Below are 112,336 nucleotides of genomic sequence, written 5' to 3' on the forward strand. Positions count from 1 at the left end.
CCCTTGACCGCCCACCCCGGTCCGGAAGGCAAAGACCCTCGGCGGACAACCCCCGAAAAACGCCCCGGAGCAACACAAGCCACCCACCACCCTCATGGTCCTGACCCAGCGTCGGGGGAGGGGCATCCCACCAGACGGCAGCACCACCTCCGCCCACCAACGCTGCCGCCGAGCCCCCGCCCCACGGGGCGCGCCTCCCCGTCCGTAGGCCCACCGGCCCGCCCGGCGGCCTCCGGGCCGTCTGTGCCCCTTCACAAGCCGCCACAGATCGCTACGCGCTCCCGCCGTCTCGGCGGCCGCAAGGCCGTCCGGGGCTGGACATCAGCCGCCCACGACCGCCACGCGCTCCGGCCGCCCCGCGGTCGGGATCGGGTCAGTCGGCCGCGTGCCAGACCGTCGTCACGTTGCAGAACTCGCGGATGCCGTGCCCCGACAGTTCGCGCCCGTAGCCCGACCGCTTCACGCCGCCGAAGGGGAAGGCCGGGTGGGAGGCGGTCATGCCGTTGAAGAAGACGCCGCCCGCCTCCAGGTCGCGCACGAAGCGGGCCACCTCGCCGTCGTCGCGGGTCCATACGTTGGAACTCAGCCCGAACGGCGTGTGGTTCGCCCGCTCGACCGCCTCGTCCAGGTTCGCGACCCGGTACAGCGTCGCGACCGGCCCGAACGCCTCCTCCTGGTCGATCCGCATCCCGGGCGTGATGCCGGCCAGGACGGTCGGCTCGTAGTACCAGCCGTGCTCCTCCTGCGGGGGCCGCCGGCCGCCGCACAGCACCTCCGCGCCCTGTTCGACGGCGTCGTCCACCAGTTCCTCCACGTCCGCCCGGCCGCGCTCGGTGGCGAGCGGGCCCACGTCGGTGTCGTCGCGCATCGGGTCGCCGACCCGGAGCGCGGCCATGCCCTCGGTGAACCGGCGCGCGAACTCCTCGTACACGTCGGTGTGGACGATGAACCGCTTCGCGGCGATGCAGGACTGGCCGTTGTTCTGCACCCGGGCGGTGACGGCCGTCCGCGCGGCCCGTTCGACGTCTGCCGAGGCCATCACCACGAAGGGGTCGCTGCCGCCCAGTTCGAGGACCGTCTTCTTCACCTCGTCCCCGGCGGCCGCGGCGACAGCGCGCCCGGCCGGTTCGCTGCCCGTCAGGGTCGCGGCGGCCACCCGCGGGTCGCGCACCACCGCCTCCACCTGGGCCGAGCCGATGAGCAGCGTCTGGAAGCACCCGTGCGGATAGCCCGCCCGCTCGAACAGCTCGCCCAGGTACAGGGCGGTCTGCGGGACGTTCGACGCGTGCTTGAGCAGACCGGTGTTGCCGGCCATCAGCGCGGGCGCGGCGAACCGGACCACCTGCCAGAGAGGGAAGTTCCACGGCATGACCGCCAGGACGACCCCGAGCGGCCGGTAGTGCGTGCGCACGGATGACGCGCCGCTGTCCCGTACGTCGGCCTCGGCGGGCCGCTCGTCGGCGAGGAGGGACTCGGCGTTGGCGGCGTACCAGCGCATCGCCTTGACGCACTTGGCGGCCTCCGCGCGGGCCGCGCCGAGGGGCTTGCCCATCTCGGTGGTCATCACCCGGGCGATGGCCTCGTTCTCCTCCTCCAGCAGCGACGCGGCGCGTTCGAGCAGCGCCGCCCGTTCGGCGAAGCCGGTCGTGCGCCAGGAGGCGTACGCCGCCGCGGCGTCGGCGAGGACGCGCTCGACCTCCTCGGGGCCCAGGGTGGGGAAGGTACGCACCGTCTCACCCGTCGCGGGATTCACCGTGGCCATGGACATGGTCGCCTCCACCGGGGACTCGGCCGCCTCTTCGACCCTCCTCCTTCCCGGCGGGGCGCGCAAACGCGGGGGAGAGACGGGCAGGTGTACGGCGGCGATGGTGGGCGACCGTGGCGGACAATGGGGGCCGCGGGCAGGAGGGGTGGTCGGGGTGCAGGGGCAATCGCCGGAGCCGGGCGCGGCGCTCGACGAGCTGCGGGCGCGGCTGGCGGACGGGCTCGCCGGGTCGCGGCTGGCCAAGGGGCAGCTGCACGTGCGGGCCGGCCTGAGCCGTACGACGGTGTACGGCGCACTGCGGAGCGGTGCGCCGGCCCCGTCCGCGGCGACCGTTGTGGCCCTCGCGCGCGTCCTGCGGCTGCCGGAGCGCGAGTTGCTGGCGCTGCGGCGGGCCGCGACCGGCACGGTGGCTGGGGGACAGGCCGGCGCGTCGGTCGCGTCGGTCGCCGGGTACGCCGCGTTGACCCGGGGGCGTGCCGCCGGTTCCGCGACGTCCGTCGCGTCGGCCGCCGGGTCCGGTGTCCCGTCCGCCGGCCCGGGCGGACCGGGCAGGCCGGTCGGAGAGTGGGACCCCCACGACCTGGAAGTGCACGCGGCAGGGCCGGCGCCCGCGTCCGGCCGCGGTCCGCAGCTGCCCGGGTACGTTCCGCGCGAGCACGACCGGGCGCTCGCCGAGGCCGTGGCGGAGGCGGCCGACGGCCACAGCCGCATGTGGGTGCTGGCGGGCGCCTCGTCCACCGGCAAGACCCGGGCCTGCTGGGAGGCGGTCCAGCCGCTGGCGGAGCGGGGCTGGTGGCTGTGGCACCCTGTCGACCCCACGCGTGCGGAAGCCGCGCTGGCCGACCTGGAACGCGTACGGCCGCACACGGTCGTGTGGCTGAACGAGGCCCAGCACTACCTCGGGCACCCGCGGCACGGCGAGCGGATCGCCGCCGCCCTGCACGCCCTGCTCACCCGGCCGGAACGCGGTCCCGTACTCGTCCTGGGCACGCTGTGGCCGGAGTACGTCCTGAAGTTCACGTCCCTGCCGGAGCCCGGCACGCCCGATCGCCACAGCCGCGTCAGGGAGCTGCTTGCCCGACGCGTCCTGACCGTGCCGGACGCCTTCGACGCCCGCGCACTGCGGTACGCGGAGGAGCTCGCCGGAGCGGGCGACGGCTTCCTGGCCGGTGCCCTCGGGCGCGGCGCCCGCTCCGACGGGCGGCTCGCCCAGGACCTCGCCGGAGCGCCCGAGCTGCTGCGCCGCTACGAGCAGGGGGCGCCCGAGGCGCGGGCGCTGCTGGAGGCGGCGATGGACGCGCGCCGCCTCGGCGTGGGCCCGCACCTGCCCCGCGCGTTCCTCGCGGACGCGGTCGGCGACTACCTCGGGGACGCCGATCTGGCCCGGCTCACCGCCCGCCGGACGGACGCGGCCTTCGGGGAGCTGGCCCGGCCGGTCCACGGCGACCTGGCGCCGCTGGGTCCCGTACCGGCCCGTCGCCGCCAGGGGCCGGGCGCGGGCTCCGCGCGGGCCGGGGACGAGTTGAGGCTGGCCGACTACCTGGAGGAGCACGGCCGCGCCACCCGCGTCCGGCGCTGCCCGCCGGCCTCCTTCTGGCACGCCGCGGCCGGTTTCGTGCGGGACGCGGACGACCTCGACCGTCTGGCGTCCGCCGCGTGGTTCCGGCACCGCCTGGAGTGGGCCGCCCACCTGCGCGAACGCGCTGCCGCGGCCGGGAGCACCAGGGCTCTGATCCATCTGGCCTGGGACCGGTCCGACGAGGGGGACGCGGAGGGAGCCGAGTCGCTGTTCAGGCGGGCCGCCGGCCTCGGCGACGTGAGCGCGCTCGGTGAGCTGGCCGCGATGTGTGAGCGGGCGCAGGGGCCTGCCGCGGCGCTGCCGCTGTACCTGCAGGCGGCCGACGCGGGCTGTGCCCAGTCCCTCGGCGCCCTGGGCTGGGATCGGTTCCACGAGGGCGACCACGAAGAGGCGCGCGCGCTCTACCTCCGGGCCGCCGAGGCCGGCGACACCAACGCGCTGGCGGATCTGGCCCGGCTGTACGACGGGGCGGGCCACTGGCCAGAGGCGGAAGAGCTGTACCGCGAAGCTGCCGCGGCGGGCAGCACGGCCGTCCTGGTGGAATGGGCGCTGGGGCTGAGGCGCGCCGGGGACAGTGAGGGCGCGGATGCCCTCTTCCGGCGGGCCGTTGCCGGCGGAAGGCCGTTCGACACGGTCCCCGTGAGCGTCCTCGACGCCTCTGGACAGGACCCGGGGGCCCTCGACGCCCTGTACCGGGTTGCGGCCGCTGCGGGCCCGATCTGGATTCAGGAGCTGATCCTCGACAAGCGGGGCCGTGGAGAGGACATCGAAGTGGTGCTTCGCGAGGCCGCCGACGCGGGCAGCGCCGCAGCCCTCGTCCGGATCGCCAAGCGACGTCACCACGAGGGGAAGCGGAACGAGGCCGAGACGCTCTACGAGAAGGCCGCCGAAGCGGGTGAAGACTCGGCCCTCATCTGGTGGGGCGATCTTCGGGAGGAGTTCGGCGACCGGGCCGGGGCGGAAGCTCTGTACCGGCAGGCGGCCGACGCCGGTGCCGTGGACGTGCACACGCGCCGTCTGTGGCCGCACGGGCTCGAACCGGACGGCACTCCTTCACCGCCCTGGCGGTGACCCCGCCGGAGGCGCCCGCACTGCCGCGGTGACCTGCCGAAGGCGCCCGGGCCGCGGCGCGGAACCCGCTGCGGCACCGCCGCAGGTGCCCGGACCCGCGGCGGCCGCTCTCAGCTCAGCGTCGGCAGCGCTCCGCCCTCCACGAGCGTGAGTTCCACCCCGCGCAGGTCGCGGCACCAGGTGCGGGCCACGGCCGTCAGGATGGTCGGGTCGGGTGGGGTGTGGCCCAGGCCGATCGCGTAGCGGGCGGTGCGGGGGCCGGTGCGGTACGGGCGGGGCCAGGCGTGCGCGTCGGGCGCCCCGGCTTCTTCCAGGGCGGTCAGCAGGGCGCGCGTCCGGCCCCGTACCCGGCCCAGCAGTTCCTCGAACTCCGCGTCGCCGTGCGCCCGTACGGTCACCACTGCCCAGGCGGCGTGGCGGCGGTGCAGCGGCGGCGGGCCCGCCCACCCGGCCGCGTCGCCGGCCTCCAGCGCCTCCCAGGCCTGGTACAGCTCCTGGACCAGCAGGTCCCGGAACCCGGGGGAGACCTGCGTCGTGCAGCTGCGTACGGGTGCGGAGGGCGTGAGTACGGTGACCGCGCCCCGCACCTCGGGCGGCTCCGGGGCGGAGGCGCCGTGCGGTGCCGTGAGGGACACCGGGGCGTGCCAGTCCCAGGCGGCCCAGGTGGCGAAGAACTCCTTCAGCAGCGCGTCCCCTTCGGCCCCCTCGGCCGCGTCCAGCACCGTCCGCGCGGCGAGTACCGTCCAGGCCAGGCCCGGCAGGCCGCCGTGCGGTGCGGAGTCCAGGCCACGGGCGCGGGCCCAGGCCTTGACCCGTCGGGCCAGCACCTCGAACGCGGGCGCGCGGTTGCCGACGGCAGCCCGTACCGCGTCCGCGTCGGACACCGCGCTGAGCGCCACGGCGGCCGCCTCGCCCAGCTCCGCCCGCCGGTCCACGGCTCCGGCCGGCGTGAGCGGGCCGGCACCCACGACGACCAGGTCCACGTCCATACCGCCGAGCGCGAACCGCAGCCCGGGGACGCGGGCCCCCCGTACCTCGCGCAGCCGGGTGACGTCCGGCAGCGCGGCGGCGAGCCGGGCCGCCACGGCTGCGGCGTCCGCGGTCCCCGGCAGCACCGCCACCAGGTCCAGGTCCGCACCGGGCAGGGCGCACCCCATCCGGCGCGACCCGACGACCCGGACGACCGCGTCGTCCAGCACCCGGGCCACGGCCAGGCCTGGGGCCTCCCCGGAATCGGCGGCCCCGGAATCGGCGGCCGCGGAATGGGCGGCCCCGGAATCAGCGGCCGGGCCCCCGGCACCTTCCGCCCCGGCATCCCCGGCCCCGGCCCCCGGCCGCCCCCGCGCCTCCTCTCCGGACTCCGGCAGCCACCGGATTGCGCCCGTCCCCAGGGCCACCGTCGCGCGGACCCGCATCGGTTCGTCGCCGCGGCGTGACAGCAGGGCCAGTTCGCCGACGCGGGTCGTCGACGCCGCGTCCGCCAGGGCTTCGGCGCAGGCGGCCGCCACCCGCTGCGGGTCCCCGGTGCGGCCCAGGGTCAGGTGCGGGGTGAAGCCGCCGGCGCGGCCCCGGCAGCGGGGGAATCGGGCCACCAGCGCGGCCCGCAGCTCCTGCCACGGGGCGTCGCCGTCCGCGGCCGGGTCGAGCCACACCGTTGCGTCCTCGCGGTGTCCGAACGTGTCCACCCCGGCCAGCCGCACCGGGAACGACGGTGTACCCGCGGCCACTTCGGCCACCAGACCGGCGGCCCGCTCGAACTCGCACTCCGGCACGAAGCCGAACAGCAGGTTCACGTGCGGCGGCCACCGTCGCACCGCCGGGTCGTGTGCCAGCCGCAACCCCTGTACGGAGGGCCACAGTTCGCGGGGCGGCAGCCAGGCCAGTGCGGTGCGCGCGGTCGGCGGCACGTCCAGCACGTCCGGTACGGCCGCCGCCGCGCCGGCCGATTCCGCTGCCTCGTAAGACAGTTCGGCCCGCACCCCGTAGTGGTCCGAGACGAACAGGCCGTCCGGCCCCGGCGTGTCGCCCAGCAGCCCCGCGCCCGTCACCCGCGCGGCACCGCGCAACAGGATCCGGTCCAGCCGCGAGGCCCGGCCCGAGAGGGAGGACACGGCGGCCAGCGGATTGGCGCCCGGGTCGAAGGTCGGGGTGCCGTCGCCCGGCCCGTACGTCTCCTCCCACGCGTCCCGCAGCCCCAGCGCGGCCGCCGGCCCCGCCTCGCCCGCCCGGCCGTCGTTGAAGTCGCCGAGCAGCACCACGTCGTCCGGCACCGAGGTCAACGCCTCCGCCAGCCGCGCCAGTTCCTCCTCGCGCCGCTCCAGCCCGCGCTCGGAGTGATCGCTCGTCAGATGGGTGGCGGCCACCGTGAGCGCCCCCGCGCCCGTGTCCAGCACCGCAGCCGAGACGGCCTTGTGCGGGCCGAGCACCTGGACGCCCGACTCCCGCACCGGCAGCCGGCTCAGCACCACCAGCCCGTACTCCGCCACGTCCCGGCCCGCCGGGTCGGCGGACAGGGTGTAGCCGGCCCGCACCCAGTCGGCGGCGAGCAGGCGGACCAGCAGGGCGGGCTCCACCTCCTGGAGCGCGATCACGTCCGCGTCGGCCTCCGCCAGCGCGGCCAGCAGCCGGGGCCGCCGCAGCTCCGTGCCGATCAGCTCCGCGTCGTACCGGTCCCACAGGGTGTTCCAGGTCAGCAGCCGTACGCCGGTCCGCACGGGAGCGGCCGCCGGGCCCGTACCGCCCTCCACCGGCCGCCAGGCATCGCCGTCCCACGCGCAGGGCGTACGCGCGGCGAAGAACGGGGCGCGCAGCCGCCGCGGCTCGCGCACCCGGCCGGCCTCCGACACCCCCACCCGGTCCAGGCCGCTCGCCCGGTCCCACACCAGCTCCCCGTCCGCCTCCACGAACAGCACCCGGTGCCAGGGGATCTCGCCCCCGGGGACGAACGCGGGCAGCGGGATCCGCTTCGGCGGCGCCCCGCGCTGGAGCAGCCCCAGCACGAACCGCGCCGGATCGAACCGCGGATCCCAGCGCACCTGGTGGTAGATCTCCTCACTGGTACGCATCAGTCACCCACACCCCACACATCGCTCTCAGCACGGGAGTCCCACGGCTCCCGCTCCACCAGGCCGCCGGCCCGGTCCCCGATCCCGCCGTCCGGACCGGCGTACCAGGTCCGGTGCGCCCGCCCGGGGTACGGCGGGCCGTACCGGCGCAGCTGCCGCTCCAGCACGGCGGCGGGCACGGGATGCGGCCGGACGGCGTTGCGCCGTACCAGTTCATCCTCGCCCACCACCGCCACCACCTGCGTGACCAGCGCGTTCCGCCGCCGGGCCGTGTCCAGTACGGGCGTCCGCTGGCGCTCGGTGAGCGAGGTGGCGTCCCACACCACCGTGCCCCCGCAGGCCAGCGCCGCGTCCAGCCGGGCCAGGCCCTCCCGCAGCACCGCCGCGTTCGCAGACTGGTCCGCCCGGTCGCCGCGGTCGGCCCGCAGGTCGTCCAGGGAGACGCGGACCGCCCGCGGCACCCGGGCGGCCACGGTGCTCTTGCCGCTGCCCGCCGGTCCGACGAGCTGGACCAGCCGCGGGAAGCTTCCGGCCCGCCAGCGCCAGGTCAGCGCCACCGCCTCGGGGACGGTGGAGATCCGGCCCGCGACGTGCGCCTCGCGGGCCTCGGCCCAGCAGCGGTCGGCCGCGTCTCCGGTGATGCCCGCCTCGTCGAGCTCCGCCCGGAGCCCGTCGCGGAGGGGACCGAGGGGGTCCTCGCCCAGCAGGCCGGCCTCGTCGGCCACCAGCGCCGACCACTCCACCCGCTCGCGGGCCGGGTCCGTGTGCCCGGCCGGGACGGCTGCGGCGACGGCGTGCAGCACCCCGAGGTCGGCGGCGGCCGCCATCCTCAGCAGGCCGGACCGGCGCTCCTCGTCGGGGAAGGGGGCGTGCAGCAGCGGGTGCAGCCCGGCCAGGTCGGCGACCCGGCGGGCCAGGGGCATGCCGAGCGGGCCGGAGAGCCGGGCCATGAGCGCCGCCCGCGGCCGGTCGTACGCGGCCGCGGCGAGCAGCCCGGCAAGCCGCCCGTCCCCCGTGCGGCCGAGCACGTCGACCCGCTCGGCGGCCGCACGGACCACGTCGTCGCGGGGTACGCCGGCCCCCGACGCCGCACCGGCCCCCGACGCCGCACCGGCCCCCGACGCCGCACCGGCCCCCGACGCCGCACCGGCCTGCGTCCCCGCATCCGAATCCGCACCGGCACCCGTCCCCGCACCCACCCCGGCGGCCGCGAGCAGCGCCCCGGCGTCCGGGGTGGCGCCGGAGCGGGCGGCCCAGAGGGGTGCGGCCGGCCCGAGCCCGTTCTCGACCACCGCCGCGTGCATCCAGTGCGTACCGGTGGTCACGTGCCGCGGCCGCACCCACTTGGCGACGCGTTCCCCGAACTCCGCGCGGGCGAAGCCCCGTACGGTGCGCACCACGTAGCCCTCCTCGCGCGAGGTGTCCACGCGCAGCCGGCGCAGGGCGCGTTCGTCGAACGTGCCGCGCCACAGCACACGGGGCGCGGGCACGCCGAGCCGGCGCAGGAAGCGGACGGTGTCGTCCCAGTCCAGGCAGCGGTCGGCCGCGTCCCACACCGAGAACCCGTAGAAGTAGGCGTCCAGGTCGTCGTACGCGAGGGAGTGCCGCGCGTACAGGTTCTCGCCGCACACCCGCCACCCGGCCGGGATCCCCGCACCGACCCGGCCCTGGAGGGCCTTCACCCAGGCGCGGGAGGGGTGGTGGGCGGAGTCGAGGGAGCGGGCGTGCAGCCCGTCCGCGTAGAGGGTGGTGTTCTCGCCGTCGAGCTTCTCGGTGACGACCACCTCGCGCCCGTCGAGCCCGCCGAGGCCCCCGACCCGTACGTCGTCGCCGGAGGCCCCGGGCGACCAGGGCAGATGGGGGGTCCGGGGATAGTGCGTGCGCATGGGGCGCCACTGTAGGAACCGGACACCGCACCTGGCGACCGAATAACCCCCCGCCCCAGCACCGGCCGAGCCGGCCCTACCCCTCCACCCCGTCCGCCTCCACCGTCACCACCAGCTTCCCGCGCCCGTGGCCCCGCCCCATCTCCCGCAGCGCCTCCGGCGCGTCCGGCAGCGCGAAGGTGCGGGTGATCACGGGGTGGACGGTGTCCGCGGCGGCGAGGTCGGCCAGGACCCGGCTGTCCTCGCCGCGGCCCACCGCGACCAGCGCCTTGAGGCGCTGGCGGGTGAACGGCGAGGGCAGCGAGGCGCGGAGGGTACGGCCCAGGGTGCCGAAGACGCGTCCGCCGCCCTCCGCGCCCACGACGACCAGCGTGCCCGCCGGAGCGAGCACCCGGCGCAGCTCTGCCAGCGGCCGGTTGCCGGCGGTGTCCAGCACGAGGTCGTACCCCGTGCCCACGGCGTCGAACGGCTCGCGCGTGTAGTCGACCACCCGCTCCGCCCCCAGGGAGAGCACCAGCGCCGCCTTCCCGCCCGAGCACACCCCGGTGACCCGGCCGCCCCCGGCCCGGGCGAGCTGGACGGCGTACGAGCCCACCGCACCGCCCGCCCCGATCACCAGCACCCGCGCGCCGGCCGCCGGCGGCCCGCCCGCCCGCAGGGCCTGCAGGGCGGTGCCGCCGGACACGGGCAGCGCGGCGGCCTCGATGAAGCCGAGCCCGGCCGGTTTGGCGGCGAGCCGGTCCTCCCGGGCGAGCGCGTACTCGGCGAACGTGCCCGTGCCCGTGCCGAGCACCTCGTCGCCGGGCCGGAAGGCGGTGACCCCGGAGCCGACCGCCTCGACGGTGCCGGCGAGTTCCGTGCCCCTGACACGCTGGCGGGGCCGGGTCAGGCCGAGCCCGAGGCGCGCCACGGTGGGCAGCCCGGTCATCATGTGCCAGTCCCCGATGTGCGCCCCGGCCGCCCGGACCCGGACCAGCACTTCCCGCGGGCCGGGCACCGGCACGGGAACCTCGGCGAGCCGCAGCCCGTCCGCGGAGCCGTAGCGGTCCTGCACGATCGCCTTCATCCGCATCCCGTCCTTCCGGCGGGGCCGGGCGCCCGACGCGCCGCCGTCCCCGCGCGAGGCGCCGCAGCACCCTCGCCCACCGCCACGATAGGCACGCGCCGGGCACCCCCGAATCATGCGCGGGTCGCACCCGCCCCCTGACCTGACGTCAGGGTCACCCCCTACCACCGGAAGGGTTGACAGCGCCCCGCGACCGGGCCCGCCACGTCCGGCCCAACCGCCCTAACCGTTCCGACCGTTCCAACCGCCCCAACCGGCCCGAACGCTCCGCGGCCGGGCCCCGCCCTGTCCCCCCGAGGCCCCGCCCTGTCCGCCCGACGCCCCGCCCCGTCCGCCTACAGCCCACCCGACGGGCGCCGGAGGGCTTCGGCGGCGGCCGCCGCGGAGGTGCGGGCGTGGTCGCGGGCGGTGGCGGCCCCGGCGGTGTCGCCCAGGGCGTCGGCGAGGCGGGCCCGGGCGGACCAGTTGTACGAGCTGTCGGGCCGCAGCCCGGTCCGCTCGCTGATGAGCACGCGGGCCAGGTCGTGCCGTCCGCAGCCGAGTGCGGAGTCCACGAGCGTCCGCTGGAGGGCGTCGCGCTGCGCATGGCTGCCCCCGAACTCGTGCAGCCTGCGGCGCAGCGGCCACAGCAGCTCCACGACCCCGGCGTGGTCGCCCCGGCCGTGCGCGAGCAGTGCCTCGCACGCGGGCAGGCCGATGCCGGCCGTCATCCGGCGGTTGGTGACGGTGTTCGTGCTCCCCGCGGCCAGCCACCGGCGCCGGTCGGCGACGAGCCGCTCCGCCGCCCCGAACCGCCCGGCGCCGACGTAGGACATGACCGCGTGGACGTCGTTGAACGCGTAGAACGGCGGGTCGGCCCGTGCGGCCCACGCGTCGGCCAGTGCCTCCCAGCGGGCCGTCGGCTGAGCTCCCGCGAGCCGGATCCGCCACAACAGCGCGGCCGCGTCCAGCAGTTCCATCGCCAGCCCGGCCGAACCCTCGTGGTGGAGGGCGGCGTCGTAGACGGCCAGCGCGGTGTCGGTGTCCCCGGCCTCCAGGGCGTACAGGGCGTAGTGCCACCAGTTGTGTACGTCGAGGTAGTTGTCCCGCGTCCAGTGGGCGCGCCGGGCGTCGAGGTAGCCGATGCCCTCGGAGACGCGTCCCTGCATCTCGTACGTGTGGACGACGGCGTGGATCGCCCAGACGTCGCGCGGGTCCTGCTCGACCGCGGCGAGCCCCGCCTCCTCGGCCTGGCGGTAGTGGCCGGACTCCTCCAGCCCGAAGGCGTACATCCCGAGCACCAGGCCCCGGTGGGGATCCGCGGTGTCCCAGGCGGACAGGGCCCCGCCGATCCGGTCGCGCAGGCGCACGGCGTCGCCGGTGAAGAAGTCGAGCTGGTGTCCGACGGCCAGGGCCAGCGCGTCCGTCGGGTACGCGGCGGACAGCTCCTCCAGCAGCCCGGAGGCCCGCCGCAGGTCCCCGGCCAGCCACGCCCCGGCCGCCGCGACGTGCAGGCGCTCCCGCAGCGGCAGGGCCGGGAGGTCCGTGCCGGCCACGTACCCGTCGAACCGCTGCCGTGCCGCGGCCGCGTCGCGCGGCTCGGTCCCCAGCACGCCCAGGTACGCGGCGAAGGACTGCGCGACCGGCGAGGCCGGCCCGCTGTCGAGGGCGTCACCGACGGCCCCCTCGACCTCGGGGCTGAAGTGGAGCAGCGCCTCGACGGCGCGGTCCAGGTGCCCGGCCGTCTCCGGGGTGCACTCGTGGAGGGGGTTGCCGTACCGGTCCGTCACCATCGGGGATCACCTCGGCGCGCCGGCGGGGGTGGGATGGCGGGCTCGGCGCGGGAACGCCGCCGTGGCCATCCTGTTCCGGGCAGGGTCCCGCCATGCCGCGAACGCCGGGAAGAACCCCCGGCCGGAGGACGCGCGCCCGAGGCGGACCCCTAGGGGGTGTTGCGAAAGTCCCGCACGGCGCCCACGGCGCCCGGCACGCACTCTCGCCGCACCGGCCAAAGCCCCGAGTACGCCCAGTACGAGGGTCTTCGTCCGGCACGCCGAGAGCACGCACCGGACACCGCGGGCACCACACAGGACTTTCGCAACACCCCCTAATCCTCCCCGCTCTCCGCCACCACCAGTTCGCCCACCGACTCCGCGAGGACCGTGCGGGCCTCCTCCGGCATGCCCGCATCCGTGACGAAGCGGTCGATCCGGTCCAGGGCGGCGAAGCCGCTGAGGCCGACCACCCCCCACTTGGTGTGGTCCGCGACCACCACCACCCGGCGGGCCGCGGCGACCAGCGCGCGGTTGGTCTGCGCCTCGGCCAGGTTCGGCGTGGTCAGTCCGGCCCGCTCCGACACCCCGTGCGCGCCCAGGACCAGCAGGTCCACGTGCAGTGAGCCGATGACCAGGTCGGCCAGCGGTCCGACCAGGGCCGCCGACGGGGTGGGGGAGCCCCCGGTGAGCAGCAGTTCCGGCACCCGGTCGGCGCCGCGTTCACGGGCGGCCGTCCGTACCAGCTCGGCCACCGGCAGGGAGTTGGTGACCAGCGTCAGCCGCTCCACCTCCAGCAGCCGGGCGGCGACCGCGCAGGCCGTGGTCCCGGCCGACACGGCGACCACGGCGCCCGGTTCCACGAGGCCGGCCGCGGCCTCGGCGATGGCGGCCTTGGCGGCGCCCTGGAGGCCGGACTTGGTGTCGAAGCCGGGCTCGTCGGCACGGGTGCCCGAGACGGCGACGGCCCCGCCGTACACCTTCTCGACCGAGCCCCGCGCGGCGAGCGCGTCGAGGTCCCGGCGGACGGTCATGTCGGACACACCCAGGCGTTCCACCAGGTCGGCGACGCGTACCGCGCCGTCGCGGCGCACCGCCTCAAGGATCAACGCTCGTCTCTGCTGGGCCAGTTGCACCAGGCCAAAATAACACGCCCGCACGCCGCCTCTGTTGGATTCTGAGCGATTGTGTTTAGTCTTGGGGCGTGAAGAAGAGCATCGCGAAGCTCGCCGACGGCCGCGAGCTGATCTACTACGACGCCGACGACAGCGCCGTACGCGAAGACGTGCCCGACCCGCGCCCCTTGGAACGCGTCGAGAGCAACCCGGAGATCCGCCTGGACGAGGCGACCGGCGACCACGTCACCATCGCCTCGCACCGGCAGGCCCGCACCCACCGCCCGCCCGCCGACGAATGCCCCCTCTGCCCCTCCGGCGGCGGCCGGCAGACCGAGATCCCGGCAGCCGACTACGAGGTCGTCGTCTTCGAGAACCGCTTCCCCTCCCTCGCGGGCGGGGCCGGCCGCTGCGAGGTGGTCTGCTTCACCCCCCGGCACGACACCGGCTTCGCCGACCTCACCCCGGAACGCGCCCGCCTCGTCCTCGACGCCTGGACCGACCGCACCGACCGGCTGTCCGCACTCCCCGGCACGGAACAGGTGTACGTCTTCGAGAACCGCGGCGCGGAGATCGGCGTGACCCTCTCCCACCCGCACGGCCAGATCTACGCGCTGCCGTTCACCGCCCCGCGCACCGCCAAGATGACCGCCGCCGCGGCCCGGCACCGCGCCGCCACCGGCCGCAACCTCTTCGAGGACCTGCTCGCCCGCGCCCGCGCGGCCGCCGGGCGGGTGGTCAGCGCCGGGGAGCACTGGACGGCGTTCGTGCCGTACGCCGCCCGCTGGCCGTACGAGGTGCACCTCTACCCGCACCGCCGGGTGGCCGACCTGACCGGGCTCACCGAGGCCGAGCGGGCCGAGTTCCCCGGCGTCTACCTCGACCTGCTGCGCCGCTTCGACCGGCTCTTCGGCACGGCCGCCCCCACCCCGTACGTATCCGCCTGGCACCAGGCGCCGCTCCGCGGGGGTGACGAACTCGCCCTGCACCTGGAGCTGTTCACCGTCCGGCGCGCGGCGGACAAGCTGAAGCACCCGGCCGGCACCGAGTCCGGGATGGAGGCCTTCATGAACGACGTGGCCCCGGAGACCGCGGCCCGGCGACTCAGGGAGGCCCGGTGACCCGCGGCGAGGCACCGGCCGCAGAAGCGGCCCCCGCCCGCCCGATCGAGGCCGCCTTCGAGGACCGGTTCGGCGCGGCCCCCGACGGGGTCTGGGCCGCACCCGGCCGCGTCAACCTGATCGGCGAACACACCGACTACAACGACGGCTTCGCCCTCCCCATGGCGCTGCCGCAGACCACCCGGGCCGCCGCCCGAGCCCGCACCGACTCGCTCCTGCGCCTGCACAGCACCCGCTCGGAGGGCGCCGTCACCGAGGTCCGCCTCGACGGCCTCGCCCCGGGCGCCGTCCCGGGCTGGGCCCGCTACCCGGCGGGCGTCGTCTGGGCACTCGCCGAGGCCGGACACCCGGTCGGCGGCGCGGACCTGTACATCGACAGCACCGTGCCCACCGGCGCCGGACTGTCCTCCTCCGCCGCCCTGGAGTGCGCGGTGGCCGCCGCCTGCGACGACCTGTACGGGCTCGGCCTCAGCCGCACCGAACTGGCCCGCGCCGCCCAGCGCGCCGAGCACGTCTTCGCCGGCGTGCCGTGCGGGATCATGGACCAGATGGCCTCCGTGTGCGCCACCGAAGGCGCCGCCCTGCACCTCGACAGCCGCACGCTGGAACACCGGCAGGTCCCCCTCGACCTCGCGGCCCACGGTCTGGAACTGCTGGTCGTCGACACCCGGGTGAGCCACGACCTGGCCGACGGCGCGTACGCCACCCTGCGCGCCGGCTGCGAACGCGCCGCCCGGCTCCTCGGCCTGCCGGCGCTGCGTGACCTCGCCCCGGACGCCCTCGCCGCGGCCCTCACCGCACTCCCCGCGGACCTGGCACCGCTGGTGCGCCACGTGGTCACCGAGAACGCCCGCGTCGAGGAGGCGGTCGCCCGCCTCGACGCGGGCGACGTCCCGGCCCTCGGACCGCTGCTGACGGAGGGTCACGCCTCCCTCCGCGTGGACTACGGCGTCTCGTGCGCGGAGACGGACCTGGTGGTCACCGCGGCCCTCGGTGCCGGAGCGCTCGGCGCCCGTATGACGGGCGCCGGCTTCGGCGGCTGCGTCATCGCCCTCACGCCGACGGCCCTGACCCGCACGGTCGGCGAGGCCGTCACCACCGCCTTCCGCACCGCCGGCCACCACCCCCCGCACCTCCTGACGGCCACCCCCTCCAGAGGCGCAACCCGCACCGCCTGACCGGACAGGCGCAGGCCACGGGCCGGGTGGCCCGTGCGGCCGAGGGCCGGCAGACCCGTCCCCTGGCCGGAGCTCAGCCGACGGCGGCGCCCCGGGCCGACGCCCCCTCCGGGGCGGCGAATTCGTCCCGCCACTCGGCCCCGGGGAAGGCCGCCGCGTACAGTCGGGCGCAGGTGCGCAGGTGCTCCCGGAAGGCGCGCCGCAGCCGGGCGGTGTAGTGCGCGCACAGGGCGTCGGCCGACGTGCCCCCGGCCGCCGCGTCGACCACGGCGGCGGCCAGGATCCCCGTACGCAGGGCCTGCGCGGTGCCGGTGCCGCTGAGCGGATCACAGCGCAGCGCGCCGGCCCCGACGGTCAGCACCCCGCACGCCCGCTCTCCCGGCTGCTGCGGTCCGGGCGGTGCCGCGGGGGAGCGGTGCAGCCGCGGCGCCGCGGGGACGGCGACGGCGGTACGGGGCGGATGCGCCAGTACGGTGTCCAGCCCGCTCTCGCGGAGCAGCCGGGCCAGCAGCTCCGCCGGCCCGGCGGCCGGCCCCGGCACCATGGCCTGCGCCAGGCACCGGCCGGCTCCGAGCGGCGTCAGGTGCACCCACCCGAGCCCGGCGGTGGCCAGCCGGGCCGTCCGCTCGTCGGCGCCGCCGGCCAGCGGTGCGGTTCCGGCCAGCAACACCCGCCGCCCGTAGGTGTGGTGGGCATCTTCGGGAGCCGTCGCCCTCACCGTCCAGGCGACGGCGCCGCCCCCGGCGGGGCGGGAGGTCCGGCCTCCGGCCCCGTCCCCCGTACCGCGCCGAGGCGTGCCCTCGGTCGTGCCCCCGAGGCCGTTCCGGGACTCCTCGGCGTCGAGTCGCTCCCGCATGCGGGCGGCGAGCCACTCCCCGTCCACCACCCGCGCCGGCTGCGCGAACCTGGCCGGCGCCGCATCGCCCCACGCCACCTCGCGCCCGGTCAACTCCCAGGTGCCGTGCAGCAGTCCGGGACCCCACAGGGAGTCCAGCAGTTCCAGCGCCGGCTGGTTCAGCAGCAGCGGCCGGGGCCCGGCCGGGCCGGTGGGCGCGGGTGGGAGCCGTACGGTGTGCCCGCGCCCGGCGAGCAGCCGGGCGCAGGTGAGTTCGGCCAGCCCGGACCCGGCGACCGCGACCGCGACCTGGCCCGGCATCTGGCCCGTGACCTGGCCCGCGACCTGGATCGGGACGCCGGGACCGCTCATGCGTCCAGCAGGGCGAGCAGCGCCTCGGTGGCGGCCAGCTGCGGGTTGATGATCTGGCGCGTCGGCTGGTCGCCGAGGGTGCGGATCTCGCGAGCGGCGTTGATCGCGGCGACCGCCGCGGCCCGCGCGACCTGTCCGTCCACCAGGGCGGGCGCTCCGGTGGCGAAGGCCGTGGGCAGCGTGAAGCGGGGGCCCACGCCGCGCGCCGCCAGCATGTGGTTGATCTGGTGCAGGTGCCGCATGGTGGTGATGGACTGCTCCATCAGCACGCCGCCGGCCCGGTCCTTGAGGGTGAACGTGCTGTTCAGCAGCCCCAGCAGCAGCGCGTAGTACTGGTCGCTGAGGGTCAGCAGCTGGGTCTGCAACGGGCTGCCGTCCCCGGCGCCGAGCGGCCGCAGGTACTCCGCCGGCGGCACGGGTTCCAGATGGGCCTTGACGGCGGTGAACCGGCGGAAGTGGTCGCCGCCCTCGTCGATGATCAGCTTGATCAGGTGGGCGAGCCGCTCGGCCTCGGGGAACAGCTCCGGTCGCTTCACCAGGGTCTGGTGCAGTTGCACGTACATGCCGTCGACGCCGGTGCCCACGTTCTGGCTCGGCGCCTCGACGTCGATGAACCACTGGAGCTGTTCGGCGGTGAGGGGGCGCAGCGCGAAGGGGTGCGGCCCGTCGCGGTCGATCTCGGCTGCCCGCCCGACGACGGGTGACTGCCCCAGCGTGCCCAGGGCCTCGTTGACCCAGCGCAGGTGCCGCATCTCGTCGACCGCGACCTCGAAGACCTCCCGGGCGGCGCGGTGCACGGCACGGGTGCGCGCGCTGGGCGGCGGGCTCGCCGGCAGCTCCCAGGGGGCGGCCAGCGAATAGTGGGCGTAGAGGTACTCCACGCACAGCGCGTGCTCGACCGTGGCCAGTCGCTTGAGTTCCGCGATCACCTTCTCCTTGGTGAGCGCGGGTACCGGCGCGGGTGGCACCAGCCCGATGGAGTCGTCCTCGCGGTCGTTCAGGACCACGGGCAGGACGTTCCACTCCGAGATGACCTCGGCATGGGTGAACTCCGGTGCGCGGTCGTCGATGCCGGGCCGGTCGGGCGTGTGGGCCCGGTCCCTGCGCAGGTAGTTCATCTGCGGGACCGAGCCGTCCGGGCTGCTGGTCAGGTCCGGCTTGGAGGAGGCCCAGTAGTAGCAGGCGCAGTCGCGGAAGTCGTACTGCCAGGGGGCGCACATGCTCCGGGTCAGGTCGCCCGGTTCGTAGTCGTCGGGGTCGATCACGCCGTCGTCGGTGAGGTACCGGGCCCGGTCGGCCACGAGCACCGCGGCCACGACCTGGCCGCCCGGCCCCCGCTGCACGAAGCTGTTGCCCGCGATCCGGTCCTGGTTGAGGTTGCTCACCGTGGTGGCGCCCACGTCGCCCGCGCCGAGGAGTACGGCGATCCGTCCGGGCAGCAGGTCGTGGACCGCACGCCAGACTCCCGTACCGCTGGTGCCGCGGCAGTCCCGTACGGGGGCCTGCTCCTCCGTCTGGTCCACCGCGGTCCGCCCGCACACGGCCTGTACGCGCAGCGGCCGGCCGGGCACCGTCAGGTCCTCGGCGGTGAGGCCCTGGGCGGCGGCGACGCCGCCGGTGACCGCGAGCACCCGTGCGCCGCCGAGGAGGCCCACCCCCGGTGCGGCCGGCCGCTGCCGGTGGAAGTCGACGACGAGCCCGGGGAAGAACCGCTTGTCGAGGTTGCGCTGGTCGAACTCCAGCCCGGGGAAGCAGTTGTCGACCCCGCTCTCGGTGCGGGTGCCGGCGGGGTTGCCGCGGACGACGTGGTCGGCGCGGGCGGTGAGGTTGCGCGGGAAGATCTTTCCGGTGGGGGTCGGCAGGTCGGGCATGGCGGCTCCTTCAGACGGTGCTGACGGTGCTGACGGCGGGGTTCGGGGCGGGCTGCGCGAAGAAGTCGGGTGCGGACTGGGTGAGCTCGACGTACGCCCGCAGACAGAAGGCCAGCCAGCCGCGGATGTAGTCGCAGCCGGGCCGGCCCCGGCGGCTCACCTCGTGGTAGCAGCCGCCGCCGCACAGGTAGCGGGCCCAGCACGACCGGCACGGCTCGGCGCGGTCCACATGGCGGTCAGCCAGATGCCGCTGCCGCAGGTTCCTGTCGCTGCCCTCCGCGACGGTCCCCATGGCGAAGGCCGGGTCGTCGACCAGCCGGTGGCAGGCGTACAGCCCGCCCTCGGCGGAAGCGCTGAGGTATCCGGCCCCCGCGCCGCAGGGGTACGGGCGGTGGGTGCCCCGGTGGATCTCACGGAGGGCGGTCTGGAAGTTGCCGAACGGGTAGCGGCGGCCGGCGGACAGCTCACGCAGGGCGGTCTCACCGCACTCCACCATCCGCTCCAGGAAGCCCCGGAACGTCTCGGCGGTGATCTCGTACGCGGGGTCGGGCGCACTCACCACGGCGGCGAAGCCCACCTCGTCGAAGCCCAGCCCGATGCCGTGCTCCAGTACGTCGAGCAGCCGGCCGGTGTACGGGGTCACGCTGACCCGCGCGCCCAGGTGCCGCGGGCGGCCGTGCCGGGCCAGTACGTCCAGCCCGGCCCGCAGCCGGTCGTACGCGCTCGCTCCGCCCGGCGCCTTGCGGAGTGCGTCATGGCCGGCCCGGTCGCCGTCGAGGCTGACCGTCACCGTGAAGGGGTGCTCGGCGAACAGCCGGGCGTCCTCGGGCCGGACGGTGGTGAGGTTCGTCGTGAGGGCGAAGCGGACCGGGTTCCCCGCGGCGGCCCCGGCCCGGGTCGCGTACGCGACCACCTCGTGCACCAGGTCCCGGGCCAGCAGGGGCTCGCCGCCCATGAAGCCGACCACCACGTCCGCGCCGGGCGCGGCCTCGGCCAGCAGCCGGTCGACGGCGGCGAAGGCGGTGCCCCGGGGCATGGCGCGGGCGCTGCCGCCGAACCGGCCTTCGTCTGCGTAGCAGTGACCACAGCTGAGGTTGCAGGCCTGCATGACGTTGAGGGAGATCGAGGCAAGCGGCGGGGGCTCGGCCGGCGTGCCGTCGATCCGGGGCGCGCCGCCCCACAGCGGCAGGTCCAGTTCGGCGGCCAGGCCCTCCGGCGACCCGTCCGGCACGGCCGTCCACCGCTCCAGCCGCGCCGCCACCGCCTCGGGCACGTCGTACACCCGGCTGCCGTCGGCGACGAACAGGTGGGCTCCGTGTGCGCTGCGGAAGACCTTCACCTCGGCGGAAGCGCCGGGCGGGGCGGGGGTCGCGGCCGGGGGTGCCGTACCGGGGCGGCGCGGCTCCTCGGGCGGGCGGCGGCCGATCTGCAGGAGTACGGTCACGTGCCGGGCTCCGTGTTCGCGCGGAGCGACCGGGCCCAGGCCACCAGCAGGTCGTACTGGCGGTGGGTGAGGTGCAGTGCCGCGCCGTCCGCGGCGCGCATGGCCGGGGGCATCTGCTCGGTGAACTCCGACCGGTCGGTGTACCGGGGGTCACCGGAGGGCTCACGGACCCGGTCCGTGATGAGGGCGGGCCGCTCGCGCAGGAGGTCCTCCAGCATCTCCAGGGCGACCAGCCGGCGGTGCCGGCGCCTGCCGCTGTCGGTGAGTCCGAGCGGCATGCCGTCCAGCGGTTCCACCGGTGCCAGCGCACCGAACAGGTCGTTCATCGCGTCGAGGTTGACGTTGCCGGCCGTTTCGAGGATCCGTTCGAACAGGTCGCGGATCTCCGGTGCGGTCCGCGGGTCGTCGGTGTACCCCGGCCGGCGGACCTCGCCGCGCCCGACCCGGTCGGTCAGCCCGTCGGCGATGGAGACGAAGGGCCTGCGGTCCGGGGAGAACACCGGCGGGCAGGCCACCACCCGGGCGGTGGCGCTCAGCCCGCCGGGCAGGGTGACGGTGACCAGTCCGTCGCACACGTCGTCGACCAGGCCCACGGACTGTCCCGAGTTCTCCGCGCCGGCGAACAGGCCCCGCGGCACGGTCCTGGGGTCGGTCGAGTTCATCCTGAACTTCGGCCACTCCGCGTTCCGGTTGAGGAACAGCCGCTCCGGGGGCACGCGGTAGCGGCCGTTCGGCGGCTGCGGCAGGCCCTCCGGCCCGTACACCACGCCCGCCCCCGGCGTGAACCGCAGCCGCAGCTCCGGCAGCGCCGCGTCGGGCGCCGGGACCTGGACGGCGCCGAGCGGCACGCTGCGGCCGGCCGGGACCAGGGGTTGCGGCTCGGTCTGCGGCGAGACGCCGTCCAGCCGGTGGCGCTGGTGGTCGTCCCCGCGCACGGCGACCCGCGCCGTGATGCGGTCGCCCTCCGCCTGGGTCATGTGGTGGGGCTTGAGGTTGGCGACGGTCACCTCCCACCGGACGTCGGCCAGGCCCAGCCCGAACTCGGCCAGGACCTGCTCGGTCACCGGCCCCGTCCGCCGTTCCCCGCCGACGGTCCAGCTGCCGTGCACCTCGAAGTACGGGCAGACCGGCCGCCAGCCCTCCGCGTCCTTGAACCGGACCTTCTGCGGCATCCGCTCGGTCAGCGTGCCGTCGGCGGCCAGGTCGAGGGTGGGCTCGGGGACCACCGTGGTCTTGCCGGAACCGCGCGGGCTGAGGTCGCTCGGCCCCCAGCGGTAGTTGTCGCAGGGGGTGCGGGAAGGGCCCAGGCGGGCGAAGGCGAGCGGGGGCTGGAGCCAGAGCTTGTCGATCACCGGCATCTCCTTGCGGTCGGAGGCAGGATGACGGGGCGTGAGCAAACGTACGGATGTGGTCACGGTGTGTCACGTTCGACACGGTCTGGATCCGCAGTCCCGATCGCCGGCCGCGCCGCGCCGGCCGCGGCGCCCCGCGCTGTCAGGGCCGCGCCGCCCCGCGCCGTCAGGGCCGCGGCGTCAGCCGCGCCGCTCCACCGCCACCATCGCCGCGTCGTCCCCCAGACGGCCGCCCGGGACGTGGGCCAGGAGGTCCGCGCGGAGGGTGTCCAGGAGCGCGCGGGGGCCGCTGCCGGACCAGGCCGCCAGCCGGTCGGCCAGGGGGTAGAACCCGCCGGCCGCGTCCCGGGCCTCGATCACCCCGTCCGTGTAGAGCAGCAGCAGGTCGCCCGGCTCGAAGGCGAAGGCCTGCATCCCGTAGCCCCCGGGCGCGAACTCCGCCAGGCCCAGCGGCGGCGCCGGTTCCGCCACGTCGACGCTCGTCACGGTGCCGCCGCGGAGCAGCAGCGGCGGCGGGTGGCCGCAGTTGACCAGGTGCAGTACGTGCTCCCCGTCCGGTACGTCGAGCACGGCCGCGGTGATGAAGGCCTCGCCCCGGTCGTCCGCGGCGTCGTCCATGCCCTCCACACCCGCTGCGTCCTGCGTGCCCGCCTCGCCCTCCGTGACCCCGGCCGGGCCGGACCCCGTACGGCCGTCCGCGCCCCCGGCTTCGGGTTCCGGTTCCGGCGCCACCGTGCCCTCCAGGTACGCCACCAGGGCCGGCAGGTCGGCCTCCTGGTGGGCGGCCGCGCGGAACGCCCCCAGTACCAGCGCCGCGTCCCCGACCGCCGCCAGCCCCTTGCCGCGCACGTCGCCCACGATGAACCGGGTGCCCTGGGCGGTCCGCGCCGCCGCGTACAGGTCGCCGCCGATCCGGGCCTCCGCCTCCGCCGCCAGGTAGACCGAGGCCACCCGCAGCGGCCCGAGCCGCTCGCGCGGCGGCCGCAGCACCACCTGCTGCGCGGCCTCGGCGACCGTGCGCAACTGGACCACCTGGCGCTCGTGCTGCTCCCGCAGGTACGCGAAGAACGTGACGAACACCGAGATCAGGATCAGCGCCGTGATCTGGAAGGTGTGGTTCAGGTCGGTCAAGGTGGTCCGGGCCACCGAGACCACCACCTGTGCGAGGACCGCCACCAGCCCGACCAGCGCTGTGGCCCGGGGCCCGGCGAAGGAGGCCGTCAGCGCCGGGGCGGCCGCCAGGAACGGCCCCAGGTGCACCTCCGGCGGCGCCAGGATGTCCACCACCGTCACCAGCGCGATCAGCGCGAGCGGCACCGCCAACAGCGCGTGGCGCGGTCCCTCCCCGGCCCGTCTCCGCCCGGGGCCCCCACGGGTCCAGTGATCCATCGTTCCTGCATACACCGTGAGCGGGCCCCGCCGCCGCAGGCCCGCCAGGGGCCGTCGAAGCTCGCCCCGGGCCCTGGCAGACTGGGCCCGCACCAGATGAAGGAGACGTCCGCATGTCCGTGGTCGGCAATCTGCGCAGGGTGGCCCGCATGGCCCGCCGCCTGCGCCCCGTGGACCTCAGCCACCCCGCGCGCTCCCCGCTCGGTTCCACGGTGGTCAACTGCATCACCTACCGCGACGGGCAGCGCCACGGCGGCTTCCGCTCGGTGTCGGAGGCGCTGGCCCGGGTGCGCAAGGACGGCGAGGGCTTCCTGTGGCTCGGGCTGCACGAGCCCGCCGAGGAGGAGCTCGCCGGGGTCGCGGAGCTGCTCGGACTGCACCCGCTGGCCGTCGAGGACGCGGTCCACGCCCACCAGCGGCCCAAGGTCGAGAGCTACGGCGACGTGCTCTTCGCCGTCTTCAAGTCCGTCTGCTACGTCGAGCACGAGCGGCTCACCTCGACCAGCGAGGTGGTCGGCACCGGCGAGATCATGGTCTTCGCCGGTCCCGACTTCGTGGTCACCGTCCGGCACGGCCACCACGGCTCCCTCGGCCCGCTGCGCGAGGCCCTGGAGGCCGACCCGGACCAGCTCGCCAAGGGGCCGGCCGCCGTGCTGCACGCCGTCGCCGACCACGTCGTGGACGAGTACCTGGCCGTCGCCGACGCCGTGCAGAACGACATCGACCAGGTCGAGGCGGAGGTCTTCGCAGCGGACGGCGCGCGCGGCGCCGACCCCGGCCGCATCTACCAGCTCAAGCGGGAGCTGCTGGAGCTCAAGCGGGCCGCGGTCCCGCTCGCCCGGCCGATGCAGCAGCTCGCCGGGCAGCCGATGGCCGGCATCGACGCGGAGATACGGACCTACTTCCGCGACGTCGGTGACCACCTGGCCCGGGTCACCGAGCAGATCGCCTCCTTCGACGCGCTGATCGACTCCATCCTCCAGGCCCACCTGGCGCAGGTGACGGTGGCCCAGAACGAGGACATGCGCAAGATCACGGCCTGGGCCGCGATCGTCGCCGTGCCGACCATGGTGTGCGGCGTGTACGGCATGAACTTCGACCACATGCCGGAGCTGCGCTGGACCTACGGCTACCCGCTGGTCCTGGGCGTGATGGCGGTGGCCTGCTTCGTCATCCACCGCGGCTTCCGGCGGAACGGATGGCTGTGACCCTGCTCGTGGTGGACGGCGCCAACGTCGTCGGCTCCGTGCCGGACGGCTGGTGGCGCGACCGGCGCGGCGCCGCCGAGCGGCTGCGGGACCACCTCGCCACCCGCGCGGAGGGCGAGGAGATCGTGCTGGTCGTCGAGGGCGCGGCCCGCGGGGTGGCCTCCGTACCCGGGGTCCGCGTGGACGAGGCGCCGGGCAGTGGGGACGACCGGATCGTCGAACTCGCGGCCGCCGCCGCGCAGCAGGGCCGCACCTGCGTGGTCGCCACCGCCGACCGGGAACTGCGCGAGCGGGTCCGCCGGCACGGCGCGTCGTGCGTCGGCCCGCGCACGGTCCGCCCGCAGGGCTGACGGCCCCTCCGCCCGGACCCGGCACACGGCCACGGCTCGCGGCCCGGGGCCGGACCCGCAAGGCCGGCCGCCGGCCCTGGCCGCGGTCCGCGCCCGCCGTGACCGTCCGGTGGCCGGGCCGTGAACCGCCGGCAGCCGCCCGGGCAATCGTTCGACCGCCTTCCGCCGAGGGGGAAGCGTTTCCGTCCCCGCGCCCCACAGTGCGGCCTGACATCGCGAGGGGCGGGCGGCGGGGGGATCCGGAGTGAGTGGCGCGTACGAGGGTGGTCGCCGTCTCCGCCGCGGAGCACCCCGACCCCGGCACCTGCGAGCGGGCCTTCGCCGGGACCCGCGCCGAGGCCGCGGCCGTTCTGGGCGGTCAGCCGCCACTGGTATGCCCCGCCCGGCACGCGGTCGACCCTGTACCGGCCCGCCGCGACTGCGTGTCTGGTGTCCACAGGCCCGGCGGCTGCATGCCGACTCAGGCCCGGCGGACCGGCTGTTCCGGGGCGGGCTCCGCACCGGCGGGGCGCTGGTGCTGGCGATCATGTCCCTAGTGGGCGGGTTCCTGCTCTACCGGGCCTGGCAGGCGCTCGGTTCGGCCGGCCCCGCCTTCCTGACCACCTCCGCCTGGGAGCCGGACACCGGCAACTTCGGGATCGCCGCGGTCCTCACCGCACCGTCCTGATCGCCGGCGTCGCCGTCCGCCTGGCGGTGCCGCTGGCGATCGGGCAGCCCCGCGACGAGCGCACCGCCGACTACGTCACCGGCCGCTTCGGCTAGCCGCCCCTGCGGACTCCGGGCCGGGCACGGCGGTGCCCGGGCGCGGTACGGCCGGGCCGGGACCGGCCCCGGTGGTGCCGGTGTGGGGGCCGCCGGTACCGGGGGTGCCGGTCCCGGTGGTGGCCGGCCCCGGTATGGAGCCGGTGTCCGGGGTGCGCCGGGCCGCGGGGCGGACCCACAGCAGGGCGCCTGCCAGCAGGACCGCGGCGGCGAGCAGCCAGGGCCCCGGCCCGGCCGGCAGCGCGCTGACCACCAGGCCGGTGAGCGCGCCGGCCAACTGGAGGGCCAGGGACTGCACGGACAGGGCGGTGGCGCGGCCGGCGCTGGGCACCCGCCCGTGCAGCAGCTCGTTCTCGTTCGGCCCGGCGATGCCGAACCCGAGGTAGACCAGTCCGTACCCGGTGAGGGCGAGGGCCGCGGGGGCCGGTCCGCCGGCGGTCGCGGTCACGCCGAGCAGGACCAGCCCGCCCGCGCCGGCGGCGAGGCCCGCGAGGACGGCGCGCTCACCGCTGCCGGTCAGCCGCGCGGCGAGCGGTGCCAGGTGGCTGCCGGCCGCCGAACAGAGGAAGCCCGTGCAGGCCAGGCCCGCGAAGAGTGCGGCGCCCGATTCCGGGGCGCCGGTGAGCGCCGCGGCCCGGCCGGGGGTGAGCAGTTCGAGCGCGGCCAGGCCGCTGCCCGCGGCGGCTGCGGCGAGCAGCACCCGTCGGACCAGCCGGTCGCGGCCTCCGAGCCGCAGCCCCGCCGCCACGGTGGCGGGTATCCCGCGCAGCACGCCGCCGGCCGTGGCGGGCGCCCGGGGCGGCTCGCGGAGCGCGGTCAGCACGTACAGCACGAACACGAGCTGCCCGGCCGCGCCCAGCAGCGGCGGTACGGACAGCGGCAGGACCGGTCCGGGCAGGGCGGCGTGGCCGAGCAGCCAGGGCAGGGCGCCGCCCAGCAGGGTGCCCGCGGCGAGCGCGGCGGAGGTGGCGGCGCTGCCGCGGGCCAGGCCGGTGCGCAGCTCGGCGTCGGGATCGGCGGCCTGGACGGTGTCGACGTACCAGGCTTCGGCGGGCCCGCTGGAGAGGGCGCGGGCCGCCCCCATCAGCACCGTGCCGGCGGCGAGCACCCAGCCGGTGGTGCCGAGGGCCAGCAGGAGGAGTGCGGTCAGGTTCAGCAGGCCGGCGGCGGCCAGTACGGCGCGGCGCCCCAGGACGTCGGAAAGCCCGCCGGTGGGCAGCTCCAGGACGGCGGCGGTGAGGGAGTGCGCCGCGAGGAGGCCGGCGACGGCGGCCACGGTCATGCCGCGCTCGCTGAGCAGCAGGACGAGCGGGGCGATCGTCAGGCCCATGGGGAGCCAGAAGAGGGCGCAGGCCGTGGCGTAACGGCGCCGCGCGGTGCGGGCGCCGAGGAGGGTGGTCACTCGGCACCTCCGGCGTGCGCGCAGGCATCGGCCGCGGCTTCGGGGGCGGCTGCGGCTTCTGCTTCGGCCGGAGCCTCCGCGTCGGCCGGAGCCTCGGCGCGGGCCGGAGTCTCCGCGTCGGCCGCCGCCCGGCCGGTCTGGTGCGCTGCCAGGGGAAAGCCGGCGGCGAGGAACACCACCTGGGCGGCGCGCGGGTCCCCGGCGTCCCTGGCGGTGAGCTCGCCGAGGGTCCGGTCGATGACCGCCCACAGCTCGGTCAGCGACTCGGGCGTCAGCACGGGCAGCAGGTCGGTGATGCCCGACGGCTCCAGCCACTCCTCGCCCAGCCGTCCCTCGGCGACGTCCGTCTCGTGCCGGACGAGGGAGTCCTGCAGGTGCTCGACCTGTCGCCGTCGTGCGAGGCCGACGAAGGCGCGGCTGCCCGCGGTGGCCTCCATGGCGCGGTTGTCCCAGGAGGTGACCGCGTGCACGGCCTGCCAGCGGCGCTCCCGGCCGTCGCGGTTCCGGGCCTCGGCGACGAACGCGTACTTCGCCAGCACCCTCAGGTGGTAGCTGGTGGACGCGGAGGACTCCCCGGTCAGGACCGCCAGTTCGCTCGCGGTCGACGGACCGTGCTGCCGCAGCAGCCCGAGCAGCCGGATGCGCAGGGGGTGGGTGAGTGCCTTGAGTGTCGCCGAGTCCCGGGTGGGGTCGAGGACCCGTCTCTGCTCTTCGCTGACCATGCCGACGAGCGTAGGACCTGACGGCAAGTCTGCAAAAGAGTTTTTGCAAAATTTCTTTGGGGAAATCTTGAGGTGAGGCGTCGTGGTGTGAGGCAAAGGGAGTGAACATGGGCATTCAGTGCGTCCCGGGGGTGGGGTGGCCGGTCGCCGAGGCCGGGACGTTAGTCTTCTGGGCGGACTGTGCCGGTTTCCACCGAGACGGGCGCATGGCCGGGCCGCCGTGGATCACGGCAGGCAGCGCAGCGCCGCGCGTAGGCCGTTCCTCCTGCCCCCGTCCGCCGAGCCGCCCGAGATCGCCCCGCCATGTCCACGCACCCCGCGGCGCCCCTGCCGCACGCCCCCGAGTCCCCCGTCGTCGGGCCCGTACGGGCCCCCGCCCGGCCCACCCCCGCGGCCGCCGCGCACAGCATCAGCGCCGCGACCGCCGTCCTCCTGGCCCTGGTCGGCATCGGCGCGATGATCCACGAACCGGTGCTCATACCTTCCCTGGCCGCCAGCGCGGCCCTCGTCCACAGTGCCCCTGCACTGCCCCTGGCCCAGCCCCGCAGCGTCATCGCGGGCCACATGATCGGTGCCCTCGTCGGTTACGGCGTGCTCGCCGGGCTGGGCAGCAGCCCCTGGGCGGCCGCCGTCGCGGGCGGCCTCACCCTCGCCCTCACGATGGCCGCGCGCACCCCGCACTCCCCGGGCTGCGCCAGCTCCGTGATCGTGGTGCTCCAGACCCCCGAGGCGGACACCTTCGTGCCGCTCCTCCTCGGCGCCACCGTCCTGCTGGTCCTCACCGGCTGCCTGGCCTCCCGCATCCGCCCGGGCGCCACCCGCTACCCGGCGTACTGGTGGTGAGCCACCCGGCCGGGCTCAGCGGCCGGCCGGGCGAACACCTCCCGCCGCAGGACGCGCGCGGCCGCTCCTGCGCCTACGGCCCCGCACGCCTCGGGCGTCATCAGCCGCAGCCGGAGCGGAGCCCCAAGCAGCTCCCGGTCCCCGGCGGGCCCGGCGGTTCGCCGTCGCCCACCGGGAGGCCGAGACGTCGTCCTCAGCCGCCCACGGCGAGGACGTCCAGCAGGGGCGGGGACGGCGGCCAGGGCGGCGACGGGAGGGTGGACGCCAGGCGCAGGGCGCCGAGCAGGGGCGGGCCGTCGGGGGTCGTCCAGCGGGCGTCCGGCAGGTACGCGGCCACGTGGCGGCGTACCGCGTCGGCGAGCCCGGGCAGCCGGAACAGCCCGCCCGTCAGGCACAGGTGGGGGGACGGCAGCCCGGCCGCGGCTGCCGTCGCGCTCGCCGCGATCTCCTCCGCGGCCCGGTCGAGCAGCAGTGCCGCCACCGGGTCGCCCTCCGCCGCGGCCCGGCCGACCGCGGGCGCGAACGCCGCCAGCAGTGCGGCCCGGTCGGCCCGCGGCTGCAGCGCCGCGGGCAGCCCGGCCACCGGCCCGAACTCCTCGGTGGCCAGGGCCAGCAGGAGCGCCGAGCCGCCGGCCCGGCCGTCGTGCTGCCGCAGCGCCGCCTCCAGACCGGCCCGCCCGATCCACGCGCCCCCGCCGCAGTCGCCCAGCAACTGCCCCCACCCGTCGGCCCTGCGCCACCCGTCCTCCGGGTGGGATCCGACGGCCACCAGCCCGGTGCCGCCCGCCACCACCACCCCGTGCCGGGTCCCCAGCGCGCCGATGTGGGCCGTGATCGCGTCACTGGCCAGGGCGAGGGACCGGGCCCCGGTCTCCCGCGCCAGCGGCCCCGGCAGCCGCGCGGCCAGGTCGCGGCCCAGCAGGGCCATGCCCGTCGCGCCCACCGCGACGGCCGTCGCCCCGGGCGCGCCCGCGGCGTCCAACAGCCCGCGCAGCGCGGGCAGCACGGCCGCCAGCAGCGCCTCCCCGTCGTGCCCGGCCGCCGTGATCCTGGCCGGGGCGGCGAGTTCGGCGGTCCGGACAGCCGTCAGGGCGGCCGGCCAGCCGCCCCGCGCGAGGGCGATCCGGATCCCCGTACCCCCGACGTCGACCCCCGCGAACCAGTGCTCCCCGGCCCCGTCGGACATGACGCAACTCCTTCGCTTTCCGGCCAGCTTCGCGATGTGAGGCCGACCATAGCGGCACCGTTTTGCAGAAGATCTTTCAGATCTACGCGGGAAGAATGAAAGATCTTCAGATGCCGCGCCGGGGAACCGCATCCTCCGCAAGATCCCCGAAATGGTTGCATGAACAACTTATGGGGTGATGTCCGGATCGCGGCCAACCTGCCGGCCGCCGTTTCCGGGCCGCCGTCACCCGCTGGTACTCATCGCCTTGCGCCGCGTACGACAAGCACATCGCGGCGCCGGAAACCCGTACCACCACGTACCACCAGGGGGGACACCCATGTCCGTCATGACCCGACGCCGAGCCCTCGGCGTCACCGCCTCCGCGGCCGCCGCGCTCGCCGTGGCCGGCGCCACCGGTGCCGCGGCCGCCGGCACCGCGGACCACGCGGACCACACCGGCCACACCGCGCCCGGCTCCTTCGACGAGGTCTACAAGGGCCGCCGCATCCAGGGCGGTCCGACCGCCCACGGCGGCCACCACGGCGACCACGGCGGCGGCCACTCCGTCCGCATCGACGGCCAGGAGCTGCACATCATGCGCAACGCCGACGGCACCTGGATCAGTGTGGTCAACCACTACGAGACCTACCGCGACCTGCGCTCGCTCGCCCGGGCCGCCGTCGTGGAGCTCCAGGGCGCCAAGCTCGTGCCGCTCGCCACCGGCTGACCGCGGACCGCCTTACCGCGGACCGACCGATGCGGGGACACCCTGACCATGTGATCCCCGCACACCACCGACCGACCACCGCACCACCCCAGAAAGACACGGGGACGTACCAGTGACCATACGCAAGAACCAGGCCGCGCTGACCGCCGACGAGAAGAAGCGATTCGTCAACGCGGTGCTGGAACTCAAGCGCGCCGGGACCTACGACACCTTCGTCAGCACCCACAACTCCTTCATCATGAGCGACACCGACTCGGGCGACCGCGTCGGCCACCGCTCGCCCTCCTTCCTGCCCTGGCACCGGCGCTTCCTGCTGGAGTTCGAGCAGGCGCTCCAGGCCGTCGACCCGACCGTGGCCCTGCCCTACTGGGACTGGAGCACCGACCGCACCACCCGCGCCTCCCTCTGGGCCCCGGACTTCATGGGCGGCAACGGCCGCTCCCGCGACGGCCAGGTGATGGACGGCCCGTTCGCCTACTCGGGCGGCAAGTGGGAGCTCAACGTCCGTGTGGACGGCCGCCCGTACCTGCGCCGCGCCCTCGCCTCCTCGGTGGCCCAGCTGCCGACGAAGGCCGAGGTCGACAGCGTGCTCGCCATGGCCACGTACGACGAGGCGCCCTGGAACAGCGCCTCCAACGGCTTCCGCAACCACCTGGAGGGCTGGCGCGGCGTCAACCTCCACAACCGCGTGCACGTCTGGGTCGGCGGCCAGATGGCCACCGGCGCCTCGCCCAACGACCCGGTGTTCTGGCTCCACCACGCCTACATCGACAAGCTGTGGGCCGACTGGCAGCGCCTGCACCCCGGATCGACCTACCTGCCCACGGCCGGCACGTCGAACGTGGTGGACCTGAAGGACACCATGCGGCCGTGGAACAACGTCACGCCGTCCGACATGCTCGACCACACCCGCCACTACACCTTCGACACGGCGGCGTGACGCCCTCCCGACGGGACGAGCCCGGGGCGGGACGCGGACGCCGACGCTGACGCGGGCGGGGTCCGCGGGACGGGTCCGCGGGGCGGGGGAGCGATTCCGCCACCCCCGCCCCGCCCTCTGGCGCCGCTCCGGCGTCCGCGCTTCACTCGGGGCCCATGAGACGACAGCGGATCATGAGCATGATCAGCGGGCTCGCCCTCGTGGCGGGCTCGCTGTTCGCGGGTGCCTCCCTCGCCCGGGCGGACACCCCGCCCGCCGAGTTCGGCACCGACTGGCACGACCCGATCACCGCGGACCCGCCCGTCACCCGGCCCGCCGGCCGCTCCTGCGAAGTCACCCTCGCCGCAGCGCAGTTCCGGGACTTCACCCCGTACCGGGGGAGCTATGCGCCCCCCGCGGCCTGCCCGGGCCCCTGGTCGAAGGTGGTGCTGCGCCTCGACGGGAAGGTCAAGGGCCGCCAGTACGACCGCCTCGGCAACCTCACCGTCGACGGTGTCGAGATCCTGCGCACCTCCACCCCGCAGCCCTCACCCGACGGCATCACCTGGTCCGTCGAGAAGGACGTCACCCGGTACACCGACACCCTGCGCCGCCCGGGTGCCGTCGAGATGCTCATCGGCAACGTCGTCAACGACACCTACACCGGCGTCCTCGACGTGCGCGTCACCCTCACCTTCCACACCGGCCGCCCGGCCACCACCCCCGGCGGCGGAACCGGCCGCACCGTCCCCGACCGCGTGCTGCCCGTCACCGCCGCCTCCCTCACCACCCCGCGCAACACCGAGCGCCTCCTCGCCGAGGTGTACGCCACCGGCTCGGGCGGCGGCTGCGAGGAGTACTGGTACCTCACCGTGCCCGACGAGGCCCCCTACTCCTGCAAGGCCGCCGAAGGCCCGTACCGCGAGGTCCGGATCTCCGTCGACGGCCGCCTCGCCGGCATCGCCGCCCCCTTCCCGACCGTCTGGACCGGCGGCTGGTCCAACCCCTTCCTCTGGTACGTCACCCCGGGCCCCCGCGCCTTCGACGTCCAGCCCCTCACCTACGACCTCACCCCCTTCGCCGCGCTCCTCAACGACGGCCGCCCGCACGCCGTCGAGGTCTCCGTCGCAGGCGTCCCGGCCGGGCAGAGCGGCTGGAGCGTCCCGGCCAACCTGCTGCTCTGGCAGGACCACGGCCGCCGCACCGTCACCGGCGCCCTCACCCGGCACCAGCAGACGGACCCCGTCAACACCCCCCGCTACACGGCCGGTTCACCCCACCGCCTGAACACCACCGGCGGCCACTCGCTCACCGTCTCCGGCTACCTCGACACCTCCCACGGCCGCGTCACCACCACCGTCACCCGCACCCTCGCCCACACCTCCGCGCACCGCTGGACCGACGGCGAGGACCGCGACGCGCTGACCGCCCAGTGGCACGACGACGAGACCGTCACCACCGGCGGCGTCACCACCCGCACCGCCCGCACCTACACGATGGACGGCGAGACCACCCTGGGCGCCGACAGCCGCCTGCGGACCGTCCTCGGCCTCGGCGACCGCGCCGACACCACCGTGACCCGCCCCGGCCGCCCCGCCTCCCGGACCCTCCTGGACCACACCTACACCGGTGACGCCACCTACACGTACGGCGCCCCCCGCGACCAGCGCCACGCGATCGGCACCACCACCGACCGCTACCGCCTCCGCACCCCCGACGGCTGCCACGACCGCACCCTGCGCACCGCCCAGGGCGTGCTCGTCGAGGACAGCCGCGGCTGCTGACGGCCGGTCAGCCGAGCCCCCCTCGGTGGACTTCCGCCCCGGCTGCGATGGTGCCGGCGGGCGACGTCCGCACCTTCTCCCGGAGCCTTCGGCAACCTGCTGACCAGGGAATCCGAGGGACCGGCCCGGCCGACGGCACACCGGCAGGTGGCCCATGATTGTGCCTGCTCGCGGGGTGGGCCAGGCGAGCAGGCACAACTCAAAGGGGACGCGCCAGATGGCACAGGGAGCGGACAGGACCACCGGGTGGGGAAGACCGGAGGCCGAACTGTTCGCGGAGATGCGCCGGATCAAGGAGGCCGCACGGCTGAGCTACAACCGGCTCGCGGACAAGACGCACTACAGCCGCTCCTCCTGGGAACGCTTCCTCAACGGCAAGCAGGTGCCCACCAGGGTCGCCGTCGAGGAGTTCGCGACCGCCGCCGCACCCGCCCCCGATGCCGCCGCACCCGTGCTCGTACCCGCCGCGGCCGACCACGGCCGGCGCACCCCGCGGGCCCGCCGGCGCGCCGTCCTGGCGATGGCGGCCTGTGCCCTGGCCGGAGCGGTGCTCGGCAGCGTGCTCACCGTCATCGGCCTCAGCGGTGTGGTCGGTGCCTCCGGTGGCGCCAGCGCGGCGTTCGGCTCCCGGGGGAGGTCCGCGAGCACCGCTCCCGCCGACGGCGGGACCGGCACCGACGCCCCGGCGCCCCGCCCCACCGCCCCGATCAGGACCGGCTGCAAGAGCGACACCTGCCTGCTCCGCGAACCCCAGGCCATGGACTGCCACTGGGACGCCACGACCGTACGCAGGACCTGGCTGCGCGCATGAGCATCCAGCTGCGCTACAGCGCGGCCTGCCAGGCGGTCTGGGGCCGCATCGAGGCCGGGAACGTCGGGGACACCGTCAGCATCCGCGACAAGCGGGGCCTGTCCGACCAGGCCGCCATCCGGATGGAGCACGACACGTACACGCGGATGCTCGCGGTGACCCCCCAGGAGCCCTGGGAGACGATCACCGTCTGCGGCTCCATCCCGAACCAGAGGGAAGAGGAGTGTTCCCCGCTCGGCGGGGTCAAGCCCTGATCCCCGCCGGCGGCCCGGCGGCCCGGCGGCCCCGCGGCCCATCGGCCCGGCGGCACTCCGACCCCTCGCCCCCGTTCCCGAAACCCTTGACCTCAACCCGGCTTGAGGTCCTAGCGTCGAGACCATGGACATGGAGATCACGGCCTGGCAGTCGCTGCACAGCACGATGAACGCCCAGACCCGCCGGCGGCCCTTCGACCGGGCCACCCTGCGCCGCATCGGAACCTTCGCCCGCCCCCACTCCCGCCGCATCGGCCTCTACCTGCTGGTCAGCGTGGCGACCGCGCTGCTCGCGGTCGCCACCCCGCTGCTCGCAGGCCGCGTGGTCGACGCAATCGTCGGCGGCGGCGACTCCGGCACCGTGGTCCGCCTCGCCGTACTCATCGCCGGCATCGCGCTCGCCGAGGCGGCCCTCGGACTGATCGGCCGCTGGCTCTCCGCCAACCTCGGCGAGGGCCTCATCCTCGACCTGCGCACCGCCGTCTTCGACCACGTCCAGCGGATGCCGGTGGCCTTCTTCACCCGCACCCGCACCGGCGCCCTCGTCAGCCGCCTCAACAACGACGTCATCGGCGCCCAGCGGGCCTTCAGCAACACCCTCTCCGGCGTGGTCGGCAACCTCGTCACCCTGCTGCTCACCCTCACCGTGATGCTGGGCATCTCCTGGCAGATCACCCTCCTCGCGCTGGTGCTGCTCCCCGTGTTCGTGCTGCCCGCCCGCCGGATGGGCCGCCGCATGGCCGGCCTCCAGCGCGAGGCCGCCGATCTCAACGCCGCCATGGGCACTCGTATGACGGAACGCTTCTCCGCCCCCGGGGCCACGCTCGTGAAGCTCTTCGGGCGGCCCGCCGAGGAGTCCGCGGAGTTCGCCGCACGCGCCGCCCGGGTCAGGGACATCGGCGTCCGCACCGCCATGGCGCAGTCCGCCTTCATCACCGCCCTCACCCTCGTCTCCGCCCTCGCGCTCGCCCTCGTCTACGGGCTCGGCGGCGTCCTCGCCCTCGACGGCCGGCTGGAGGCCGGCGCGGTCGTCGCCCTCGCGCTGCTGCTCACCCGCCTCTACGCGCCCCTGACCGCGCTCGCCGGGGCCCGCGTCGAGGTGATGAGCGCCCTCGTCAGCTTCGAGCGCGTCTTCGAGGTACTCGACCTCGAACCCCTCATCGTCCAGAAGCCGGACGCCCGGCCCGTCCCCGACGGCCCGGTCGCCGTGGAGTTCGACGGCGTCCGCTTCGGCTACCCCTCCGCCGACAAGGTGTCCCTCGCCTCCCTGGAGGAGACCGCCGTCCTCGACACCCGCGGCGGCACCGAGGTGCTGCGCGGCATCTCCTTCCGCGCCGAACCCGGCCGGATGGTGGCCCTGGTCGGCTCCTCGGGCGCAGGGAAGTCCACCATCGCCCAGCTGCTGCCCCGGCTCTACGACGCCGACCAGGGCGCCGTACGGATCGCCGGGGTCGACGTGCGCGACCTGGACGCGGACTCCCTGCGCGGCACCCTGGGCATGGTCACCCAGGACGGCCACCTCTTCCACGACACCGTCCGTGCCAACCTCCTCCTCGCCCGCCCCGGCGCCACCGAGGAGGAGCTGTGGGAGGTGCTGCGCCGGGCCCGCCTGGACGGCCTCATCGCCGGGATGCCCGACGGCCTCGACACGGTGGTCGGCGAGCGCGGCTACCGGCTCTCCGGCGGCGAACGCCAGCGCCTGACCATCGCCCGCCTCCTCCTGGCCCGGCAGCGCGTGGTCATCCTCGACGAGGCCACCGCACACCTGGACTCCACGTCGGAGGCGGCCGTACAGGAGGCCCTCGCCGAGGCGCTGGAAGGCCGCACGGCCGTCGTCATCGCCCACCGCCTGTCCACCGTCCGCGCCGCCGACCAGATCCTCGTCGTCGAGGACGGCCGCATCGTGGAACGCGGCCGCCACGAGGACCTCCTGGCCGCCGGCGGCCGTTACGCGGAGCTCCACCGCACCCAGTTCGGTGCCGCGGAAGCGGAGGCGGAAGCGGAAGCGGGCGCAGGGGCAGGGGCAGGGGCGGGTTCAGGCCAGTAGGCGGCTCCAGGTGCGGGCGTCGACGATGCCGTCGGCGGGCAGTCTGCGGGCCTTCTGGAAGGCGGCGACACGGGACCGGGTGCCGGGGCCGAAGAGGCCGTCGACGGGGGTGTCGTAGCCGAGCGAGTGCAGTCTGCCCTGCATGGCCCGTACGGCCTGGCCGGCGGCGCCCTGCGAGACCGGGGTGCTGAGCTGGTTCCACGTCTGGGCGCCTGCAACGCCGTCCACGACCGTTTCGCTGCGCGTCTGGAAGGCCCGCAGCGCGGATTCCGTGGCCGGCCCGAAGGTGCCGTCGACGGGGACCTGGGCGCCGTGCTGGAGGAGCAGGTGCTGGAGGATGCGGACGCGGTCGCCCGTGTCGCCCGGGCGGAGCACCGTCCACATGGGGCCCACCGGGTCGCCGCCGACCCGGGCGGCCACGTCGGAGCGGAGCTTGGGCAGCAGGGCGTAGAGGCGGTCGCCGGGGCAGGCGGTGGCGTTGAAGTCCCGGTGGCCGTAGATCTGGTAGGCGTCGACGCCGTACTGGCGGCAGATGTACGTGCAGAGGGCGACGAGGCTCTCGTACTGCTCGGTGCGGGGCTCGACGGTGCTGTAGGTGCCCTCGTTCTCGATGCCGATGGCGACCCGGTTCTGGCCGGTGCAGTGGGCGGCCTCGACGGTCTCAGACCCGTCGAGGAGGGAGTTGAGGCTCTCGTGCCGGCCCTCGGTGACGAAGCCGCCGCGGCTGACGGTGAAGTGCTGGCCGGTGTCGATCCAGCCGTTGGTGTCCATCTGGTAGTTCTGGATGGCCCGGGCCAGGACGAGGGAGCGTTTCTGCGAGTAGTCGGTGACGTTCGGGGTCGCGGTGTGGTGGACGATGATCTTCTCGGGCGAGGTGGGCAGTACCCGGACGGGGCTGGTCGGTTGCCGGGCGCCCCAGGAGTCACAGTCCGTGATCTCCGGGGCGTCCGCCGCCCGGGCCGTTCCCGGCGTCCCGAGAGCGGCCAGCGCCCCCAGTGAGAGGGCTCCCGTGAGCACCGTCCGGCGGCGCAGCAGGGGTCGCAGCGTCGGCAGCATGTGCGATTCCGTTCCGTGGAAGAGCGGACGGCGGCTCACCCGGTGCGAGGCATACGGGTGATCCGCCGTGGCTTGAGCGGGATGTCCGACACCCCCGTGTCCGGACAGCCCACCGACGCGTCAGCACGCTAGAGATCAAGACGGGTTCCGGACAAGCCAGATCGCCGTGTGGGACGTCCCGTGTCGTCCCATGGGACCCCTGGGACACCCGGGACGGGTGACGCGGGGACGGCCGAACGGCCCAGCGCGCCGGGGAGGGCGGGGGCCACCCCGCCCCCTCCGGCCGCGGGACCGCTCCTCGCTGCGGGCGTCGCGTCCAGGCCGGACACGGCCACGCCCCGCCGCGCCGCCGGCCCCCCCACGTCCGTCTCCCGGCGCGCGACGTCCTCGCCGATTCACCGCAGGGTGACCGCGCTCAGCTCCGGCCGGCCGGGCTGGTTGTGGTTCGAGCGTGGTGCCTGGCAGCAGAAGCGGCTGATCGCCGCCTCGTACGACGGCACGGGCGTACCTCCCTGGTCTGCGGGCGGGCGTCGGGGTGTTCCCCTCACAGTCCGGCCGGCGGTCACGGAGCGGCGCCACACGGCAAAGCCGTTCGGGCCCGGCGGGCAAGGCGGGTCCGCGGGGGCGCGGGGCCGGCTCCGGAGGCGCGGCATCCGGCGGCAGATGGGAGCCGGTGCGCGCACTCGCGTCCCACCGGCACATGACCCGTGGCCGTGCCACCCGTGACCTTCGGCTCGCGATCCGGCCGGCCGGCACTGTGGGCGGCGGGCGGCCGCTTCCTACGGTCGGGCGTGTCCGGAACAGCACGCCCCCGACACCCTGGAGCACCGTCCCATGAACCCTGCCGGTACCCCCGCCCCCGACTCGCCGGCCGTGCCCGCGGCAACCCCCGGCCCCGCCCCCGACGGGCCCCCCATCCCCGGCCTCCAGCGGTTCGGCGCCGTGAGCGGGGTGCTGCTCGCGCTCGGTCTCGGTGTGCCCGGGGCCGTCGAGGCGTTCACCGGGGAGACCGCCGCCACCAGCATCGTCCTCGGGCTCGGGGCGGCCTTCGGCGCGCCCGCCGTGACCGCGTTCCACGCCCACCAAGCCGCGGCCTCCGGCCGCTTCGGCGTCCTCGCGCACGCCGTGAACCTCGTCGGGCTCGGCCTGTTCACCGGAGTCGCCTTCGCCCTGAACCTCGTCGTGTACTTCCTGCACCCGGCCGCACTGCCCGCCCCGACCCGCGCCGCGGTGCTCGCCGCGGCCGCCGTGTTCATCGCCGGTACCGTGTTGTTCGGGGTCTCCATGGCCCGCAGCGGGGTGTTCCCGCAGTCGGCCGCCTGGGGCTACACCGTGTGCCTCACCCTGCTCGCCCTCGCCTCCTCCCTGCCCGACACGCCCTGGACCGGCCTGCTGCACGTCCTCGCCGCCGCCTCCCTCGTCCGGCTCTCCGTCGCCGTCTGGCCGGAGCCCCGCCCGTCCGCCTGACATGCCCACTACGGTGAGGCGGGTGCACCCCTCCCGGCCCGCTCCCTGGATCTCGCCCCTGCTGTACGCCGCCGTGCTGGCCGCCGGCTGGTACGCGGCGGCCGCCGGCCTCGGCGACCCCGGTCGCGGGGCCACCCGCCCCCTCCTCTTCACCGCCGGCCTCGCCGCGCTCCTCGCGCTGGACCTCGGCGAGGCCCGCCTCCGGCCGGGGCGGACTCCCGTCCCGGCCACCGTGGCCCTCCTCGCCCTGCGCGCGGCCCTCATCGCCCTGGTGGCCGCGGCCGACGGCTCCGGGCTGTCCCGGGTGCTGTTCGTCCTGGTGCCGTTCACCGCGTACTTCGCGCTCGGCCGGGCCTGGGCCTTCGGCCTCGCCGCCGCGTGCCTGGCCCTGGTCCCGTTCACCACCCCGCGCTGGTACGCCCGCCCGGAGGCCGTGTCCGACCTGCTGATGCTGGGCCTCGGGCTCGTCCTGACCCTGGCCATGGCGTCGGGAGCCGTCGCCGAACGGCGGCTGCGGGCCCGTCTGGAGGAGTCGTACCGGCAGGTGGCCGAACTCTCCGCAGCCGCCGAGCGCACCCGCGTCGCCCGCGACGTCCACGACGGACTCGGCCACCACCTCACCGCCGTCGTCGTGCAGCTGGAGAAGGCCCGCGCCTTCAGCGAGCGGGACGCGGAGGCCTCGCGGCGGGCCGTGGAGGACGCCCACCGCTCCGCCCGACAGGCGCTGGCCGACGTACGCACCTCCGTGAGCGCCCTCCGTGACGAACCGTTCCGGCTGCGAGCCGCCCTGGACGCGCTGGTCGGGCACCATGACGATGTGACACTTCACATGGCGGGCGAGGAGGCGGCGTACGGCACCGCCGCCCTCACCGCGCTCTACCGGGCCGCCCAGGAGGGCATCACGAACGCCCGCCGCCACGCCTCGGCCGGCCGCATCGAGGTCACCGTCGACCTCGACGCGGCACCCGCCCGGCTGACCGTCACCGACGACGGGCGGGGGATCGGCGGCGCGGCCGAGGGCTTCGGACTCCGGGCCATGCGCGAACGCGTCGAACTCGCGGGCGGCAGCGTCGAGATCACCGGCGCGGCGGGCACCGGCACCCGGCTCACCGTCACCCTGCCCGGGCCGGACGGGAGCCTGCCCGGGCCGGACGGACCCCCGACCCGGCCGGACGGGAGCCTTCCCCGGCAGGCCGCCCCGTGACCGCCGGGCCGGTCCGCGTCCTCGTCGTCGACGACCAGCGGCTCATCCGCGAGGGCATCGCCTCCCTGCTCGGCATCCAGCCCGGCATGGAGGTCGTCGGCACCGCCGCCGACGGCCGGGAGGCCCTGGCCCAGGCCGTCACCCTCACCCCGGACGTGGTCCTCATGGACGTCCGCATGCCCGGCCCGGACGGCGTCGAGACCCTCGTCGAACTGCGCCGCCGCGCGCCGGACTGCCGGGTCGTCATGCTGACCACCTTCGACGACGAGGAGTACGTGGTACGGGCCCTGCGCGCCGGGGCGAGCGGCTACCTCCTCAAGGACCTCCCCCCGGCGGAACTCGCCGACGCGGTACGGCTGGCCCGTGCCGGGCTCACCCCGCTCGACCCGGCGGCCACCGCCCGCCTCGCCGCCGCACTCGACCGCCCGGCGGCCGAGGCCCCGGCCACCGGACCGCTCACCGCCCGCGAGGCCGACGTACTGCGCCTGGTCGCCGCCGGCGCCACCAACCGCGAGATCGCCTCGCGCCTCCGCCTCAGCGAGGGCACGGTGAAGAACCACATCTCCCGCATCCTCACCCGCCTCTCGCTCCGCGACCGCACCCAGGCCGCCCTCTACGCCCGTGACCAGGGCCTCCTCTGACGGGGTCCCAGGAGCCGCCGTACGCTGGCGGACATGCAGAAGATCGCGGTCAACAACGACACGGGCGCCCCGCTCACCCTGTGGGTCGAGCCGCTCGGCGAGGACTACTGGCTGAACCCCGGCGAGTGCTTCACCGTCAGCTCGGACACCGAGCTGGCCGACCCGGCCACCGTCGCCCCCTTCGAGGTCACGGTCCACGCCCGGGGCGTCAGCGTCTTCTCCAACGTCGGCCACATGGCAGGCGTCCAGGACGCGTCGGGTACCGAGGTCCACTGCGGCCACCAGCGCCCCACCGAAGCGCCCTGACGGCCCCGCCCCGGCGCCGGTCAGCCCACCGGGACGACGTCGGCGGTCCACGCGTCGGGGGCGGCCGGCGGGTGCCAGACCACCGTGACCACCGTGCCGTGGAAGTCACGGGCCAGGGAGGCGACCAGGTCGGCCGCCGCGTCGCGGGCGGTGGCGGCGGACGCGTCCGCGGGAACGCCGGCCAGACCGCCGCACACCGTGCCGCCGTCCGCGGTCGTGAGGCTCTGCCGCCAGCCGCGCGGGGGCGCCGTGAGGAGGATGCCGCGCGGCAGCGCGAACGGCGGGCGGGGGGTCTTCGTGCGTCGTGCCATGCCGCCATCCAACACGCCCGGACGGGACCGGTGGAATCCGGACCGGGGCGGGTAGGGGGATCCTCCGGGCCCGGGGCGGCTGATACGTTCGAACGTCCTGGTCGAAGCTGACAAAGGTGGTTGTACTGTGACGCATCACGTACGAGGTGTCATCGCGCGCGGCAAGGGCGCACCGGTGGAGACGGCCACGATCCTGGTCCCCGACCCCGGGCCCGGCGAGGCGCTCGTACAGGTCAAGGCCTGCGGCGTGTGCCACACCGACCTCCACTACCGCGAGGGCGGCATCAACGACGAGTTCCCCTTCCTGCTCGGCCACGAGGCGGCCGGGGTCGTGGAGGCCGTCGGACCCGGCGTCACCGACGTCGCGCCCGGCGACTTCGTGATCCTCAACTGGCGTGCGGTGTGCGGAAGCTGCCGGGCCTGCCGGCGCGGCCGCCCCTGGTACTGCTTCGCCACCCACAACGCCTCCCAGCCCATGACCCTAGAGGACGGCACCCCGCTCTCGCCGGCGCTCGGCATCGGCGCCTTCGCGGAGAAGACCCTCGTCGCGGCCGGCCAGTGCACCAAGGTCGATCCGGCCGCCTCCCCGGCCGCCGCCGGGCTCCTCGGCTGCGGTGTCATGGCCGGTCTCGGTGCCGCGCTCAACACCGGGAACGTGGGCCGCGGCGACTCCGTCGCCGTCATCGGGTGCGGGGGCGTGGGCAACGCCGCCGTCGCCGGCGCCCGCCTGGCCGGCGCGGCGAAGATCATCGCTGTGGACCTGGACGACCGCAAGCTCGACCTCGCGCGCACGCTCGGCGCCACCCACACCGTCAACGGCCGCACCGACGATGTCGTCAAGGCCGTCCAGGCCCTCACCGACGGCAACGGCGCCGACGTGGTCATCGACGCCGTCGGCCGGCCGGAGACCTACCGGCAGGCGTTCTACGCCCGGGACCTCGCCGGCACCGTGGTGCTGGTCGGCGTACCCACCCCGGAGATGAAGCTCGAACTGCCGCTGCTCGACGTCTTCGGGCGCGGCGGCGCGCTCAAGTCCTCCTGGTACGGCGACTGCCTGCCCGAACGCGACTTCCCCGTGCTCATCGACCTCTACCTCCAGGGGCGGCTCGACCTCGACGCGTTCGTCTCGGAGACCATCGCCCTCGACGAGGTCGAGGAGGCCTTCGCGCGCATGGAGCGCGGCGAAGTCCTCCGCTCCGTCGTGCAGTTCTGACGCGGGGGCGGCCGCCGGGCCGGCGGGTTGCACCCCGCGGGCCCGGCGGCCGGCCGCCACCACCTCCTCCGCGCGCCGAGGGCTCCGCACGGCCCTTCGCGCAATGTCACACCTCACCCCACCGACCGACACCCACCGCAACCCGCCCACCCACCCAAGGAACCCCTCATGCACCGCTACCGTCAGCCGGGCGTGCTCCTGACCGACCACCACTTCACCGTCCCCCTCGACCACGACGACCCGCGCGGCGAGAGCATCGAACTCTTCGCCCGCGAGGTGACGGCGGCCGGGAAGGACCCGGCCGGCCTGCCCTGGCTGCTCTACCTGGAGGGCGGCCCCGGGTTCGGCGCCCGGCGGTTCACCGGCCGGGGGGCCTGGCTCGGCCGCGCCACGCAGGAGTACCGCGTCCTCCTCCTCGACCAGCGCGGCACCGGACGCTCCACCCCCGCCAACCGGCAGACCCTGCCCCTGCGCGGCACCCCGGCCCAACAGGCCGACTACCTCGCACGCTTCCGCGCCGACTCGATCGTCCGCGACTGCGAGGCCATCCGCCCCGGACTCACCGGCGGCGCGCCCTGGACCGTGCTCGGCCAGAGCTTCGGCGGCTTCTGCACCACCCACTACCTGTCCACCGCGCCCGAGGGCATCCACACCGCCCTCGTCACCGGCGGCCTGCCCTCCCTCGACGCCACCGCCGACGAGGTGTACCGCGCCGCCTACCCCCGCATCATCCGCAAGAACCTCGCCCACTACGAGCGCTACCCGATGGACGTCGAGCGGGCCCGCCGCATCGCCGCTCACCTCGCCGAGCGCCGGCCGGTCCTGCCCGGCGGATTCCGGCTGACGCCCGAGGCCTTCCAGTCCCTCGGCCTGATGCTCGGCGCCGCCGACGGCAGCCACCAGCTCCACTACCTGCTGGAGGGCGCCTTCGTCCGTACGCCGTCCGGGCACGAGCTGTCGGACGCCTTCCTGGAGGGCGTGCAGGCGGCGCTCTCGTACGCCGGACACCCGCTGTACGCCCTGCTCCACGAGGCGATCTACGCGCAGGACCCGGGCCGGGCCACCGACTGGGCCGCCGAGCGGGTCCGCGCCGAATTCCCGCGCTTCGACGCGGAGAAGACCCTCGCCGGCGACGAACCGCTGCTGTTCACGGGCGAGACCGTGCACCCCTGGCTCTTCGAGACCGACCCCGCCCTCGCCCCGCTGCGCGAGACCGCCCACCTGCTCGCCGCCCGCACCGGCTGGGGACCGCTGTACGACCGGGCGCGCCTGGCCGCGAACCGGGTGCCGGTCGCCGCGGCCGTCTACCACGACGACATGTACGTCGACACCGCGCACTCGCTGGACACCGCCCGGTCGATCCGGGGGCTGCGGACCTGGGTGACGGACGAGTTCGAGCACGACGGCGTCCGCGCCGGCGGCCCGCGGGTCCTGGACCGGCTGCTGGCGCTCGTACGCGACGAGGTCTGAGGGCCGGGGCGCCGGGGGACCTGGAAGGACGCCGGGAGCGCCGCCCCCTACGGCTCGACGAAGGGGCGGGTCAGGTGCGGGGTGCCGAGCAGGGCGCCCCGCTCCCTGGCCAGCTCCAGCAGCGCCTCGCGCGAGGCCCGGGCCGACACCGGGTCGCTCTCGTACGCGTACGGCACCTCCGGGCTCACCCACTGCACGGCGTGCACCAGCACGTCGCCCGTCAGCACCAGGTCCCGGCCGGCCCCGTCGACCAGCACGGACTGGTGGCCGGGGGTGTGCCCGGGGGTGAGGAGCAATGTCACATGTGAACCTATACGGTGACGTCCCGCCACCTCCCGCAGCACGCCCGCCCGCCGCAGCGGCGCCACCACCCGGGTCAGCGCGGGCGCGTCGGGCGCGAGGGGTGCGGTCTCGTCCCGCTGGACCAGGTAGGCGGCCTCGGTGAAGTACGGCTCGCCGTCCGGCCCCACGGCCCACCCCACGTGGTCCCCGTGCAGGTGGGTCAGCACCACCGTGTCCACGTCGGTCCGGGCGATGCCCGCCCGTGCCATGAGCTCCGGCAGCCGGCCCGGCACCGGCGCCCAGTCGGCGGCCGGCGCGTCGGCGGGCCCGACGCCGGCGTCCACCATCGTCACCCCGCCGTCGGGGCGCCGGATTGCGAAGCAGCGGAACTCAAGCCGCCAGGTCCCGCCCGGCCCGAAGGCCTCGGGATCGGCTGCCGCGGCCCGCTGCCAGTCGTCCTCCGTCGCGCCGGGGAAGAGCGTACGGACCAGGGTGGAGGACTCGAACAGGCCCGACGCGTCGGACAGCGGGACCACCGCGGGTCCGCCCGGCAGGGAAATCTCCAACTCGTCTCCCGGGTAAGGGAATCACGCGAACGACTGACCTATTGTGCGGATCATGACCGACCAGCTGAAGCCCATGCCCACCGACTGGCAGCGCGCCCTCGCCGTGGTCGCGCACCCCGACGACCTCGAGTACGGGTGCGCCGCCGCCATCGCCGACTGGACCGACGGCGGCCGTGAGGTCGCGTACGTCCTCGCCACCCGCGGCGAAGCCGGCATCGACACCCTCGACCCCGCCACCTGCGCCCCGCTGCGCGAGGCGGAGCAGCGCGCCAGCGCCGCCGTCGTGGGCGTGTCCACCGTCGAGTTCCTCGACCACCGCGACGGCGTCATCGAGTACGGACTCGGCCTGCGCCGCGACATCGCCGCCGCGATCCGCCGCCACCGCCCCGAACTCGTCATCACCCTCAACCACCGCGACACCTGGGGCGGCGTCGCCTGGAACACCCCCGACCACCGGGCCGTCGGCCGCGCCACCCTCGACGCGGCCGCCGACGCCGGCAACCGCTGGATCTTCCCCGAACTCACCGAGCAGGGCCTGGAACCCTGGAACGGCGTGCGCTGGGTCGCCATCGCCGGCTCCTCGTCCCCCACCCACGCGGCCGACGCGACGCCGGGCCTCGAACGGTCCGTCAAGTCCCTGCTGGAGCACCGCGCCTACATCGAGGTGCTCACCGACGAGGACCCCGAGACCTACTGCCGCACCTTCCTCACCCAGAACGCCCAGCGCGCGGCGGAGCGCTTCGGCGGCAGGCCGGCCGTCCCGTTCGAGCTCTTCGCCCGCTGACCGCCGCGGTCCGGCCGGCCCTTCACGCACGCCGAGCTTCCCCCTAATCTGACGACCCATCAATTTGAAGTCGCCAAGGGGGGAACGACGTGATCGACACGATCGGCACGGAGATCGCCGAGGGTGAGGAGCGCATCCGCCTGGACGTGGCGGACCACCTCGCGGTCCTCACCCTCTGCCGGCCCGCGAAGCTCAACGGCTGGAGCTGGGAGTCGACCCGCCAGCTCGGCCTGTTCGCCGACCGGATCCGTTTCGACGACTCGGTACGGGCCGTCCTGCTGCGGGCCGAGGGCCGGGCGTTCTGCGCGGGCATCGACGTGACCGCCCCCGGCGGTGCGATCACCGGAGCGTCGGCGGCCGAACGGACGCGCAACTACTACGAGGGCATCCGCTGGGTGCACGAGCGGTTCGCCGTGTTCTCCCGGCTGCCCCAGCCGGTCGTGGCGGCCGTCCAGGGCTACTGCCTCGGCTTCGGCTTCGAACTGGCGCTGATGGCCGACATCCGGGTGGCCGCCGACGACGCCGTGTTCGCCCTCCCCGAGGCCCGGCTCGGCGTGGCCGTCGACGCGGGCGGCGACCTGCGGATCGCCCGCGAGGCCGGCGCCGGCTGGGCCAAGTACCTGGCCCTCACCGGCCGCCGGATCGACGCGGCCACGGCCGAACGGCTGCGCCTGGTCCAGCAGGTGGTGCCGGCCGCCGACCTGGACGCGACCGCCCGGAGCATCGCCGCCGAGATCGCCGCACAGGCGCCGCTGGCCGTCCAGGGCATCAAGCGCTCCGTCGACGCCTTCGCCGACGCCGGCCTGCCGGCCGCCCTGGACCGCACGGCCATGACCGCCGCCCTCACCCTCACCTCGGAGGACTGCCGAGAGGGCTACACGGCCGCCGCCACCCGCCGCCCCCCGCACTTCCACGGCCGCTGACCGTCACCCGGCGACTGCCGCCGCCCCCACGCTCCCGAGGCCGACGACCGGCGTCCGAAGGCTGCCGCCCGCCCCACGCTCCCATGGCCGCCGACTCGCGCCCGGCAGCGGCGCCGCCGCGGTGCGCACACCCTGCCGAGCCCCCGCCTCCCGCCCCGTACGGCTCACGGCAGGATCGTCGACCCCAGCCCGCCCGGCTCCTTCGGCACCCACTCGGGCACGGCCCGCACCTCCGCCGGGTCGGACTCGTCCAGGCTCACGCGCCAGCCGTCCGCCGCCCCCTCCTCGTTGGTCACCCGCACGTTGATGCCCTTCACCTGACCGGTGTCGTGGAAGTACAGGACCACGAGCTGGCGCTGCGATCCCTCGTCGTAGAACTCGGCCGTCACCCGCCCCCGGGCCCCCTTCCCGAAGGCCCCGACCCAGTTGGCGGCGGTCTTCCGCGCGTCGGAGCCCCGCTCCTCCTCCGCCGTCATCTCCGCGAGGGCCTCGCTCTCGCCGTCCCCGAGGGCCCACACCACCTGCTGCGTGACCTGGAGCGACCCCGCGGACGGATATCCCACCACGCGCAGCGGCCGGTGCTCGGAGTAGCTCTCCAGGTACCGCACGGACTCGTCAGGCCCCCAGGCACACCCGGACACCACCCCCACGCACGCCAGGCCCACGACGGCAAGCCACACGCGTCGCCGCAGCGCCCCGCCCAAGTCCGTCCCCACTGTCCGCCCCCAAGATCGAAACGCCGACGACACCGCTGCGACCGCCCGGTCCTAGGCGTCGGGGAACCAGTCGTGGCCGGCGGCCCAGTGGCCGGCCCAGCCCGCGAAGCCGGGGGTCCCCGGCATCAGGGCGTCCGGAGAGTCGGGGCCGAACGGCAGGGCGCCCTCGCCGGCGATCTGCCAGACGTGGCCGCGCTGCGGGCCGGTGACGACCAGGTGCCAGTACATGCCGCAGCCGTCCGTGCCCAGCAGCAGCGAACCGTGGTCGAACACGGTCGCCGTACGGGCCTCGAACTCCTCCACCGACAGCTCCACCACGGCGTCGTCCTCCTCCCACAGCCACGCCCCGGTCAGCGGGAAGGGCTCGGCGAGCAGGCGCTCGGGACGGTCCGTGCCCCAGTCCTGCGGGGTCTCCGCCAGCGGGAGGAGGCCGTAGTGGGGCGGCCCGGCGGGCAGCCCGTCGCAGACCTCCGCCACGAACGTGCGGTACGGCTCCGGCAGCAGCACGCCGTGCTCCGCCTCGAAGGCCCGCACCGCCTCCCAGCCGGCCGGCGGCGCGGCGCCGGGCCGTGAAGCGAAGATCTCACGCAGGGCGGCCAGCTCGGCCGGGTCGCAGGTTTCCGTGTTCATGCCGGCCATCATGCACGGGTGCCGGGACCCGGCCGACGGCAGGGCGGCCACGGCCACGCTGCCGGGAGCGGGCCGGGCGGCGGGTTCCTGGACCCGGCCGGCGGCAGGGGGCCGCCCCGGGCAGCAGGTGCCGGGGCGGTGGTGCGGATACCGCTGCGGTGGGTTTCACGGCGGCGCTATCTTCGGGTTCGGGTTCGGGGGTGGGGATGCGGGGCGTGGTCAAGGGGGCGCTGCTCGGCGGGGTCGTCGCCGTGGTGGCCGTGCTCGCCTCGCTGGCCGCCAACGCGGCCACCGCGCAGGAGCGGTGGCCCGGCCTCCTCGACCAGATCCGGCAGCGGCCGTGGTGGTGGGTCGGCGGGCTCGGGACCGTGGCCCTGGTCGCCGCCCTCCTCACCGCCTGGCGCCAGGAGCGGCCCGCGGCCGTCGCCGGGGACCCCCCGCCGCCGCCCGCCGAGGCCGTCGCGGACTGGGTGGTCGGCCGGGCGGAAGGCGCCCGTGCCGTCGCCGCCGTCTGCCGCCGGCACCGCCGCGGGACGGTGGCCCTCACCTCCTCGCTGGACGGCGACGGCGGCTTCGGCAAGACCGTCCTGGCCCGCGCCGTCTCCGCGCACCCCCGCGTCCGCAGGCGCTTCCGCGACCGCGTGTACGTGGTCACCGTCGGCCGGGACGTCCGTGGCCGGGCGGCGGTGGCCGCCAAGGTGGCCGAGGTCACCCACTACGTCACGGGGGACACCCGCACCTTCGATGACCCCGGCCTCGCCGGCCGGCACCTGGGCCGCCTGCTGGACCAGCGGCCCCGCACCCTGCTGGTGCTGGACGACGTCTGGGAGGAGGAGCAGCTCACCCCCTTCCTCCAGGGCGGCCGCAGCTGCGTGCGCCTGGTCACCACCCGCGTCCCGGAGCTGCTGCCGCCCGGCACCCGGCGCGTCGTGGTGGGGGAGATGACAGAGGCCCAGGCCCGCGCCGTCCTGACCTGGGAACTCCCGCCGCTGCCCGAGGAACTGACCGTCGGCCTGCTGCGCGCGACCGGCCGCTGGGCGCTGCTGCTCCGGCTCACGAACCGGCTGGTCGCCGGTCAGGTCGCCGCCGGCGCGGACCCGTCCGCCGCCGCCCGCGCGGCCCTCGACAGGCTGGCCGCGCACGGCCCCGCCGCGGGCGAGTCGCCCGGACCGGTGACGGCGCTCGACCTCGACGATCCGGTACGCCGGTCCACGGCCGTACGCGCCACCGTCGAGGCCGCGACCACCCTGCTGCCCGCCGACGGGCCCCGACGCCTGGCGGAGCTCGGGGTGTTCGTCGAGGACGAGGCCGTACCGGTGGCCCTCGTCGCCCGCCTCTGGGCGGTCACCGGCGGGCTGGACGAGACCGCGACCCGTACCCTCTGCGGGCGCCTGCACCGCCTCTCCCTCGTCTCCCTCACGCCCGGTGACGGCGGCCGGCTCACCCTGCACGACGTGCTCCGCGACTACCTGCGCGGCGAACTGGGCGAGGCCGAACTGCGCCGGCTGCACGCCCTGCTGGCCGACGAGGCCGGTCCCGCGCCCTGGGAGGCCACCGACGGCTACCTGCTGGACCACCTCGTCGAGCACCTCCTCGCCGCCGGCCGCACCGACCGCGCCGAGGCGCTCGTCGCCGACCTCCGCTGGGTCGAGGCCCGGCTGCACCAGCGCGGCCCCTCGGCCCCCTGGCAGGACGCCCGCCGCGTCCCCACCGGCACCGGCACCCGCGTCGCCCGCGACCTCGACCGCATCGCGCACCTGCTCGCCCCGCTGGAGCCCGCGGGCGCCCTGACCGCCACCCTGCACAGCCGCCTGGCTCACGAGCCCCTCTGGCGGGAGCAGGTCGGGTCCCGGCGCCGGGACCCGGGGGTGCACCCGCTGCTGTACAACCGCTGGGATCCTCCGGACCTGCCGGACAGCCGGCTGCTGCGCACCCTGACCGGGCACACCCGGGCCATCGAGACGCTGGCCGTCGCCGCGACGGGGAGCCGGATCGCCAGCGGCGACAGGGCCGGGTACGTACGGGTGTGGGACGCGGAGTCGGGCCGGTGCGTGCGGGTACTGCGGCACGGTTCCGACCCGGTGAACACCCTCGCGCTGTCGCCCGACGGGCGGATCCTGGTGACCGCCGGGTACGGCCCGCGCCTGAAGATCTGGGACGTGGAGACGGGAACACGGATGGCCGGCGGGCGCGGTCACCGGCTCGCCGTCACCGGTGCGGCGTTCGCCCCCGACGGCGCCTGGCTGGTGACCGGCAGCGGTGACGGCACCCTGCGGCTCTGGGAACCGGGCCGGTGGTGGACGGTGCGCGCGTTGCAAGCCGGGGGCCCGGTGTACCGGATGAAGATGGCGGCAGACGGTTCCCACCTCGCCACCGGAAGCGACTCGGAGCTCAGCCTCTGGTCCACGGCGAACTGGCGGCGCACGCCTGCCCTCGGCACCGGCGGAACGCTGCGGCCGGTGTTCGACCTCCTCCCGGACGGCTCGCTGGCCGTGGTCGGGCCCGAAGGCCGGGTGGAGCTGCGCGACCTCGGCGGGCACCGGCGTCCCGTGGCGCACGGCCTCCAGCGGATCGACGGCCTGGCGCTGGCCCCGGACGGCTCCTGGTTGGCCGTCGCCGATGAGCACGGGGTGCACCTGTGGGACGCGCCGCAGGGGATACCGCTGGGTTCGGTGCGGCCCCGCAGCTCCTGGGACCGGCCGCTGGCCGCAGCCCCCGACGGCAGTTGGATCGCCACCGGTTCGAGCGATGGCACCGTACAGCTCTGGGCAGTGCGCGGCGCGTTCCCGGACACCCCGGCCCGCCGTCCCGATGGCCAGTACGCGGTGGCGTTCGCCCCGGACGGCAGTTGGCTGACGGCCCGGTACCGCGGAGCGCTCCGGCTGGCGGACCGGGCGACGGGCGGGCGGCTCGCCGGTTTCACGCCGGTGCCTTCGAACGTCACCGCCGTGGCCGTCGCCCCGGACGGCACGCGGATCGCTGCCGTCACGGACTTCTCCCTGACACGGGTGTACCAAACGGCCACGGGCAGGCACACCGACCTGCCGGGGACCGCCCACGACGTGGTGTTCGCGCCGGACGGCTCCTGGCTGGCAGTGGCGCTCGAAACCGGCACCGTCGAGGTCTGGGAGGGGGGCCCGGCGCAGCGTCCGACGAGGCTGACCGGGTCCCGGGCGGCTTGCCACGCCTTGGCCGTGGACCCCGGCGGGAGCTGGATTGCCGCAGGGGACGCGGACGGCACCGTCCGTGTGTGGACCGCGTACCCGGGCCCGGGCGGCTGGCGCCCGGGCCCGGTCCTGCCGGGGCATGTCGGGAAGGTGCCGGGTCTGGCGGTGTCGCCGGACGGCGGGCTGCTCGCCTCGGCCGGAGCGGATGGCACGGTCGTGCTCAGGGCCACGGGCACCTGGACCCGCATCCGCACGCTGACGGGGCATGAGGGCGGGGTCAGTGCCGTGGCGTTCTCGCCGGACGGCTCGTGGCTCGCCTCCGTGGGCCAGGACGCGACCGTCCGCGTCCGGTCGGCGGACACCGGCGGGCTCGTGACGGCCCTGCGCACGGAACGGCCGCTGTCGGACTGCGCATGGAGCCCCGACGGCCGGGACCTCGCCGTGTGCGGCTCGGGCGGGCTGTACCTCTTCGGGTTCCTCGGCCCGCCCGCTACGGGGTGAACGGGCCGCGGCCCAGCTGCTCGCGGAGCGGGGTGACCTCCGGGTTGACCAGGCTGCGGCGCTGCCAGTTGGCGCCGTCCACCACCAGCGTGTGTCCGGTGATGAAGGAGGCGTACGGGGAGGCCAGGAAGGTCGCGGCCCAGCCCAGTTCGCGGGGGAGGCCGACGCGGAGCGCGGGCTGGCGGAGGGCGGCGGTGCCCTCGTCGCGGGTCAGGCCGGCGCGGATGTCGGCGGTCATGTCGGAGTGCGGGACCAGGCCCGGGACCAGGCCGTTGACCTGGATGCCGTACGGGCCCCACTCCACGGCCAGGGTCTCCGTGAGGCTCTTGACGCCGGCCTTCGCGGCCGCGCTGTGCGCGAAGCCGGGGCCGCCCGTCCAGGCGTACGAGGCGCCGATGTTGAGGATCGAGCCGGGGGTGCCCGCGGCCAGGTGGCGGCGGCCGAACTCGCGGGTCGTCAGCCAGGTGCCGGTCAGCGTGGTGTCGACGACCGCGCGCCAGGCGTTGGGCGACATGTCCTCGGCCGGTACGGGGAAGTTGGCGGCCGCGTTGTTGACCAGGACGTCCGGCAGTCCGGAGGCGGCCACGGCGGCGTCGAAGACCTCCGCGATCCGCTCCGGGTCCCGGATGTCGCAGAGGGCGGCCGTGATCCGGCCGGCGCCCGGCTCGGCGCCGTCCGCGCCGTTCCGGCCGGCCGCCCCGTTCGCGCCGTGCGTGATCTCCGCCAACTCGGCTCGCGCCTGCTGGAGTTGCTCGGCTCGCCGACCGACGATCACCACGTGCGCGCCGAGCCGGGCGAACTCGGCGGCGATGGCCTTGCCCAGGCCGGTGCCGCCGCCCGTCACCAGCACCGTCCGCCCCGCGTACGTACCGGGGGGCAGGGCGCTGGCGCCGAGCGGCGGCGGGGCCGGCAGGCCGGGCATGGGCTGCTGCTGAGGCGGGTGCTCCGCCGGGCCGTGCTCCGTGGACTCCATGCGCGCATCGATAGCGCGCCGGGCCTCGGATCACCAGCCCCGTGCCGGCGGTCAGAGCGCGTACGCCTGCTTGCTCGCGCACGTCCAGACGGCCGCGGACTCGCCCACGAGGTGGTCGTGGTCGATGACGGTGCCGCCCACGCGGTCGTCGTCGGAGACGGCCTTCGCCCGGCCGGTCGCGTCCGCGTTCGGCAGCGGCAGGGTGAGCATGGGGCCCGAGCCCGGCCAGTACTGCGGCTTGAGCTTCTGCGGGTAGCCCTCCTCGTACGTCATGGCCGAGCCGACGCTGACGTTGGTGGTCGGGCTGATCGCGTACAGGTCGCCGTCCTCGTGCCCGGGGAGTTTGCCGGGCAGGGTGGGCAGCGCGTCGTAGGGCTTCTTCCACACCTGGGCGGTGGTGCGGTACCAGGCCTTCATGTTGACGTCCTCGAAGCCGACGACGCGGCCCGCGGCGTCGATGTCCTTGGCGCGGTTGCCGATGGTGTAGTCGGCCTGGTTCTCCACGAGGAGGCTGTACGGGTCGTAGCCGCCGGCGGGCCACACCACCGGGTGGCTGTTGCCGACGGGGTAGTCGCCCGCCTCGTCCCAGTAGTACGTCCAGGCGGTGCCCACGATGTCGCCGCGCTTGTTGATGCCGACCGCGCCGACCTTCGTGCCGGCGTGGGCGTCCGCCGGCACCGGCAGGCGCCGGACGACCTGGCCGTCCCGCCAGACGGTGGCGGTGCCGGCGGCGGTGCCGACCACGTACCCGGCGTCGTTGACGTCAGCCCCCCAGCTGTAGTCCCCGGCCGCGCTGAGCAGGGTGACGGCGGCGTCGCCCTTGCGGTACGTGAACGCGACCGCGTCGGTCCCGTTGTTGCGGGTCAGCGAGCCCACCATCAGGCCGCCGGCGTTCACGGCGTTGACCTGGCCCGTGGTCCAGCCCGCGGGGAGCGGGACGGCGGTGACCTTCACGCCCTCCCAGAAGACCGGCCTGCCTTCGCTCGACCCCACCGACAGGTCGCCGGCGCCGAAGCCGAGGACCTCGCCGTTCGCGTAACCGTCGCCGACCGTAAGCGACTTGAGGAGCAGCAGTTCGGGCTTGCACGGCTTGGGCGCCGGTGCGGCGCCGGCCGGGCCGGCGACGCCGACGAGGCCGGCGGTCAGGGCGGCGGTGATGCAGACGTGCTTGAGCTTGTTCACGTGGTGTCCCCCCATGTGAATGGTTCGTGTGGGGGACATGTTGCCTTGTGTGACGGCGGATCGGGGCGGAACGGTACAGACCACTTTTCGTGGGGTGTTCACGTCGAGTTCGAGCGCCCGGGTCGGAGCGGCGGGCGCTCCGGCCGCCTCCCGTGCGCGGACCCGCCGCGGAGCATTCCCTTCCGGGCAAGCGACCGCTTAGTATGCCCCGGAGCGTGGTCCCTCGACGGCGGCTGGAGGCCCCGGATGCAGGCATGGCGAGTACACACCCACGGCGAGCCCCGCGAGGTCATGCGCCTCGACGAGGTGCCGGCCCCCGAACCCGGCGAGGGCGAGGTGCGGCTGCGCGTCCTGGCCGCCAACGTCAACTTCCCCGACGCCCTGCTCTGCCGGGGCCAGTACCAGATCCGCCCCGACCTGCCCTTCACCCCCGGCGTCGAGGTGTGCGGCGAGACCGAGGACGGCCGACGCGTGATCGTCAACCCCCGCCTGCCGCACGGGGGTTTCGCCGAGTACGTCACCGCCGACGCCCGCGCCCTCCTGCCGGCCCCCGAGGCCCTCGACGACGCCGAGGCCGCCGCGCTGCACATCGGCTACCAGACCGGCTGGTTCGGCCTGCACCGCCGGGCCGGCCTGCGCGCGGGGGAGACCCTCCTCGTGCACGCCGCCGCCGGGGGCGTCGGCAGCGCCGCCGTCCAGCTCGGCAAGGCGGCCGGGGCCACCGTCATCGGCGTCGCCGGCGGCAAGGCCAAGGCCCGCACCGCCGAGGAACTCGGCTGCGACCTGGTGATCGACCGGCACGCCGAGGACATCGTCGCCCGGGTGAAGGAGTTCACCGGCGGCCGCGGTGCCGACGTCGTGTACGACCCGGTCGGCGGCGACGCCTACACCGCCTCCGCCAAGTCCGTGGCCTTCGAGGGCCGCATCGTGGTCGTCGGCTTCGCAGGCGGCACCGTCCCCGCGCCCGCCCTCAACCACGCGCTGGTCAAGAACTACGCCATCCTCGGACTGCACTGGGGCCTCTACAACACCAAGGACCCGGCCGCCGTCCGCGCCTGCCACGACGAACTCACCCGGCTCGCCGACGCCGGCGCCATCAGGCCACTCGTCAGCGAGCGCGTCCCGCTGGACCGCGCCGCCGACGCCGTACAGCGCGTCGCCGACGGCACCACCACCGGCCGCCTCGTCGTCCTCCCCGGAACCGGAGGCGCCCGATGACCGGCATCACCGCCGCCGACGTCACCGCCCGGGTACGGGACCTCCTCGCCGCCCACCCGCCGGCCAGCACCGACCGCCTGGACTTCCTCCGCGCCCGCTTCGACGCCGGCCTCGCCTGGGTCCACTACCCCGAGGGCCTCGGCGGCCTCGGCGCCCCCCGCACCCTCCAGGCCGTGGCCGACGCCGAACTGGAGAAGGCCGGGGCGCCAGACAACGACCCGCGCCGCATCGGCATCGGCCTCGGCATGGCCGCGCCCACGATCCTCGCGTACGGCACCGAGGAGCAGAAGCGCCGTTTCCTGCGGCCCCTGTGGACCGGCGAGGAGGTGTGGTGCCAGCTCTTCAGCGAGCCCGGCGCCGGCTCCGACCTCGCCGCCCTCGGCACCCGCGCGGTCCGGGAGGAGAGCACCGCGAGCACCGCGGGCCCCGGCCCCGCGGAAACCGCCGGGGACTGGATCGTCGACGGCCAGAAGGTGTGGACCTCCAGCGCCCACCTCGCCCGCTGGGCCATCCTCATCGCCCGCACCGACCCCGCCCTGCCCAAGCACCAGGGCATCACGTACTTCCTCTGCGACATGACCGCCCCCGGCGTCGAGGTCAGGCCGCTCCGCCAGCTCACCGGCGAGGCCGAGTTCAACGAGGTCTTCCTCACCGGCGTCCGGATCCCCGACGCCCACCGCCTCGGCGCCGTCGGCCAGGGCTGGGAGGTGGCCCGCACCACCCTCATGAACGAACGCGTCTCCATCGGCGGCATGCGGCTGCCCCGCGAGGGCGGCATGATCGGCCCGGTCGCCGCCGCCTGGCGTGCCCGCCCCGAACTGCGCACCCACGCACTCCACCGGCGGCTCCTCGCCCTCTGGGTCGAGGCCGAGGTGGCCCGCCTGACCGCCGAGCGGCTGCGCCAGCAGCTCGCCGCCGGCCAGCCCGGCCCCGAGGGCTCCGGCATGAAGCTCACCTTCGCCCGCCTCAACCAGGAGATCAGCGGCCTGGAGGTCGAACTCCTCGGCGAGGAGGGCCTGCTGTACGAGGACTGGACGATGCGCCGCCCCGAACTCGTCGACTTCACCGGCCGCGACGCCGGCTACCGCTACCTCCGCTCCAAGGGCAACTCCATCGAGGGCGGCACCAGCGAGATCCTCCTCAACATCGTCGCCGAACGCGTCCTCGGCCTGCCCCCCGAGCCGCGCGACGACAAGGACCTGCCCTGGAAGGACCTGGCCAAGTGAGCGACCTGCGCTACACCGACACCGAGGAAGAACTCCGCGCCGCCGTACGGGGCCTGCTCACCGACCGGGCCCCCGCAGCCGCCGTACTCGCCCGCGCCGAATCCGGCACGCCCCACGACCCGGCGCTGTGGGAGGCCCTCGGCGCCGGGATCGGCGCCGCCGGGCTGCTGGTCCCCGAGAAGCTCGGCGGCCAGGGCGCCGGTCCCCGCGAGGCCGCCGTCGTGCTGGAGGAGCTGGGCCGCGCCGTCACCCCGGTCCCGTACCTCACCAGCTCCGTCATCGCCACCGAGGCGCTGCTCGCGTGCGACGCCCAACTCCCCGCCGTCGCCCGTCTGCTGGCCTCCCTCGCCGCCGGCACGGCCGTCGCCGTCATCGCCCTGCCGCTCACGCTGGGGCCCGGCGCGCCGGCCCCCGCCCCGGTACGCGACACCGGCGGCGGACTGCTCAGCGGCACCGTCACCTCCGTGGCCGACGCGGCCGCCGCCGACGTCCTGCTCGTCCTCGCCGACACCGGCCTGTTCGCGGTGCGCGCCGAGGAGGCCGGCATCGACCCCGCCGTCCCCCTCGACCTCACCCGCCCCCTGGCCACCGTCCGCTTCGACCGCGCGTACGGCGAACCGATCGCCGGCCCCGTCACGGCCGCCGCCGTGCTGCGCCGGGCCCTGCTCGCCGGCGCCGGACTCCTCGCCTCCGAGCAGCTGGGGCTGGCCGACTGGTGCCTGGCCGAGACCGTGCGCCACGTCCGCGAGCGCCACCAGTTCAACCGGCCCGTCGGCTCCTTCCAGGCCCTCAAGCACCGGCTCGCCCAGCTCTGGCTGGAGGTGGCCCAGGCCCGCGCCGCCGCCCGCAACGCGGCGGACGCCCTGGCCACCGGGGACACCGAGACGGCCCTCGCCGTCTCCCTCGCCCAGGCCTACTGCTCGCGGGTGGCCGTGCGGGCCGCCGAGGAGTGCGTACAGCTGCACGGCGGCATCGGCATGACCTGGGAACACCCGGCCCACCTGTACCTCAAGCGGGCCAAGGCCGACTCGCTCGCGCTGGGCACCATCGGCCACCACCACGACCGCATCGCCCAGCTCGCCGCACTCCCGGCCCCCTGAGGGCCCGCCGGCCGGAGGCGTGCCGTTCCCGAACGGCGTCGGCCCCGGCCAGGCGTCGGCCCCGGCCGCGCGTCGGCCCCGCCCGGGGCCGGCGCGCCCTCCCGACCCGCCTCCAGAGCCCGTCCACCCGGCCCGGCGCGACAGCACACATGGCCGAAACAATCGCTCCCTACCCTGACCGGCATGATCATCCAGCCGCTCTCGGAAGCCGCGCTCCGTGCCCAGCTCGACTCCCTCGCCGACCTGACGCTCGACACCGTCGCCGGGGGCAACGCCCTCGGCTTCCTCGCCGGCGTCGGCCACGCCGAGGCCGCCGCCTGGTGGGAGTCGCTCCTGCCGGCCGTCTCCGACGGCACGCTCACCGTCTGGACGGCCCACGACGGCGACCGGGTCGCCGGCACCGTCAGCCTGCGCCGCGAGACCAAGCCCAACGGCCGGCACCGCGCCGAGGTCAACAAGCTGATGGTGCACCGCGCAGCGCGCGGCCGTGGCCTCGCCCGGGCCCTGCTCGCCGCACTGGAGCGGCACGCGGCACACGAGGGACTGGTCCTGCTGCACCTCGACACCGAGACCGGCAGCCCCGCCGAGGGCCTCTACCGCGCCCTCGGCTGGCAGGAGGCGGGCACCGTACCGGACTTCGCCGCCGACCCGGCCGGCGTCCTCCACCCCACCACCATCTTCTACAAGTCCGCGCACACCCCCGCCGGAGGCGGCCCGGCACCCCGCTGACCCCCGCGTCCCCGCCCCGCGGCGCCCCCGCGCGCTGCGCCCCCGGTGACCTCCACTGCACCGGAGCGTTAGACCGTCGGAGTCGGTTGACGCCCCGAGAGGCACGGAGGAGCAGGATGAGCGCCAGCAGCGGGAACATCGGCATCGCCAGGGCGGCCGGAGCACTCGCCGTCAGTCGCCGCCTGGCGCTGCGCACGGCCTTCACCGCGGCCGTCGTGGCGGCCACGGCCGCGGCCCTGGCCCCCGTCGTCCGGGCCGGGCGCGCGGGCCGGCGTACCACCCGCGACGTCGAGCCGACCGTACCGGTCTTCGAGGAGACCTACCGCGGCCGCCACATCACCGCCGTCCGGTACGCCGCCCACGCGCCCGGCGCGCGCGAACGCGTGGACGTGTACGTCGACGGGCGCTCCCTGCACGTGATGCGCCGCGCCGACGGCAGCTGGCTCAGCGGGGTCAACCACTACGAGTCCTTCCCCTCCCCCCGCGCCCTGGCCCGCGCCGCCGTCGACGAACTCGGCAGCGCCCGCCTCGCCGAGGCCCCCGCGCACCACGCCTGACGGCAGCCCGCATCCCACGCCCGGCCGCCGGCACGCCACGGCGGCCCCCCGATCCCCGCCGAAAGGGCCCCGACCCCGTGTATACCCGCCAGAACCAGAAGGACCTCACCAGCGCGCAGAAGAAGAGGTTCGTCGCGGCCGTGCTGGAGCTCAAACGCAACGGCACGTACGACGAGTTCGTCCGCACGCACGACCGCTACTTCGTGCCGGACGACGACGACGGCCTGCGCGTGGGCCACATGTCGCCCTCGTTCTTCCCCTGGCACCGCAAGTACCTGCTGGAGTTCGAGAAGGCGCTCCAGGCCCTCGACCCGGGCCTGTCCGTCCCGTACTGGGACTGGACCACCGACCGCAGCCCGGCCTCCTCCCTCTGGGCGGAGGACTTCCTCGGCGGGACCGGGCGCGCCGAGGACCGGCAGGTGACGACCGGCCCCTTCGCCTACGAGAAGGGCAACTGGCCCATCACGGTCGGCATCCGGGAGGGCCGCTTCCTCACCCGCAACCTCGGCCGCCCGCACAACCCCATCACCCTCCCCACGGCCGCCGAGCTGCAGTGGGCCGTGGACGACCCGGTGTACGACACCGCCCCCTGGGACTCGACGGCCGTCGACGGCGGCTTCCGCAACAAGCTGGAGGGCTGGACCGCACCGCGCCGCGAGCGCTGGCGGAACCACAACAAGGTGCACCAGTGGATCGGCGGCCACATGACCGGCGGCACCGCGCCCAACGACCCGGCGTTCTGGCTGCACCACTCGTTCGTCGACCTGATCTGGGACCGCTGGCAGCAGAAGCACCCCGGCTCCGGCTACCTGCCGGCGCAGCGCCTCGACCGCTTCGACCGGCAGTACGGGCGGGTGCTCAGCCTGGACGAGCCGATGCCGCCCTGGGGCGTGACGCCCCGTGAACTCCTCTCGCACCGGAACCTCTACCGGTACGCGTGAGACGCGGGGCAAAGGGGTCGGGCCCCCCGCCGCGGTTGCGGCGGGGGGCCCGAGGGGTACTGCGGAGTGCCGGCGATCAGTCGCCGTAGGCGCCCGTGGGCTCGTCGTGCCCGGAGACGTTCTCGCAGTGGTTGCCGAAGGCGGGGTTCAGGAGGCCGATCACGTTCACGGAGTTGCCGCAGACGTTGATCGGAACGTGCACGGGCACCTGGACGACGTTGCCCGAGGCGACACCGGGGGAACCGACCGCGGCGCCGTGCGCTCCGGCATCGGCGACGGCCATGCCGGCGCCGGCGGCCAGAACGGAACCGGCGGCAGCAGTGACGGCTGCTGCCTTCGCGATACGCGACATCGAGATCTCCTTGAGAAATGGAAGCGCCACAAGATCTGTGACGATGACATGGCGTACAACGCCGTGACCGCCCTGGGGTCACGGCCGCTCCGCCTACCTGGTGACGGGGAAGTGCACCGAGCCGAACGCCGGGCCCACCGGGGCACTGGCACCGGGCTCGACGACCCCGACGACCCGTCCCGTGCAGCCCTCCCCGGCGTACAGCACCGCACGCCTGTCCGAGCCGTTCACCACGCCCCCGCCGGCGCCGCCCGCGGCGTCGAAGCAGCCGGCCGGGTCGTGGATGGCGTGGACCTTGTCGTCCGTGCCGAAGAACTGGAAGTCCTGACCGGCGGCGTGGGCCGTGCCCCCGGCAGCCGCCGTGGCGGCCAGGAGGAGTGCCGGGGCCGCCGCGGCCCTGAGGGTGCCGTTGATACGCATGAATGCCTCACGGTGTGGGTGGAGTACCTGCCACCGGTCCAACCATCCGGCCCGGTGCGGGTCACGCCATGTCACCCGTAGGGGCAACGCCGCGCCCGCCGGGCCCGAGGGGCCCGCACCCCCGCACAGGACTCCCCGCCCCGCCGGGCGGCCCGCGCCGCCGCTGTTTATGCTCGCTTCCTGGGCCTACGGCGCACCGAGGAAATGCGGGAGGGCGACATGGCCATGGACGTGGTGGAACGCGTGGAGGCCGTCACGCGGTACGGCGCGGTACGGGGCACGCGCGAGGGCTCCGTCGCCGTCTTCCGAGGCATCCCGTACGCCGCCCCGCCCGTCGGGCCGCACCGGTTCGCCGCGCCCGCGCCGCCCGAGCCCTGGGAGGGCGTGCGCGAGGCCGTCGCCTTCGGACCCACGGCGCCGAAGACCCCGTACCCGGAGCCCTTCGCCTCTCTGCTGACCGATCCGGTCCATCCGGGCGACGACTGCCTGAACCTGAACGTGTGGACCCCCGAACCGGGCGCCGGAGCGGCGCTGCCGGTCATGGTCTGGATCCATGGAGGCGCCCTGACCAGGGGTTCTTCGGCGGTGCCGGTCTACGACGGATCGTCCTTCGCCCGCGACGGGGTGGTCCTCGTCTCGCTGAACTACCGGCTGGGCGTGGAGGGCTTCGGGCACTTCCCCGACGCGGTGCCGAACCGCGGGCTGCTGGACCAGATCGCCGCCCTGGAGTGGGTGCGGGACAACATCGCGGCCTTCGGCGGCGATCCCGACCGGGTCACCGTGTTCGGCGAGTCGGCGGGTGCCATCAGCATCGGGGCGCTGCTCGCCTCGCCCCGGGCCGAGGGCCTGTTCCGGCGGGCGGTGCTCCAGAGCGGTCCTCCGGAGGCGCTGCCGCACGTGAAGGTGCGGGCGATGGTGCGCAGGATGGCGGCCCGGCTCAAGGTGCCGGCCACCGCGGCGGCCTTCGCCGAGGTGGACCCGGACGACCTGCTGGCCGCGCAGGCCGCCGTACTGCGCCGCTCAAGCCCGCTGCTGGGCGGGGCGGCCTTCGGGATCGTCGAGGACGGGGACGCCGTGCCCGGCGACCCGCTGGCCCGGCTCGTCGCGGGCGAGGCGGGGGCCGACGTACCGCTGCTGCTGGGCTGGACGGACGAGGAGTACCGGCTGTGGCTGGCGCCCACGGGGGTACTGGGCCACCTGAACCGGATGGGCCCGCTGGCCCTCGCGCTGACGGCGGCCCGGGCCGGGATGCCGCTCGCGGCCGTGCGGGCCCGGCGGGCGGCACAGCCGGAGCTGCCGGTGGGCGAGGTCGCGGGCCAGGTGCTGACCGACCGGCTGCTGCGGGACCCGCTGCGCGCCCTGGCCGCGGCGGAGCGCCGGGCGCCGGCGTACGTGTACGAGTTCGGCTGGCGCTCGGGCATACCCGGGCTGGGGTCCTGCCACGCCCTGGAGCTGGGCTTCGTCTTCGACGTGCTGGACACCCCGGCGGCCCGCGCGCTGGCGGGCCCCGGGGCGCCGCAGGAACTGGCCGACGCCATGCACGCGGCGTGGGTGTCGTTCGCGGTCACCGGGGATCCGGGCTGGGCCCCGGCCCCGGGGGAGCCCCGCCGGTTCTCGGCCTAGGGGGTGTTGCGAAAGTCCTGTGTGGTGCCCGCGGTGTCCGGTGCGTGCTCTCGGCGTGCCGGACGAAGACCCTCGTACTGGGCGTACTCGGGGCTTTGGCCGGTGCGGCGAGAGTGCGTGCCGGGCGCCGTGGGCGCCGTGCGGGACTTTCGCAACACCCCCTAGTGCCCGGCCAGGGGCCCCGCAGCCCGGCGCCCGGCGCCCGAGGGTTACGAGGCCGGGGTGGGGCCCTCCATGTACTTGCTGATCCACTCGATCGGCCCCTCGCCCATGGCCGGGACGTAGGTGGCCGCGTTGTGCTTTCCGCCCTGGATCTCCTTCAGGGTGGTGTGGACCGGGCCCTTGTTGCCGTAGGTGGCGATGAACTTCTTCACGTCCGGGAGCGTCTTCTTGTTGCTCTCGTTGGTGCCGACCTGGAAGGCCAGGTAGACGTCCGGCCCCTTGCGGTCGATCAGCTGCTGGGCCAGCACCTGCGGGTTGTTCTCCTGCTTCTCCTTCTCGTGGCCCTTCCAGAGCCGCGAGTCCGGCACGATGTCCGGGCCGGAGGCGATCACGGCCTTGAACCGGTCCGGGTTCTTCAGCACCGCCTTCAGGCCGTTGAAGCCGCCGGTGGAGGAGCCCATGAAGGCCCAGCCGTCCCGGGACTTGATGGTGCGGAAGTTCTCCCTCATCAGGTCCGGGACGTCCTCGGTGAGCCAGGTGCCCATCTTGGGCTGGCCGGGGATGTCACTGCCGTCCCAGTACGTGCCGTCCGTGTCCGGCTCCGGGTTCTGCACGGGCATGGCCAGCAGGAAGGGCTTGCTCTTGCCCTCGTCGTACCACTTGGTGATGCTCTCCTGGAGCTTGAGGTCGGTGCCCATCCAGTAGTTCATCGGGTAGCCCGCGCCGCCGGGCAGGGCGATCATCACCGGGAAGCCGCTCTTGGCGAACTTCGGGTCCGAGTACGCCTTGGGGGCCCACACCCAGACCTTGCCGGTGAAGCCCGACTTCTTGCCCGTGTACGTCACCACGCCGATCTTGGTGCCGTCTTCGAGGGTGTTCGCCACCTTGAACTCGGCCTTCGGGCCGGTCGGCAGCGAAACCTTGGAGTCGGCGGGCCTGGTGGTGCCGCCGCCGGCCCGACCGCCGCCGCCCGCGTCGGGGCCGGCGGGGGTCTGGTCGAAGGAGACCGGGTCGCCCTTGTCCGTGAAGGGCGGGATCTCGTAGTAGCTCATCAGCTGCCAGGCGCCCACACCGAGGACGGCGAGGGTGGTGCCGGCGATCAGCAGGCGGCGCCCGCGCCGGCGGGGCGGCCGGCCGGGGTCCCCGGGGGAGCGGTCGTCGTCGCCGGGGTGGGGCGGGAACGGGGGCTCCCGGTGGTGGGCGGGGGAGTGGCCGTGGTCGTGGCCGCGAGCGGGGGAGTACGGGGTGGGGGGCTCGTACGGCTCGTACGGCTCGTGGGTGCCGTACGGCTCGTGGATGTCGTACGGACCGGGGGCCTGGGGGGACCCGTACGCCGGCTGCCTGGCGTAGGACTGCCCGGGGTGCTGCGGCTGCTGCCCGGGCGCGCCGTAGGGCGGGCGGGCGGCGTACGGGCCCTGGCCGTGGCCCTGGGGGGCGTCGTGCCCGGGGGTGCGGTACTGCGGGGACCCGTACGGGTGGGGGGCCTGATCCGGCGTTCCGTACTGCGGCGAGCCGTGCTCGGGGGACCCGTAGGGCGGGTACGGCTGTGCGGATCCGTACGGCCGGCCGGTCCCGTACTCCTGCGGGGACCCGTACTCCTGCGGGGACCCGTGGCCTTCGGGCGGGCGGTTCCCCTCGGGCGGGCGGTTGCCCTGGGGGGTGCCCCCGTTGGGTGCGTACGTCATCACGGATCTCCGGCTCGGGTCTGCCCCGAAGGGCGAACTGTCATTCGGCTCTGAGGATGGGGATCAGCCCCGCCGGGTTGCCCGCTTTGCCGCATCTTGACCTTCGGCGCCCGGGACCGGCGGCCGGCGGGACCCCGGGGCGGGGATCCGAGCGCCGCCGCGCCCCGTGCCGCCCGGGGTGCGCACCGGTCCCCGGAAGCGCATGCCGGGCGGCGTTGGGTTCTCGGGCCCGGGTGCGGTCCGCGCGCCGCGGTGTGCCCCGCGCGCCGCCTGCCCCGCCAGCAGGCCATCCGGAGGTCGCCTGTGTCCGGGTCGTTCCCGTGCCCGTTCCTGCCCGTCCCGCTGGTTCCTCCCTGCCCCGCGCCCGTGCCGCCCGGCCTCCCCGCCGCGGTCCTCGGCCGCGGCCCGGTCGCGCCGCCCGCCCGATACGCAGCGGACAGCCGCGCACGCCCCCGCCCCGACAGGGCCGGCACGGCTCACGGGGCGAAAGCAACCGGCCCCCGGTCGCGGCGGCGCGCGGCCGTCGCCCCCACCGCGCTCCCCTCGGCACGGACTCGCTGGTGACCGACGACTCCGCCGAGACGGTGACCGCCGTTCTGCCCCTCCACCTCGTCGCGGGACTGGGCCTCTCCCCCGCTTGGCCTCGGCCTGATCGACGGCCTCTGCAACCGGGTGAGTGCGCTGGTCCGGCTCGTCGGCGGGCACCTCGCCGGCCGGTCCGGCCGCCCCAGGGCCGTCGCCGGCCCCGGCTACGCCCTCTGCAAGCCGCTGCTTCTCCTCGTGCACACGGTCCCGCTGATCGCGGCGGTGCTCGCCGCCGTACTGCTCGGCCCGTGGCCGGGCCAGGCGCTGCGGTACGCGGTCCTGCCGCTGCACGCCCTGTTCCGCGCGGCCACCGACGGCGTGCCGATGGCCGCCGCGGCGGACGCCGTGCCCGAGGAGCTGCACGCCGGCGGGCCGGCGCTCGTACGGACCGGGCCGTTTCCTCGGGTCGCTCGCCTTCGGAGCCGACGTCGGGACCGCCTTCTCCGCGGGGACCTCTGTCCTCGACCTGCGCGCCCGGCGGCTGCGCCCACCGGACCTGGCCGACCTGCGTGACCGCCCTCTCGCCGAGGCCGGAGCGTCGACGACCAGGCCATCCGGACCCACGACCGCACCCTCGCCCGCGCCCTGCCCGGCGACTTCGGCTCCGACCTCTGCGCCGTCTCCGCCGACGGCACGGGGCACGGGCGCCCCCGCCGCCTGCGGTCAACTCCCCCGGCGCGGCGTGTCCTGACAAGGCCGCCCGCGCCGGCCCGGCCGGCGGTGCCCTGCCTGGCACTAGGTTGGCGGAATGGAATTCACGACGACGGACGGTACGCGGATCCACTACGAGGTGTCGGGTCCGGCCTCCGGCACCCCCGTGCTGCTGGTGCACGGCCACCCCTTCGACCGCACCCTGTGGGACCCGCAGGCCCGGGCCCTGGCGGCGGCCGGGTACCGGGTGGTCACCCCGGACCTGCGCGGCTACGGCCGGAGCGAGGTCGTGCCCGGCACGACGGCCTTCGAGGTGTTCGCCGGTGACCTCGCCGAACTGCTGGACCACCTCGGGCTGGAGCGGGCCGTGGTGGGCGGGGTCTCCATGGGCGGCCAGCTCACCATGGAGTTCCACCGGCTGTTCCCCGGGCGGGTGCTGGCGCTGGTACTGGCCGACACCTCGCCCCGGCCCGAGACGGAAGACGGCAAGGCGTTCCGCAGGGCGCTGGCCGACCGGCTGGTGGCGGAGGGGATGGGCGGCTACGCGGACGAGGTGATCGACAAGATGATCACTCCGGCCCATGTCGCCGCCCTGCCCGAAGTGGCCGCGCACGTCATGGGCATGATGCGCGGCACCGACCCGGAGGGCGCCGCCGCCGCGCTGCGCGGCCGTGCCGAACGCACCGACCACCGGCCGGGTCTGGCGGCCGCCCGGGTGCCGGTCCTGGTCGTGGTCGGCGAGGAGGACGCGTACACGCCGGTGGCGGATGCCGAGGAACTCCACGCCCTGGTCCCGGAGTCCGTCCTCGTGGTCATCCCCGGAGCCGGCCACCTGCCGGGGGTGGAGGCGCCGGAGGCCTTCAACGCGGCGCTGCTGGAGTTCCTGGCGAAGGTGTGAGGCCGGGCCGTCGGCGGTGGGCGGGCGCCCGTCGTGCGGCGTGCCCCTCGGGGGCGACGAGCCGGGGCGGTCGAACGTAGGATCGGCTGCCATGACTGGATCCGGATCCTGGTCCGTCGCCGGGGTGGACCTGCACGTCGACCTCGACGCGGCGGGGGGCCGCCGCACGGCCCTCGAACACGGCCTGCGCGACGCCGTCCGCACCGGACGCCTGGTCTCCGGCGCCCGGCTGCCCTCCACCCGCCGGCTCGCCGCCGAACTGGGCCTGTCCCGCGGCACCGTTCAGGCCGCGTACGACCAACTCACCGCCGAGGGCTACCTCACCGCCCGCCAGGGCGCCGGCACGGTGGTGGCGGCCCTCGCCTCCGCCCGCGGAACGGCCGGGGCGGAGGCCGCGCGCCCCGACGCCCCCCGGCTCGACCTGCGGCCCGGCAGTCCCGACGCCGGCACCTTCCCGGTGGCCGCCTGGCTGCGGGCGGTGCGGCGCGCGCTCACCACGGCGAGCGCGGAGACGTACGGCTACGGCGACCCGCTCGGCCGCCCCGAACTCCGCACCGCCCTCGCCGGCTACCTCGGCCGGACCCGGGGCGTCCTCGCCGACCCCGGCCGGATCGTGGTGGTCTCCGGTTACGTCCAGGGCCTCTCGCTGCTCTCCCGCGTCCTCGCCGACGCCGGTGCCCGCACCGTGGCCATGGAGGACCCCGGCCTCGCCTTCCACCGGGAGGTGGTCCGCCGTACCGGGCTTGCGGTCCGGCCGCTGCCGGTGGACGACCGCGGCGCGCACCCGGAGGCCCTCGACGGCGTCGACGCGGCCGTGGTCACCCCGGCCCACCAGTACCCGACGGGTGTCCCGCTCCACCCGGCCCGGCGCCGCGAACTGACCGCCTGGGCCCGCGCGCACGGCACGCTGCTCGTCGAGGACGACTACGACGGGGAGTTCCGGTACGACCGCCAGCCGGTCGGCGCCCTCCAGGGGACCGCGCCCGGCCACGTCGCGTATCTCGGCACGGTCTCCAAGTCCCTGGCCCCCGCGCTGCGGCTGGCCTGGATGGTGCTGCCGGACCACCTGGTCGGCCCGGTCCTGGACGCCAAGCTGCACACCGACCACCACACCGAGACGCTGGGGCAGCTGGCCCTGGCCGAGCTGATGGCCGGTCACACCTACGACCGGCACGTGCGTGCGGTGCGGATGCGGTACCGGCGCCGCCGCGACCTGATGGCCGGCCGCCTCGCCCCGTACGGCCGGGTCAGCGGCGTCGCGGCCGGGCTGCACGCGCTGCTCGAACTCCCGGACGGGGGCCCGGCGGAGGCGGATCTGCGGCGCAGGGCGGATGCGGCCGGACTGGCGCTGGGCTGGCTGGGCGACCACTGGCACACCCCGGGCGACCGCCCGCAGGGCCTGGTGGTCGGTTACGGCACGCCGCGCGAACGGGACTACCCGGAGGCGCTGGAGGGGCTGGTGCGGGTCTTGCGCGGGGCGTAGGCGGGGAGCCGGCGGGGACTTCGGGGCAGACCCGGCGGCCGGGGCGGCCGGGGCTGGGGCGGCCGCGGCGGCCGAGGTCCCCAGGGCTGCCAAGGTTGCCAGGGCTGCCGACCCGGGCGAAGTGGCCCAGTATCACGGGACGGGAATGGCCCTGCTCTCCGGGCCACCGGGACCGTAGCTTCGGAGAGTCCCCGAATCCCCGAAGGCCGCTCCTGAAGGCCACCCCCGGAGTCACCCGATGCGGATCCTCCCCCCGTCCGGACCGGCGCGGCTGCTCGCCGCCGCCCAGCTGAGCAACTCCGTCGGCGACGGCGCCTATTACGTCAGCTCCGCGCTGTACTTCACCGGAGTCGCCGGCCTCTCGCCCGCGCAGATCGGCCTCGGCCTGACCGTGGCCTGGGCGGTCGGCTCCGTCGCCGGGGTGCCGCTGGGGGCGCTGGCCGACCGGCGCGGGCCGCGCGGCACGGCGGTCCTGCTGGCGCTGGCCGCCGCGGGCGCCGTGGCGTCCTTCCTGCTGGTGGACTCCTTCGGGGCGTTCCTGGTGGCCGCCGTCGGGTACGCGACCGCGCAGTGCGGGCTGGCCGCGGCCCGGCAGGCGCTGCTGGCCGGGCTGGTGGCGCCGGAGGAGCGGACCGGCGTACTGGCCCACCTGCAGGCCGTGGGCAACGCCGGACTGGCCGCGGGCGCGGCGGTGGGCGGGCTGGCGCTGCACGCGGGGACGCGGGAGGGGTTCTTCGCGGTGTTCGCCCTGGACGCGCTGACCTTCCTGCTGGGCGCGGGCCTCCTGTGGCGCGTGCCGGCTGTGGCCCCGGCGGCGGCCTCGGCCTCCGCTGTGGCCCCGGCGGCGGGCAGGGCGGTCCGTGCTGCGAAGACGGTCGCGGCGGGCGGGGGGATGGTCCGCGCTGCGGAGAAGGCTCCGGCCGGCGGTGCGGGCCGGCGCGAAGGCGTGGTTCCGGCGGACGGCGCGGGCCGGTCTGCCGGCACGGCTGCGGTGGGGGAGCGCCGGCTCGCGGTGCTGCGCGACCGGCCGTACGCGCTGGTGACCCTGCTCAACGCCGTGCTGCTGCTCCGGCTGCCCCTGCTCAGCCTGGTGCTGCCGCTGTGGATCGTCGGCCGCACCGACGCGCCCCGCTGGCTGGTCTCGGGCCTGTTCGTCCTCAACACCGGGGCCGTGATGCTGTTCCAGGTGCGGACGGCGCGCTCGGTGACCGGGCTGGCCGGAGCCGCCCGCGCGGTGCGCTCGTCGGGCTGGATCATGCTGGCGTCGTGCGCGGTGTTCGCCCTCTCCGCCTGGCGGCTCGGGGCCTGGGCCGGGGCGGCGGTACTGGTGGCCGGCGCGGTGCTTCAGGTGGTTGCCGAGATGCGGCAGTCGGCGGGCGGCTGGCAGATCGGCTTCTCGCTGGCGCCGGCCCACCAGATGGGCCAGTACCAGGGCTTCTTCGGCACCGGCGTGCCGGTGGCCCGCACCCTGGGCCCCCTCCTGCTGACCTCCCTGGTGGTGGCCGGCGGCGTCCCGGGCTGGCTCTTGCTGGGCGCCGTCTTCCTGGGCGCGGGCTACGCGATGGGCCCGGCCACCCGCTGGGCCGCCGACACCCGCCCGCCCACTCCGGCCCCGGAGCCCACCCGCCCGCTCACCCGCGCGGCCTGACGCCCCCGCCCGCCCCACCGCAGCCCGGCGGGCCACTGCTGCTGCCGCCGAGCGGCTGGGCCCCGCACGCCGTGTCCGGGCGGGCCATCGACGGCCTGACGGTCCACGCTGAAGCCGTGCCGGGCGCTCATGCCGGTGAGCCGGGGGCGTGGCCGCGCCCGCGGTGGCGCCCTTGGGCGCTGACGCGGGCGGTGCGACCGTGGCCCGGTCGGGTGACCGTGCACGGCCAGCCGCTGAGGATGCGGCGCCGATGGCCTCGCGGCGCGTGGCGTAGCCCGGTCGGGCGCGCACCTCGGCGAGCGGCGGATCGCCGAGCTGCGGATCGGCCGCGGCACGCCGGCAGCGGGATCCGACGGGCCGGCGACCCGAGGCGGTAGCCGGGCGCGCCGCTCAGCCGGCGGACCGGCGCGATGTCCTCTTCCGGCCCCGCCCGAGCGGCGGGTCGCCTGGCGGGCCGCCCTCGCCCAGGGCCTGCGGGGCGTGGCCGAGTGGAGTGCCGCAGCCGGGCCCGGTCCGCGGACGCAAGCGGGGGTGACGGCAGGCAGCGCGGCGGGGAGGGTGGGCAGGCGCTCAGTCGGTGGACTGGGGGCCCGGCCGCGCCTGCGCGTGGTGGTCCGGCGGGAAGCCGGCGCTGAGCGGCCGGCAGCATGGCTGCCCGCGGCGGATCCTGGCCCGACGCCCGACGCCCGACGCCCGACGGCCCGGGTCCCGGCTCCTCGGCCGACGTGGCGACGCCGCCGGCCGAGGAGCCGGGCGCCGTGGACCGGCGGGCTGTGGACCGCCGGGCTGTGACCGCCGGTCGGTGCGCGTACCGCCCGCCTGACGGCGGCCCGCTTCTCGCGCTGAGCAGCCTCTCGGCGCGACGTCTCCCGGGCGCCCATGGGTGTCCACGCCGCGTTGTGCGTGGGTGACGCGCGTGCCGTGTTGTTCCGTCGGCCGGGCGGCCGCTGTGGGAGGCCGGTCGCAACGGCCGTCCGGCGGCCATGCGTCCGCTCGGCCGGGTGTGCCCACCGACGGGTGGTCTGGCCTGCCGGCGAGCCGGTGGCCTGCCGGGGCCGTACGCCTGGTCGTCCGGCCCCTGGGCCCCTGACCGTAGTTCTGGCCGGGGGCCCGCTGCCGCGGGCCGTCGTGTTCCGGCCGCGGTCGTGCGGCGGGCCCGCTTGCGGAGCGCGCCGCCTTGGCGCACCCCTGTCGTTGCCGGGCCGGCGCCGCGGTGCGCGAGCGGGCTCCGGTGTCCGCTCCGCACCGCGTGCTGGCTCCCACGTCCGGGCCGCCGTGCCGGCCGCGGCATCGCGGCCGCTTCCTACGCCGCGACCGAGCCCCGGCACCCGGCGTCGTCACCCGCCGCCCGGGCGTCCCGTCACTCGTCGACCGGACCCGTGAACGCCCCCGCGCGGGCCGCCGCTGCGGCTGTGCGGGCCGCCGTGGCGGGGAGGTGCGGGGTCGGGGGCGTGCCCAGGAGGACCAGTTCGTGGTAAAGCGGGGCCGTTGCCGCGACCAGGAGGTCCCGCGAGCGGGTACCTGCCGGGAGTTCGCCCCGCTGCTCCGCGCGTGCGGCCACCACCGCGCAGCGCGCGTACCGGTCCTCCCAGAAGGCGCGCAGCGCATCCGCGGCCTGGGCCGAGCGGAACGAGGCGGCGATCAGCGCCGTGGTCAGCGGGGGGTCGGCGGTCACGCCGGCCAGGATCTCCTCGTTCAGGGCGGTCAGGTCGCCCTCCAGCGTGCCCGTGTCGGCCGGCTCCCAGCTGTCGTCGGCCGCCGCCTCCAGCAGGTCGGCCAGCAGTCCGCCGACGTCCCGCCAGCGCCGGTAGACGGTGGTGCGGTGGACGCCGGCCCGCTCGGCCACCGCGTCGACGGTGAGCGCGTCGTACCCCTGCTCGACCAACTGTGCGCCGGTGGCCTGGAGGACCTGGGCGCGGACCCGGGCGCTGCGGCCCCCCGGGCGGGAACCGCTTGCGGATGTCGTGGATGCCATGGCAGCATCTTAACGCAACGACCGTCGCTTTAAGGAGACCCCCACGCAGCCCACGACCGGCACCACCCCGACCGGCACCACCCAGCTCACCCTCCGCGCCGTCACCAAGGCGTACGGCGGCCACGTCGTCCTCGACGCCGTCAGCTGCTCGCTCCCCGTCGGCCGGCGCACCGGGATCATCGGCGAGAACGGCTCGGGCAAGTCCACCCTGCTCCGCCTGCTCGCCGGGGTGGAGACGCCCGACCACGGCACCGTCACCGTCCGCGCCGCCGGCGGCCTCGGCCGGCTCGCCCAGGAGGAGCACCTTCCCGGCCACCTCACCGTCCAGCGCGTCATCGACCGCGGCCTCGCCGGCCTGCGCGCCCTCGAAACCCGGATGCGCGAGCTGGAGCGGGCGATGACCGGCGGCGACGAGAGCGGCCTGCACGAGTACGGCGACCTCCTCACCGCCTTCGAACTGCGCGGCGGGTACGACGCCGACGCCCGCCTGGAGCGCGCCCTGCACGGCCTGGGCCTGGCGCGCCTGCCCCGCGACCGCCGTGTCGGCGGCCTCTCGGGCGGCGAGCAGGTGCGCCTGCGCCTGGCCGCCCTGCTGGCCGGGTCCCCGGAGGTGCTGCTGCTCGACGAGCCCACCAACCACCTCGACGACAACGCCCTGACCTGGCTGGAGGAGCACCTGCGGGGCCGGGCCGGCACCACCGTCGCCGTCTCGCACGACCGGACCTTCCTCGACCGGGTGGCCGACGTCCTCGTCGAGGCCGACGCCGACACGAGGACGCTCACCCGGTACGGCAACGGCTACACCGGCTACCTCGCCGAGAAGGCCGCAGAACGCGCCCGCCGCGCCCAGGCCCACGAGCGGTGGCGGGCGGAGGCCGACCGCTTGCGCGAGGCGGCGGCCACCACCGCCCGCCGGGTGGCACCGGGGCGGGCCATCAAGGACGGCAACAAGATGGCGTACGACCGGGCGGCCGGCCGCGTCCAGCAGTCCCTGGCCGGGCGGGTCCGCAACGCGGAGGAGCGGCTGCGCCGGCTGCTGGCCGAACCGGTCCCGGCCCCCGCCGCACCGCTGCGCTTCACCGCCGAACTCCGCACGGCCGAACTCCGCCCGCCCGGCCTCGGTACGGCCCGGCGGGCGTCCGATGCCCTCGTCGACGCCGAGGACATCGGCGTGACCGGCCGCCTGCACCCGCTCGGCCTGACGCTCTCGGCCGGCGACCGGCTGCTGGTCACCGGACCCAACGGGGCCGGGAAGACGACCCTGTTGCGCATCCTGGCCGGCGAACTCGCCCCGGACCGGGGCCGGATCACCCGCCGGGGCCGCGTCGGCCTCCTGTCGCAGCAGCCCGATCCGGGCCCGCCCGGCCGCACCGTACGCGCCGCCTTCGGCCCCGAGGGCACCGCCCGGCTGCTCTCCCTCGGGCTGTTCGCCCCCGACCGCCTCGACACGCCCGTCGGGCGGCTCTCCACCGGCCAGCGCCAACGGCTCGCCCTGGCCCGCCTGGTGGCCGAACCGGCCGACGTACTGCTGCTCGACGAGCCCACGAACCACCTCTCCCTCGCCCTGGTCGAGGACCTCGAAGCAGCCCTCGACCAGTACCCGGGAGCCCTGGTGGTCGTCAGCCACGACCGCCGGCTGCGCGACCGCTGGCGCGGCGCCCGCCTCGACCTCACCGCCCCCGTACCCGCCCCCGTACTCCAAGGAGCCCTGTGACCGACCACCGCCCCGACCGGCACGCACTCTTCCGGGTCGCCGAACCCGGCGAAGGCCCCTACGCGGTCGTCGCCGGCCCCGACGGGGCCTTGTGGACCACCCTCGTCCACGCCGGCGCCGTCGCCCGGCTCGGCCCCGACGGCGCGGTCACCCGGTACGACACCGGCGCCCCGGACTGCGGACCGTCCGTCCTGACCGCCGGCCCGGACGGCGCCCTGTGGTTCACCCGGAACCGCGACCACCGCATCGGCCGCGTCACCACGTCGGGCGAGATGACCGCGTACGACCTGCCCACCCCCGGCAGCGGCCCCTTCGGCATCACCACCGGCCCGGACGGCGCGCTGTGGTTCACCGCGATGCACACCGACCGCATCGGCCGCATCACCACCTCGGGCGAGGTCACCGAGCACCCGCTGCCGGTCACCGGGGCCTTCGCCTCCTTCATCACCGCGGGTCCCGACGGCGCGCTCTGGTTCACCCTCAACCAGGCGAACGCCGTCGGCCGCATCACGACCGACGGCGACGTCACCCTCCACCCCCTGCCGACCCCGGGCGCCGCGCCCGTCGGCATCACCGCGGGCCCCGACGGCGCCCTGTGGTGCGTGGAAATCGGGGCGGGGCAGGTCGCCCGTATCACCACCGACGGCCGGATCGCGGAATTCCCCCTCCCCGACCCCGGCTGCCGCCCCCACGCCATCACGGTGGGCCCGGACGGCCGCTGCTGGTTCACGGAGTGGGCCACCAACCGCGTGGCCGCCATCACCCCCGACGGCCACGTCGAGGAGCACCCCCTCCCCACCACCGCGCCCGAACCCCACGGCCTCGCCTTCACCCCCGACGGCACCCTGTACACGGCCCAGGAATCCGGCCACCTCACCCGCCTGACCCCGCCCTGCACCGGGCCGGCCCCGGCCGGAAGGGCCGCCCGGTCCCGCCCGGGTGTGCCCGGGGGCCGGTCGGGTACCCGCGGGGCGTGAACGTGGGGGGCCCACGTCCCCTGGGAAGGAACGCCGCCATGAGTGCCGTAGCCACCGCCCCGAACCTGGGGGCCGCTCCCCTCCTGCCGCCCGGCCGGGGCGAGCTGTCCGCCGCCGTGCGCAGCGCGCTCCGCGCGGAGGGACCGTACGAGCTCCCGGGGCCGGACACCGTCGAGCGCGCCGACCCGTACGGAGAGGACCTCCAACTCGCCCTCTGCCTCTGCTACGAACCCCACTACCGCGGCTTCGAGGGCGTGCCGGACGGCAAGGAATGGGACCCGGAGCTGCTGGGGCTCCGGAGGCTGCTGGAGCGCCGGTTCCTCGGCGCGCTGCGCGCGGAGACCGGCGCCGTCGACCGCGTCGACCAGGCGCTGCGCGGGCTGCTGGTCGAGCACACCGACGCCTACGACGTCTCCCACCACCTCAAGGACGGCGGCGGCCGCGAGGAACTCCGCGAGTACGCGGCCCTGCGCTCCCTGTACCAGCTGAAGGAGGCGGACCCGCACGCCTGGGTGCTGCCGAGGCTGCGCGGGCGGGCCAAGGCGGCGATGGCGGCCGTCCTGTACGACGACTACGGCAGCGGCCGCGCCGAGCGGCTGCACGCCACGCTCTGGGCGGACCTGATGACCGACCTCGGGCTCGACCCCGCCTACGGGCGCTACCTGCCCGCCGCCGGGGCGCCGGCCCTCGCCACGGTCAACCTGATGTCGCTGCTGGGCCTGCACCGTTCGCTGCGCGGCGCCCTGGTCGGGCACTTCGCCGCGCTGGCGACCGCGGCCCCGCCCGCGGCCGCGCGGATGCTGCTGGCGCTGCGGCGGGCGGGGGCGGGGCCGGCGGCGCTGCGGTTCTACGACGAGCACGTGGAGGCGGACGCGGTGCACGAGCAGGTCGTGCGGCGGGACGTGATCGGCGGGCTGCTGGAGGAGGAGCCGGAGCTGGAGGCGGACGTGGTCTTCGGCGTGGAGGCCACGGTGTGGCTGGGCGACCGGCTGACCGAGCAGGTGCTGACGGCGTGGCGCCAGGGCCACTCGGCTCTGCGGGTCCCCCTGGACCGGCTGGACGCGGCCGGTGCGGGCGGCGCGGGGGGCCCGGGAGGTGCGGTGCGGGGGCAGGGCGATCAGCGTGAGTCCGCCTCGGTGATGCCTCGGTGAGGGTGATGCGCACGCGCTCGTGCGGGACGTGATGGTCCTGCCGGCACGGGAAGAGGCCGCCGCCCTCGGGCGGGACCTCGACGGCGGCCGAGGAGGTGCGGCCCCGGGGTGCCGTCGGGCAGCCGGGTCAGGAGCGGACCCTCGGGCGGTGGCTCGTGTCGCACAGCGGGAAGCGGAGGCTGCGGCGGCAGGCGCACAGGGCCACGACCGGCCGGTCGCACACGCGCACCTCTCCGTCCGGCAGCACGATCTCGACCGGGCCCTCGATGAGTACGGGTCCGCCCGCGATCGACGTCGCCCGGGGCAGCGGCGGCTCCGCGGGACGCCGGCCGGCCCCGTCGCGCGGGCCCTCGGTACGTTCCACCGGCTCCGGCATGGTCACCACGCTCCTCGTTCCCCGGTCCCGCACCCGAGGGGGCACGAGCACCGTCGGGCCGCGTCTGCCCGGTGCGGGGACCGGCATGCCCTGCGCCCCGCGCGTCCACCGGCCCTCCCGGTTTCCCCCGGCCCCCCGGGGTAGACGCGGGCCATGAGAGCAGACGAGTCGGGCGGCGGCCGGGTGGCCGTACCGACGATGGGTGTCGAGGAGGAGTTCTTCCTCGTCGATCCCGTGACCCGCGCCCCCGTTCCCCGCGGTCCCGACGTGCTGCGGGCACTCGTGCCGCGGCTGGGCGGGCGGGTGCAGGCCGAGTTCTACCGGTGTCAGGTCGAGCTCTGCACCCGCCCCACCGCCTCCGCCGCCGAGCTCCGCGCCGACCTCACCGCCCTGCGCGCCGTCGCCGCCGGGGCCGCCCGCGCCGCCGGGTGCCGGCTGATGGCCAGCGGCACGGTCGTCGTCCCGCCGGACGCACCGATCCCGGTCACCGACACCCCCCGCTACCGCCGCATGGCCCGGCACTTCGGCGCCGTCGTGGACGGCACCCACGGCATGGTCTGCGGCTGTCACGTCCACATCGGCACCGAGGACCGCGTCCAGGCCCTGCTGCTCGCCAACGAGCTGCGCCCCTACCTGCCCGCCCTCCAGGGACTGCTGGCCAACTCGCCCTTCCGCAGCGGCCTGGAGAGCGGCTTCGCCGGCTGGCGGTCCGTCGCGTTCGGCCGCTGGCCCACCGCCGGGCCCGCGCCCGTGCTCGACTCCGCCGGGTACGAGCACACCGCGTCCGCACTGGTCCGTTCCGGCATCCTGCTCGACCGCCGGATGATCTACTGGTTCGCCCGGCCCTCCGAGCACGTCCCCACCGTCGAGGTGCGCGTGGCGGACAGCAACGCCGACCTCGACATGACGGTGCTGCTGGCGCTGCTCGTACGGGGCCTGGCGACGACCGCCCTGATGCGTCCCTTGAACGGCTCGGCCGCGACGGTCCCCGCCGCCCGGATGCGCGCCGCGCACAGCGCGGCCGCCCGCAACGGCGACCGGGGCGACGCCGTCGACCCCTTCACCGGTGCCACCGTGCCCGCCGAGGAACGGACCCGGACCCTGCTGCGCCGTGCCGCGCCGGGCCTCGCGGCCGCCGGGGACCTCGACGAGGTGGTCCGGCTCCTGGACCGGATCCGCCGTACGGGCAACGGCGCCGAACGCCAGCGGGCCGCCTACCGCCGGGCCGGCCGCCTGCGCGACGTCGTCGACGACCTGGTGGCCGTGACAGGGGCGTGAGCCCCGCGACCGGTGCCGACCGGTGCCGGCCGTGCCCTCCGTGGAGCCAGTGGAGCCCGTGCCGTCCGGGTCCGGCCCTGCCCGGGCCGCCCGTGTAGCCCGGGCTGCCCCTGCCGCCCCCGCCCGCCGCCGTCCCCCCCGTCGCCGCCGCCCCGCCCCGCATGGCCCCCGCACCACCGGGTAGCCGCGCACCATGTCCCCCACGATGACCGACAGCACCCTGTCCCTGCTGGCCCAGGGGTACGGCTGGCTGCCCGAGCGCCGTCGCCGGGCCGGCGGCGGGCCCGTACGCACGCGCCTGCTCGGCAGACCCGCGGTCGCGCTGGGCGGCCCCGGAGCCGTCGGCTTCTTCTACGACGAACGCCACGTCCGGCGACAGGCCGCACTGCCCGGACCGGTGCTGGACACCCTCTTCGGGCGGGGCGCCGTGCACACCCTGGACGGCACGCCCCACCGGGTCCGCAAGGGCATGTTCGTCCGGCTGCTGATGGACGAGGCCCGCGTACGGGACCTCGTGGCGCGGGTCGACACGCTGTGGAGCCGCGAGCTGGCCCGTGTCCCCGGCCGCCCGATCGCCGTGTTCGACACGGCCGGCCAGGTGCTGGCCCGCGCGGTCTGCGCCTGGGCCGGACTGCCGCTGTCGCAGCGGGCCGTACGCCGCACCGCCCGCGACTGCGTGGCCATGGTCGACGGCTTCGCCACCCCCGGCCCCCGGCACTGGCGCGCCCGGCGGGCCCGCAGGCGCCAGGAGAAGCAGTTCGCCCGCCTCGTCCGGGGGGCCCGCGCGGCCCCGCCCGCCGACGGCCACGCCGCCCCCACCGTCCTGGAGACCGTGGCCCGGCACCGGGACGCCGAGGGCCGGCTGCTCGACCCGCACACCGCGGCCGTGGAACTGCTGAACGTCGTCCGGCCCACCGTGGCCATCGCGTGGTTCGCCGCCTTCGCGGCGCACGCGCTGCACGCCTGGCCGGCGGAGGCCGCCCGGCTGCGCGCGGACGGAGCCGACGGTCCCGACGGCCCCGACGGCACGGGCCGCACCGACCGCGCCCGCGCGTTCGCCCAGGAGGTGCGCCGCTACTACCCGTTCGCGCCCTTCGCGGCCGGCCGGGCCGCCGCCGACCTGGAGTGGCAGGGCGAGCACATCCCCGAGGGCACGCTCGTCCTGCTCGACCTGTACGGGCAGGACCATGACCCCCGGACCTGGCACGACCCGGAGCGCTTCGACCCCGAACGCTTCGCCGGCAGGCCGCCGGACCCCGACACGCTGGTCCCACAGGGCGGCGGCGACCCGACGACCGGCCACCGCTGCCCGGGCGAGGACATCACCATCGCCGTGCTGACCGTGCTCGTCGCACGGCTGGCGGCCCAGGAGTACGCCGTACCCGACCACCAGGACCTCTCGATCCCGCTGCGCCGCGTCCCCACCCGCCCCCGCAGCGGGGTCGTGATCACGCCGGTCACCCCGGCCGCCTGAAACCCGGGACGGAACACACGGAACACACGGAACACAAGGCACACACCGACGGAAGAGCAGGAGGAGCGCCATGCCCCGCGGATCCAGCCCCAAGAGGGAGCGCCAATACGAGCACATCAAGGAGAGCGTCAAGTCCCGCGGCGAGAGCGAGAAGAAGGCCGAGGAGATCGCCGCCCGCACCGTCAACAAGGAACGCGCCCGCGCAGGCGAGTCCAAGACGGCCAGCAAGACCTCGCTGGAGGACATGTCCTCCTCGAAGCGCGGCGGCCGGCGCTCCCACAGCGGCGCGCAGGGCCCGACGTACGACCAGCTGTACGAGGAGGCCAAGCGCCGCAACATCCACGGCCGCTCGAACATGAACAAGGCCGAGCTGAAGCAGAAGCTGGGCCGCTGACCCCGCCGGCCGGCCCCGTTCCGGGCGGGGCCGGCCGGGGACCACCGCGACAGGAGGAGGCAGGGCGATGGCGGATGCGGATGCGGAGGCACGTGCCGACACGGGCACCGGACACGGCTCGCGCGTGGTGGTCGTGGGCGCGACCGGCAACGCGGGGACCAGCGTGGTGAGGGCCCTCGCCGAGGACCCGGCGGTGGTGTCCGTCCTGGGCCTGGCCCGCCGCGTCCCCGACTGGCGCCCGCCCAGGACCCGGTGGGCCGCCGCGGACGTGGACCCCGGCGGCCCCGACCTCGTGCCGCACTTCAGCGGCGCCGACGCGGTCGTCCACCTGGCGTGGCGGTTCCAGCCCGCGCACGACCCCCTGACCACCTGGCGGACCAACGTGCTGGGCAGCATCCGGGTCTTCGAGGCCGCGGCTGAGGCGGGCGTGCCCGCGCTCGTGTACGCCTCCTCGGTGGGCGCGTACTCGCCCGGCCCCAAGGACCGCCAGGTGACCGAGGACTGGCCCACGCACGGCTGGCCCGCGGCGGCGTACTGCCGGGAGAAGGCGTACGTCGAGCGCTGGCTCGACGCGTTCGAACGCGACCACCCGGAGATGCGGGTGGTGCGGATGCGGCCCGGCTTCCTCTTCAAGCGGGAGTCCGCCTCGCAGCAGCGCCGGATCTTCGCCGGCCCGCTGCTGCCCGGCCGGCTGGTGCGCCCCGGGCTCATCCCGGTGGTGCCGGACCTGCCCGGACTCCGCTTCCAGGTGCTGCACACTGACGACGCCGCCCAGGCCTACCGGGCCGCCGTGGCCCGTCCGGTGCGCGGCGCCTTCAACCTCGCCGCCGGGCCGGTGGCCGACGCCGGCCTGCTGGCCGGGCTGCTGGACGCGCGGGTCGTGCCGGTGCCGCGCGGCGGCGTACGGGCCGCCCTCGCGGCGGCCTGGCGGCTGCGCGCGGTGCCCGCCTCGCCGGACCTGTTCGACGCGTTCCTGCGGCTGCCGCTGATGGACACCTCGCGGGCGGAGCGCGAACTGGGCTTCGCCCCGCGCCGTTCCGCGACCGAGGTGCTGGCCGAGTTCCTCGGCGGCCTGCGGGAGGCCGCGGGCATGGAGACGGCCCCGCTCCACCCGGGCCGCGCCGGCCTCCCGGCCCACGCGGCCTGACCGGGGCGCAGTGCCGGACGATGCCGAGCCCGGGTCCGCGCTGCTCGGCCCGGGTGCCGCGGCCGCCCGGTCCGGGCGGTGCCGTGTCGCTCAGCCCAGGTGCCGGTGCGCCACCGTCAGGTCGGCCACCAGGCCCGCGTACGCCGCCTCGCGGTCGTTCGACCGCAGCACCGCCGACGGGTGCAGCGTCGCCAGCCCGTGGCGCACCCCGCCGTCCCCGGGCAGGGCCAGTTCCACGACCGCCCCGCGCCGGTCGGCGAGCCGGAAGTCCGGGCCCCACAGGGCCTTGCCGGCCGTGGCGCCCAGGGCCACCACGAGTTCGGGGCCGACGAGGCTCAGCTCGGCGTCGAGCCAGGGGCGGCAGGCGGTCAGCTCGCGCAGGGTCGGCTGCTTGTGGATCCGGCGCTTGCCGCCCGCGGCGACCGTGTACTTGAAGTGCTTGACGGCATTGGTGACGTAGCACTCCGCCAGGTCCAGCCCGGCCTCCGCCGCTGCCCGGCGCAGCAGCCGCCCCGCGGGGCCGACGAACGGCTCGCCCCGCCGGTCCTCCTGGTCGCCGGGCTGCTCGCCCACCAGCACCAGCCGGGCGCCGGGGTCGCCGGCGCCGAAGACCGTGCCGGTGGTGCCCTCCCAGAGCGGACAGCCCCGGCAGCCGGCCGCGGCCTTCCGGTGGGCCTCCAGGCCGCCCCGCCGGGGCAGGAAGGGTCCGGCGTCGTACGGGGCCACAGCGGTTCCGGCCATGGTGCTCGCCCTCGCTCCCGTGTCGCGGCCGCCCCCTGCTCCGCGTCTCTCCGGCGGACCGGCGCCGAAACGGGGAGTCGTGGAGTATGGGGTGTAGGCCGGGCAGGTCCCGGGCAGCAGGGGGCAGGGAGACACGGGGGCCGGGAAGGGAGTCGGCCGTGAGCGGTACAGAGGTGACGGTGGTCGTCAGCGACTGCGCGGAGGACGACGCGCGGACGGTGCTGACGGCGCTGGGCGAGACGTTCACACCGGACCGGGCCCCGTCGGCCCGGAGCGGCGGCCGGGCCACCGTATGGTCCTCGACCTTCGACGTGGCCCACCCCAAGGAGCACGCCGCGCACGCGGTGCCCCTGGAACACCCGGTGACCGTCACCGCCCAGGGCGGGTACGGCGCGGTGGACCGGGTCGTGGCGGAGCTGGGCACGGTCTTCGCGATCGACGCGCAGGGCAGCGCGGCGGGCGACCAGGAGAAGGACGTCCACCTGCGGCTCCACGGGCGCTGACCCCGCGGGCCCCGGGCCGCAGTGAGCCCGGGCCCGGGAGCCGTCGCGGGCCGGGGCCCTCAGATCCCCGGCCCGTCCGCCGTCGTGCCCTGCCCCTCGGCCGGGCCGCGCCGCTCGCGGCGGGCCATCGTGGCCGCCCAGCGGCGGCACCAGCCGATCAGCATCCGCAGCAGGCAGGCCAGCGTGAGCAGCCAGACGGCCGCGAACGCCCAGATCAGGGCGGGCCGCTCGGCCGCGACGGCCAGGACGAACAGGGTGACCGAGGCGGTCAGCAGCAGCGGTGCCGCGAGCCGCAGCGGATGGCGCCGGGCGCCCCGCCAGGGCACGGCCCAGGGGCGCAGTCCGCGTCGCATCGTGCGCATCCGGCGGTCGAGGAGGGCGTCCTCCCCGGCCAGGTCCCGTTCGATCCCGTCCAGGATCGTGCGCTCCCGCTCAGAGAATCCAGGGCCGTCCATGGCCGCCTCCGGTGGTGCGCCGCCTGCCCCCCGTCACGTGCCGCTACCCAGTTCCCGCGGGTCCAGACGGGTGCCGGTGCAGGGTGATGAGCAGCCGCCACACCTGGCCCGCCAGGGCTTCGGGCGTTCCCTCGACGAGGCCGTGGAGCCAGTCTGCCAGCACCCCGGTGAAGGTGGCGGTGACGGCGGAGGCGATCAGGGCGGGGGAGTGGCCGCCCGCGAGCGTGCGCTCGGCCAGGCTGCGCTCCCGCAGCTCCCGGTGGAGCGCCTGGCCGAGCGGTCCCGCGCCCCCGGGCAGCAGCAGCGCCCGGTACAGACCGGCGTGGGCCGCGGTTTCCGTGAAGAACCGGACCAGCGGCTCCGGCGGTGCCGCCGGGTCGGCCACGCCGCGCCAGGCGTGCAGCGCGTCCACCGCCTGCCGGGCGAGGTCCGCGCAGGTGTCCACGGCCAGGTCGGGTACGTCGGTGTAGTGCAGGTAGAAGGTGGCCCGGCCGACGCCGGCCCGGCGTACCAGCGCGGCGACGGTGATCTCCGAGAGCGGCCGCTCGGCGCACTCGGCCAGCAGCGCGGTGCGGAGCCGGTCGCGGGTGCGGGCGGCCCGCGCCCCGCCCTCGTCCGGCGCGGCGGTACGGGGCGTCATCCGGCGACCAGGACGGCCGCCAGCGCCAGGGCGCCGGGCAGGGCCTGGGCCAGGAGGATCCGGCGGTTGGCGGTGAGCCCGCCGTACACGCCCGCCACGGTCACGCAGGCGAGGAAGAACACCTGCACCTGGAAGCCGACGGGGTCGGCGGCGACCAGGCCCCAGACCAGGCCGGCGGCAAGGAAGCCGTTGTAGAGCCCCTGGTTGGCGGCGAGCGGCCGGGTGGCCCTGGCCATGGCGGCGTCGAAGCCGGACAGCCCGCGACCCGGCGCGCGCTCCCACAGGAACATCTCCAGAACCAGGATGTAGGCGTGCAGCAGGGCGACCAGGCCCACGAGGACATTCGCGATGATGGACATGTGTCCAGCTTAAATGGACACATGTCCATTCTGTCAATCGGCCGTCGGGGTGGGTGCTCAAGGCAATGGTTCGGTAAAGCAATTATTTACTTGACCAAGTGAACTAATGCTGGCTACCTTCGTCCAGTTACTTGAAGACATGAAACATCCGTGTCCTGAAGCGTTGAGTCTGAGAAGGTCCCCGCCGCCATGAGTCACCCCGCCACCCCGGCCACCGCGTCCGGCCGCCGCAGCGAGACGGCCGTCGTCCTCGCCCTGAGCCTCGCCGCGATGGTCGTGTCGATGATGCAGACACTGCCCGTGCCGATCCTGGGGCTGATCCGCACCGACCTCGGCACCACCACCGCGAACGTCAGCTGGGTGACCACCGCCACCCTGCTCTCGGCCGCCGTCTTCACCCCGCTCCTCGGCCGCTTCGGCGACCAGCGCGGCAAGAAGCCCACGCTGATCGCCGTCCTCGGCGTCATGGTCGTCGGCTCGGTCATCGCCGCCCTCGCCACCTCGCTGCCCGTGCTGCTTGTGGGCCGGGTGCTCCAGGGCGCGGCCACCGCGATCTTCCCGCTGGCCCTGTCGGTGCTCCGTGAAGAGGTCCGCCCCGAGCGGCTCCCCGGCGCGATGGCCCTGGTCAGCGGCACCCTCGCGTTCGGCAGCGGCCTGGCGCTCGTCGCCACCGGCCTGCTCACCTCCGGCTCCGACGCGGACTACCGCAGCGCCTTCTGGATGGCCGTCGGCTTCGCCGTGATCGCCCTGCTCGCCGTCCTCTTCCTGGTCCCGGCCACGCGGACCAAGGCAGGCGGCCGTACGGACGTCCTCGGCGCGCTCACCCTCGGCATCGCCCTGCTGCTCCTGTTGCTGCCGGTCTCCCAGGGCCACGAGTGGGGCTGGGGCTCCGCCCGAACGCTGGGCAGCTTCGCAGGCGCCGCCGTCATGACGGCCGTCTGGGTGCTCGTCGAGCGGCGGGTCCGCGATCCGCTGGTCGACATGAAGATGTTCGTCCACCGGCCGGTGCTCATGGCCAACCTCGCCGGCATCCTGGTCGGCTTCGGGATGTTCGCCAACTTCCTCGGCGTCTCCTACCTGGTCCAGATGCCCGAGGCGCTCACCGGCTACGGCTTCGACGCCTCGATCCTGCGGGCCTCGGTCGAGTTCCTGCTGCCCGGCGCGATCGTCTCGCTGCTCGCCTCGCCGATCGGCGGCCGGCTGGTCCGCCACCGCGGCCCGCGCGTGGTCCTCGGCCTTGCCGCCGCGCTCGGCGCGGCCGGATTCCTCTGGCTCGCGCTGGACCACGGCCACGCGTTCTCGGTGATCGGCGCAGGCCTGGTCGTCGGCGCGTCCGTCAGCTTCGGCTACGCGGCCATGCCGGCCGTGATCATGTCGAGCGTCCCGCACCACCAGAGCGGCATCGCCAACGGCATCAACTCCATCTCCCGCTCCACGGGCAGCGCCATCGGCAGCGCCGTCGTCACGACGATCCTGGCCTCGCAGACCATCGAGCACCTGCCGGCGGGCGTGCCGGAGCTGCCGGCCGAGGCCGGCTTCACCCTGACCTTCGTGGTGGCCGCCGTGGCCTTCGCGCTGGTCGGCCTGATCGGCTGGGTGGGCCTGCGTGCCAAGGCGGCTCCGGCGGGTGTCGACGCCGCCGCGCCCGCCGTGGCGGAGGTCGCCGCCCAGGCGACCGCCGAGGAGGCCCGTCCCGCCGCGGCGGCGGCGACCGCCTGATCCCGGGCGGGGGCCGGGCGCACGGCACGGAGGCAGAGGGGCGGGCGTACGGGGACATCCCCGTACGCCCGCCCCGCCGCGTTCCCGGGCCCCTGCCGCCGGCCCCCGCTGCGGGGCGGCCGGGTGAACGGAGATTTGCACGGCGCGCCGATGAGTTCCGGGGGCCGGGCCGGTCCATACAGGTAGCGCGGCACCCGCCGCGCGATGCACGCCCGTATGAGGAGGCAGCGATGTCCGACCGTGGATTCACCACGTGCCTGTGGTTCGACGGCCAGGCCGAGGAGGCCGCGCAGTTCTACCAGTCCGTCTTCAAGGACTCCCGGCCCGGCAGGGTCGGCCGGTACACGGAGGCCGGCCCGGGGCCCGCCGGGGACGTCCTGGCCGTGGAGTTCGAACTCAACGGCCAGAAGTTCGTCGCCCTCAACGGCGGCCCCGAGTTCACCTTCAGCGAGGCGGTCTCGTTCCAGATCCGCTGCAAGGACCAGGCCGAGGTCGACTACTACTGGGAGCGGCTGACCGAGGGCGGGCACGGCGTCGCCTGCGGCTGGCTCAAGGACCGCTACGGGGTGTCCTGGCAGGTCTTCCCCGAGGTGCTGCTCGACATGGTGGGCGACGAGGACCAGGAGAAGGCCGCACGGACGACCCGGGCCATGCTCCAGATGGTCAAGATCGACCTGGCGGCGCTGGAGCGGGCCTACGCGGGGGAGTGAACGCGGGGCGCGGGGGCCCGCCGTCGGCCCCCCCCGCAGGGTCTCAGCCCTCCGTGCCGCGGGCCCGCGCGCCCGAGCGCGTGCGGCCGGCCACCGGAGCGCGGTCGGGGTGCCGCCGCAGGTACTCGCCCTCCAGCTCCGTCATGCGCTGGGTGTGGGTCCGCAGGGCGTCCTCCGACCCGTGCAGCAGCGTTTCGTGCCGGGTGCGGTGGATGGCCTCCAGCTCCTTCAGCAGGAGGCCCTCCGCCAGCTGCTCGGGTGCCACACCGCCGTCGTGCTCGGCCATGGTCACTCCCTCCGGTCCGATGGTGAGGGGCGGAGCCGCCGGAATGACTGCTTCCCCGTAAGCCAGGGTAAATGCGAACGATCCTCCGCGCCGTCGACCACGCGAGTGCCGGGCTGTGTCGGTGACGGCGGTCGGTCGGGCGCGGCTGCGCGGTGTGTGTGCGGCAGCGGACGGGCGCTCCGTCGGCCGTCGCGGAGCCCTGAACCGACCCGTCGAGGGCGGCGACCCCTGCCCGCCGGATGAGGCCGAACTAGATAGTCTGCAACGAAACTATCTGCTACGGTCTCCCTTGTCGCGACAACCGGCACGGGAGACCACTCGTGTGCCGCATTCCGCTCTCACACCGCGGCTGTCCGACCTGCCCTCCCGCCCCGTCTCCACCACCGAAAGGCTGACCGACATGAGCGAGCACACCGCCACCGAAGCCACCACCGGCACCACCCGGAACGACGGCCCGGCTCCCCGAGTGCTCACCGACCAGGAGCTCTCCCGGCTGCTGAGCCGGCAGCAGTTCGGCGTACTCGCGAGCGTCAGGAGTACCGGCCACCCGCACCTGTCGACCGTCCTCTACGACTGGAACGCCGAGGAGCGCGTCCTGCGGGTCTCCTCCACCGCCGACCGCCTCAAGGTCCGCCAGTTGCGCCGCGACCCGCACGCCTCACTGCATGTCAGCGGCCCGGACGTCTGGTCGTTCGCCGTGGCGGAGGGAGAGGCGGAGATCGTCGACCCGGCCGACGGGGCGGCCCCGGGCGAGCGGCCGCTGCCCGACCGGCGCGTGACCATCCTGCTCCGGGTCTCGCGCCTGTACGGGACCGCCCTGGACGTCCCCGCCCAGTGACCGGGAACCGCGCCGCGCGGAGCCGGGAATGCGCGGCACCGTCGCCGCCGGCGGTCGGGTGGTGGTCTGGGACGACGCCGTGCCCCACTGGACGGCCGCCGGAATCGCCACGAGGAGGTGGCGGCGGACGCCGAGGACCGGCCAGACGACACGGGGCCTCGACGAGGCCGTCCTAGACCCTGGCCGGGCGCCGCTGCGGGCACCTGCGCACCGGCCCCGTCGACGCGGTGGACCGTTCGTGCGGCCACCGGCTGTTCTCCGGTGCGACCGGCACCGAACTCCCGGCCTGTTGCGGCGTCGCACGCGGCCGGCCCCCGAAGGAGCGCGTTCAGCCGCTCCAGGAGTGGAGCCCGCCTCCCGTTTCACCGCCGACCTCCGAGCCCGGCGACTCCCCGCAGGACCGCAGGACCGCAGGACCGCAGGACCGCGCGACCGAGGCGACGGGTCAGCCGCTGCTCCGCGCCGGTCGCGGGCCGGGGTCCGCGGTGCGGCGCACGGAGCCGCGGTGCGGCGCATCGAGCCGCGGACCGGCGCCGCGCGCACCCCCGCGGAGCGCCACCGCAGGCGCGGCGGCCCCGTTCCGTGGTCTGATGCTTCCTGTCGTGGCCCGTCGCCGTACCCGGGTGGTTCCGATGAGCACACCGCAGTCCGCGGACGCGTCGTCCGTGCGCGAGGACGAGCGTCATGCCGGGTGGCTGGAGCTCTTCTTCGACCTCGTCTTCGTCGCGTTCGTCGCGCAGCTCTCCCACGGACTGCACGGCGACCCCGGCTGGCGCGAGTTCGGCGTCTTCTTCGCCCTCTACTTCCCGCCCTGGTGGATGTGGGCCAACCTCACCGTCTCCGCCAACCTCTTCCAGGACGACAGCGCCCGCCGCCGGTTCGCCATGCTGTTCGCCATGCTCTGCCTGGCGGTGATGGCCGCCGCCGCACCCGAGGCCGACGGCGACCGGGCACCCGCGTACGCCCTGGGCTACGCCGGCACCCGGCTCGTCCTGCTGGCCCTCTGGTGGCCCGCCACCCGCTTCGCGCCGCCCCGCCGCATCCCGCGCTGGCGTCCGCTGAGCTACTGCCTGGCCTCCGCGGTGCTCTGGGCGGCCTCCGCCGCCGTGCCCGCGCCCTGGATCTACGCCGTCTGGGCGGCGCTGCTGCTCGCCGAGATGGTGCTGCTGCTCACCGCCCGCGGCGTGGGGATCCCGGGCCAGGTCCACACCGGCCACCTGGTCGAGCGGGTCGGCCTGTTCGTGATCATCGTGCTGGGCGAGTCCGTGCTGGCCCTCATCACCGCCGCCGACCACACCTGGACCGCCGCCGCGGGCTTGGTGGCCGTGCTCGGCTTCGTGCTGCTGGCCGCGCTCTGGTGGTCGTACTTCGACTTCGCCGCCACCGGCGCCGAGCGGGTGCTCGGGGCCGCCGGCGGCCGCGCGGCCTACCTGATGGCCCGCGACGTCGGCGGCTTCCTGCACTTCTTCGTGACCGCCGCCGTCATCCTCATGGCCGCCGGACTGTCCACGGCCGTGGAGGAGGCCGGCCACGCGCACCTGGCCCGCGGCGCCGTCTGGGCGCTCGCCGGCGGCCTCGCCCTCTACCACGCCGCACACGCCCTGATCGCCCTGCGGTTCGGGAGCCCCCTGCGCCGGGTCGCGGTCTGGGCCGTGCCCGGCATCGGCGTCGCGCTCCTGGTCGTACTCGGCGCGGACGTGCTCGCCCCCTGGCTGGTGGTCCTGCTGCTGGCCGCCGAGGCGATCCTCCACCTGCTGTACGCCAAGGCGCTGGCCCGGCGGCGGGCGGCCGCACTCCGGTAGTGCCGCGGGCACCGTACGGGCGGTCCCCCCGGGCCGCCCGTACGCCGTGCTCACTGCTCGCGCATCCCCCACGGGGAGCCGTACGCCGTGAGCAGGTCCAGGAACGGCCGCGGCGCGAACGCCTCCGGGCCCAGCACGCCCGAGCCCGACCAGCTGCCGTCGGCCAGCAGCTCCAGCGCGACCACCGGGTTCACCGCGGTCTGCCAGACCACCGCCTGCGAGCCGTACTCGCCCATCGACCACTGGTTGTCGACCACGTGGTACAGGTACACCTCGCGCGGCGCCCCGTCCTTGACGCCCTTCACCCAGGTGCCGGCACAGGTCTTGCCGGTCATCCGCTCGCCCAGCGTGGCCGGGTCCGGCAGGCAGGCCGCCACCACGTCCCGCGGTGAGACCCGGACCGGACCCTCGGGACCGGGCACGGTGACCGGCGCCGTGCCGTCCAGGCCCAGGGCGTGCAGGGCCTTCAGCTTGCCGATGAAGTCGTCGCCGAGCCCGTACTTGAAGGTCACGCGGCGGGCGTCGACCCAGCGGGGGATCAGCAGCACCTCCTCGTGCTCGACGTTCACGCACTCCACCGGGCCGATGCCCTCGGGGAAGTCGAAGACCTCGCCCTCGCTGAACGGGGGCGTGGTGAACCAGCCGCGCCCCGACTCGTACACCACGGGCGGGTTCAGGCACTCCTCGATCGTGGTCCAGATGCTGAAGGAGGGGGCGAACTCGTACCCTTCGACGGCGAGGTTGGCGCCGTCGCGGATGCCGATCTCCTCGATCTCGTCGAAGAGCTCGTCGGCCGCGTACCGGGCGAAGACGTCCGACAGGCCCGGCTCCACGCCCATGCCGACCAGCGCCAGCCGCCCGGCCTCCTCCCACTCCGCCGCTTGCTCGAACTGCGCGTCGCCGAGCTTGACCCCGCACTCCTCGTACGGGCGCTCCGGGTGCGGGTACGAGAGCGACATCGCCATGTCCAGGTAGTGCGCCCCCGCCGCCAGCGCGGCGCTGAACAGCGGCATCACGAACCGCGGGTCGGTGGCGTTGAGCAGTACGTCGCACCCGCGCTCCGCCAGCAGGGCGGTCACCGCAGCCTCGTCCGAGGCGTCGACGCGGCAGGCGCTGAACCGGGTCTCACCGGGACCCAGCGCGGCCACCGCCGCCTCCGCCCGTGCCGGGTCGTAGTCCGCCACGACCATGTGCTCGAAGAACTTCCGACGGGCCGCGATCCGGGTGATCGCCGTGCCGACGCCACCAGCCCCCACAAGCAGTACACGCATGACACAACCCTCTTCCGTTGGAGCGCTCGCTCCCTGGAGGGCGATGAAACGCGCTGGCCGGACTTAAGGTCAATGGCGTTGGCATAAGGATCCGCGGGTACGGTGCCGGGGGACGCACGGCACTCGGAAAGGACGGGCCATGGCCAAGCAGGTGGTGCCCGAACCGGCACGCAGGAGGCGCCGGCCGACCAAGACGGGCACCGTGCTGTCCGAACGGATGATCGTGGAGACCGCCCTGCGGATGCTCCGCGAACACGGCAGCGGCGGCCTGACCGCCCGCCGGCTGGGCGCCGCCCTCGGCGCGGACCCCAGCACCCTCTACCGGTACTTCGCCGGCATGGACGACCTCACCCGGGCCATCGGCGAGGAACTCACCGGCCGCGCCCTGGAGGGCTGGACCGCCACCGGCGACTGGCGCGCCGACCTCGGCGCGCTGGGCCTGCGCATCCACCGCGCCTACCTGGACCACCCGCAGGCGGCGGTGCTCACCGCCAGCCGGGTCACCGGGCGGCCGCGCGAGATCGCCGCCGACGAGGCGATCCTGGGCGTGCTCCGCACCGCCGGCTTCCCGGACCCGGTGGCCGTGCGGATCTACCACGCGTTCATCGACCAGAGCCTGGCCTTCGCCGCGCTGGACGCGGGGTCCCTGGCGCTGGCGGACGAGGCGCGGGCCGCGGACGAGGAGATGTGGGAGTCGACGTACGCCCGGCTGCCGGCCGACACGTATCCGCACATCGCCGCGACCGCCCCGCTGCTGGCGGCCCGGATGACGCACAGCGCGTACCCGGTCGCCCTGCGGATGCTGCTGGACAGCGCGGAAGCGCAGCTCAGCGCCGTCCGCGGGGACGGCCCGACCGACGGGTAACGCTCTACACTCGCGCGGGTGACACAGCCAGAGGGGGAGCGGGGCCGCGGCGCGGGGGGCGACGGCCCGGCCGACGAGGGCGGCCGGCCTGCCGGCGACGGCCCCGACCCGGCGCGTGCGGATCGCCGGACTGCCGGCGAGGGACCCCACACCGCCGGTGACGGCCGCCCGCGCTACCGCCGGGAGGACCTCGCCAGGGCGGCCGGGGTGAAGGCCCGCAACCTGCGCTACTACCAGGAGCGGGGGCTGCTGCCGCCGCCCCGTCGCGAGGGCCGGATCGCCTGGTACTCGGAGGACCACCTCACCCGGCTCCGGCTGATCGACGACCTGCTGGGCCGCGGTTACACAGTCAACGCCATCGCCGAACTCTTCGACGCGTGGGAGCGCGGCGGCGGGCTCGCCCAACTGCTGGGCCTGGAACGCGCCATGACCCACGACTGGCCCCGCGAGGAGCCCGTCACGCTCCCGCTCGGCCGGCTCCGCGAGACCTTCGGGCCCGGCGCCACGCCCGAGGACACCCGTCGCGCGGTCGCGCTGGGCTACCTGAGCGTCGACGGCGACCTCGTGACCCACCGCAGCCGGCGGCTGCTGGAGGCGACGGTGGCCCTGGTCCGGCGCGGCGTCCCGGTCTCGGAGGTGCTGGACGCGGGGGAGTTCGTACAGAGCGAGGCGGCCGCCGTGGCGGACCGGTTCGTGGCCCTGTTCCGTCGGCACGTCATCGGCGAGGGCGGCCTGGAGGCGCTCCCGGCCGAGCAGGTGCAGCGGGTCACCGAGGCCGTGGCGGCCCTCCGGCCGGTCGCCGGAGAGGTGGTGGCGGCCGAGTTCGCGCGGGCGCTGGCCGCGCGGGTCACGGCCGAACTGGAGGAGCTGCTGGGGCTGGTGAGCGGTACCGAGGCGGTTCCCGAGTAGGCCGAAAACCGCCGTCGCCACAACCTTGCCAACCGCCATTGGCACTCATACGTTCAACTCGTCGGTAACCAGAGCCCGGTGACCGGTCGCCGCCACCCCGGACGAGGTGCGGACACCGTCTCCCGGTCGCCGGCGCACCCGGCCGGCCCGCCCCGCGCACCGGCCGCCAGGTCCAGGCACGTTCACCTCGCTGACAAGGGGACATGTCGCCATGCAGGAAACCCGCTTACCCTCCGACACGCCGCCCGGCCCCGCGCCGGAGGTGACGGGCAGGGTCGGCTGGAGACGCTTCGCCGTCCTCACCGTCCCCGCCCTGGCCGTCACCGCCGGCCTCGGCATCGCCCTCTCCCACGGCGCGCTCGCCGCCTCGTTCGCCGTCTCGGGCCAGCAGTTCAAGGTCTCAGCGGAAAGCCTCACCGGCCAGGGGTTCGCCCAGTACGGCGGCATCGACGTGAACGCCCGGGAGGAGCTGATCCCGGTCGCCGTCACCGCCATCAAGCAGGCCGAACTGCGCAGCCTCTGCCAGTCGGTCGTCACCACCCTCCCCGTCATCGGGGACATCTCGCTCAACCTCACCGCGGGCCGCGGCACCCCCGTCGAGGCCACCGACCTCTTCGTGGACGCCACCCAGCTCGGCGGCGACGCGGTCTTCACCAACATCGAGATCGGCCGCGACGCCTCCACCCTCGACAAGGGGCCCGACGGCTCACAGGGCATGCAGGACCTCTTCGGCCAGCAGGCCGACTCCGTGCGCATCACCAAGCTCAGGCAGACCGCCTGGGCGACCAACGCGGGCACCTTCAAGCTCTCCGGCCTGAACATGACCGTCGCCAAGGGCAAGAAGGAATGCTTCTGACATGGCGGGGGCCTGGCGGCGCTGGCGCCGCAGCCGTCCCTTCTGGGGCGGCCTGGTCACCGTACTCGCCGGTGCCGAGATCAGCGTCCTGCCGCTGGCCCCGCTGAAGGTGATGCTCCATCAGGGCGTCGCGGGGATCCCGTCCGTGCTGATGGGCCTCCTGATGATCCTGATGGGTCTGACCGCGTGGTTCGCCCCGCACCACCGGAGCCTGGCCGGGATCGTCACCGCACTCCTCGCCTGCGCCGCGCTGGTCCTGTCGAACCTGGGCGGCTTTCTGATCGGCACCGTCCTCGGCATCGTCGGCGGCGGGCTGACGTTCGCCTGGCGCCCGGTGGCGGGGCCGGTACGGGGTGCCGCGGCCGGCGCCGTACCGGGTTCCGACCCGGGGGGCGCACCCGGTTCCGCACCGGATCCGGCGTCCGCTCCCGGCTCCGGGCCCGTACCCGCGCCGCCCGCGCCCACCGAAGCCTGACCACCCGGGAACAACCCCGCCCGGCCGATCCCCCTACGTCGCCCGGGCCCCGTACGCCGCCGCGCGGCCGGCCGTACGCGGGTCCGGGCGGACCGGCCACCCCCACCCCTCCTCCCGAAGGAGCACCGCCATGACCACCCGCACCCGTCCCCGCACCGCACTCGTCCTCGCGGCCGCCGCCGGCCTCGCGCTCGGCGCAGTGGGCCTCACCGGCCCGGCCACCGCCGCGTCCGGACCGGCCCTGGCCGGCTCCACCACCGTCACCCCGGCCGGCCACTCCTTCAAAGCGGCCCTCACCGGCAAGGCCACCCTCAAGGCCGGCTCCGTCACCGTGACCTGCACCGTCTCCACGTCCACCGGCGCGGTGCCGCAGGCGCCCGCCAACCAGAACGCGGCCGGTCCGGTCTCGTCCACCATCTCCGCGCCGACCTACAGCTCCTGCACCACCAGCGTGCCCGGCGTCAGCGCCACCGTGACCACCAGCGGAACCTGGGGCGTCTCCATGCAGCACGGCTCCCCGGTCGTCGCCACCATGACGGTGCCCGCCGCCGGCCTGGTCGTCCGCACCAGCGGCCTCGCCAGCTGCACGGTCACCGCCGCACCCACCGCGGCCGCCGCCGTACCCGGCACCTGGACCAACGGCGCCCCGTCCGCACTCGCCTTCTCCGGCGCGACCGTGCCGGTCAAGGTGGTCGGCGGCTTCGGCTGTCCGACCAGCGCCACCACCTCCACCTTCACGGCCACCTACCTGGTGACGGACACCACCGACCCGTCGCAGCAGATCACCGTCACCGGCTGAGCGAAGCCCGCCGGCACGCAGGCCCGCCGCCCGGCCCCCGACCGGCCCCCCGAGCCCGGTCGCGGTCCGGGCGGCGGCATACTGGCTGCCCGTGATCGAGACCCTCGGCCGTCTGGCCGCCGTCGGGCCGTACTTCACCGCGGGCCTCGGAGCGCCCCCGGCCGGGTACCGCCCGCTCACCGAGCTGTACGGGCCCGCGCTCGACGGATACGTCGCCGAGACCGCCCGCCGCATGGGCACCGCCCGCACCCGGGTCGCCGCCTCCACCGCCCACCTCGGCATCGCCTCGCGCCTGTGGTCCCTCGCCCTGGGCTGCGCCGCCCTCGACGGCCGGGTCCCCGACCTGGCCCCCGACCGGGTGCTCTGGCACCTCCCGGCCGGCGGCTCCCTCACGCTCTGGCTGCCCGATCCCGAGGCCCGCCCCGAACCGGGTGCGCAGGGCCTGGCCGCCTCCGTGCTGGAGGGCAACCTCCCCGTCCTGGACGCCCGCCTGCGCGCCGGCTCCGGGCTCTCCGACCGGATCCTGCGCGGCAACTCCGCCTCGGCGCTGGTGGGTGCCCTCCGCGTGCTGGAGAACCGGGCGCCCGGCACCCCGTACTCCCCGGCCGCCCTGGCCTCGGAACTCCTCGACCGCGCCGGCCCCCTGGCGGACACGGCCCACACCTGGATCCACGAACCGGGCCTGGGCACGGCCTTCGTGCGCAACAGTTGCTGCCTCTACTACCAGGTCCCGGGCGGCGGCCTCTGCGGCGACTGCGTGCTCCGCACCCGCCCGGCCGCCGGTGGCCCGAGGACCTGAGCCGCCGGGGCAACCGCCTGCTCGACACGCAGACCGTCATGGACGTGGAGGCCGAGTACGGCCCGTTCGCGGCCGTGGCCTCAGCGCTGAACGACCGGCGGTCCCGCTGCCGCCCACGGTGCCACCCAGTCACCGCGCCGGGGAGATCGCGCAGGTCGTGGTCGCGTGGGCGTACAGCCTGCCGTCCGCCACGCCCACCACGCGGGCCTCGGCCGTGCCGATCGTGCGGCCCACGTGGACGGCGGTACCGGTGGCGCGCAGCTTGCGGGTGGCAGCGGTGACCGGGCGGATCATGTGCACGTTGAGCTGCGCCGTCGTGTACGCCGTACCCGCGGGCAGCCGGGACAGCACCGCGCAGCCCAGGGCCGAGTCCAGCAGGGTGGCGAGGTAGCCGCCGTGCACGGTGCCCATCGGGTTGTAGAGGTGCTCGCCGGTCTCGCCCTCGAACACCGCGGTGCCCGGCTCGACGCCGATCAGCGCGAAGCCCAGCGTCCGGCCCATCGGCGGCTGCGGCACGCGCCCCTCGACCATCGCACGCAGGAAGTCCAGGCCGCTCGGGCCGGCGCCGCCCGGCCCGCCGCTGTCGTCGCTCATGTCCCGAGCCTAGGCGTACGCACGTTCCTCCGCGCACCCGGACGCGCCGCGCACCCCGGCGCGGCGCCCGCAACGGCCCGGGGAACGACCGACTCCGCCCGGGCCGGACCGCAAGGTTCCGGCCCCCCATACCGGTTTTCGGCATGTTCCGATGGAATTTGCCAGAACTCCCCAACCCGGCGCCGACGTTGAGTAGCGTCTGTGTCGCCGCCCGTACGCGACCGTCCTACGCGCACGGCGGCTGGGAGGGGAGCCCGAGTGCCCGGAATCGATGAGTGTCTGCTCGAAGTGATGGCCGTGCCTGGTGCCCGCGGGGCCGCGCTGGTCGACTGGAGCAGCGGTCTCGCACTGGGCACGATAGGCGACTCGCCGGTCGGCGACCATGAAACCACCGCGGCCGAGACCGCGGAACTCGCCCGCGCGGCCGCCGAGTACGAGTCCTTCTCGGCCATCGGTGTACCGCCCCCCGTCCTCTCCGGCCGGCACAGTGCCAGACCCGCGCCGCCGGAGCTCCCGCCCGGCCCGCCCGACGGGGAGCCGCCGGTCGAGGACGTGATCGTCACCACCCGCACCGGCTACCACGTGCTCCGCTTCGTCGAGACGAGCTTCGACAGCAGCGTCTTCATCCACCTCTGGCTGGACCGCTCCTCGGGCAACCTCGCCCTCGCCCGGATCCGGCTCCGCGACCTCGCCGGGCGGCTGGTGCTGGGATGAGCGCACACGCGGCGGCCACCCCGGTGTCCCCGATGCTCCAACGACTCGCCGACGAACGCGCCACCGGCGCGCTCCTCCGCGACCACGGCACCCTCTTCCTGGAGGACGGCCGGATCGTGCACGCCGAGAGCCCCGCCACCCCCGGGATCGACGTACTGCTCACGGCCGGCGGCCGACTGCCTCCCGAGGGCTGGCAGGAGGCCGTCGACCGGGCCGGTCCGCGCCGCGAGGTCGGCCGGTTCCTGGTCGAGAGCGGCCGGGTCGGCGACGGCGAGCTCGAGATCTGCCACCTCGGCGCCGTCTTCGACGCGGCCTTCTTCGCCCTCGCCCCCGCCAGCGGGCCGACCCGCTTCCGGCGAGGCGCCACTCACTGGATCGGCTCCGTGCGCTCGGTCTCCGCCGCCGCCGTGGAGCGCGAGACCGTCCGGCGCAGGGAACTCCTCGACACCGTCTGGCCCTACCCCGTGCTCGACACCGCCCCCGTGGTGCCCCGGGCAGCCGCGCCGGGACAGACCGTCACCCCGCGCCAGCGCGCCCTGTTGCGCGCGGCCGACGGGGTCCGCACACCGGCGGCCCTCGCCTGGAAGCTGGGCCGTCCCGCCTTCCACACCCTCCTGGAGGTACGCCGGCTCGCCGCCACGGGCCTGGTCGAGACCCCCCAGGACCCCATGCCCCCACCTCCTTCGCCCCTCCCCGGATGGGTAACGCAGGTCGCCTCCCCGGACATCGCCCTGCTCCGTCGGCTCCGTGACGCCCTGGAGGCAACCCTGTGACCACCTCTTCGCTCGGCACCACCCGCCGCTCCGCTCCGGGAAGGCCGTCATGAGGCTCCCGATGCGTCAGCGCGCCGAGAGGAGACAGCATGAAAGGAGACAGCTGATGACGGCAGAGCCCGAGGTGCTCGGTGAACTCAGGCGACTGCGAGCCCGGTTGCCCCAGCTGACCGGCGCCCTCGCGGCCAGCGTCGACGGCCTCGTCCTCGCCCAGGAGACCTCCACCATCGAGGCCGAGGGCGTGGCGGCGCTCACCGCCGCCGCGCTCGGCGTCGCACAGCGCCTCACGGACGCCACCGGCCAGGGCGACTTCCGCGAACTGCTGGTGCGCGGCGCGGACGGGTACGTCGCCACGTACGCCGCAGGCGGCTCCGCCGTGCTGACCCTGCTCGCGGAACCCCGTATCAACGTCGGCCGCCTCCACCTGGAGGCCCGCCGCTCAAGCGCCCGCATAGGCGAGCTGGTCGACAGCGCCCTCACGCGCCGCGACCCCTGACCCCACCTCCGTACGACACACCAACCGGACAGCGCAGTCCGCCCGACGGGACCCGGAATCCACCGGGCCCGCCACGGGCACGGTCAAGAAAAGGAAGTACGACAGCCATGGCATCCACCGAAGCCGCCCTCAAAGAAGCCACCACCCTCATCGACGGCGCCATCGGCGCCGCGCTCGTCGACTACACCAGCGGCATGGCCCTGGGCATGATCGGCGGGGGCAAGGAGCTCGACCTCAACGTCGCCGCGGCGGGCAACACCGACGTGGTCCGCGCCAAGGTCCGCACCATGGAGATGCTGGGCCTCAAGGACGAGATCGAGGACATCCTGATCACGCTCGGCAGCCAGTACCACCTCATCCGCCTGCTCCGGGCCCGCGGCAACGACGGCCTCTTCCTCTACCTGGCGCTGGACAAGCAGCGGGCCAACCTCGCGATGGCCCGCCACCAGCTCCGGAAGATCGAGAACGAGCTGGACGTCTGACCAGGCCCCGCGGAGACGGGAACACGACACGGCCGCCGGGCCCGTGACGGTCACCGTCACGGGCCCGGCGGCCGTGCGGGTCGGGTCCTCCGGATCGGCCCGCGCCCGCGGCGTCGGCTCAGCGCGCGCCGAACACCTGTGTCCAGTACGGGCCCCCGCCGGAGTGGATGCCCACGCCGATCTCCTTGAAGGAGCAGTTGAGGATGTTGGCGCGGTGGCCGGAGCTGTTCATCCACGCGTCCATCACGTCCGCCGCGGTCCGCTGGCCCATCGCGATGTTCTCGCCGTACGTCGACCAGCGGTAGCCCACCGCCGTGACGCGCTCGCCCGGCCCGTCCCCGTCCGGGTTGGTGTGGTCGAAGAAGTTGCGGGCCGCCATGTCGTCCGAGTGGCCCTCCGCCGCCTGCGTCAGCAGCGAGTTCGCCGTCAGCGGCCCGCAGCCCGCCTTGGACCGCTCCGCGTTCACCAGTCTGATCACCTGCTGCGCGGTGCTCCCGCCGGTGCCCGTGCCGCCCGAGCCGCCACCGCCGGTCCGGGTCGGCCGGGGCGCCGGGGCCGTGGTCTTGCGGGTCGGGGCCTTCGTGGGCGTGGGCTTCGCCGTGGTGGGGCTGGGGGACGGCTTCGCGCTGGGGCTCTTCGACACCGAGGCGCTCGGCGAGGGCGAGGCGGACGGAGAGGCGGAGGCCGACGGGGAGGCGGAGGAGGACGGCGGGCTCGCCGGCAGCGCGGCGGCGCGCGTGGCGTCCGCCCGGCCGGCCTCGTCGCCGTCGTACGGCGCGGTCACGAAGTAGAAGGCGCCGCCGCCGAGCGCCGCCACCGCGACACCGGCCGCCACGGCGGTACGGCGCCGCCCGCGGGCCCGGCGGCGGCGGGCGGCCCGGCCGGGGCCCGCGCCCTCGTGGTGGACCGACGACAGCGGACGGGACGCGCCCGCCGGAGTGAGGGACGTGGTGCCCGAGGCCGCAGCGGCGGCGCCGGCGGACCAGCCGACCGCCTCCTGGACCTGCGCGGCCAGCAGCGCCGACGGGGGCACCAGCAGCAGACCGGCGAGCAGCCCCTCGGCGGGCATCAGGCCGTGCCACAGGCCCGCGCAGTGCGCGCAGGACCGGGCGTGCCTGGCTATTCGCTTGCGCCACAGCGCCGACGGCCGGCCGTCCCAGACGCCCGTCTCGGCGCGCAGCTGCGGGCACAGCGGGTTCGCGCCGAGGGCCCGTACGACCACCCGCGCCGCGTCCAGCTGCGCCTTCATCCGCTGCACCCGTACGGCGGTGTGCTGCGGGGACAGGCCCAGCGCGGCGGCCACCTCCTGGCGGGTGAGCTCGCCCGCGCACTCCAGCCACCACAGGGAGAGCAGGGCGCTGTCCTCCGGCTCCATCCACCGGGTGGCCTCGGCGGTCTCCCGGCGCTGCCCGGACAGGTTCAGGCGTACGACGGTGAGGTCGACGAAGTCGGCCCCGGGGTCGGCCAGGTGCCGCACGTCGTCCAGCGGTCCGCTGCCGTATCCGGTCTGCTGCGCGTGCCAGTGACTGCGGAGCACGTTCATCGCGATGGCCACGAGCCAGGAGCGGAAGCTGTCGGGGGAGCGCAGGGTGCCGAGCCCGTCCAGGGCCTTCAGCATGGTCTCCTGCACCACGTCGTCCACGTCGTGGTGGCCGTTCATGGCACGGCCGACGATGTTGTAGACCAACGGCAGGTAGGCGGCGATCAGCTGGTCCTGCGCCTGCAGGTCACCACTCTGTGCCGCTCTGACCAGATCTGTGCCGTGCTGTCCGCTCATGTTCGGAATCACCCTGCCTGTCCCCTGCTGCTGTCGATGCCCAACACCTGGGAGACCGCAGGGCATCCGCCCGATAACGAAAACCGCCGGAACTTTCCCGCCCGGTTTCCGGGACGGGTGCCCGGCGTCCGAACGGGCGGCCGACACGCTACCCCGGTTTCCGGGTGCCCACAGCCCCGGACCCCTCGTTGCCGAGGGGTCCGGGGGGTCCCGTGGGGGGATTCGGGGGGTTCTGCCCGCGTGACGTCCGCCACTCGGGCCGGGGGCGATGGCGCCGCCCGTCACCCACCGGGGCGCGGTACGGCCGCCCCGCCGCTCAGGCCTTGACCGGCTGCGCCTCGGGCGGGGTGCCGGGGGCGGGTACGGCCGCCTCCGGGGCGGGGCCGTGCCCGTCGTCGAGCAGGGTGGTCTCGTCGAAGGGCAGCCGGCCCGCCAGCACCTCGGCGGCCCGTCCCCGGTCGAACTCCTTCGTCCAGGTGCCGATCAGCACGGTGGCCACCGCGTTGCCCGCGAAGTTCGTCAGGGCCCGCGCCTCGCTCATGAACCGGTCGATGCCCACGATCAGGCCCACGCCGTCCACCAGATCCGGCCGGTGCGACTGCAGGCCGCCGGCCAGGGTGGCCAGGCCGGCGCCCGTCACGCCCGCCGCGCCCTTCGAGGCGATCACCATGAAGACCAGCAGCGAGACCTGCTCGCCGATCGAGAGCGGGTCGCCCATGGCCTCCGCGACGAACAGCGAGGCCATCGTCAGGTAGATCGCGGTGCCGTCGAGGTTGAAGGAGTACCCCGTGGGCACCGTGATGCCGGTGACCGGCTTGGAGACGCCCAGGTGCTCCATCTTGGCGATCAGCCGCGGCAGGGCCGACTCCGAGGAGGAGGTGGAGAGGATCAGCAGGAACTCCCGGCCCAGGTACTTCAGCAGCGCGAACACGCTGATCCCGGTGCACACCCGCAGCAGCGTGCCCAGCACCAGGAAGACGAAGAGCAGGCAGGTCGTGTAGAAGCCGATCATGATCACGGCGAGGGACTTGAGCGCGTCCATGCCGGTGGCGCCGACCACGGCGGCGATCGCGCCGAACGCGCCGACCGGAGCCGCCCACATGATCATCGCCAGCACCCGGAAGACCAGCCGCTGTACGTGTCCGATCCCGCGCAGCACCGGCTCGCCCGCGGCGCCCATGGCCTGGAGCGCGAACCCGCACAGCAGGGCCACCAGCAGGGTCTGCAGCACCTCGCCGCCGGTGAACGCGGAGACCAGGGTGGTCGGGATGATGCCGAGCAGGAACTCGGTGGTGCTCTCCGCGCCGCCGTTCTTCGCCTGCTCCTCGCCGGCGTGCCGCACCGCCTCGGTCAGGTGCAGCCCGCTGCCCGGCTCCAGCAGGTTGCCGACGAGCAGGCCGATGGCCAGCGCCACGGTCGACATGACCATGAAGTAGCCGAGCGCCAGACCGCCGACGGCGCCCACCTTGGCCGCCTTGCGCACCGAGCCCACCCCGAGCACGATCGTGCAGAAGATGATCGGCGAGATCATCATCTTGATCAGGTTCACGAATCCGGTGCCGAGCGGCTTGAGCTCGACGGCCACCCCCGGGGCGGCGAAGCCCACGGCGATGCCGAGCACCACCGCGGCGATCACCGCGAGGTAGAGGTAGTGCGTTCTGTCCCGGCGCCGGCTGCTGTCCCGCTCGAGTACGGTCACGAAAGTCTCCTGAAGTCGCGCATCTGTCCCGGACCCGGCCCGCCGCCCACGCGGCTCACGTTCCGGCGGGGGGGTCCCGGCGACTATCCACCAGCCCTGTGACCGCGGTCACCCTTCCGTTCATTTCGTTCACCGGCCGGTGCAGACTGACGCGCATGCTCCGCATCCCCCGCCCGCGCAGCCTGGCCGGCCAGCTCTTCGCCGTGCAGGCCGTGCTGATCGCCGTCGTGGTGACCGGGTGCGCCTTCCTCGCGTACGCCAACGCCCGCGCCCGCGCCGAGGAGTCCGCCGGGCTCCAGGCGCGCGCCGTGGCCCGCTCGGTGGCGGACGCCCCCTCGGTGCGCGAAGCCGTTCGCGGCGCCGACCCGTCGGCGGCCCTCCAGCCGTACGCCGAGCAGGTCCGCGTCGACTCCGGCGTCGACTTCGTCACGATCATGGATCCGGCCGGGGTGCGCTGGACGCACCGCGACCCCCGCCGGATCGGCGAGCGCTTCCTCGGCAACACCGGGCCCGCGCTGCGCGGGCGGACCTTCAGCGAGACGTACACCGGCACGCTCGGCCCCTCCATCCGGGTGGTCACCCCGATCCGCGACGGCGGACGGATCACCGGCCTGGTCGCCGCCGGCATCACGGTGGAGTCGATCGGCGACCGGGTGGCCGGCGAGGTCGCCGCCCTCGCCTGGGTGGCGGCCGGCGCCCTCGTCCTGGGCGCCCTCGGCACCTACGTGATCAACGCCCGGCTGCGCCGTCACACCCACGGCATGAACGCGGCGGAGCTGAGCCGGGTGTACGACTACCACCAGGCCACCCTGCACGCGGTCCGCGAGGGCCTGGTGATGCTCGACGGGCAGCGCCGGGTCCTGCTGGTCAACGACGGGGCTCGGGAGCTGCTCGGGGTGCACGACGCCGACGTGCTGGGGCGCAACGTGGCGGAACTCGGCCTGCCCGCACCGCTGACCGGCGCCCTGCTGGCCGCCGAGCCCCGGCTCGACGAGGTGCACCTGACCGCCGAGCGGGTTCTGGTGGTCAGCACCGCGCCGGTCGCCGGCGGCGGGCGCCGGGGCACCGTGGCCACCCTGCGCGACCACACCGAACTCCAGTCCCTGGCCGGGGAGCTGGACCACGAGCGGGGCTTCACCCAGGCGCTCCGCTCCCAGGCGCACGAGGCCGCGAACCGGCTGCACACGGTGGTCTCCCTGATCGAACTCGGGCGCACGGAGGAGGCGGTGGAGTTCGCCACCGCGGAACTGGAACTGGCCCAGGCCCTCACCGACCAGGTGGTCGCCGCGGTCGACGAGCCGGTGCTGGCGGCCCTGCTGCTCGGCAAGGCGGCCCAGGCGCACGAGCGGGGCGTGGAACTGGTGGTGGCCCCCGAGTCGCGGATCGGCGCCCCGGGCGCCCTGCCCGTACGGGACCTGGTGACGGTCCTGGGCAACCTGGTCGACAACGCGGTGGACGCCGTGACCGGCACCCCCGGGGCGCGGGTCACGGTCACGGCCGGCACCGACGCGGAGCCGGGCACGCTGGTGCTGCGGGTGGCGGACAACGGGCCCGGCCTCCCGCCCGGCGCCGAGGTGTTCCGGCGCGGCTGGTCGGAGAAGGGGCCCGGCCGCGGCCTGGGCCTCGCGCTGGTCGAGCAGGCCGTGCGCCGCCACGGCGGCAGCGTGACCGCCGCGCACACCGCGTCCGGCGGCGCCGAGTTCACCGCCCGGCTGCCCCTCCCCGACGGCGCCGGCCTCCGGACGGGGGCCGGCGGATGACCCCTGCGGACCCGGTACGGGTGCTGGTGGTCGAGGACGACCCGGTGGCCGCCGACGCCCACGCCCTGTACGTGGGCCGGGTCCCCGGCTTCGAGGTCGCCGGTGTCTGCCACACCGCCGCGGCGGCCCGCCGCGAGCTGGCGCGCACCCGGGCCGACCTGCTCCTGCTCGATCTCTACCTGCCGGACGGGCACGGCCTGCGGCTGGCCCGGGCGGTGCGGGCCGCCGGGCATCCGGTGGACGTGATCGTGGTGACCTCGGCGCGCGACCTGGCGGTGGTGCGGGAGAGCGTCTCGCTGGGCGTCGTGCAGTACGTACTGAAGCCCTTCGCCTTCCCCACCCTGCGGGACCGGCTGCTGCGGTACGCCGAGTTCCGCGCCGCGGCCGGCGAGGCGAGCGGCCAGGACGAGGTGGACCGGGCCCTGTCCGCCCTCCGCGCCCCGCAGCCGGCCGCCCTGCCCAAGGGGCTCAGCGCCCCCACCCTCGACCGGGTGACCTCGATCCTGCGGGACTCCGAGGCGGGCCTGACCGCCGCCGCCCTCGCCGGGACCGCCGGCATCTCCCGGATCACCGCCCGCCGCTACCTGGAGTACCTGGTCGACTCCGGGCGGGCCGGCCGCAGCCCCCAGTACGGCCAGGTGGGCCGCCCGGAACTGCACTACCGCTGGCTGCCCGAGTCCCGCTGAACCGGCGCGGCGCGGTCTTGGGGGCCCGCCCCCACGGGCCGCGTGGCGCCCCGGCCGCCCGGCCTCCCGTGTGACGGCGCCGGGCAGGGGTAGCGTTGGCAGTAGCAACCCGACAGCGCCGGATGGGGGTGACAGTCGTGCCGACGTCGAGCGAGGACGTCTTCGGTGCGCCCTGCTGGGTCAGCCTCACCGCGCGTGACCTGGAGGCGGCCCAGCACTTCTACGGAGCGGTCCTGGGGTGGCACTTCCGCCCAGGCCGCCTCGGGGACGCCTTCAGCGTGGCCTTCGTGAACGGGGCGCCCGTCGCGGGCATCGGGGCGCTTGCCGACAGCTTCGCGGTGTCGGTGGCCTGGATCCCGTACTTCGCCGTGGCCGACGCGGACGCGACGGCCGCAAAGATTCGCGAGCGCAGCGCCACCGTCGCCGTGGGGCCGCTCTCCTTCGGCCTGGGCCGCGCGGCCCTCGCCGCCGACCGGGACGGCGCCATCTTCGGCATCTGGCAGGGCCGGGTGATCAGGGACTGGGCCGTCGGCCGCAGCCGCGCCCCGGCCTGCCTGGAGCTGTACACGCGGGACGCCTTCGCCGCGGCGATCTTCTACGCCGAGGTCCTCGACTGGGCCAGCGGCCGCGAGGGCTGCTGCGAGGTCTCGTACGAGAGCGACCACGTGGTGCTGCGCCACGGCACGGGGACGGTGGCCCGGATCCGCGGCGGCGCCGTCGACGAGGCACCGGACCCGCAGGTCAGGCCGCGCTGGCACGTGCACTTCCGGGTGCCGGACCTGTCGCGGGCCATCGACACCGCCACGCTCCTCGGCGGCACCGCGGTCACGCCCGTGCGCGCCGACGGCACCCACAACTGGATCACGCTGCGGGACCCCGAGGGCGCGCTGTTCACGGTCACCGCCCCGCTCCCCGCGGACCTGGCCGGGGCGCCGGTGGCGGCCGCGGGTGCCGGCAGCCCGGCCGGCCCGCTGGACTGACGCAGGCGGGCCCCGCGACCCGCACTCCGCCCGCCGTCCGCGGCACGCGCCTGCGCGGGTCTGCGCCGGCCTCGCGGACGACGGGTTCCGCGCCCCCGTGGCGTACGAGATGACGCTGCTGGTGAACCGGTTCTGTGAGCACCTGGGTGCTCGCCGCGGAGCGGGCGTGGCTCACCGGCCGCGACATCGACCTGGTCCACCGGGAGAGCCGGGTGCCCGGCGCCGGATTCGTCCGGGAGACCTACGCCATCGGGCTCCCGGGCCAGGGCTGATCGCGCCACTTCCCGGCCCGTCGGGGTGGCGCTCGCGCCCAAGATCCAGATGCTGGGCACATGGAGTTCCCCGTGCGCCCGCTCCGGGCCCAGACCGTCCCCGACCTTCCCGGCGGCCCGGGATGGTGGTACGAGCCGGAGTTCGACGGGCAGCGCACCCTGCTCTTCCGGGACGCGGGCACGGTACGGCTGCACACCGGGAGCGGCCGGACGGTCACGGCCCTCTGGCCCGACCTGGTGCACGCCGCCACCCGGCTGCCGCCCGGCACCGTCGTCGACGGCGTGGCGGTCATCTGGCGCGACGGCTGCCTGGACCCCGCCGCCGTGCACGCGCGGGCCGGGGCGAGCCCCGTGCGGGCCCGCGAGCTGGCCAGGGCGCTGCCCGCCTCGTACGCCGTCTTCGACCTGCTGGCCCACCCGGTCCACGGCGACGTGCGGGCCCTGGGCTACGCCGAGCGCCGGGGGCTGCTGCTGGACGTCCTCGGAGAGCCGGTGCCCCCCGTCCAGCCGGTGCCCGCCACGGACGACCACGAGACCGCGCTCATCTGGTACGAGGCGCTGCGCGACCAGGGCATCGAGGGCGTTCTCGCCAAACCGGAGGACTCCCCGTACCGGCCCGGCACGGCGGACTGGCGGTGCCTGCGGCACTCCGAGAGCGCCGAGCTGCCGGTGGTGGGCTACACCGGGGCGGCCTCGCTGCCCAAGGCGCTGGCCGTCGAGCTGCCCGACGGGCGGCGGGTGCTGACCGAGCCGCTCGGCGCGGGCCCGGCGGCCCAGGCCGCGCCGCTCCTGACCGCCGCGGGTGCCGGGGAGCGGCACCTTACCGGGGACGGCCAGGCGTACGCCGGGACGGCACCCGGGCTGGTGGCGCTGGCACGCACCGGCACGGCCCTGCACGCGGCGGTGCGGGTGGTGGCCGTCTGGCGGGTGCCCGGGTCCGGGGAGCCCGGGAGCGGGGGAGCGGCGTAACCTGGAAGTGGACTCGGGGGCCGTTCGTCCCGCCGGGAGGCGGTAGGCCATGGCTGGAATCCTTCAGAGGAACTTCGACTCCCCCGACGAGACCCGCCCGTTCGAGGAGAGCAGCGGCAGGCTCGACGTCATCAACACCCCCAAGGGGCCCGTCGGACGGGCGGTCTTCGAACCCGGCTGGCGGTGGTCGAAGCACATCAAGCCCATTGCGGGGACGGAGAGTTGCCAGTCCGCGCACACCGGATACGTCGTGAGCGGGCGCATGAAGGTCGTCATGGACGACGGCGAGTCGACGGAGTACGGCGCCGGGGACTTCATGATCGTCGACCCGGGCCACGACGCCTGGGTGCTGGGCGACGAGCCCTGCGTGGCCGTCGACTGGACGGGCTTCGGCGAGTACGCCAAGCGTGCCTGATGCCCTGATGCCCTGATGCCCTGACGCCCTGACGCGCGTCCGGGGACGAGGCCGTGCCGCCGCCGAACGCGCCGGTCCCGGACGGCTGTCGGGCCGTCCGGGACCGGTGGGTGAAGCGGGTCCGGCTGGTGTGGCCTAGAAGGTCAGGTTCCAGGCGTCGATCCTGCCGACGTCCTGGCTGGCGACGTCCTGCACGCGCAGCTTCCACGTCCCGTTGGCCACCTCGGACGAGGCGTTGACCGTGTAGGTCTTCAGCACGTTGTCGGTGCCGTCGTTGTTGGCGAAGTCCTCCAGCAGGTAGACCGAGCCGTCCGGGGCCACCAGCGAGATCACCAGGTCACCGCGGTAGGTGTGCTTGACGTCCACGCCGACCTTCAGCGTGGCCGGGGCGTTGCCCGTCACGCCGGAGACCGTGAGGGGGCTCTCCACCGTCGCGTTGTCGTTGACGGCGACGTCGGTGGTGGTCTCGAAGAACTTGCCGGGCGGCGGGGTCGCGCCGACGGCCTTCAGGGCGTCGGTCTGGCCCTCGCCGAAGAAGCCGTTCTTCGCGGTGGTGCCGGTGCAGCGGCTGTCGGACGGGCAGGCCGTGTCGTTGGCCTGGGTCGCCAGCGCGTTGCGCAGGTCCGCGGGGGTGTACGTCGGGTTGACGCTGGCGAGCAGCGCGGCCACGCCCGCGACGTGCGGCGAGGCCATCGACGTACCGTTCTTGCTGCCGTACTTGCCGCCCGGCAGGGTCGAGTACACGCCGGACGAGCCGTCGCCGCCCGGGGCGGCGATGTCGATGACGTCGCGGCCGAAGTTCGAGTACGAGGCCTTGACGTTGCCCTGGCCCATCGCCGCGACCGTCACGACGCCCGGCAGCTCGGTCGGGATGTCGAGGCAGGCGTTGGTGATGGTGCGGGTGACCGGCGTCGAGTCGTTCGGGCTCGCGGTGTCCGTGGTCTTGTTGGCCAGGTCGATGTTCGAGTTGCCGGCCGCCGCGACCTGGAGCGAACCCTTGCCCTCGGCGTAGGCCTGGGCGCGCCTGACGCCCTCGATGATGGCCGCCTGGTCCAGGTTGTCCGGGCAGTTGAACTGCCACGGGTCGGTGTAGTAGCTGTTGTTGGTGACCTTGAAGCCGTGGTCGCCCGCCCACATGAAGCCGCAGATGGTGTTCTCGGCGAAGAAGAGGGTCGAGCCCGGCTCCGCGATGCGCACCGAGGAGATCTTCACGCCCGGCGCGACGCCGATGACGCCCTTGCCGTTCTTGGCGGCGGCGATGGTGCCGGCCACGTGCGTGCCGTGGGTGTCCACGTCACGCCAGGCGCCGGTCCGGGCGTCGGCCTTGCCGTAGGCGCAGGAGGCCGAGTCCGCAGCGTTGAAGTTGGGCGCGATGTCCTGGTGCAGGTCGTCCACACCGGTGTCGAGCACGCCGACCTTGACCGAGGCCGAGCCGGTGGTCACGGCCCAGGCCTGGTCGGCCTTGATCTGGGTCATGTCCCAGCGGTTCGACTCCGTCAGGGTGGTCGGCGTCTGGGAGGGCGCGGTCGGGATGGCCGGGTTGTACGCGTCGGCCGGGACGTCAGAGGTACGGGTCGCACCCACCTGCTGGACGCCGGAGACCGAGCGCATGGCCGAGGCGAACGTCGACGAGGTCGAGTGCGCCACGATGACGCCGATGGCGTCGTAGGAGGCGAAGACCGAACCGCCGTTGTTCGCGACGGCGGTCCGGACGGCCGTGGTGTCACCCGGCGTCGTGATGACCAGGTAGGCACGGGTGCCCGCGGCCCAGCCGGCGACGGCCGCCGTCGCCGCGGTGCGGGCGGAAGAGGTGGGCGTTGCCTGTGCGCGCGGAGTGTCCGACGTGGGTGCTGCGTTGGCGATCCCCGAGGGGGTCACGAACACGGCGGCGGCACTGAGCGCGGCGACCGCGACCGCGGTGCGGCGCAGTCGTCGGGATATGTGGGGAGTCAATGCGTCCTCCGAGGGTCCGATGGGGCTGGTGGCGCCATCGGGCCAGGTGAATAAAGGGGTGGACGCAAGATGTCACGTACATGCCCAGTAAGGGAAGAGCCTTGTTTTCCCGCCGCGTTCAGGCCAAAGTTGATCGATTACGAGGCCCCCGCGCCGCCGTTTCTCCCGCCACCGCCCCGGAGGCCCGCGGAACGGCACGCCGCCGCACGGTCAGGCGGCGGGCTCCAGCAGCCGTTCGCGCAGCCGCCCGAGCAGCTTCTCGTCCACGCCCAGGTGGCCGGTGGCGTACGCGTGGACCGAGCCGTACGTCGCCGCCAGGTCGGCCAGGAAAAGCCGGATCACCTGCTCCGGCGCCCGCCCGTAGCCCGGCCAGCGCATCTCCCGGTCCGGGTTGGCCGCGTGCCAGTCGGCCAGCAGCCGCTCCGTGGCCAGTTCGGTGAGCGCGAAGTCGGCCGCCACCGTGTCCTCGTCGACGCCGAGCAGGATCAGCACCAGCGCCGCCAGCAGGCCGGTGCGGTCCTTCCCGGACGCGCAGTGGAACACCTGAGCGTCCTCGCCCTCCGCGATGACCTCCAGCGCGTCGCGCAGCTCGGCCGCACCGTCCAGGGCCACCTCGGCGTACCGGTCCGCCAGGTAGCGCCACGGGTCCAGCTCGGGGTCGATCTCCGCCTGGTCGTACGGCCGGTGCTCGATGCTCAGGTTCACGTACGCCAGACCCTCGGCCTCCGGCACCCGGCCGCGGGACGCGATCTCCCAGGGGTAGCGCAGGTCGATCACGGTACGGATGCCCAGCTCGCGGAACCGCTCCCAGTCCGCGCCGGCCAGCTTGCCCAGGGAGTCGGCCCGGTACAGCCGCCCCCAGCGGACGGTCCGCCCGTCGGCGGTGCGGTAGCCGCCCAGGTCGCGGAAGTTGTGCAGTCGTTCGAACTCCAGGTGTCTCGTCACGGGCCACACCCTAAGCACGGAATACGATCTTCCGGCCGATCGTGACGCGTCCCACGTGACCGGGGCGGCCGCGGGACGGAGTGGTGCCGGCCGCCATGGCGCGGCCCGGCAGTGTGGGCCCCGCGCACATGGAGGGTCCCCGGAGCCGCGCCTAGATTCCCGGTCATGACGAACGCACCGCACCCCGCGCCCCCGCCGCTGTCCGGCCGCACCGCGCTGGTCACCGGAGGCGGCGGCGGCATCGGCCGGGCCTGCGCCCACGCGCTCGCCGCCGCCGGCGCCGCCGTCCACGTGACCGACCTCGACGCCGACGCGGCCAAGGCGGTCGCCGACGCCGTCGGCGGCACGGCGCACGCGGCCGATCTGGCCGACCCGGCCGCCGTCGAGGGGCTCCCGGCAGAGGTCGACATCCTGGTCAACAACGCGGGCCTGCAGCACGTCGCGCCGCTGCACGCCTTCCCGCCCGAGCGCTTCGCCCGCATCCAGCAGGTCATGGTCACCGCGCCGTTCCTGCTGATGCGCCACACCCTGCCGCACATGTACGCGCGCGGTTGGGGCCGGGTGGTGAACATCTCCAGCGTCCACGGGCTGCGCGCCAGCGCGTACAAGTCGGCGTACGTCGCCGCCAAGCACGCACTCGAAGGACTGAGCAAGGTCCTCGCCGTCGAGGCCGCGCCGCACGGCGTGACCAGCAACTGCGTCAGCCCCGGCTACGTCCGCACCCCGCTCGTCGAGGGCCAGCTGCGCGACCAGGCCGCCGCCCACGGGCTGCCCGAGGAGGAGGTGCTCGCGGAGGTGATGCTGGCCCGCTCCCCGTTGAAGCGGCTCATCGAGCCCGAGGAGGTGGCCGCCGCCGTCCTCTGGCTCTGCGGCCCCCACACCGGCCACGTCAACGGCACCTCCCTCGCCCTGGACGGCGGCTGGACGGCCACCTGACCGGCCCGGCCGGGCCGCGCCCCGGGGCCCGGATCGTGAACCGATCTGCGCCGGCCCGAGGAGGTGGAGCGGCTCCACGAGACCGTGGCCGGCGACGGCCGCCCGCTCGTCGTCGCCGTGCTGAACGGAAGACCAGGGCCCAGGGCCTGGCCGACAAGGTGCTGCCGGACGCGGTCAAGGCCGAGAGCCACCGGAAGCTGGCGGAGCCGGGCTCCGGCGACGGGTGACGAGCCGCCGGGCCGGCGGTTGAACGCACGGCCGCGGACGTACCGTTGCGACGGTTGAACGCACCGGCCGGGGCGGCGGACGACCCTCCGTCGCCCCGGCCGTCGCGTGCTTTCAGCGGGCCGGGGTCCTCGCGCGGTCCCGGTCCTAGGGGGTGTTGCGAAAGTCCTGTGTGGTGCCCGCGGTGTCCGGTGCGGCGAGAGTGCGTGCCGGGCGCCGTGGGCGCCGTGCGGGACTTTCGCAACACCCCCTAGTCCTTGCCGCGGCCGGTCATCATGTCGCGCAGGCGGTCGACCAGGCCGATCCCCGGCGCGAGGATCTTGTTGGCCGGGGGCTTGTCGGGGGTGGAGGGGTGCGGCCGGGTCGGGGCCGTCTTCTTGGCCTGGCGGGCCTTGTCGCCGAGCTCGTCCAGGAAGTCGTCCGGGCACTGGCTCCGGAGCCTGGGGAAGAGGTTGGACTCCTCGTCGGCGATGTGTTCCCGCACCTCCGTCATCATCCGGCGCACCAGGTGGTCGAACTCGGGGTCGTCCGCCTCGCAGCCCTCCAGCTGCTTCATCAGCCGCTCGGCGGTGGCGTGGTCCTCCAGCTCGCGGTCGGCCAGGCCGTCGCCGTCCGGGACGTGCTTGCGCACGGCCGGGTAGAGGTACGCCTCCTCGGCGACCGAGTGGCGCACCAGCTCCATCGTCGCCTGGTCCGCGAGGTGCTTGCGGCGTTCGTCGCCGGACGGCAGTTCCTCGATCTTCGCGAAGAACTCCTCGACTTCCCGGTGGTCGGCGATGAGCTCTTCGATGATGTTGCCGCCGTGTCCCATGGCACTGTCTCCTGTCGGTACGGGGCAGCCTTGCTGCGGTCACTGGCGCGGCTTCCCCCTTCCCCTCCGGATAAAGTGGAAATCTGCAGAATTTCGAGCCCGGGACGGCCACGATGCCTGCGGAACTGCCCCTCTCCCCGCTGATCGCCGCCACCACCCAGTGGCTGACCAGCGCCTTCCCCTCCGCCCGCGGGGCCTTCCAGCGGAGTCTCGCCGAGGCCCAGGCGCGCCAGGCGGTGACGGTCGCCGCGTGGCTGCGGTACCCCAGCGAGTTCGATGTCCAGTTGGTCGCGCTGACGGGTCCGGGGGGCGCCGCGAAGCTCGACTGGATCACCGGCGCCGACGCACACGCCCACGACAACGGCCGCGAGGCCTGGCGTACCTGGGTCGACGAGGTGGTGGCCAGCTGGGCCGCCTGCCTGCTCAGCACGCCCGGCCTCGCCGAGGCCGCCGTCCTGACCGTCTCGGGCTCGGCGCACTCCGGCCCGGTGCCGGCCGACTTCCGCCGCCTGGCCCGGCCGGGGGAGGACGACCGCCGGGCGGCCGCCCTCCTGCGCCACCCGGACCTGCTGGCCCCCATCGCGGACCTGCACCGGGCGGAGCTGGTGGACCTGCTGGGCGGCCCGGAGGCCTGAGCGCCGGTCCCGCCCCGGCGCCCGCCCGGCCGGCGACCGGTTCAGCCGGAGGCCGGCACCACGGCGGGAGAGGCTGCGCCCGGTACGAGGACGCGGGGCCTGCCGGTGCCGTCCGCCGGGACGGACCAGACGTCGTTGGTGCCGTCGCCGCGCTGGAGGGCGTACGCGACGGTGGCGTCGTCGAGCCACGCCGCCTGGTCGTCCACAGTCCGGGTCTCCGCCAGCTCCGTGCGGCGCAGGGTCGCGAGGTCGAGGACGGACAGGCGCCAGCCCTTGGCGGGGTCGGCGCCGACGGCCTGCTTGAAGGCCACCCGCCGGCCGTCGGGCGACAGCGACGGGCACTCCACGTTGTCCGCGAGGGAGCGCAGGGTCCTGGCCGCGAGGTCCCCCTCCACCAGCGACCGGGTGCCGCCGCTGGACACGGTCGCGTAGAAGCGGTTGCCGCCGGGGGCGAACGTGACGCCCCAGACGTTGATGTCCGCGGCCCGGTACCGGCGTCCCTGCCGGAAGACGGCGAAGTCCTCCAGGGAGGACTCCAGCCGCCCCGTCCGCGTGTCGAGGATCCCGGTCCTGGTCGAGAAGCCGCCGCCGGCGTACGAGTCGCCGCCCACGAACGTCGTCCAGGCGACCAGCCGTCCGTCGGGCGAGACCCGGGTGCGGTTGGGCAGGCCGGTCAGAGAGACCGTGCGGCGGGTGCGCAGGTCCTCGTCGAGGACCAGCAGTTTCGGCGCGCTGAGGGCGCCCGCGGGGGTGAGGCAGGCGGTGGTGCCGCCGGCCGTGTACGCGCGGTCGCAGCGCAGCTCCGTGACGGTGCGCGGGCCGGAGGGGTCGGCCAGGGAGACCGTGGACAGCAGCCCGTTGCTGAGGACCCGCAGCCCCGCGCCGGGCTGCCGGGACGCGCCCGCGGGGGCTCCGGCGGCGGCGCCGGTGGGTGAGCCGGCCGCCGCGTGCTGGCGGGCGAGCACGACGCTGGTGGCCGCCAGGGCCGCCAGTACGACGGCGGCGGCCACGGTGACCAGGATCCGGGCGCGCCGGGTGAGGCCGTTCATGAAGCGGAACCGGTCCTTTCGTCCGTGGTGCGGGCCTCCGGGACCCCGGTGCGGACATCGGGGGCCGCGGTGGGGGAATCGGGGGCGTCGGTCCGGGGACCGGGGGAGCCCGGGAAGGCCCGGGAGCCGAGGAGGAACGCCGTGAGCACGCCGGTGACGACCACGGCGACGGCGGCGCCGTGGCTCGCGGCCGCGCTGCCCCACGTCTGCCACGCCAGGCCGAACAGCACCGAGGAACCGAGGTACGCCAGCGCCTGGCCGCTCTGCACCAGTGCGATGCCGGTGGTCCGCAGGCGCTCCGGCAGGACCGGGCCGGCCAGCGCCATCAGGACGCCCTCCGTCGCGGCGTAGAAGAGCCCGTACAGGAAGAGGACGGTGACGACGAGCGCCGGGCCGCCCAGCGGGCCGTGCAGCAGCAGGTAGACCGAGGCCAGTACGCCGTAACCGCCGAGCAGCACCGGGAGCCGCCCGACCCGGTCGGCCAGCACGCCGAGCGGGGCCGCCAGGAGCAGGTACGACAGGCTCGTGCCGACGGCGAGCAGCGGGAACCAGCCGATGGACAGCGACTCGCGCCGCTGGAGCAGCAGGTAGACGAAGCCGTCGCCGACCGTGGCCAGTCCGAGGAGGCACGCGGCGCACGCCAGGCGCCGCACCGGGGCCTCGCGCAGCAGCCGTCCGACGGCGCGCGGCGAGACGGCACCCGCCGGCGGGCGCGGCTGCCGGCGGTCCCGTACGAAGAGGACGAGGACCAGCACGCCGAGTGCCGCCACGCAGAAGCTGGTCACGAAGACGGCGTCGAAGGACTGGCCGGCGGCCGTGAGCACGCCCAGCGCCGCGAGCGGCCCGAGGAAGGCGCCGAAACTGTCCATCGCGCGGTGCACCCCGAAGGCGCGGCCCAGCGCGTGGCCGGGGGCGGAGAGGGTGATCAGGGCGTCGCGGGGAGCGGTGCGCAGCCCCTTGCCCGCCCGGTCGGCGGCCAGCACGAGGCCGAGTGCCGGCACGGAGCCGCCCGCCGCCAGCAGCCCGAGCCTGGCGGCGGCCGACAGCCCGTACCCCGCTCCGGCGACGGCCTTGCGCCGGCTGACACGGTCGGCCACGTAGCCGCCGACGACCCTGAGCAGCGCC

General features: G+C 75.4%; 102 protein-coding genes and 1 pseudogene (1 of these 103 cut by a window edge). 63 read left to right on the top strand and 40 right to left on the bottom strand.

Annotated features, from left to right (window positions below):
• Positions 1–373 precede the first annotated feature (373 nt).
• A complete protein-coding gene (locus tag ACIF6F_RS25465) occupies positions 374–1,768 on the bottom strand; it encodes an NADP-dependent succinic semialdehyde dehydrogenase (RefSeq protein WP_399950824.1) in 1,395 nt (464 codons plus the stop codon).
• A gap of 151 nt (positions 1,769–1,919) precedes the next feature.
• Between ACIF6F_RS25465 and ACIF6F_RS25470 the strand changes: the two genes are divergently transcribed.
• Positions 1,920–4,415: a hypothetical protein gene (locus tag ACIF6F_RS25470; protein WP_399950827.1), complete on the top strand. Its 2,496-nt coding sequence runs from the start codon at positions 1,920–1,922 to the stop codon at positions 4,413–4,415.
• A gap of 110 nt (positions 4,416–4,525) precedes the next feature.
• On the opposite strand, the gene ACIF6F_RS25475 is transcribed toward ACIF6F_RS25470, so the two are convergent.
• The 5 genes from ACIF6F_RS25475 to ACIF6F_RS25495 all read right to left on the bottom strand — a co-directional run bounded on the left by ACIF6F_RS25475 (position 4,526) and on the right by ACIF6F_RS25495 (position 13,319).
• Positions 4,526–7,480 (bottom strand): poly(A) polymerase, encoded by a 2,955-nt coding sequence (locus tag ACIF6F_RS25475; RefSeq protein WP_399950830.1) that lies wholly within the window; start codon positions 7,478–7,480, stop codon positions 4,526–4,528.
• The gene (locus ACIF6F_RS25480; RefSeq protein WP_399950833.1) at positions 7,480–9,366 is read right to left on the bottom strand and encodes an RNA ligase family protein; all 1,887 of its coding nucleotides are present in this window, start codon (positions 9,364–9,366) and stop codon (positions 7,480–7,482) included. Before ACIF6F_RS25480 ends, ACIF6F_RS25475 begins: the two co-directional genes overlap by 1 nt.
• A gap of 76 nt (positions 9,367–9,442) precedes the next feature.
• The gene (locus ACIF6F_RS25485) at positions 9,443–10,432 is read right to left on the bottom strand and encodes an NAD(P)-dependent alcohol dehydrogenase (protein WP_399950836.1); all 990 of its coding nucleotides are present in this window, start codon (positions 10,430–10,432) and stop codon (positions 9,443–9,445) included.
• Between the two features lie 335 nt (positions 10,433–10,767).
• On the bottom strand, positions 10,768–12,204 hold the full coding sequence (locus tag ACIF6F_RS25490; RefSeq protein WP_399950839.1) for a tetratricopeptide repeat protein: 1,437 nt from the start codon (positions 12,202–12,204) through the stop codon (positions 10,768–10,770).
• A 314-nt stretch (positions 12,205–12,518) separates the two neighbouring features.
• Complete coding sequence (locus ACIF6F_RS25495; RefSeq protein WP_399950842.1) at positions 12,519–13,319, bottom strand: DeoR/GlpR family DNA-binding transcription regulator; 801 nt, start codon at positions 13,317–13,319, stop codon at positions 12,519–12,521.
• A gap of 68 nt (positions 13,320–13,387) precedes the next feature.
• Here ACIF6F_RS25495 and galT point away from each other — a divergent pair, with 68 nt between their 5' ends.
• Both galT and galK read left to right on the top strand, forming a co-directional pair.
• A complete protein-coding gene (gene galT / locus ACIF6F_RS25500; RefSeq protein ID WP_399950845.1) occupies positions 13,388–14,419 on the top strand; it encodes a galactose-1-phosphate uridylyltransferase in 1,032 nt (343 codons plus the stop codon).
• Positions 14,416–15,597, top strand: coding sequence for a galactokinase (galK, locus tag ACIF6F_RS25505; protein WP_399950848.1), 1,182 nt, complete (start codon positions 14,416–14,418; stop codon positions 15,595–15,597). Before galT ends, galK begins: the two co-directional genes overlap by 4 nt.
• A 73-nt stretch (positions 15,598–15,670) precedes the next feature.
• Here galK and ACIF6F_RS25510 read toward each other — a convergent pair whose 3' ends face one another.
• From ACIF6F_RS25510 to ACIF6F_RS25530, 5 genes are all read right to left on the bottom strand, one after another.
• Positions 15,671–16,804, bottom strand: coding sequence for a hypothetical protein (locus tag ACIF6F_RS25510; protein WP_399950852.1), 1,134 nt, complete (start codon positions 16,802–16,804; stop codon positions 15,671–15,673).
• Entirely contained in the window at positions 16,801–18,675 is a 1,875-nt protein-coding gene (locus tag ACIF6F_RS25515) for a LodA/GoxA family CTQ-dependent oxidase (RefSeq protein WP_399950855.1), read from the bottom strand. Before ACIF6F_RS25515 ends, ACIF6F_RS25510 begins: the two co-directional genes overlap by 4 nt.
• Positions 18,676–18,685: 10 nt before the next feature.
• Positions 18,686–20,119, bottom strand: coding sequence for a radical SAM protein (locus tag ACIF6F_RS25520; protein WP_399950858.1), 1,434 nt, complete (start codon positions 20,117–20,119; stop codon positions 18,686–18,688).
• A complete protein-coding gene (locus ACIF6F_RS25525; RefSeq protein ID WP_399950861.1) occupies positions 20,116–21,471 on the bottom strand; it encodes a hypothetical protein in 1,356 nt (451 codons plus the stop codon). The genes ACIF6F_RS25520 and ACIF6F_RS25525 overlap by 4 nt, the downstream gene beginning before the upstream one ends.
• Before the next feature lie 180 nt (positions 21,472–21,651).
• The gene (locus ACIF6F_RS25530) at positions 21,652–22,860 is read right to left on the bottom strand and encodes a PP2C family protein-serine/threonine phosphatase (RefSeq protein ID WP_399950865.1); all 1,209 of its coding nucleotides are present in this window, start codon (positions 22,858–22,860) and stop codon (positions 21,652–21,654) included.
• Between the two features lie 113 nt (positions 22,861–22,973).
• Here ACIF6F_RS25530 and ACIF6F_RS25535 point away from each other — a divergent pair, with 113 nt between their 5' ends.
• The 3 genes from ACIF6F_RS25535 (at position 22,974) to ACIF6F_RS25545 (ending at position 25,085) form a co-directional block, all read left to right on the top strand.
• A complete protein-coding gene (locus ACIF6F_RS25535) occupies positions 22,974–24,068 on the top strand; it encodes a magnesium and cobalt transport protein CorA (protein WP_399950868.1) in 1,095 nt (364 codons plus the stop codon).
• Positions 24,059–24,418, top strand: coding sequence for an NTP pyrophosphohydrolase (locus ACIF6F_RS25540; protein ID WP_399950871.1), 360 nt, complete (start codon positions 24,059–24,061; stop codon positions 24,416–24,418). Before ACIF6F_RS25535 ends, ACIF6F_RS25540 begins: the two co-directional genes overlap by 10 nt.
• Before the next feature lie 514 nt (positions 24,419–24,932).
• Positions 24,933–25,085, top strand: coding sequence for a hypothetical protein (locus ACIF6F_RS25545; protein ID WP_399950874.1), 153 nt, complete (start codon positions 24,933–24,935; stop codon positions 25,083–25,085).
• A 75-nt stretch (positions 25,086–25,160) separates the two neighbouring features.
• On the opposite strand, the gene ACIF6F_RS25550 is transcribed toward ACIF6F_RS25545, so the two are convergent.
• Together ACIF6F_RS25550 and ACIF6F_RS25555 are read right to left on the bottom strand one after the other, a co-directional pair.
• Positions 25,161–26,510, bottom strand: a complete 1,350-nt coding sequence (locus ACIF6F_RS25550) for an MFS transporter (protein ID WP_399951365.1) — start codon at positions 26,508–26,510, stop codon at positions 25,161–25,163.
• 68 nt (positions 26,511–26,578) lie between these two features.
• Entirely contained in the window at positions 26,579–27,304 is a 726-nt protein-coding gene (locus tag ACIF6F_RS25555) for a helix-turn-helix domain-containing protein (protein WP_399950877.1), read from the bottom strand.
• Positions 27,305–27,607: 303 nt separating this feature from the next.
• On the opposite strand from ACIF6F_RS25555, the gene ACIF6F_RS25560 reads away from it, so the two are divergent.
• Positions 27,608–28,147 (top strand): HPP family protein, encoded by a 540-nt coding sequence (locus ACIF6F_RS25560; RefSeq protein ID WP_399950880.1) that lies wholly within the window; start codon positions 27,608–27,610, stop codon positions 28,145–28,147.
• A gap of 193 nt (positions 28,148–28,340) precedes the next feature.
• Here the strand turns inward: ACIF6F_RS25560 and ACIF6F_RS25565 are convergent, their stop codons facing one another.
• The gene (locus tag ACIF6F_RS25565; RefSeq protein ID WP_399950883.1) at positions 28,341–29,333 is read right to left on the bottom strand and encodes a BadF/BadG/BcrA/BcrD ATPase family protein; all 993 of its coding nucleotides are present in this window, start codon (positions 29,331–29,333) and stop codon (positions 28,341–28,343) included.
• 319 nt (positions 29,334–29,652) lie between these two features.
• Here ACIF6F_RS25565 and ACIF6F_RS25570 point away from each other — a divergent pair, with 319 nt between their 5' ends.
• The 6 genes from ACIF6F_RS25570 to ACIF6F_RS25595 all read left to right on the top strand — a co-directional run bounded on the left by ACIF6F_RS25570 (position 29,653) and on the right by ACIF6F_RS25595 (position 35,857).
• A complete protein-coding gene (locus tag ACIF6F_RS25570) occupies positions 29,653–30,042 on the top strand; it encodes a tyrosinase cofactor (RefSeq protein ID WP_399950886.1) in 390 nt (129 codons plus the stop codon).
• A 112-nt stretch (positions 30,043–30,154) separates the two neighbouring features.
• A complete protein-coding gene (locus ACIF6F_RS25575) occupies positions 30,155–30,982 on the top strand; it encodes a tyrosinase family protein (protein WP_399950889.1) in 828 nt (275 codons plus the stop codon).
• A 155-nt stretch (positions 30,983–31,137) separates the two neighbouring features.
• Complete coding sequence (locus tag ACIF6F_RS25580; RefSeq protein WP_399950892.1) at positions 31,138–32,745, top strand: peptide-N4-asparagine amidase; 1,608 nt, start codon at positions 31,138–31,140, stop codon at positions 32,743–32,745.
• Between the two features lie 217 nt (positions 32,746–32,962).
• Positions 32,963–33,556, top strand: coding sequence for a helix-turn-helix domain-containing protein (locus tag ACIF6F_RS25585; protein ID WP_399950895.1), 594 nt, complete (start codon positions 32,963–32,965; stop codon positions 33,554–33,556).
• The gene (locus ACIF6F_RS25590; protein ID WP_399950898.1) at positions 33,553–33,810 is read left to right on the top strand and encodes a DUF2690 domain-containing protein; all 258 of its coding nucleotides are present in this window, start codon (positions 33,553–33,555) and stop codon (positions 33,808–33,810) included. Before ACIF6F_RS25585 ends, ACIF6F_RS25590 begins: the two co-directional genes overlap by 4 nt.
• Before the next feature lie 124 nt (positions 33,811–33,934).
• Entirely contained in the window at positions 33,935–35,857 is a 1,923-nt protein-coding gene (locus ACIF6F_RS25595; protein WP_399950901.1) for an ABC transporter ATP-binding protein, read from the top strand.
• Here ACIF6F_RS25595 and ACIF6F_RS25600 read toward each other — a convergent pair.
• The gene (locus ACIF6F_RS25600) at positions 35,846–36,913 is read right to left on the bottom strand and encodes an N-acetylmuramoyl-L-alanine amidase (protein ID WP_399950904.1); all 1,068 of its coding nucleotides are present in this window, start codon (positions 36,911–36,913) and stop codon (positions 35,846–35,848) included. The two genes, ACIF6F_RS25595 and ACIF6F_RS25600, sit on opposite strands and share 12 nt — an antisense overlap.
• 834 nt (positions 36,914–37,747) lie before the next feature.
• Between ACIF6F_RS25600 and ACIF6F_RS25605 the strand changes: the two genes are divergently transcribed.
• From ACIF6F_RS25605 to ACIF6F_RS25620, 4 genes are read left to right on the top strand one after another with little or no spacing between them, the layout of a single operon-like run.
• Entirely contained in the window at positions 37,748–38,380 is a 633-nt protein-coding gene (locus tag ACIF6F_RS25605) for a hypothetical protein (RefSeq protein WP_399950907.1), read from the top strand.
• Positions 38,381–38,402: 22 nt separating this feature from the next.
• Positions 38,403–39,584 (top strand): sensor histidine kinase, encoded by a 1,182-nt coding sequence (locus ACIF6F_RS25610; RefSeq protein ID WP_399950911.1) that lies wholly within the window; start codon positions 38,403–38,405, stop codon positions 39,582–39,584.
• A complete protein-coding gene (locus ACIF6F_RS25615) occupies positions 39,581–40,225 on the top strand; it encodes a response regulator (RefSeq protein WP_399950914.1) in 645 nt (214 codons plus the stop codon). Before ACIF6F_RS25610 ends, ACIF6F_RS25615 begins: the two co-directional genes overlap by 4 nt.
• 33 nt (positions 40,226–40,258) lie before the next feature.
• Positions 40,259–40,531, top strand: a complete 273-nt coding sequence (locus tag ACIF6F_RS25620) for a hypothetical protein (protein WP_399950917.1) — start codon at positions 40,259–40,261, stop codon at positions 40,529–40,531.
• 20 nt (positions 40,532–40,551) lie between these two features.
• Here the strand turns inward: ACIF6F_RS25620 and ACIF6F_RS25625 are convergent, their stop codons facing one another.
• Positions 40,552–40,842 (bottom strand): hypothetical protein, encoded by a 291-nt coding sequence (locus ACIF6F_RS25625; protein WP_399950920.1) that lies wholly within the window; start codon positions 40,840–40,842, stop codon positions 40,552–40,554.
• A 127-nt stretch (positions 40,843–40,969) separates the two neighbouring features.
• On the opposite strand from ACIF6F_RS25625, the gene ACIF6F_RS25630 reads away from it, so the two are divergent.
• Together ACIF6F_RS25630 and ACIF6F_RS25635 are read left to right on the top strand one after the other, a co-directional pair.
• Positions 40,970–42,055, top strand: a complete 1,086-nt coding sequence (locus tag ACIF6F_RS25630) for an S-(hydroxymethyl)mycothiol dehydrogenase (protein ID WP_399950923.1) — start codon at positions 40,970–40,972, stop codon at positions 42,053–42,055.
• A 168-nt stretch (positions 42,056–42,223) separates the two neighbouring features.
• Positions 42,224–43,525, top strand: a complete 1,302-nt coding sequence (locus ACIF6F_RS25635; protein WP_399950926.1) for an alpha/beta fold hydrolase — start codon at positions 42,224–42,226, stop codon at positions 43,523–43,525.
• A gap of 47 nt (positions 43,526–43,572) precedes the next feature.
• On the opposite strand, the gene ACIF6F_RS25640 is transcribed toward ACIF6F_RS25635, so the two are convergent.
• A complete protein-coding gene (locus tag ACIF6F_RS25640) occupies positions 43,573–44,373 on the bottom strand; it encodes an MBL fold metallo-hydrolase (protein WP_399950929.1) in 801 nt (266 codons plus the stop codon).
• Positions 44,374–44,425: 52 nt separating this feature from the next.
• Between ACIF6F_RS25640 and ACIF6F_RS25645 the strand changes: the two genes are divergently transcribed.
• A complete protein-coding gene (locus ACIF6F_RS25645) occupies positions 44,426–45,157 on the top strand; it encodes a PIG-L deacetylase family protein (protein WP_399950933.1) in 732 nt (243 codons plus the stop codon).
• Between the two features lie 89 nt (positions 45,158–45,246).
• Positions 45,247–46,080 carry an enoyl-CoA hydratase/isomerase family protein gene (locus ACIF6F_RS25650; RefSeq protein WP_399950936.1) on the top strand — a complete coding sequence of 278 codons (834 nt, stop codon included), beginning with the start codon at positions 45,247–45,249 and terminating at the stop codon, positions 46,078–46,080.
• 164 nt (positions 46,081–46,244) lie between these two features.
• On the opposite strand, the gene ACIF6F_RS25655 is transcribed toward ACIF6F_RS25650, so the two are convergent.
• On the bottom strand, positions 46,245–46,796 hold the full coding sequence (locus ACIF6F_RS25655) for a hypothetical protein (RefSeq protein ID WP_399950939.1): 552 nt from the start codon (positions 46,794–46,796) through the stop codon (positions 46,245–46,247).
• A gap of 51 nt (positions 46,797–46,847) precedes the next feature.
• Entirely contained in the window at positions 46,848–47,438 is a 591-nt protein-coding gene (locus tag ACIF6F_RS25660; protein WP_399951368.1) for an SMI1/KNR4 family protein, read from the bottom strand.
• 203 nt (positions 47,439–47,641) lie between these two features.
• Between ACIF6F_RS25660 and ACIF6F_RS25665 the strand changes: the two genes are divergently transcribed.
• A complete protein-coding gene (locus tag ACIF6F_RS25665) occupies positions 47,642–51,094 on the top strand; it encodes an NB-ARC domain-containing protein (protein ID WP_399950941.1) in 3,453 nt (1,150 codons plus the stop codon).
• On the opposite strand, the gene ACIF6F_RS25670 is transcribed toward ACIF6F_RS25665, so the two are convergent.
• The gene (locus ACIF6F_RS25670; protein ID WP_399950944.1) at positions 51,084–52,067 is read right to left on the bottom strand and encodes an SDR family oxidoreductase; all 984 of its coding nucleotides are present in this window, start codon (positions 52,065–52,067) and stop codon (positions 51,084–51,086) included. The two genes, ACIF6F_RS25665 and ACIF6F_RS25670, sit on opposite strands and share 11 nt — an antisense overlap.
• Positions 52,068–52,118: 51 nt before the next feature.
• Positions 52,119–53,249 carry a hypothetical protein gene (locus ACIF6F_RS25675; protein ID WP_399950947.1) on the bottom strand — a complete coding sequence of 377 codons (1,131 nt, stop codon included), beginning with the start codon at positions 53,247–53,249 and terminating at the stop codon, positions 52,119–52,121.
• A gap of 246 nt (positions 53,250–53,495) precedes the next feature.
• Here ACIF6F_RS25675 and ACIF6F_RS25680 point away from each other — a divergent pair, with 246 nt between their 5' ends.
• From ACIF6F_RS25680 to ACIF6F_RS25705, 6 genes are all read left to right on the top strand, one after another.
• Positions 53,496–54,467, top strand: a complete 972-nt coding sequence (locus ACIF6F_RS25680; RefSeq protein ID WP_399950950.1) for an NADPH:quinone oxidoreductase family protein — start codon at positions 53,496–53,498, stop codon at positions 54,465–54,467.
• Positions 54,464–55,693 carry an acyl-CoA dehydrogenase family protein gene (locus ACIF6F_RS25685; protein ID WP_399950953.1) on the top strand — a complete coding sequence of 410 codons (1,230 nt, stop codon included), beginning with the start codon at positions 54,464–54,466 and terminating at the stop codon, positions 55,691–55,693. The genes ACIF6F_RS25680 and ACIF6F_RS25685 overlap by 4 nt, the downstream gene beginning before the upstream one ends.
• Entirely contained in the window at positions 55,672–56,793 is a 1,122-nt protein-coding gene (locus ACIF6F_RS25690) for an acyl-CoA dehydrogenase family protein (protein WP_399951371.1), read from the top strand. The genes ACIF6F_RS25685 and ACIF6F_RS25690 overlap by 22 nt, the downstream gene beginning before the upstream one ends.
• Positions 56,794–56,976: 183 nt before the next feature.
• The gene (locus tag ACIF6F_RS25695; RefSeq protein ID WP_399950957.1) at positions 56,977–57,522 is read left to right on the top strand and encodes a GNAT family N-acetyltransferase; all 546 of its coding nucleotides are present in this window, start codon (positions 56,977–56,979) and stop codon (positions 57,520–57,522) included.
• 116 nt (positions 57,523–57,638) lie between these two features.
• The gene (locus ACIF6F_RS25700; protein ID WP_399950960.1) at positions 57,639–58,079 is read left to right on the top strand and encodes a tyrosinase family oxidase copper chaperone; all 441 of its coding nucleotides are present in this window, start codon (positions 57,639–57,641) and stop codon (positions 58,077–58,079) included.
• 77 nt (positions 58,080–58,156) lie between these two features.
• Complete coding sequence (locus ACIF6F_RS25705) at positions 58,157–59,020, top strand: tyrosinase family protein (protein ID WP_399950963.1); 864 nt, start codon at positions 58,157–58,159, stop codon at positions 59,018–59,020.
• Positions 59,021–59,096: 76 nt separating this feature from the next.
• On the opposite strand, the gene ACIF6F_RS25710 is transcribed toward ACIF6F_RS25705, so the two are convergent.
• Positions 59,097–59,372, bottom strand: a complete 276-nt coding sequence (locus ACIF6F_RS25710; protein WP_399950966.1) for a chaplin — start codon at positions 59,370–59,372, stop codon at positions 59,097–59,099.
• Positions 59,373–59,465: 93 nt separating this feature from the next.
• Positions 59,466–59,792, bottom strand: coding sequence for a hypothetical protein (locus tag ACIF6F_RS25715; RefSeq protein WP_399950969.1), 327 nt, complete (start codon positions 59,790–59,792; stop codon positions 59,466–59,468).
• Positions 59,793–60,011: 219 nt separating this feature from the next.
• On the opposite strand from ACIF6F_RS25715, the gene ACIF6F_RS25720 reads away from it, so the two are divergent.
• A complete protein-coding gene (locus ACIF6F_RS25720; protein WP_399950972.1) occupies positions 60,012–61,415 on the top strand; it encodes a carboxylesterase/lipase family protein in 1,404 nt (467 codons plus the stop codon).
• A 209-nt stretch (positions 61,416–61,624) separates the two neighbouring features.
• Here the strand turns inward: ACIF6F_RS25720 and ACIF6F_RS25725 are convergent, their stop codons facing one another.
• Complete coding sequence (locus ACIF6F_RS25725; RefSeq protein ID WP_399950976.1) at positions 61,625–63,262, bottom strand: alpha/beta hydrolase-fold protein; 1,638 nt, start codon at positions 63,260–63,262, stop codon at positions 61,625–61,627.
• A 672-nt stretch (positions 63,263–63,934) separates the two neighbouring features.
• On the opposite strand from ACIF6F_RS25725, the gene ACIF6F_RS25730 reads away from it, so the two are divergent.
• The 4 genes from ACIF6F_RS25730 (at position 63,935) to ACIF6F_RS25745 (ending at position 68,527) form a co-directional block, all read left to right on the top strand.
• A complete protein-coding gene (locus tag ACIF6F_RS25730) occupies positions 63,935–64,360 on the top strand; it encodes a hypothetical protein (protein WP_399950979.1) in 426 nt (141 codons plus the stop codon).
• A gap of 235 nt (positions 64,361–64,595) precedes the next feature.
• Positions 64,596–65,396, top strand: coding sequence for an alpha/beta fold hydrolase (locus ACIF6F_RS25735; protein ID WP_399950982.1), 801 nt, complete (start codon positions 64,596–64,598; stop codon positions 65,394–65,396).
• Positions 65,397–65,487: 91 nt separating this feature from the next.
• Entirely contained in the window at positions 65,488–66,879 is a 1,392-nt protein-coding gene (locus tag ACIF6F_RS25740) for a PLP-dependent aminotransferase family protein (protein ID WP_399950985.1), read from the top strand.
• 238 nt (positions 66,880–67,117) lie between these two features.
• Positions 67,118–68,527 carry an MFS transporter gene (locus ACIF6F_RS25745; protein WP_399950988.1) on the top strand — a complete coding sequence of 470 codons (1,410 nt, stop codon included), beginning with the start codon at positions 67,118–67,120 and terminating at the stop codon, positions 68,525–68,527.
• Positions 68,528–69,887: 1,360 nt separating this feature from the next.
• Here ACIF6F_RS25745 and ACIF6F_RS25750 read toward each other — a convergent pair.
• Entirely contained in the window at positions 69,888–70,502 is a 615-nt protein-coding gene (locus tag ACIF6F_RS25750; RefSeq protein ID WP_399950991.1) for a TetR/AcrR family transcriptional regulator, read from the bottom strand.
• Between the two features lie 70 nt (positions 70,503–70,572).
• Here ACIF6F_RS25750 and ACIF6F_RS25755 point away from each other — a divergent pair.
• From ACIF6F_RS25755 to ACIF6F_RS25765, 3 genes and pseudogenes are all read left to right on the top strand, one after another.
• Positions 70,573–72,216 (top strand): annotated as a pseudogene (locus ACIF6F_RS25755) (ABC-F family ATP-binding cassette domain-containing protein); the annotation flags it as partial.
• Positions 72,213–73,193, top strand: coding sequence for a virginiamycin B lyase (locus ACIF6F_RS25760; protein WP_399950994.1), 981 nt, complete (start codon positions 72,213–72,215; stop codon positions 73,191–73,193). The pseudogene ACIF6F_RS25755 and the gene ACIF6F_RS25760, both read left to right, overlap by 4 nt.
• A gap of 38 nt (positions 73,194–73,231) precedes the next feature.
• Complete coding sequence (locus ACIF6F_RS25765; RefSeq protein WP_399950997.1) at positions 73,232–74,344, top strand: iron-containing redox enzyme family protein; 1,113 nt, start codon at positions 73,232–73,234, stop codon at positions 74,342–74,344.
• A 127-nt stretch (positions 74,345–74,471) separates the two neighbouring features.
• Here ACIF6F_RS25765 and ACIF6F_RS25770 read toward each other — a convergent pair whose 3' ends face one another.
• Complete coding sequence (locus tag ACIF6F_RS25770) at positions 74,472–74,720, bottom strand: CDGSH iron-sulfur domain-containing protein (protein ID WP_399951000.1); 249 nt, start codon at positions 74,718–74,720, stop codon at positions 74,472–74,474.
• Positions 74,721–74,873: 153 nt separating this feature from the next.
• Here ACIF6F_RS25770 and ACIF6F_RS25775 point away from each other — a divergent pair, with 153 nt between their 5' ends.
• The 4 genes from ACIF6F_RS25775 (at position 74,874) to ACIF6F_RS25790 (ending at position 79,013) form a co-directional block, all read left to right on the top strand.
• The gene (locus tag ACIF6F_RS25775; RefSeq protein ID WP_399951003.1) at positions 74,874–75,998 is read left to right on the top strand and encodes a glutamate--cysteine ligase; all 1,125 of its coding nucleotides are present in this window, start codon (positions 74,874–74,876) and stop codon (positions 75,996–75,998) included.
• Positions 75,999–76,203: 205 nt separating this feature from the next.
• Positions 76,204–77,472: a cytochrome P450 gene (locus ACIF6F_RS25780; RefSeq protein WP_399951006.1), complete on the top strand. Its 1,269-nt coding sequence runs from the start codon at positions 76,204–76,206 to the stop codon at positions 77,470–77,472.
• Positions 77,473–77,542: 70 nt separating this feature from the next.
• Complete coding sequence (locus tag ACIF6F_RS25785) at positions 77,543–77,866, top strand: plasmid stabilization protein (RefSeq protein WP_399951009.1); 324 nt, start codon at positions 77,543–77,545, stop codon at positions 77,864–77,866.
• A 67-nt stretch (positions 77,867–77,933) separates the two neighbouring features.
• Positions 77,934–79,013, top strand: a complete 1,080-nt coding sequence (locus ACIF6F_RS25790; protein WP_399951012.1) for an NAD-dependent epimerase/dehydratase family protein — start codon at positions 77,934–77,936, stop codon at positions 79,011–79,013.
• A gap of 90 nt (positions 79,014–79,103) precedes the next feature.
• On the opposite strand, the gene ACIF6F_RS25795 is transcribed toward ACIF6F_RS25790, so the two are convergent.
• Positions 79,104–79,754, bottom strand: a complete 651-nt coding sequence (locus ACIF6F_RS25795; protein WP_399951015.1) for a UdgX family uracil-DNA binding protein — start codon at positions 79,752–79,754, stop codon at positions 79,104–79,106.
• A 158-nt stretch (positions 79,755–79,912) separates the two neighbouring features.
• Between ACIF6F_RS25795 and ACIF6F_RS25800 the strand changes: the two genes are divergently transcribed.
• On the top strand, positions 79,913–80,257 hold the full coding sequence (locus tag ACIF6F_RS25800; protein ID WP_399951018.1) for a hypothetical protein: 345 nt from the start codon (positions 79,913–79,915) through the stop codon (positions 80,255–80,257).
• Between the two features lie 59 nt (positions 80,258–80,316).
• Here the strand turns inward: ACIF6F_RS25800 and ACIF6F_RS25805 are convergent, their stop codons facing one another.
• From ACIF6F_RS25805 to ACIF6F_RS25815, 3 genes are read right to left on the bottom strand one after another with little or no spacing between them, the layout of a single operon-like run.
• Complete coding sequence (locus ACIF6F_RS25805) at positions 80,317–80,712, bottom strand: DUF3040 domain-containing protein (RefSeq protein WP_399951020.1); 396 nt, start codon at positions 80,710–80,712, stop codon at positions 80,317–80,319.
• Between the two features lie 43 nt (positions 80,713–80,755).
• Positions 80,756–81,352, bottom strand: a complete 597-nt coding sequence (locus ACIF6F_RS25810) for a TetR/AcrR family transcriptional regulator (protein WP_399951023.1) — start codon at positions 81,350–81,352, stop codon at positions 80,756–80,758.
• Complete coding sequence (locus tag ACIF6F_RS25815; RefSeq protein WP_399951025.1) at positions 81,349–81,711, bottom strand: DUF1304 domain-containing protein; 363 nt, start codon at positions 81,709–81,711, stop codon at positions 81,349–81,351. Before ACIF6F_RS25815 ends, ACIF6F_RS25810 begins: the two co-directional genes overlap by 4 nt.
• A gap of 189 nt (positions 81,712–81,900) precedes the next feature.
• Here ACIF6F_RS25815 and ACIF6F_RS25820 point away from each other — a divergent pair, with 189 nt between their 5' ends.
• Both ACIF6F_RS25820 and ACIF6F_RS25825 read left to right on the top strand, forming a co-directional pair.
• Positions 81,901–83,430, top strand: coding sequence for an MFS transporter (locus tag ACIF6F_RS25820; RefSeq protein ID WP_399951028.1), 1,530 nt, complete (start codon positions 81,901–81,903; stop codon positions 83,428–83,430).
• Between the two features lie 230 nt (positions 83,431–83,660).
• Positions 83,661–84,140, top strand: a complete 480-nt coding sequence (locus tag ACIF6F_RS25825; protein WP_399951031.1) for a VOC family protein — start codon at positions 83,661–83,663, stop codon at positions 84,138–84,140.
• Between the two features lie 43 nt (positions 84,141–84,183).
• Here ACIF6F_RS25825 and ACIF6F_RS25830 read toward each other — a convergent pair whose 3' ends face one another.
• A complete protein-coding gene (locus ACIF6F_RS25830; RefSeq protein ID WP_399951034.1) occupies positions 84,184–84,426 on the bottom strand; it encodes a DUF6158 family protein in 243 nt (80 codons plus the stop codon).
• A gap of 400 nt (positions 84,427–84,826) precedes the next feature.
• Here ACIF6F_RS25830 and ACIF6F_RS25835 point away from each other — a divergent pair, with 400 nt between their 5' ends.
• Both ACIF6F_RS25835 and ACIF6F_RS25840 read left to right on the top strand, forming a co-directional pair.
• The gene (locus ACIF6F_RS25835) at positions 84,827–85,264 is read left to right on the top strand and encodes a pyridoxamine 5'-phosphate oxidase family protein (RefSeq protein WP_399951037.1); all 438 of its coding nucleotides are present in this window, start codon (positions 84,827–84,829) and stop codon (positions 85,262–85,264) included.
• 632 nt (positions 85,265–85,896) lie between these two features.
• Complete coding sequence (locus tag ACIF6F_RS25840; protein WP_399951040.1) at positions 85,897–87,066, top strand: low temperature requirement protein A; 1,170 nt, start codon at positions 85,897–85,899, stop codon at positions 87,064–87,066.
• A 50-nt stretch (positions 87,067–87,116) separates the two neighbouring features.
• Here the strand turns inward: ACIF6F_RS25840 and ACIF6F_RS25845 are convergent, their stop codons facing one another.
• A complete protein-coding gene (locus ACIF6F_RS25845) occupies positions 87,117–88,337 on the bottom strand; it encodes a saccharopine dehydrogenase family protein (RefSeq protein WP_399951043.1) in 1,221 nt (406 codons plus the stop codon).
• A gap of 139 nt (positions 88,338–88,476) precedes the next feature.
• On the opposite strand from ACIF6F_RS25845, the gene ACIF6F_RS25850 reads away from it, so the two are divergent.
• From ACIF6F_RS25850 to ACIF6F_RS25875, 6 genes are all read left to right on the top strand, one after another.
• A complete protein-coding gene (locus ACIF6F_RS25850) occupies positions 88,477–89,202 on the top strand; it encodes a TetR/AcrR family transcriptional regulator (protein ID WP_399951046.1) in 726 nt (241 codons plus the stop codon).
• Between the two features lie 18 nt (positions 89,203–89,220).
• The gene (locus ACIF6F_RS25855) at positions 89,221–90,111 is read left to right on the top strand and encodes a MerR family transcriptional regulator (RefSeq protein WP_399951049.1); all 891 of its coding nucleotides are present in this window, start codon (positions 89,221–89,223) and stop codon (positions 90,109–90,111) included.
• 211 nt (positions 90,112–90,322) lie between these two features.
• Complete coding sequence (locus tag ACIF6F_RS25860) at positions 90,323–90,967, top strand: DUF6230 family protein (RefSeq protein WP_399951052.1); 645 nt, start codon at positions 90,323–90,325, stop codon at positions 90,965–90,967.
• Between the two features lies 1 nt (position 90,968).
• A complete protein-coding gene (locus tag ACIF6F_RS25865; protein ID WP_399951055.1) occupies positions 90,969–91,442 on the top strand; it encodes a DUF6114 domain-containing protein in 474 nt (157 codons plus the stop codon).
• 130 nt (positions 91,443–91,572) lie between these two features.
• A complete protein-coding gene (locus ACIF6F_RS25870) occupies positions 91,573–92,241 on the top strand; it encodes a hypothetical protein (RefSeq protein ID WP_399951058.1) in 669 nt (222 codons plus the stop codon).
• An 85-nt stretch (positions 92,242–92,326) separates the two neighbouring features.
• Positions 92,327–93,040, top strand: coding sequence for a (2Fe-2S)-binding protein (locus ACIF6F_RS25875; protein ID WP_399951374.1), 714 nt, complete (start codon positions 92,327–92,329; stop codon positions 93,038–93,040).
• Positions 93,041–93,169: 129 nt separating this feature from the next.
• On the opposite strand, the gene ACIF6F_RS25880 is transcribed toward ACIF6F_RS25875, so the two are convergent.
• Positions 93,170–93,634: a PaaI family thioesterase gene (locus tag ACIF6F_RS25880; RefSeq protein WP_399951061.1), complete on the bottom strand. Its 465-nt coding sequence runs from the start codon at positions 93,632–93,634 to the stop codon at positions 93,170–93,172.
• Between the two features lie 258 nt (positions 93,635–93,892).
• Here ACIF6F_RS25880 and ACIF6F_RS25885 point away from each other — a divergent pair, with 258 nt between their 5' ends.
• From ACIF6F_RS25885 to ACIF6F_RS25900, 4 genes are all read left to right on the top strand, one after another.
• Positions 93,893–94,348, top strand: coding sequence for a hypothetical protein (locus ACIF6F_RS25885; RefSeq protein ID WP_399951064.1), 456 nt, complete (start codon positions 93,893–93,895; stop codon positions 94,346–94,348).
• Positions 94,345–95,121: a transcriptional regulator gene (locus ACIF6F_RS25890; RefSeq protein WP_399951066.1), complete on the top strand. Its 777-nt coding sequence runs from the start codon at positions 94,345–94,347 to the stop codon at positions 95,119–95,121. The genes ACIF6F_RS25885 and ACIF6F_RS25890 overlap by 4 nt, the downstream gene beginning before the upstream one ends.
• Before the next feature lie 106 nt (positions 95,122–95,227).
• Entirely contained in the window at positions 95,228–95,617 is a 390-nt protein-coding gene (locus ACIF6F_RS25895) for a roadblock/LC7 domain-containing protein (protein ID WP_399951069.1), read from the top strand.
• Between the two features lie 107 nt (positions 95,618–95,724).
• Positions 95,725–96,099 (top strand): hypothetical protein, encoded by a 375-nt coding sequence (locus ACIF6F_RS25900; protein WP_399951072.1) that lies wholly within the window; start codon positions 95,725–95,727, stop codon positions 96,097–96,099.
• Positions 96,100–96,217: 118 nt separating this feature from the next.
• On the opposite strand, the gene ACIF6F_RS25905 is transcribed toward ACIF6F_RS25900, so the two are convergent.
• Both ACIF6F_RS25905 and ACIF6F_RS25910 read right to left on the bottom strand, forming a co-directional pair.
• Positions 96,218–97,876: a sigma-70 family RNA polymerase sigma factor gene (locus ACIF6F_RS25905; protein ID WP_399951075.1), complete on the bottom strand. Its 1,659-nt coding sequence runs from the start codon at positions 97,874–97,876 to the stop codon at positions 96,218–96,220.
• A gap of 316 nt (positions 97,877–98,192) precedes the next feature.
• Complete coding sequence (locus ACIF6F_RS25910) at positions 98,193–99,575, bottom strand: cation:dicarboxylate symporter family transporter (RefSeq protein WP_399951078.1); 1,383 nt, start codon at positions 99,573–99,575, stop codon at positions 98,193–98,195.
• Between the two features lie 155 nt (positions 99,576–99,730).
• On the opposite strand from ACIF6F_RS25910, the gene ACIF6F_RS25915 reads away from it, so the two are divergent.
• The 6 genes from ACIF6F_RS25915 (at position 99,731) to ACIF6F_RS25940 (ending at position 104,657) form a co-directional block, all read left to right on the top strand.
• Positions 99,731–101,335 carry an ATP-binding protein gene (locus tag ACIF6F_RS25915; protein ID WP_399951081.1) on the top strand — a complete coding sequence of 535 codons (1,605 nt, stop codon included), beginning with the start codon at positions 99,731–99,733 and terminating at the stop codon, positions 101,333–101,335.
• Positions 101,332–102,021: a response regulator gene (locus ACIF6F_RS25920; protein WP_399951084.1), complete on the top strand. Its 690-nt coding sequence runs from the start codon at positions 101,332–101,334 to the stop codon at positions 102,019–102,021. Before ACIF6F_RS25915 ends, ACIF6F_RS25920 begins: the two co-directional genes overlap by 4 nt.
• A 122-nt stretch (positions 102,022–102,143) precedes the next feature.
• Complete coding sequence (locus ACIF6F_RS25925) at positions 102,144–103,001, top strand: VOC family protein (protein ID WP_399951087.1); 858 nt, start codon at positions 102,144–102,146, stop codon at positions 102,999–103,001.
• A 134-nt stretch (positions 103,002–103,135) separates the two neighbouring features.
• On the top strand, positions 103,136–103,273 hold the full coding sequence (locus ACIF6F_RS25930) for a hypothetical protein (RefSeq protein ID WP_399951090.1): 138 nt from the start codon (positions 103,136–103,138) through the stop codon (positions 103,271–103,273).
• 60 nt (positions 103,274–103,333) lie between these two features.
• Positions 103,334–104,242, top strand: coding sequence for a hypothetical protein (locus tag ACIF6F_RS25935; RefSeq protein ID WP_399951092.1), 909 nt, complete (start codon positions 103,334–103,336; stop codon positions 104,240–104,242).
• Between the two features lie 49 nt (positions 104,243–104,291).
• Positions 104,292–104,657 carry a cupin domain-containing protein gene (locus ACIF6F_RS25940; protein ID WP_399951095.1) on the top strand — a complete coding sequence of 122 codons (366 nt, stop codon included), beginning with the start codon at positions 104,292–104,294 and terminating at the stop codon, positions 104,655–104,657.
• Positions 104,658–104,792: 135 nt separating this feature from the next.
• On the opposite strand, the gene ACIF6F_RS25945 is transcribed toward ACIF6F_RS25940, so the two are convergent.
• On the bottom strand, positions 104,793–106,610 hold the full coding sequence (locus ACIF6F_RS25945) for a S8 family peptidase (RefSeq protein ID WP_399951098.1): 1,818 nt from the start codon (positions 106,608–106,610) through the stop codon (positions 104,793–104,795).
• 210 nt (positions 106,611–106,820) lie between these two features.
• Entirely contained in the window at positions 106,821–107,555 is a 735-nt protein-coding gene (locus ACIF6F_RS25950) for a tyrosine-protein phosphatase (RefSeq protein ID WP_399951101.1), read from the bottom strand.
• Between the two features lie 165 nt (positions 107,556–107,720).
• Between ACIF6F_RS25950 and ACIF6F_RS25955 the strand changes: the two genes are divergently transcribed.
• Positions 107,721–108,491 carry a 3-hydroxybutyrate dehydrogenase gene (locus ACIF6F_RS25955; RefSeq protein ID WP_399951104.1) on the top strand — a complete coding sequence of 257 codons (771 nt, stop codon included), beginning with the start codon at positions 107,721–107,723 and terminating at the stop codon, positions 108,489–108,491.
• 475 nt (positions 108,492–108,966) lie between these two features.
• On the opposite strand, the gene ACIF6F_RS25960 is transcribed toward ACIF6F_RS25955, so the two are convergent.
• On the bottom strand, positions 108,967–109,527 hold the full coding sequence (locus ACIF6F_RS25960; RefSeq protein WP_399951107.1) for a hemerythrin domain-containing protein: 561 nt from the start codon (positions 109,525–109,527) through the stop codon (positions 108,967–108,969).
• A gap of 113 nt (positions 109,528–109,640) precedes the next feature.
• Between ACIF6F_RS25960 and ACIF6F_RS25965 the strand changes: the two genes are divergently transcribed.
• The gene (locus ACIF6F_RS25965) at positions 109,641–110,162 is read left to right on the top strand and encodes a hypothetical protein (RefSeq protein ID WP_399951110.1); all 522 of its coding nucleotides are present in this window, start codon (positions 109,641–109,643) and stop codon (positions 110,160–110,162) included.
• Positions 110,163–110,203: 41 nt separating this feature from the next.
• Here the strand turns inward: ACIF6F_RS25965 and ACIF6F_RS25970 are convergent, their stop codons facing one another.
• Both ACIF6F_RS25970 and ACIF6F_RS25975 read right to left on the bottom strand, forming a co-directional pair.
• Positions 110,204–111,211, bottom strand: coding sequence for a hypothetical protein (locus ACIF6F_RS25970; RefSeq protein WP_399951112.1), 1,008 nt, complete (start codon positions 111,209–111,211; stop codon positions 110,204–110,206).
• Positions 111,208–112,336, bottom strand: partial view of an MFS transporter gene (locus ACIF6F_RS25975; RefSeq protein WP_399951115.1) — the 3' portion only. 233 nt of this gene lie beyond the right edge of the window; the window shows 1,129 of its 1,362 coding nt (coding positions 234–1,362); its start codon lies beyond the right edge, outside the window; it ends in the stop codon at positions 111,208–111,210. Before ACIF6F_RS25975 ends, ACIF6F_RS25970 begins: the two co-directional genes overlap by 4 nt.

This window comes from Streptomyces sp. NPDC086023 (genome assembly GCF_044540325.1).
GTDB lineage: Bacteria > Actinomycetota > Actinomycetes > Streptomycetales > Streptomycetaceae > Streptomyces.

Bases quoted from the DNA above. Each gene is read 5' to 3' on its own strand.
- ACIF6F_RS25940 (WP_399951095.1), top strand. From the start codon at position 104,292: ATGGCTGGAATCCTTCAGAGGAACTTCGACTCCCCCGACGAGACCCGC.
- ACIF6F_RS25635 (WP_399950926.1), top strand. From the start codon at position 42,224: ATGCACCGCTACCGTCAGCCGGGCGTGCTCCTGACCGACCACCACTTC.
- ACIF6F_RS25810 (WP_399951023.1), bottom strand. From the start codon at position 81,352: ATGACGCCCCGTACCGCCGCGCCGGACGAGGGCGGGGCGCGGGCCGCC.
- ACIF6F_RS25660 (WP_399951368.1), bottom strand. From the start codon at position 47,438: ATGATGGCCGGCATGAACACGGAAACCTGCGACCCGGCCGAGCTGGCC.
- ACIF6F_RS25555 (WP_399950877.1), bottom strand. From the start codon at position 27,304: ATGGTCAGCGAAGAGCAGAGACGGGTCCTCGACCCCACCCGGGACTCG.
- ACIF6F_RS25765 (WP_399950997.1), top strand. From the start codon at position 73,232: ATGAGTGCCGTAGCCACCGCCCCGAACCTGGGGGCCGCTCCCCTCCTG.
- ACIF6F_RS25585 (WP_399950895.1), top strand. From the start codon at position 32,963: ATGGCACAGGGAGCGGACAGGACCACCGGGTGGGGAAGACCGGAGGCC.
- ACIF6F_RS25530 (WP_399950865.1), bottom strand. From the start codon at position 22,860: ATGGATCACTGGACCCGTGGGGGCCCCGGGCGGAGACGGGCCGGGGAG.
- ACIF6F_RS25570 (WP_399950886.1), top strand. From the start codon at position 29,653: ATGTCCGTCATGACCCGACGCCGAGCCCTCGGCGTCACCGCCTCCGCG.
- ACIF6F_RS25490 (WP_399950839.1), bottom strand. From the start codon at position 12,204: ATGGTGACGGACCGGTACGGCAACCCCCTCCACGAGTGCACCCCGGAG.
- ACIF6F_RS25700 (WP_399950960.1), top strand. From the start codon at position 57,639: ATGAGCGCCAGCAGCGGGAACATCGGCATCGCCAGGGCGGCCGGAGCA.
- ACIF6F_RS25680 (WP_399950950.1), top strand. From the start codon at position 53,496: ATGCAGGCATGGCGAGTACACACCCACGGCGAGCCCCGCGAGGTCATG.
- ACIF6F_RS25815 (WP_399951025.1), bottom strand. From the start codon at position 81,711: ATGTCCATCATCGCGAATGTCCTCGTGGGCCTGGTCGCCCTGCTGCAC.
- ACIF6F_RS25900 (WP_399951072.1), top strand. From the start codon at position 95,725: ATGGCATCCACCGAAGCCGCCCTCAAAGAAGCCACCACCCTCATCGAC.
- ACIF6F_RS25625 (WP_399950920.1), bottom strand. From the start codon at position 40,842: ATGGCACGACGCACGAAGACCCCCCGCCCGCCGTTCGCGCTGCCGCGC.
- ACIF6F_RS25590 (WP_399950898.1), top strand. From the start codon at position 33,553: ATGAGCATCCAGCTGCGCTACAGCGCGGCCTGCCAGGCGGTCTGGGGC.
- ACIF6F_RS25935 (WP_399951092.1), top strand. From the start codon at position 103,334: ATGGAGTTCCCCGTGCGCCCGCTCCGGGCCCAGACCGTCCCCGACCTT.
- ACIF6F_RS25715 (WP_399950969.1), bottom strand. From the start codon at position 59,792: ATGCGTATCAACGGCACCCTCAGGGCCGCGGCGGCCCCGGCACTCCTC.
- ACIF6F_RS25550 (WP_399951365.1), bottom strand. From the start codon at position 26,510: ATGGGCCTGACGATCGCCCCGCTCGTCCTGCTGCTCAGCGAGCGCGGC.
- ACIF6F_RS25960 (WP_399951107.1), bottom strand. From the start codon at position 109,527: ATGGGACACGGCGGCAACATCATCGAAGAGCTCATCGCCGACCACCGG.
- ACIF6F_RS25595 (WP_399950901.1), top strand. From the start codon at position 33,935: ATGGACATGGAGATCACGGCCTGGCAGTCGCTGCACAGCACGATGAAC.
- ACIF6F_RS25870 (WP_399951058.1), top strand. From the start codon at position 91,573: ATGACCACCCGCACCCGTCCCCGCACCGCACTCGTCCTCGCGGCCGCC.
- ACIF6F_RS25710 (WP_399950966.1), bottom strand. From the start codon at position 59,372: ATGTCGCGTATCGCGAAGGCAGCAGCCGTCACTGCTGCCGCCGGTTCC.
- ACIF6F_RS25725 (WP_399950976.1), bottom strand. From the start codon at position 63,262: ATGACGTACGCACCCAACGGGGGCACCCCCCAGGGCAACCGCCCGCCC.
- ACIF6F_RS25580 (WP_399950892.1), top strand. From the start codon at position 31,138: ATGAGACGACAGCGGATCATGAGCATGATCAGCGGGCTCGCCCTCGTG.
- ACIF6F_RS25480 (WP_399950833.1), bottom strand. From the start codon at position 9,366: ATGCGCACGCACTATCCCCGGACCCCCCATCTGCCCTGGTCGCCCGGG.
- ACIF6F_RS25835 (WP_399951037.1), top strand. From the start codon at position 84,827: ATGAGCGAGCACACCGCCACCGAAGCCACCACCGGCACCACCCGGAAC.
- ACIF6F_RS25840 (WP_399951040.1), top strand. From the start codon at position 85,897: ATGAGCACACCGCAGTCCGCGGACGCGTCGTCCGTGCGCGAGGACGAG.
- ACIF6F_RS25785 (WP_399951009.1), top strand. From the start codon at position 77,543: ATGCCCCGCGGATCCAGCCCCAAGAGGGAGCGCCAATACGAGCACATC.
- ACIF6F_RS25645 (WP_399950933.1), top strand. From the start codon at position 44,426: ATGACCGACCAGCTGAAGCCCATGCCCACCGACTGGCAGCGCGCCCTC.
- ACIF6F_RS25510 (WP_399950852.1), bottom strand. From the start codon at position 16,804: ATGAGCGGTCCCGGCGTCCCGATCCAGGTCGCGGGCCAGGTCACGGGC.
- ACIF6F_RS25465 (WP_399950824.1), bottom strand. From the start codon at position 1,768: ATGTCCATGGCCACGGTGAATCCCGCGACGGGTGAGACGGTGCGTACC.
- ACIF6F_RS25475 (WP_399950830.1), bottom strand. From the start codon at position 7,480: ATGCGTACCAGTGAGGAGATCTACCACCAGGTGCGCTGGGATCCGCGG.
- ACIF6F_RS25865 (WP_399951055.1), top strand. From the start codon at position 90,969: ATGGCGGGGGCCTGGCGGCGCTGGCGCCGCAGCCGTCCCTTCTGGGGC.
- ACIF6F_RS25745 (WP_399950988.1), top strand. From the start codon at position 67,118: ATGCGGATCCTCCCCCCGTCCGGACCGGCGCGGCTGCTCGCCGCCGCC.
- ACIF6F_RS25790 (WP_399951012.1), top strand. From the start codon at position 77,934: ATGGCGGATGCGGATGCGGAGGCACGTGCCGACACGGGCACCGGACAC.
- ACIF6F_RS25920 (WP_399951084.1), top strand. From the start codon at position 101,332: ATGACCCCTGCGGACCCGGTACGGGTGCTGGTGGTCGAGGACGACCCG.
- ACIF6F_RS25540 (WP_399950871.1), top strand. From the start codon at position 24,059: ATGGCTGTGACCCTGCTCGTGGTGGACGGCGCCAACGTCGTCGGCTCC.
- ACIF6F_RS25485 (WP_399950836.1), bottom strand. From the start codon at position 10,432: ATGAAGGCGATCGTGCAGGACCGCTACGGCTCCGCGGACGGGCTGCGG.
- ACIF6F_RS25820 (WP_399951028.1), top strand. From the start codon at position 81,901: ATGAGTCACCCCGCCACCCCGGCCACCGCGTCCGGCCGCCGCAGCGAG.
- ACIF6F_RS25740 (WP_399950985.1), top strand. From the start codon at position 65,488: ATGACTGGATCCGGATCCTGGTCCGTCGCCGGGGTGGACCTGCACGTC.
- ACIF6F_RS25805 (WP_399951020.1), bottom strand. From the start codon at position 80,712: ATGGACGGCCCTGGATTCTCTGAGCGGGAGCGCACGATCCTGGACGGG.
- ACIF6F_RS25925 (WP_399951087.1), top strand. From the start codon at position 102,144: ATGGGGGTGACAGTCGTGCCGACGTCGAGCGAGGACGTCTTCGGTGCG.
- ACIF6F_RS25915 (WP_399951081.1), top strand. From the start codon at position 99,731: ATGCTCCGCATCCCCCGCCCGCGCAGCCTGGCCGGCCAGCTCTTCGCC.
- ACIF6F_RS25955 (WP_399951104.1), top strand. From the start codon at position 107,721: ATGACGAACGCACCGCACCCCGCGCCCCCGCCGCTGTCCGGCCGCACC.
- ACIF6F_RS25895 (WP_399951069.1), top strand. From the start codon at position 95,228: ATGACGGCAGAGCCCGAGGTGCTCGGTGAACTCAGGCGACTGCGAGCC.
- ACIF6F_RS25970 (WP_399951112.1), bottom strand. From the start codon at position 111,211: ATGAACGGCCTCACCCGGCGCGCCCGGATCCTGGTCACCGTGGCCGCC.
- ACIF6F_RS25845 (WP_399951043.1), bottom strand. From the start codon at position 88,337: ATGCGTGTACTGCTTGTGGGGGCTGGTGGCGTCGGCACGGCGATCACC.
- ACIF6F_RS25825 (WP_399951031.1), top strand. From the start codon at position 83,661: ATGTCCGACCGTGGATTCACCACGTGCCTGTGGTTCGACGGCCAGGCC.
- ACIF6F_RS25605 (WP_399950907.1), top strand. From the start codon at position 37,748: ATGAACCCTGCCGGTACCCCCGCCCCCGACTCGCCGGCCGTGCCCGCG.
- ACIF6F_RS25795 (WP_399951015.1), bottom strand. From the start codon at position 79,754: ATGGCCGGAACCGCTGTGGCCCCGTACGACGCCGGACCCTTCCTGCCC.
- ACIF6F_RS25880 (WP_399951061.1), bottom strand. From the start codon at position 93,634: ATGAGCGACGACAGCGGCGGGCCGGGCGGCGCCGGCCCGAGCGGCCTG.
- ACIF6F_RS25600 (WP_399950904.1), bottom strand. From the start codon at position 36,913: ATGCTGCCGACGCTGCGACCCCTGCTGCGCCGCCGGACGGTGCTCACG.
- ACIF6F_RS25670 (WP_399950944.1), bottom strand. From the start codon at position 52,067: ATGGAGTCCACGGAGCACGGCCCGGCGGAGCACCCGCCTCAGCAGCAG.
- ACIF6F_RS25750 (WP_399950991.1), bottom strand. From the start codon at position 70,502: ATGGCATCCACGACATCCGCAAGCGGTTCCCGCCCGGGGGGCCGCAGC.
- ACIF6F_RS25860 (WP_399951052.1), top strand. From the start codon at position 90,323: ATGCAGGAAACCCGCTTACCCTCCGACACGCCGCCCGGCCCCGCGCCG.
- ACIF6F_RS25515 (WP_399950855.1), bottom strand. From the start codon at position 18,675: ATGCCCGACCTGCCGACCCCCACCGGAAAGATCTTCCCGCGCAACCTC.
- ACIF6F_RS25830 (WP_399951034.1), bottom strand. From the start codon at position 84,426: ATGGCCGAGCACGACGGCGGTGTGGCACCCGAGCAGCTGGCGGAGGGC.
- ACIF6F_RS25685 (WP_399950953.1), top strand. From the start codon at position 54,464: ATGACCGGCATCACCGCCGCCGACGTCACCGCCCGGGTACGGGACCTC.
- ACIF6F_RS25775 (WP_399951003.1), top strand. From the start codon at position 74,874: ATGAGAGCAGACGAGTCGGGCGGCGGCCGGGTGGCCGTACCGACGATG.
- ACIF6F_RS25770 (WP_399951000.1), bottom strand. From the start codon at position 74,720: ATGCCGGAGCCGGTGGAACGTACCGAGGGCCCGCGCGACGGGGCCGGC.
- ACIF6F_RS25905 (WP_399951075.1), bottom strand. From the start codon at position 97,876: ATGAGCGGACAGCACGGCACAGATCTGGTCAGAGCGGCACAGAGTGGT.
- ACIF6F_RS25965 (WP_399951110.1), top strand. From the start codon at position 109,641: ATGCCTGCGGAACTGCCCCTCTCCCCGCTGATCGCCGCCACCACCCAG.
- ACIF6F_RS25780 (WP_399951006.1), top strand. From the start codon at position 76,204: ATGACCGACAGCACCCTGTCCCTGCTGGCCCAGGGGTACGGCTGGCTG.
- ACIF6F_RS25620 (WP_399950917.1), top strand. From the start codon at position 40,259: ATGCAGAAGATCGCGGTCAACAACGACACGGGCGCCCCGCTCACCCTG.
- ACIF6F_RS25560 (WP_399950880.1), top strand. From the start codon at position 27,608: ATGTCCACGCACCCCGCGGCGCCCCTGCCGCACGCCCCCGAGTCCCCC.
- ACIF6F_RS25735 (WP_399950982.1), top strand. From the start codon at position 64,596: ATGGAATTCACGACGACGGACGGTACGCGGATCCACTACGAGGTGTCG.
- ACIF6F_RS25695 (WP_399950957.1), top strand. From the start codon at position 56,977: ATGATCATCCAGCCGCTCTCGGAAGCCGCGCTCCGTGCCCAGCTCGAC.
- ACIF6F_RS25890 (WP_399951066.1), top strand. From the start codon at position 94,345: ATGAGCGCACACGCGGCGGCCACCCCGGTGTCCCCGATGCTCCAACGA.
- ACIF6F_RS25535 (WP_399950868.1), top strand. From the start codon at position 22,974: ATGTCCGTGGTCGGCAATCTGCGCAGGGTGGCCCGCATGGCCCGCCGC.
- ACIF6F_RS25850 (WP_399951046.1), top strand. From the start codon at position 88,477: ATGGCCAAGCAGGTGGTGCCCGAACCGGCACGCAGGAGGCGCCGGCCG.
- ACIF6F_RS25720 (WP_399950972.1), top strand. From the start codon at position 60,012: ATGGCCATGGACGTGGTGGAACGCGTGGAGGCCGTCACGCGGTACGGC.
- ACIF6F_RS25565 (WP_399950883.1), bottom strand. From the start codon at position 29,333: ATGTCCGACGGGGCCGGGGAGCACTGGTTCGCGGGGGTCGACGTCGGG.